Source organism: Paraburkholderia sp. 32, assembly GCF_050435345.1.
Lineage (GTDB): Bacteria > Pseudomonadota > Gammaproteobacteria > Burkholderiales > Burkholderiaceae > Paraburkholderia > Paraburkholderia tuberum.
In genome coordinates this window covers 343,335-458,677 of the sequence record NZ_JBNDKD010000002.1, presented here as the reverse complement: position 1 = coordinate 458,677, position 115,343 = coordinate 343,335, and the positions used below count along the sequence as shown (strand labels likewise).

97 protein-coding genes, 1 tRNA gene and 18 pseudogenes (1 of these 116 only partly in view) are annotated in these 115,343 nt (G+C 58.5%); 58 read left to right on the top strand and 58 right to left on the bottom strand.

Translation table 11 applies throughout. The features are described 5' to 3' along the window. On the top strand, nt 1-674 hold the 3' portion of the coding sequence (locus OKW26_RS17470) for an IS5 family transposase (protein WP_429354526.1). Its footprint begins 319 nt before the window's first position; 674 of the gene's 993 nt are visible here — the last part of the coding sequence; its start codon lies beyond the left edge, outside the window; it ends in the stop codon at nt 672-674. Between the two features lie 258 nt (nt 675-932). On the opposite strand, the gene OKW26_RS17465 is transcribed toward OKW26_RS17470, so the two are convergent. Both OKW26_RS17465 and OKW26_RS17460 read right to left on the bottom strand, forming a co-directional pair. After that, on the bottom strand, nt 933-1,460 hold the full coding sequence (locus OKW26_RS17465) for a DUF3331 domain-containing protein (RefSeq protein ID WP_429355246.1): 528 nt from the start codon (nt 1,458-1,460) through the stop codon (nt 933-935). A gap of 684 nt (nt 1,461-2,144) precedes the next feature. Further along, nucleotides 2,145-2,279 (bottom strand): annotated as a pseudogene (locus tag OKW26_RS17460) (SDR family NAD(P)-dependent oxidoreductase); the annotation flags it as partial. A gap of 583 nt (nt 2,280-2,862) precedes the next feature. On the opposite strand from OKW26_RS17460, the pseudogene OKW26_RS17455 reads away from it, so the two are divergent. Then, nucleotides 2,863-3,542: pseudogene (locus OKW26_RS17455) on the top strand (UTP--glucose-1-phosphate uridylyltransferase); the annotation flags it as partial. Nucleotides 3,543-3,773: 231 nt separating this feature from the next. Here the strand turns inward: OKW26_RS17455 and OKW26_RS17450 are convergent. Then, complete coding sequence (locus OKW26_RS17450) at nt 3,774-4,241, bottom strand: Rrf2 family transcriptional regulator (protein ID WP_429354525.1); 468 nt, start codon at nt 4,239-4,241, stop codon at nt 3,774-3,776. Nucleotides 4,242-4,493: 252 nt separating this feature from the next. Next, nucleotides 4,494-5,234: pseudogene (locus OKW26_RS17445) on the bottom strand (IS6 family transposase). A gap of 212 nt (nt 5,235-5,446) precedes the next feature. Here OKW26_RS17445 and OKW26_RS17440 point away from each other — a divergent pair. Then, nucleotides 5,447-5,673 (top strand): annotated as a pseudogene (locus OKW26_RS17440) (HU family DNA-binding protein); the annotation flags it as partial. 156 nt (nt 5,674-5,829) lie between these two features. Here the strand turns inward: OKW26_RS17440 and OKW26_RS17435 are convergent. Further along, entirely contained in the window at nt 5,830-6,858 is a 1,029-nt protein-coding gene (locus OKW26_RS17435) for a LysR family transcriptional regulator (protein WP_429354524.1), read from the bottom strand. 186 nt (nt 6,859-7,044) lie between these two features. Between OKW26_RS17435 and OKW26_RS17430 the strand changes: the two genes are divergently transcribed. Further along, nucleotides 7,045-7,866, top strand: a complete 822-nt coding sequence (locus OKW26_RS17430) for an alpha/beta hydrolase (protein ID WP_429354523.1) — start codon at nt 7,045-7,047, stop codon at nt 7,864-7,866. Between the two features lie 49 nt (nt 7,867-7,915). Beyond that, nucleotides 7,916-8,647 (top strand): annotated as a pseudogene (locus OKW26_RS17425) (IS6 family transposase). A 294-nt stretch (nt 8,648-8,941) separates the two neighbouring features. On the opposite strand, the gene OKW26_RS17420 reads toward OKW26_RS17425, so the two are convergent. Beyond that, nucleotides 8,942-9,550 carry a TetR/AcrR family transcriptional regulator gene (locus OKW26_RS17420; RefSeq protein WP_429354522.1) on the bottom strand — a complete coding sequence of 203 codons (609 nt, stop codon included), beginning with the start codon at nt 9,548-9,550 and terminating at the stop codon, nt 8,942-8,944. A 280-nt stretch (nt 9,551-9,830) separates the two neighbouring features. On the opposite strand from OKW26_RS17420, the gene OKW26_RS17415 reads away from it, so the two are divergent. The 3 genes from OKW26_RS17415 to OKW26_RS17405 all read left to right on the top strand — a co-directional run bounded on the left by OKW26_RS17415 (nt 9,831) and on the right by OKW26_RS17405 (nt 12,778). Then, nucleotides 9,831-10,166: a hypothetical protein gene (locus OKW26_RS17415; RefSeq protein WP_429354521.1), complete on the top strand. Its 336-nt coding sequence runs from the start codon at nt 9,831-9,833 to the stop codon at nt 10,164-10,166. A 396-nt stretch (nt 10,167-10,562) separates the two neighbouring features. Continuing rightward, on the top strand, nt 10,563-11,489 hold the full coding sequence (locus tag OKW26_RS17410; RefSeq protein ID WP_429354500.1) for a 2-dehydropantoate 2-reductase: 927 nt from the start codon (nt 10,563-10,565) through the stop codon (nt 11,487-11,489). 101 nt (nt 11,490-11,590) lie between these two features. Then, nucleotides 11,591-12,778, top strand: a complete 1,188-nt coding sequence (locus tag OKW26_RS17405) for a thiolase family protein (RefSeq protein WP_429354520.1) — start codon at nt 11,591-11,593, stop codon at nt 12,776-12,778. A gap of 1,322 nt (nt 12,779-14,100) precedes the next feature. Here the strand turns inward: OKW26_RS17405 and OKW26_RS17400 are convergent. After that, nucleotides 14,101-14,271: pseudogene (locus OKW26_RS17400) on the bottom strand (IS110 family transposase); the annotation flags it as partial. Nucleotides 14,272-14,307: 36 nt separating this feature from the next. On the opposite strand from OKW26_RS17400, the pseudogene OKW26_RS17395 reads away from it, so the two are divergent. Next, a pseudogene (locus OKW26_RS17395) lies at nt 14,308-14,424 on the top strand (DUF932 domain-containing protein); the annotation flags it as partial. A gap of 186 nt (nt 14,425-14,610) precedes the next feature. Here the strand turns inward: OKW26_RS17395 and OKW26_RS17390 are convergent. Both OKW26_RS17390 and OKW26_RS17385 read right to left on the bottom strand, forming a co-directional pair. After that, nucleotides 14,611-14,742, bottom strand: a pseudogene (locus OKW26_RS17390) (hypothetical protein); the annotation flags it as partial. Between the two features lie 41 nt (nt 14,743-14,783). Continuing rightward, the gene (locus OKW26_RS17385; RefSeq protein ID WP_429354519.1) at nt 14,784-16,190 is read right to left on the bottom strand and encodes an NAD-dependent succinate-semialdehyde dehydrogenase; all 1,407 of its coding nucleotides are present in this window, start codon (nt 16,188-16,190) and stop codon (nt 14,784-14,786) included. A 211-nt stretch (nt 16,191-16,401) separates the two neighbouring features. Between OKW26_RS17385 and OKW26_RS17380 the strand changes: the two genes are divergently transcribed. Further along, a complete protein-coding gene (locus OKW26_RS17380) occupies nt 16,402-17,439 on the top strand; it encodes an AraC family transcriptional regulator (RefSeq protein WP_429354518.1) in 1,038 nt (345 codons plus the stop codon). 4 nt (nt 17,440-17,443) lie between these two features. On the opposite strand, the gene OKW26_RS17375 is transcribed toward OKW26_RS17380, so the two are convergent. Beyond that, nucleotides 17,444-18,055, bottom strand: a complete 612-nt coding sequence (locus tag OKW26_RS17375; protein ID WP_429354517.1) for a TetR/AcrR family transcriptional regulator — start codon at nt 18,053-18,055, stop codon at nt 17,444-17,446. 125 nt (nt 18,056-18,180) lie between these two features. Here OKW26_RS17375 and OKW26_RS17370 point away from each other — a divergent pair. From OKW26_RS17370 to OKW26_RS17345, 6 genes and pseudogenes are all read left to right on the top strand, one after another. Next, nucleotides 18,181-18,983, top strand: a pseudogene (locus tag OKW26_RS17370) (SDR family NAD(P)-dependent oxidoreductase). A gap of 226 nt (nt 18,984-19,209) precedes the next feature. Next, nucleotides 19,210-19,980, top strand: coding sequence for an enoyl-CoA hydratase/isomerase family protein (locus OKW26_RS17365; protein WP_429354516.1), 771 nt, complete (start codon nt 19,210-19,212; stop codon nt 19,978-19,980). 2 nt (nt 19,981-19,982) lie between these two features. Next, nucleotides 19,983-21,212, top strand: coding sequence for a CaiB/BaiF CoA transferase family protein (locus OKW26_RS17360; RefSeq protein WP_429354515.1), 1,230 nt, complete (start codon nt 19,983-19,985; stop codon nt 21,210-21,212). Between the two features lie 31 nt (nt 21,213-21,243). Continuing rightward, nucleotides 21,244-22,572: a fumarylacetoacetase gene (gene fahA, locus OKW26_RS17355; protein WP_429354514.1), complete on the top strand. Its 1,329-nt coding sequence runs from the start codon at nt 21,244-21,246 to the stop codon at nt 22,570-22,572. Between the two features lie 70 nt (nt 22,573-22,642). Further along, entirely contained in the window at nt 22,643-23,305 is a 663-nt protein-coding gene (locus OKW26_RS17350; protein ID WP_429354513.1) for an OmpW/AlkL family protein, read from the top strand. A gap of 98 nt (nt 23,306-23,403) precedes the next feature. Next, nucleotides 23,404-24,321 (top strand): LysR family transcriptional regulator, encoded by a 918-nt coding sequence (locus tag OKW26_RS17345; protein WP_429354512.1) that lies wholly within the window; start codon nt 23,404-23,406, stop codon nt 24,319-24,321. Between the two features lie 71 nt (nt 24,322-24,392). On the opposite strand, the gene OKW26_RS17340 is transcribed toward OKW26_RS17345, so the two are convergent. Further along, complete coding sequence (locus OKW26_RS17340; RefSeq protein WP_429354511.1) at nt 24,393-24,872, bottom strand: tautomerase family protein; 480 nt, start codon at nt 24,870-24,872, stop codon at nt 24,393-24,395. A gap of 192 nt (nt 24,873-25,064) precedes the next feature. On the opposite strand from OKW26_RS17340, the gene OKW26_RS17335 reads away from it, so the two are divergent. The 3 genes from OKW26_RS17335 (at nt 25,065) to OKW26_RS17325 (ending at nt 27,586) form a co-directional block, all read left to right on the top strand. Beyond that, nucleotides 25,065-26,723, top strand: coding sequence for an acyl-CoA synthetase (locus OKW26_RS17335; protein ID WP_429355245.1), 1,659 nt, complete (start codon nt 25,065-25,067; stop codon nt 26,721-26,723). Between the two features lie 126 nt (nt 26,724-26,849). After that, the gene (locus OKW26_RS17330; protein ID WP_429354510.1) at nt 26,850-27,077 is read left to right on the top strand and encodes an SDR family NAD(P)-dependent oxidoreductase; all 228 of its coding nucleotides are present in this window, start codon (nt 26,850-26,852) and stop codon (nt 27,075-27,077) included. 197 nt (nt 27,078-27,274) lie between these two features. Further along, entirely contained in the window at nt 27,275-27,586 is a 312-nt protein-coding gene (locus tag OKW26_RS17325) for a hypothetical protein (RefSeq protein WP_429354509.1), read from the top strand. Nucleotides 27,587-27,832: 246 nt separating this feature from the next. Here the strand turns inward: OKW26_RS17325 and OKW26_RS17320 are convergent. Together OKW26_RS17320 and OKW26_RS17315 are read right to left on the bottom strand one after the other, a co-directional pair. After that, a pseudogene (locus OKW26_RS17320) lies at nt 27,833-28,039 on the bottom strand (transposase); the annotation flags it as partial. A gap of 2 nt (nt 28,040-28,041) precedes the next feature. Next, a complete protein-coding gene (locus OKW26_RS17315) occupies nt 28,042-28,326 on the bottom strand; it encodes a recombinase family protein (protein WP_429354508.1) in 285 nt (94 codons plus the stop codon). A 22-nt stretch (nt 28,327-28,348) separates the two neighbouring features. On the opposite strand from OKW26_RS17315, the gene OKW26_RS17310 reads away from it, so the two are divergent. Then, complete coding sequence (locus OKW26_RS17310; protein WP_429355244.1) at nt 28,349-29,311, top strand: reverse transcriptase domain-containing protein; 963 nt, start codon at nt 28,349-28,351, stop codon at nt 29,309-29,311. A gap of 10 nt (nt 29,312-29,321) precedes the next feature. Continuing rightward, complete coding sequence (locus OKW26_RS17305) at nt 29,322-29,771, top strand: HNH endonuclease (RefSeq protein WP_429355243.1); 450 nt, start codon at nt 29,322-29,324, stop codon at nt 29,769-29,771. Between the two features lie 531 nt (nt 29,772-30,302). On the opposite strand, the gene OKW26_RS17300 is transcribed toward OKW26_RS17305, so the two are convergent. The 6 genes from OKW26_RS17300 to OKW26_RS17275 form a co-directional block, all read right to left on the bottom strand. Next, on the bottom strand, nt 30,303-31,295 hold the full coding sequence (locus OKW26_RS17300; RefSeq protein WP_090812378.1) for an IS5 family transposase: 993 nt from the start codon (nt 31,293-31,295) through the stop codon (nt 30,303-30,305). Between the two features lie 1,183 nt (nt 31,296-32,478). Beyond that, the gene (locus OKW26_RS17295) at nt 32,479-32,928 is read right to left on the bottom strand and encodes a MarR family winged helix-turn-helix transcriptional regulator (RefSeq protein WP_429354507.1); all 450 of its coding nucleotides are present in this window, start codon (nt 32,926-32,928) and stop codon (nt 32,479-32,481) included. Nucleotides 32,929-33,061: 133 nt separating this feature from the next. Beyond that, nucleotides 33,062-34,282, bottom strand: coding sequence for a CaiB/BaiF CoA transferase family protein (locus OKW26_RS17290; protein ID WP_429354506.1), 1,221 nt, complete (start codon nt 34,280-34,282; stop codon nt 33,062-33,064). Between the two features lie 13 nt (nt 34,283-34,295). Then, the gene (locus OKW26_RS17285; protein ID WP_429354505.1) at nt 34,296-35,075 is read right to left on the bottom strand and encodes an enoyl-CoA hydratase/isomerase family protein; all 780 of its coding nucleotides are present in this window, start codon (nt 35,073-35,075) and stop codon (nt 34,296-34,298) included. A gap of 51 nt (nt 35,076-35,126) precedes the next feature. Next, entirely contained in the window at nt 35,127-36,713 is a 1,587-nt protein-coding gene (locus tag OKW26_RS17280) for a solute symporter family protein (RefSeq protein WP_429354504.1), read from the bottom strand. Next, on the bottom strand, nt 36,706-37,080 hold the full coding sequence (locus OKW26_RS17275) for a DUF485 domain-containing protein (RefSeq protein WP_429354503.1): 375 nt from the start codon (nt 37,078-37,080) through the stop codon (nt 36,706-36,708). Before OKW26_RS17275 ends, OKW26_RS17280 begins: the two co-directional genes overlap by 8 nt. Nucleotides 37,081-37,281: 201 nt before the next feature. On the opposite strand from OKW26_RS17275, the gene OKW26_RS17270 reads away from it, so the two are divergent. The 6 genes from OKW26_RS17270 (at nt 37,282) to OKW26_RS17245 (ending at nt 45,051) form a co-directional block, all read left to right on the top strand. Further along, entirely contained in the window at nt 37,282-38,214 is a 933-nt protein-coding gene (locus tag OKW26_RS17270) for a 3-keto-5-aminohexanoate cleavage protein (protein WP_429354502.1), read from the top strand. 65 nt (nt 38,215-38,279) lie between these two features. Continuing rightward, complete coding sequence (locus tag OKW26_RS17265) at nt 38,280-38,861, top strand: DUF302 domain-containing protein (RefSeq protein WP_429354501.1); 582 nt, start codon at nt 38,280-38,282, stop codon at nt 38,859-38,861. A 124-nt stretch (nt 38,862-38,985) separates the two neighbouring features. Further along, complete coding sequence (locus OKW26_RS17260) at nt 38,986-39,912, top strand: 2-dehydropantoate 2-reductase (protein ID WP_429354500.1); 927 nt, start codon at nt 38,986-38,988, stop codon at nt 39,910-39,912. 101 nt (nt 39,913-40,013) lie between these two features. Further along, nucleotides 40,014-41,201 carry a thiolase family protein gene (locus OKW26_RS17255; protein WP_429354499.1) on the top strand — a complete coding sequence of 396 codons (1,188 nt, stop codon included), beginning with the start codon at nt 40,014-40,016 and terminating at the stop codon, nt 41,199-41,201. A 1,063-nt stretch (nt 41,202-42,264) separates the two neighbouring features. Then, nucleotides 42,265-43,764, top strand: a complete 1,500-nt coding sequence (locus OKW26_RS17250) for an MFS transporter (RefSeq protein WP_429354498.1) — start codon at nt 42,265-42,267, stop codon at nt 43,762-43,764. 78 nt (nt 43,765-43,842) lie between these two features. After that, nucleotides 43,843-45,051, top strand: coding sequence for an alpha/beta fold hydrolase (locus OKW26_RS17245; RefSeq protein WP_429354497.1), 1,209 nt, complete (start codon nt 43,843-43,845; stop codon nt 45,049-45,051). A gap of 275 nt (nt 45,052-45,326) precedes the next feature. On the opposite strand, the gene OKW26_RS17240 is transcribed toward OKW26_RS17245, so the two are convergent. The 5 genes from OKW26_RS17240 to OKW26_RS17220 all read right to left on the bottom strand — a co-directional run bounded on the left by OKW26_RS17240 (nt 45,327) and on the right by OKW26_RS17220 (nt 48,929). Beyond that, nucleotides 45,327-46,088 carry an aminotransferase class I/II-fold pyridoxal phosphate-dependent enzyme gene (locus OKW26_RS17240; RefSeq protein WP_429354496.1) on the bottom strand — a complete coding sequence of 254 codons (762 nt, stop codon included), beginning with the start codon at nt 46,086-46,088 and terminating at the stop codon, nt 45,327-45,329. A 55-nt stretch (nt 46,089-46,143) separates the two neighbouring features. Further along, nucleotides 46,144-47,700, bottom strand: coding sequence for an IS66 family transposase (gene tnpC, locus OKW26_RS17235; RefSeq protein ID WP_429354495.1), 1,557 nt, complete (start codon nt 47,698-47,700; stop codon nt 46,144-46,146). Nucleotides 47,701-47,730: 30 nt separating this feature from the next. Then, nucleotides 47,731-48,039, bottom strand: a complete 309-nt coding sequence (gene tnpB, locus OKW26_RS17230) for an IS66 family insertion sequence element accessory protein TnpB (RefSeq protein ID WP_429354494.1) — start codon at nt 48,037-48,039, stop codon at nt 47,731-47,733. Nucleotides 48,040-48,071: 32 nt separating this feature from the next. Continuing rightward, complete coding sequence (tnpA, locus tag OKW26_RS17225) at nt 48,072-48,500, bottom strand: IS66-like element accessory protein TnpA (RefSeq protein WP_429354493.1); 429 nt, start codon at nt 48,498-48,500, stop codon at nt 48,072-48,074. Nucleotides 48,501-48,650: 150 nt separating this feature from the next. After that, nucleotides 48,651-48,929: an aminotransferase class I/II-fold pyridoxal phosphate-dependent enzyme gene (locus OKW26_RS17220; RefSeq protein WP_429355242.1), complete on the bottom strand. Its 279-nt coding sequence runs from the start codon at nt 48,927-48,929 to the stop codon at nt 48,651-48,653. A 665-nt stretch (nt 48,930-49,594) separates the two neighbouring features. Between OKW26_RS17220 and OKW26_RS17215 the strand changes: the two genes are divergently transcribed. Next, nucleotides 49,595-49,966, top strand: a complete 372-nt coding sequence (locus tag OKW26_RS17215) for a hypothetical protein (RefSeq protein ID WP_429354492.1) — start codon at nt 49,595-49,597, stop codon at nt 49,964-49,966. Between the two features lie 237 nt (nt 49,967-50,203). Here the strand turns inward: OKW26_RS17215 and OKW26_RS17210 are convergent, their stop codons facing one another. Beyond that, entirely contained in the window at nt 50,204-50,542 is a 339-nt protein-coding gene (locus tag OKW26_RS17210; protein ID WP_429354491.1) for a tautomerase family protein, read from the bottom strand. A 124-nt stretch (nt 50,543-50,666) separates the two neighbouring features. Here OKW26_RS17210 and OKW26_RS17205 point away from each other — a divergent pair, with 124 nt between their 5' ends. Further along, on the top strand, nt 50,667-50,885 hold the full coding sequence (locus OKW26_RS17205; RefSeq protein ID WP_429354490.1) for an FCD domain-containing protein: 219 nt from the start codon (nt 50,667-50,669) through the stop codon (nt 50,883-50,885). A 455-nt stretch (nt 50,886-51,340) separates the two neighbouring features. Here the strand turns inward: OKW26_RS17205 and OKW26_RS17200 are convergent, their stop codons facing one another. From OKW26_RS17200 to OKW26_RS17190, 3 genes and pseudogenes are all read right to left on the bottom strand, one after another. Beyond that, nucleotides 51,341-52,441, bottom strand: a complete 1,101-nt coding sequence (locus OKW26_RS17200; RefSeq protein WP_429355241.1) for a porin — start codon at nt 52,439-52,441, stop codon at nt 51,341-51,343. 246 nt (nt 52,442-52,687) lie between these two features. Beyond that, nucleotides 52,688-52,834, bottom strand: a pseudogene (locus OKW26_RS17195) (IS630-like element ISCARN39 family transposase); the annotation flags it as partial. Nucleotides 52,835-52,909: 75 nt separating this feature from the next. Next, entirely contained in the window at nt 52,910-53,437 is a 528-nt protein-coding gene (locus OKW26_RS17190; RefSeq protein WP_429354489.1) for a MarR family winged helix-turn-helix transcriptional regulator, read from the bottom strand. Nucleotides 53,438-54,379: 942 nt separating this feature from the next. Between OKW26_RS17190 and OKW26_RS17185 the strand changes: the two are divergent. Further along, nucleotides 54,380-54,922 (top strand): annotated as a pseudogene (locus OKW26_RS17185) (IS110 family transposase); the annotation flags it as partial. Nucleotides 54,923-55,116: 194 nt separating this feature from the next. On the opposite strand, the gene OKW26_RS17180 reads toward OKW26_RS17185, so the two are convergent. From OKW26_RS17180 to OKW26_RS17165, 4 genes are all read right to left on the bottom strand, one after another. Continuing rightward, nucleotides 55,117-55,977, bottom strand: a complete 861-nt coding sequence (locus OKW26_RS17180; protein ID WP_429354488.1) for an IS5 family transposase — start codon at nt 55,975-55,977, stop codon at nt 55,117-55,119. 651 nt (nt 55,978-56,628) lie between these two features. Then, nucleotides 56,629-57,057, bottom strand: coding sequence for a nuclear transport factor 2 family protein (locus OKW26_RS17175; RefSeq protein ID WP_429354487.1), 429 nt, complete (start codon nt 57,055-57,057; stop codon nt 56,629-56,631). A gap of 105 nt (nt 57,058-57,162) precedes the next feature. Then, the gene (locus OKW26_RS17170) at nt 57,163-57,642 is read right to left on the bottom strand and encodes a MarR family winged helix-turn-helix transcriptional regulator (protein ID WP_429354486.1); all 480 of its coding nucleotides are present in this window, start codon (nt 57,640-57,642) and stop codon (nt 57,163-57,165) included. 70 nt (nt 57,643-57,712) lie between these two features. After that, nucleotides 57,713-58,501, bottom strand: coding sequence for an alpha/beta fold hydrolase (locus tag OKW26_RS17165; RefSeq protein WP_429354485.1), 789 nt, complete (start codon nt 58,499-58,501; stop codon nt 57,713-57,715). Between the two features lie 100 nt (nt 58,502-58,601). Between OKW26_RS17165 and OKW26_RS17160 the strand changes: the two genes are divergently transcribed. The 5 genes and pseudogenes from OKW26_RS17160 to OKW26_RS17140 all read left to right on the top strand — a co-directional run bounded on the left by OKW26_RS17160 (nt 58,602) and on the right by OKW26_RS17140 (nt 61,417). Continuing rightward, nucleotides 58,602-59,501, top strand: a complete 900-nt coding sequence (locus OKW26_RS17160) for an alpha/beta hydrolase (protein WP_429354484.1) — start codon at nt 58,602-58,604, stop codon at nt 59,499-59,501. 125 nt (nt 59,502-59,626) lie between these two features. Continuing rightward, nucleotides 59,627-60,028, top strand: a complete 402-nt coding sequence (locus tag OKW26_RS17155; protein ID WP_429354483.1) for a tautomerase family protein — start codon at nt 59,627-59,629, stop codon at nt 60,026-60,028. A 155-nt stretch (nt 60,029-60,183) separates the two neighbouring features. After that, nucleotides 60,184-60,816, top strand: coding sequence for a LysE family translocator (locus OKW26_RS17150; protein ID WP_429354482.1), 633 nt, complete (start codon nt 60,184-60,186; stop codon nt 60,814-60,816). A 149-nt stretch (nt 60,817-60,965) separates the two neighbouring features. Continuing rightward, nucleotides 60,966-61,354, top strand: a pseudogene (locus OKW26_RS17145) (Hsp20/alpha crystallin family protein); the annotation flags it as partial. Next, nucleotides 61,345-61,417 (top strand) — tRNA-Lys (locus OKW26_RS17140). The pseudogene OKW26_RS17145 and the gene OKW26_RS17140, both read left to right, overlap by 10 nt. A 91-nt stretch (nt 61,418-61,508) precedes the next feature. On the opposite strand, the gene OKW26_RS17135 is transcribed toward OKW26_RS17140, so the two are convergent. Then, the gene (locus tag OKW26_RS17135; protein WP_429354481.1) at nt 61,509-61,787 is read right to left on the bottom strand and encodes an HU family DNA-binding protein; all 279 of its coding nucleotides are present in this window, start codon (nt 61,785-61,787) and stop codon (nt 61,509-61,511) included. A 353-nt stretch (nt 61,788-62,140) separates the two neighbouring features. On the opposite strand from OKW26_RS17135, the gene OKW26_RS17130 reads away from it, so the two are divergent. From OKW26_RS17130 to OKW26_RS17110, 5 genes are all read left to right on the top strand, one after another. Further along, nucleotides 62,141-62,926 (top strand): tyrosine-type recombinase/integrase, encoded by a 786-nt coding sequence (locus tag OKW26_RS17130; RefSeq protein ID WP_429354480.1) that lies wholly within the window; start codon nt 62,141-62,143, stop codon nt 62,924-62,926. A gap of 124 nt (nt 62,927-63,050) precedes the next feature. Next, on the top strand, nt 63,051-64,313 hold the full coding sequence (locus OKW26_RS17125) for a site-specific integrase (RefSeq protein WP_429354479.1): 1,263 nt from the start codon (nt 63,051-63,053) through the stop codon (nt 64,311-64,313). Beyond that, nucleotides 64,306-65,289, top strand: a complete 984-nt coding sequence (locus OKW26_RS17120; protein WP_090812759.1) for a tyrosine-type recombinase/integrase — start codon at nt 64,306-64,308, stop codon at nt 65,287-65,289. Before OKW26_RS17125 ends, OKW26_RS17120 begins: the two co-directional genes overlap by 8 nt. After that, on the top strand, nt 65,286-66,296 hold the full coding sequence (locus OKW26_RS17115; RefSeq protein WP_187620106.1) for a site-specific integrase: 1,011 nt from the start codon (nt 65,286-65,288) through the stop codon (nt 66,294-66,296). The genes OKW26_RS17120 and OKW26_RS17115 overlap by 4 nt, the downstream gene beginning before the upstream one ends. 288 nt (nt 66,297-66,584) lie before the next feature. Beyond that, a complete protein-coding gene (locus OKW26_RS17110) occupies nt 66,585-67,790 on the top strand; it encodes an IS91 family transposase (RefSeq protein WP_429354478.1) in 1,206 nt (401 codons plus the stop codon). Between the two features lie 941 nt (nt 67,791-68,731). On the opposite strand, the pseudogene OKW26_RS17105 reads toward OKW26_RS17110, so the two are convergent. The 5 genes and pseudogenes from OKW26_RS17105 to OKW26_RS17085 all read right to left on the bottom strand — a co-directional run. Further along, nucleotides 68,732-69,555, bottom strand: a pseudogene (locus tag OKW26_RS17105) (transposase); the annotation flags it as partial. A 135-nt stretch (nt 69,556-69,690) separates the two neighbouring features. Further along, nucleotides 69,691-70,483, bottom strand: a pseudogene (locus tag OKW26_RS17100) (IS701 family transposase); the annotation flags it as partial. Between the two features lie 578 nt (nt 70,484-71,061). Next, a complete protein-coding gene (dcm, locus tag OKW26_RS17095) occupies nt 71,062-72,432 on the bottom strand; it encodes a DNA (cytosine-5-)-methyltransferase (RefSeq protein WP_429354477.1) in 1,371 nt (456 codons plus the stop codon). A gap of 393 nt (nt 72,433-72,825) precedes the next feature. Next, the gene (locus OKW26_RS17090) at nt 72,826-73,002 is read right to left on the bottom strand and encodes a DNA cytosine methyltransferase (protein ID WP_429355240.1); all 177 of its coding nucleotides are present in this window, start codon (nt 73,000-73,002) and stop codon (nt 72,826-72,828) included. Between the two features lie 387 nt (nt 73,003-73,389). Then, nucleotides 73,390-73,959: pseudogene (locus OKW26_RS17085) on the bottom strand (DNA cytosine methyltransferase); the annotation flags it as partial. A gap of 433 nt (nt 73,960-74,392) precedes the next feature. Here OKW26_RS17085 and OKW26_RS17080 point away from each other — a divergent pair. Then, nucleotides 74,393-75,289, top strand: coding sequence for a GIY-YIG nuclease family protein (locus OKW26_RS17080; protein ID WP_429354476.1), 897 nt, complete (start codon nt 74,393-74,395; stop codon nt 75,287-75,289). Nucleotides 75,290-75,482: 193 nt separating this feature from the next. Here the strand turns inward: OKW26_RS17080 and dcm (OKW26_RS17075) are convergent, their stop codons facing one another. Beyond that, a complete protein-coding gene (gene dcm, locus OKW26_RS17075) occupies nt 75,483-76,844 on the bottom strand; it encodes a DNA (cytosine-5-)-methyltransferase (RefSeq protein WP_429354475.1) in 1,362 nt (453 codons plus the stop codon). A gap of 333 nt (nt 76,845-77,177) precedes the next feature. On the opposite strand from dcm (OKW26_RS17075), the gene OKW26_RS17070 reads away from it, so the two are divergent. Further along, nucleotides 77,178-77,984 carry an H-NS family nucleoid-associated regulatory protein gene (locus tag OKW26_RS17070; protein ID WP_429354474.1) on the top strand — a complete coding sequence of 269 codons (807 nt, stop codon included), beginning with the start codon at nt 77,178-77,180 and terminating at the stop codon, nt 77,982-77,984. Between the two features lie 140 nt (nt 77,985-78,124). Here the strand turns inward: OKW26_RS17070 and OKW26_RS17065 are convergent, their stop codons facing one another. From OKW26_RS17065 to OKW26_RS17030, 8 genes and pseudogenes are all read right to left on the bottom strand, one after another. After that, on the bottom strand, nt 78,125-78,328 hold the full coding sequence (locus tag OKW26_RS17065) for a hypothetical protein (RefSeq protein WP_429354473.1): 204 nt from the start codon (nt 78,326-78,328) through the stop codon (nt 78,125-78,127). Between the two features lie 227 nt (nt 78,329-78,555). Further along, a pseudogene (locus tag OKW26_RS17060) lies at nt 78,556-79,504 on the bottom strand (IS5 family transposase). Continuing rightward, entirely contained in the window at nt 79,437-79,736 is a 300-nt protein-coding gene (locus OKW26_RS17055) for a hypothetical protein (RefSeq protein ID WP_429354472.1), read from the bottom strand. The pseudogene OKW26_RS17060 and the gene OKW26_RS17055 overlap by 68 nt, the downstream one beginning before the upstream one ends. Nucleotides 79,737-79,752: 16 nt before the next feature. Continuing rightward, the gene (locus tag OKW26_RS17050; protein ID WP_429355276.1) at nt 79,753-80,358 is read right to left on the bottom strand and encodes a hypothetical protein; all 606 of its coding nucleotides are present in this window, start codon (nt 80,356-80,358) and stop codon (nt 79,753-79,755) included. Between the two features lie 363 nt (nt 80,359-80,721). Then, a pseudogene (locus OKW26_RS17045) lies at nt 80,722-81,099 on the bottom strand (TniQ family protein); the annotation flags it as partial. Between the two features lie 16 nt (nt 81,100-81,115). Next, a complete protein-coding gene (locus OKW26_RS17040; protein WP_429354471.1) occupies nt 81,116-82,243 on the bottom strand; it encodes a hypothetical protein in 1,128 nt (375 codons plus the stop codon). Nucleotides 82,244-82,277: 34 nt separating this feature from the next. Beyond that, nucleotides 82,278-84,227, bottom strand: a complete 1,950-nt coding sequence (locus tag OKW26_RS17035) for a hypothetical protein (protein ID WP_429354470.1) — start codon at nt 84,225-84,227, stop codon at nt 82,278-82,280. A gap of 862 nt (nt 84,228-85,089) precedes the next feature. Next, entirely contained in the window at nt 85,090-85,824 is a 735-nt protein-coding gene (locus tag OKW26_RS17030) for a hypothetical protein (protein WP_429354469.1), read from the bottom strand. 261 nt (nt 85,825-86,085) lie between these two features. On the opposite strand from OKW26_RS17030, the gene OKW26_RS17025 reads away from it, so the two are divergent. Next, nucleotides 86,086-86,472 (top strand): DUF6471 domain-containing protein, encoded by a 387-nt coding sequence (locus OKW26_RS17025; protein ID WP_429354468.1) that lies wholly within the window; start codon nt 86,086-86,088, stop codon nt 86,470-86,472. 903 nt (nt 86,473-87,375) lie between these two features. On the opposite strand, the gene OKW26_RS17020 is transcribed toward OKW26_RS17025, so the two are convergent. The 4 genes from OKW26_RS17020 to OKW26_RS17005 all read right to left on the bottom strand — a co-directional run bounded on the left by OKW26_RS17020 (nt 87,376) and on the right by OKW26_RS17005 (nt 90,212). Then, nucleotides 87,376-88,002 carry a hypothetical protein gene (locus tag OKW26_RS17020; RefSeq protein WP_429354467.1) on the bottom strand — a complete coding sequence of 209 codons (627 nt, stop codon included), beginning with the start codon at nt 88,000-88,002 and terminating at the stop codon, nt 87,376-87,378. Nucleotides 88,003-88,292: 290 nt separating this feature from the next. Next, nucleotides 88,293-88,805: an HAD domain-containing protein gene (locus OKW26_RS17015; protein WP_429354466.1), complete on the bottom strand. Its 513-nt coding sequence runs from the start codon at nt 88,803-88,805 to the stop codon at nt 88,293-88,295. A 247-nt stretch (nt 88,806-89,052) separates the two neighbouring features. Continuing rightward, nucleotides 89,053-89,523 (bottom strand): hypothetical protein, encoded by a 471-nt coding sequence (locus tag OKW26_RS17010; RefSeq protein ID WP_429354465.1) that lies wholly within the window; start codon nt 89,521-89,523, stop codon nt 89,053-89,055. An 89-nt stretch (nt 89,524-89,612) separates the two neighbouring features. Further along, nucleotides 89,613-90,212, bottom strand: a complete 600-nt coding sequence (locus OKW26_RS17005; RefSeq protein WP_429354464.1) for a hypothetical protein — start codon at nt 90,210-90,212, stop codon at nt 89,613-89,615. A 216-nt stretch (nt 90,213-90,428) separates the two neighbouring features. Between OKW26_RS17005 and OKW26_RS17000 the strand changes: the two genes are divergently transcribed. Beyond that, nucleotides 90,429-90,665, top strand: coding sequence for a helix-turn-helix domain-containing protein (locus OKW26_RS17000; RefSeq protein ID WP_429354463.1), 237 nt, complete (start codon nt 90,429-90,431; stop codon nt 90,663-90,665). 304 nt (nt 90,666-90,969) lie between these two features. Here OKW26_RS17000 and OKW26_RS16995 read toward each other — a convergent pair whose 3' ends face one another. Further along, the gene (locus tag OKW26_RS16995) at nt 90,970-92,439 is read right to left on the bottom strand and encodes a hypothetical protein (protein ID WP_429354462.1); all 1,470 of its coding nucleotides are present in this window, start codon (nt 92,437-92,439) and stop codon (nt 90,970-90,972) included. A 300-nt stretch (nt 92,440-92,739) separates the two neighbouring features. Here OKW26_RS16995 and OKW26_RS16990 point away from each other — a divergent pair, with 300 nt between their 5' ends. From OKW26_RS16990 to OKW26_RS16975, 4 genes are all read left to right on the top strand, one after another. Beyond that, nucleotides 92,740-93,789, top strand: coding sequence for a hypothetical protein (locus tag OKW26_RS16990; RefSeq protein ID WP_429354461.1), 1,050 nt, complete (start codon nt 92,740-92,742; stop codon nt 93,787-93,789). 267 nt (nt 93,790-94,056) lie between these two features. After that, the gene (locus OKW26_RS16985; RefSeq protein WP_429354460.1) at nt 94,057-94,341 is read left to right on the top strand and encodes a type II toxin-antitoxin system Phd/YefM family antitoxin; all 285 of its coding nucleotides are present in this window, start codon (nt 94,057-94,059) and stop codon (nt 94,339-94,341) included. Continuing rightward, nucleotides 94,341-94,679 carry a type II toxin-antitoxin system RelE/ParE family toxin gene (locus tag OKW26_RS16980; RefSeq protein ID WP_184058709.1) on the top strand — a complete coding sequence of 113 codons (339 nt, stop codon included), beginning with the start codon at nt 94,341-94,343 and terminating at the stop codon, nt 94,677-94,679. The genes OKW26_RS16985 and OKW26_RS16980 overlap by 1 nt, the downstream gene beginning before the upstream one ends. Nucleotides 94,680-94,784: 105 nt before the next feature. Further along, entirely contained in the window at nt 94,785-95,807 is a 1,023-nt protein-coding gene (locus tag OKW26_RS16975; protein WP_429354459.1) for an oxidoreductase, read from the top strand. 227 nt (nt 95,808-96,034) lie between these two features. Here the strand turns inward: OKW26_RS16975 and hydA are convergent, their stop codons facing one another. From hydA to OKW26_RS16950, 5 genes are all read right to left on the bottom strand, one after another. Then, entirely contained in the window at nt 96,035-97,492 is a 1,458-nt protein-coding gene (gene hydA, locus OKW26_RS16970; protein WP_090811231.1) for a dihydropyrimidinase, read from the bottom strand. Nucleotides 97,493-97,534: 42 nt separating this feature from the next. Further along, the gene (locus OKW26_RS16965; RefSeq protein WP_429354458.1) at nt 97,535-99,037 is read right to left on the bottom strand and encodes an NCS1 family nucleobase:cation symporter-1; all 1,503 of its coding nucleotides are present in this window, start codon (nt 99,035-99,037) and stop codon (nt 97,535-97,537) included. A 53-nt stretch (nt 99,038-99,090) separates the two neighbouring features. Next, nucleotides 99,091-100,371, bottom strand: coding sequence for an NAD-dependent dihydropyrimidine dehydrogenase subunit PreA (gene preA, locus OKW26_RS16960; RefSeq protein ID WP_187613982.1), 1,281 nt, complete (start codon nt 100,369-100,371; stop codon nt 99,091-99,093). A 39-nt stretch (nt 100,372-100,410) separates the two neighbouring features. Beyond that, on the bottom strand, nt 100,411-101,805 hold the full coding sequence (locus tag OKW26_RS16955; RefSeq protein ID WP_429354457.1) for an NAD(P)-dependent oxidoreductase: 1,395 nt from the start codon (nt 101,803-101,805) through the stop codon (nt 100,411-100,413). Nucleotides 101,806-101,932: 127 nt separating this feature from the next. After that, nucleotides 101,933-103,198 carry a Zn-dependent hydrolase gene (locus OKW26_RS16950; RefSeq protein ID WP_429354456.1) on the bottom strand — a complete coding sequence of 422 codons (1,266 nt, stop codon included), beginning with the start codon at nt 103,196-103,198 and terminating at the stop codon, nt 101,933-101,935. A 345-nt stretch (nt 103,199-103,543) separates the two neighbouring features. Here OKW26_RS16950 and OKW26_RS16945 point away from each other — a divergent pair, with 345 nt between their 5' ends. The 10 genes from OKW26_RS16945 to OKW26_RS16900 all read left to right on the top strand — a co-directional run bounded on the left by OKW26_RS16945 (nt 103,544) and on the right by OKW26_RS16900 (nt 114,636). Then, nucleotides 103,544-104,263: a TetR/AcrR family transcriptional regulator gene (locus OKW26_RS16945; protein WP_429355239.1), complete on the top strand. Its 720-nt coding sequence runs from the start codon at nt 103,544-103,546 to the stop codon at nt 104,261-104,263. A 956-nt stretch (nt 104,264-105,219) separates the two neighbouring features. Beyond that, nucleotides 105,220-107,070: an allophanate hydrolase gene (gene atzF, locus OKW26_RS16940; RefSeq protein WP_429354455.1), complete on the top strand. Its 1,851-nt coding sequence runs from the start codon at nt 105,220-105,222 to the stop codon at nt 107,068-107,070. 32 nt (nt 107,071-107,102) lie between these two features. Next, nucleotides 107,103-108,200 (top strand): BMP family ABC transporter substrate-binding protein, encoded by a 1,098-nt coding sequence (locus OKW26_RS16935; RefSeq protein ID WP_184033153.1) that lies wholly within the window; start codon nt 107,103-107,105, stop codon nt 108,198-108,200. 30 nt (nt 108,201-108,230) lie between these two features. Further along, the gene (locus tag OKW26_RS16930; protein ID WP_429354454.1) at nt 108,231-109,385 is read left to right on the top strand and encodes an ABC transporter permease; all 1,155 of its coding nucleotides are present in this window, start codon (nt 108,231-108,233) and stop codon (nt 109,383-109,385) included. Further along, complete coding sequence (locus OKW26_RS16925; RefSeq protein WP_429354453.1) at nt 109,378-110,304, top strand: ABC transporter permease; 927 nt, start codon at nt 109,378-109,380, stop codon at nt 110,302-110,304. The genes OKW26_RS16930 and OKW26_RS16925 overlap by 8 nt, the downstream gene beginning before the upstream one ends. 91 nt (nt 110,305-110,395) lie before the next feature. Beyond that, nucleotides 110,396-111,088 carry a biuret amidohydrolase gene (gene biuH / locus OKW26_RS16920; protein ID WP_090811211.1) on the top strand — a complete coding sequence of 231 codons (693 nt, stop codon included), beginning with the start codon at nt 110,396-110,398 and terminating at the stop codon, nt 111,086-111,088. 2 nt (nt 111,089-111,090) lie between these two features. Next, nucleotides 111,091-112,704, top strand: coding sequence for an ABC transporter ATP-binding protein (locus OKW26_RS16915; protein ID WP_429354452.1), 1,614 nt, complete (start codon nt 111,091-111,093; stop codon nt 112,702-112,704). Between the two features lie 43 nt (nt 112,705-112,747). Then, a complete protein-coding gene (locus tag OKW26_RS16910; RefSeq protein WP_184058688.1) occupies nt 112,748-113,410 on the top strand; it encodes a cysteine hydrolase family protein in 663 nt (220 codons plus the stop codon). A 5-nt stretch (nt 113,411-113,415) separates the two neighbouring features. Beyond that, on the top strand, nt 113,416-113,814 hold the full coding sequence (gene hpxZ / locus OKW26_RS16905) for an oxalurate catabolism protein HpxZ (RefSeq protein ID WP_090811898.1): 399 nt from the start codon (nt 113,416-113,418) through the stop codon (nt 113,812-113,814). 84 nt (nt 113,815-113,898) lie between these two features. After that, nucleotides 113,899-114,636, top strand: a complete 738-nt coding sequence (locus tag OKW26_RS16900; RefSeq protein ID WP_244144753.1) for a GntR family transcriptional regulator — start codon at nt 113,899-113,901, stop codon at nt 114,634-114,636. A gap of 241 nt (nt 114,637-114,877) precedes the next feature. Here OKW26_RS16900 and OKW26_RS16895 read toward each other — a convergent pair whose 3' ends face one another. Next, a complete protein-coding gene (locus OKW26_RS16895) occupies nt 114,878-115,072 on the bottom strand; it encodes a hypothetical protein (RefSeq protein WP_184054110.1) in 195 nt (64 codons plus the stop codon). Nucleotides 115,073-115,343: the final 271 nt, after the last annotated feature.

Below are 115,343 nucleotides of genomic sequence, written 5' to 3'. Positions count from 1 at the left end.
TGAAGTTCCGGCGCCTGCTGATCGAACGCGAACTGACACGGAAGCTGCTCGACGAGATCGGTATTTCGCTGTGTGAGCGTGGACTGCTGATGAAGGAAGGCACGCTGGTCGATGCGACGATCATCGAAGCGCCACCGTCGACCAAAAACGCTGGGAAGAGCCGTGACCCGGACATGCATCAAACGAAGAAGGGAAACGAATGGCACTTTGGAATGAAAGCCCACGTTGGCGTGGACGCCGCTTCGGGCCTGATCCATAGTGTGGTTGGCACGGCGGCCAACGTGTCGGATGTGTCGCAGGCGCATGCCCTGCTGCACGGGCATGAAGAGGAGGCGTTCGCCGACGCGGGCTACATTGGCGTAGACAAGCGCGAGGAAATGAAGGGCAAGACGGTGAAGTGGCAAGTCGCGGCCAAGCGCGGAAAGATCAGGGCGATGTCGGAAGGCCCACTGAAGGACCTGGTGATTGCGACCGAGCGGACCAAGGCGCAGATCCGGGCGCGGGTCGAGCATCCGTTCCATATCGTCAAAAACCTCTTTCACCATCGCAAGACCCGATACAAGGGCTTGGCCAGGAACACGGCGCAACTGTTCAGCCTGTTCGCTCTGGCGAATCTGGTGATTGCGCGAAATCTGCTGCGATCGGTTCATGGGAGCAATCCGTCCTGCGTGTGAAACATGCAACCAGGGAGGCTCGCTTACGAGCCAAATTCACCGAAATGAGCACCGATTCGATTCGTTATCCGGAAAATTCGACGCCCCTTCATCTGCAAGCCGACCCGGCAGCTCATTAATCGGCATTTCCCTAAGCTACGTGAATCCCTCCCGGTAACCTTCGAGTAAGAGGACAAGCGAATAGGCAATGCCGCCGTCGGCCAGTCGCAGCATGTGCCTAAATATCAACGCAATCGTGGAACCGCGCGGGTCAATTCCTCATGTGTCAGCCGTGGCCGACTTGACTGCGCCTAACGCGGAAGCGAGAACTACATCTTCGTCTGTGAGAGTCGGGTACGTCTGGCGTGTTGGGCGATACACCGTGTCTCCTGGCTCGACGGGCGCTCCGCTCATGACGCACCGAGTCTTAGTTCTAGCGCGTGACAGCTTCCACCTCTGGTCGGTAAACCGACCAGAGGTGGCGTCATGCCACGAAAGCATGACGGTTTTTTCGTCAAGCTCTTCGACAACCGTGAACACACGCGAATGCGGTTCAGAAACGCGAACGCAAAGGGGGTTTTGAAATGAGCCACCGCCGGGAGAACCACTCGCAGTGGCCCGAACAGAAGGACCGGCATTCCGAGAGACCCCCTTGGCAATATCTCGAAGCGCGCCACTGCTCGCCTCTTCCAAATGCTTGACCACTACTAGCCATGCAGAGCCATCATTTGCCTCTGCATGCGCAGATCCGGCAGAAGCCGCAGGCAATAGACTCACATGGGCGCTGCCTTTATTCAAAGACGACATTGAACTGTATGACCGTGCGTGCGTCGAATCATCGACGTCGTATCGTCCCACGTCGAATGTCCAGTTGCTCACTGTCCAATCTGCGAGCTCAGATGGGCACCCACAGATTTGCTTGTGCCCGCCTGCGCGGTAGCATTCGTAGATGAACCGTATGATGTCCGGTCGCTGTAGGCTGTCTCACGTTCGGCTGCGAGCGTTTGTACGCTAAGGCCACGCTGGGAAGCCGGAGCGCCAATGATTGGGTCGTAGTGTGGTGCAGGGCCAAACCCGCTCGCGAACGTCGAGGCTGAAAGTGTTGCGAGCATTGTCAGGAAAACGACATTCAGAAATCCGGGCTTCATGATAGCTCCACGACTAGTATTGATGGCTAGTTGACCGCGCATCGCGAGATTGCGGCTCTCGACGGACAACAGTTACAAACGCAGTCTATATCGTCGCAATCATTTTTTAAATTGTGTAAATGGAAATCACACTTTCTCCAAAATGAACAATCTTCACCAAAAAAAAGGAACGGAGAGCTGAGCGCGATTGACAATTTTTCGCGAGCGAGGTGGCACAGTGGTTACGGTCACGGCGATGTACGGATTGGACTTGTCCGAAACGCCACACGAGCTGACGATGCACTGAGCGTTGTCCGCAACCTGACCATAAATCTGGAGTGCCGTTGCCTTGTGGGCGCCGATCGTCGGTATTTCTTTTACTGAATGCGAAATTTACGACGACGGATGCGCCCTCTGCTGCGAGCGACTTCGCAATTGCCGCGCCGATTCCTTTTGACGCACCTGTGACAATGGCTACGTTTCCGGATAACTTGCTCATGATGGTTTCGTATGAAACTGCGCTTGGGCTACCCGTGATTAACGCAACAACGCCCATCTGCTGCGCAAGCTGTAAATACGACAGATTGAACTTCGCAATCGCATCAGAAATATCGGATTCTTCTTCCATCATCTTTCCAGCGTGGCGATTCATGTCCTATTCGCGAAAATTAATGCAGCCGCCTTGGCAGATTTTCTGGCGATAATAGACGTGTAAGGTCTATCCATTCTGAAAGACTTGTCGCTGACAAAACCTTTTCGCCAATCCGCCATCCAGCAGGAACGCATACTCTTTGAATGCCAGCCCGCCGACAGCAGCGCAACACATCAGTGTGCACCGGGTCCAACACCGAAAGCAGCTTTACTGGAACGTTCGGTCAACTGCTAAGCGCGATCCGACGTGCGCCTATTGAATGAACGCATGGGCGGACATACTGGCTGCGGGTTCGTCCCCATTGGCGAACCTTCAATACCTCGGCTTAACCTGCCCGTCCATCCGCTGAACGGGCAGGTTCTTTTTGGCGCCTATTGCGAAAATGTACGGCGCGAGCACATGATCACTTCACAATCGAGATTCGAAGCTCATGCTTAAAGTGACCAAAGCAATCTTCCCCGTTGCCGGTCTCGGCACACGATTTTTGCCTGCAACCAAAGCAAGTCAGAGGGAGATGCTTCCTATCGTCGATAAACCGCTGATCCAGTACGCCGTTGAAGAAGCAATTGTGGTCGGCTTACCGAAATGATCTCGTGACCGGGCGCAGGAAGCGCGCGATCGAAGATCATTTCGACAAGTCGTACGAGATTGAAGCCGAACTGGAAGCACGCGGAAAGGAAAAGCTGCTCTCACTCGTACGCAATATCAAATCCAGTCAGGTCGACTGTTTCTATGTACGGCAAGCAGAAGCACTCGGTCTCGGCCATGCGGTGCTGTGCGCGGAAAAGCTCGTGGGAGACAGCCCGTTTGCTGTCGTATTGGCCGACGACATTTTGTATGGCACGCCGCCCGTTTTGCGGCAGATGATCGACGTGTTCGATCATTACCACACGTCCATTCTAAGCGTGGAAAAGATCGCGCCGGAAGACTGGAAGTCGTATGGCCTGATCGATGGCAAGCAGTGGGAAGACAATACCTTCAAACTGTCGGGTCCGGTCGAAAAACCGGACCCCGCCGAGGCACCATCTAACTAGGGCGTGGTGGGCCGGTATATTCTCAAGCCACGAATCTTCACGCATTTTGCGCGCACTGAAGCCCGGCAGCGGCGGCAGTGGCACGGCAATATTTTTGTCACCGTCTACGCGTTCGTAGACAAATATTCTCGGACGTTTTCGGCGAAGTGATTGAGGGGAGCCGAAACGAATAGAGCGCCAATACCCGCCTTCGCCGCTGCGGACTACTAGCTTGGAAATACGCAGACGATGCGCTCGGTGGATTGCCGAACATAGCCCGGAGTGTACGCGGCTTGGCATCGGCGATTGTCAACGTGGCGCCGGCCGCTTACTTGGTGACAGCGCGTCTCTGGGTCTTTGCAGTTGTTTTGACCTCCCCTTTCCTGATGTTCGCGATCACGTCGGCGAGAGTCTGCTGTGAAAGGCTCTTTTCGAACCCCGCCTGTGCCTTCTCAAATACGTCGGCCATTGAGCCCTTGATGTTGGAGCTGATCGGACACGCTTTTTCGACTGGATATCCGTGTACTGCGAACGTGGGAGGAGCTTCGCTGGCAAGGTAGATGTCAAGAAGCGAAATTTTGCCGGGCGCTCGAGCCAGCACGCATGCCCCGTTGCGGCCACGGGTGGCTGTAACGAGACCAGCCTTCGACAGTTTCGACAGAGCTCGTCGGATAAACGTCGGTTCCGCGTTCACGCTCTCCGCCAACACTGCGGACGTGACTTCCCGACCGTAGTGGTAGCCCAGAACGGCGAGAATGTGTGCGGCGACAGAAAACTGGACATTCGTGAGTGCCATTTTGACATGCTATTTATCACAATACGAAATGTCAACCATGACAGGCTTCCGCGCACAAGTACCCCTGTCAGCAGACTGGAGGTCTTACCGCGTCTGTCTGCGGCATCTCACGGGCGTCATAGCCTTATCAATGTCCGGCGGCGAGACCAACTGCACCGCCGGACATTGGAGAAAAACCAGACAACTACTGGTTCGCACGGCTTTGTCAACTTGCCGGTAACGAGACGAAATGGTGCCAGAGGTCATCATTGCTCAGCAAGCACTCGACGGATTCTGGGTGAGGTCGGTGAATTCGTGCCACGCAGCGAATCGAGCCGCAAGGTGTTCGCGATAGAGCGCAGCACGCAGCAGATGCCGCTTGAGCGCGAAATGCTGCCGTATCGGACCGAAACACGAGAGGAATGCCTGCGTGCGTTTGCAGTCGCGAAATCCCCGCATGCGACGCTCGCGTTCGCGGGTAGGTTGGTAGCTGTTCTCCGCCCGATTGTTCACGCGCGCCGCGGCTTTAAGGAACACGTGTTTGACGTTCGCCAATTCAGGAATGTCGCCTTTGCGGCCGGGTAGCTGCGCAACTGGTGGGTCACGATCTTGCGCGGCACAGGGCATGAGCGAAGTACGCGGTTGAAGAAACGTTTGGCTGCAGCCTTGTCGCGCCGCTTCTGCAACAGGATCTCGAGTTCGGCACCATGCTCGTCGACGGCCCGCCACAGCAGGTATGGCTCACCGCGCAGCGTCACGAACATCTCATCGAGATGCCAGGTGCCAGGTGCTGCCCGGTTTGCGGCGCGCAGCCTTGACGCGATGCGCGAAGCCCACGCCGAACTTGTCGCACCATCGACGGATCGTCTCGTAGCTCACGACCACGCCGCGTTCGAACAGCAATTCCTCGATATCGCGCAGGCTCAGCTGCAAGCGGAAATACCAACGCACCGCGCAACTGATGACTGCGGCGGGAAAGCGGTGACCGTGATAGAGCCAGTTCGTCTTTTTCATCGCGACATCTTACGCGACCGCCACGGTAACGTGACAACGCCGGCCAGCGGATTTCATAGTGGGCCGCAGCGTATCAGGCTGCAATAAGCCCGAATATAAAGCTGACTGGAATGTGCTCGCGGAGCCCATCCGTCCGCCGCTGATCAATTCTACGAGCTCGCAATAGAAGCAGTACTTCGCATATCGATCTCGCTCGCTCTTTGACCCTTACTGTGACAAAGCCACAAAAGGAACTTGTAGATGCCGTCGCCGCCGAGACAGGCACCAGCAAGGCGCCGGCTTCTGAAATGCTCGACGCGCTGATTAGGACGACCGTGACGAAAGGCGACAAGTCCAGATTATACGGTTCGGTGCCTGTTCGACGGGGGCATGGGCCGCGCGCGTCGGTCGCAACCCGGCGACCGGTGCCGGGGTCCAGATTCCGGCCGCGAAGACAGTTGATGAGCATTCCTGTCACGTGGATTCTGTTGCCGCAATGTGCACTGAAGCTCGACCGTCGGCTCGGTTACCTGTCTCCGCGTGTCGATCTCAGGGTACGGTTGCGCAACACGAAAGAGTAAAGTGTGCGGATCGAGTACGCGCCCGTGTTTAGCGCTCACGCGTGAGTTTCAAGCGCAGCTGGATGGATTGCCGAATGATGCGGGACCACTCGCGGGTCCATTTGAAACATCGATCTGATGGAGTGGCTGATTGGACAACGACCATCCGAATCAACTTCATCAGACATCAGAGGGCACTTGTCGAAAAGTTCTGCGATCCACTCCACGAAGACGCGAACCTTCGGAGCGAGGTGGCGGTTATGCGGATAGACGGCCGCAATCGGCATTGTTCTTGGCTTCCAGTCAGCCAGTATCTCGACAAGCTCTCCAGATTGCAGATACGGTGCGAGCATAAACCTAGGCGCCTGGATGAGTCCTGCGCCGCTGACGCCACACATGACGTATGCGTCAGCATCATTCACCGAGAGCGCTCCGGTCATCTTGACGTCAGTGCTGCCATCGCCTTTCTCAAAGCTGAAATTCGTGATTCTTCCAGTACGGCTTGAAAAATAGTGCACGGCAAGATGTTGCTCAAGATCCTCAATTCGTCGCGGTTCGCCAAAGCGGCGAATGTACTCAGGACTTGCAGCAGTGAGTGTGAGAAGGTTGCCAAGCCTGCGCGCGACGAGGCTTGAATCCTCAAGTTCTCCGACTCGAATTGCGCAGTCAACACCTTCCTGTATCAAATCCACCCGTTTGTCACCGAAGCCAATCATCAGGTTGACGTTCGGGAATCGCTCGCGAAATTCCTCAATCCTTGGCATGACGATAAGTCTGCCGATAGATGCGGGCATGTCGACCCGCAGCCGCCCACGCGGCCCTTTACCCGTGTTGACAAGGAGATCTTCTGTTTCGTCTATTTCCGCAAGGATTCGCACGCAGCGCTCGTAGTACTCGGCGCCCTCGGGCGTAAGGTTCAGGCGTCGCGTCGTCCGTTGCATGAGACGAACCTGAAGATGGGCCTCAAGCTTCTTGATGATGATCGTCGGTGAGGCGCGTGGAAGATCGAGAGCGTCTGCCGCGCGCGAAAAGCTTTTCATCTCGACGACCTTGGTGAACACCTGCATTGCCTGAAACCGGTCCATATAGTCTCACTTTCAGCGTGCCATCAATCCAGCGACGGCGCTGCGAAGAATTCGAAGGGTCAGGTTCCGGATTGTTCCGTCGGAACGAATTGTGTTCCGGATTATAACAATTTATCTGATTGCCGTCTTGGCCCACAATGTGTCGCATCGCAACTTGATATCTGGCGTACGAGCGTCAGCTGGAAAATGCAACCAACGGATGACACGACAGTACTGACCAAGCATTTTTTTGTCGCTGGGCACGCGCAGGAGATAGCGTTGCGAACTTATCGTCCCTACCACAAGGCGTCAGTTCTGCCAATAGTGGTCTACTTCCACGGGGGTGGGTTTGTAGGCGGTCTGCTTGACGATGCCGACTACACCGCCACCGCTATCGCGATGGGCACGCCGGCGTGGGTCGTCTCAGTAGGCTACTCGTTGGCACCCAGGTTTCCCTTTCCTGCAGCGCTGGAAGATGGATATCGCGCAACTCATTGGGCAGTCACCAACGCGCGCCAGCACGGTGCTGACGCAAGGCGTATCGGTGTTGCAGGACACGACGCCGGAGGCAATCTGGCTACATGTCTGGCCGCAATGGCCCGCGACCGCGGAGAATTTTCCTTTGCCGCACAGGCTCTCCTGGCGCCGTTGCTGGATCCGAGCATGACAAGGATGGCCGACGAACGCGAGGTTCCGTCGGCAGATCTCGGTGCTAGTGAGTGCGCTCGTGGGTATTGGGCGTACCTGCCACTTGCTTCGAATCGGATGCATCCTTATGCGGCACCAATTGAGTCCAGAAGGCTTAAGGGGCTGCCACCAGCGCTGATTGCCAGTGCTCAGAATGACCTGTTGCACGTGGAAGCGGAGAAGTACGCCGGTGAACTCATAGCTGCAGGCGTTCCCACTGAGGTGACGCGACACAACAACGCATCTCGCCAGGCCCTTGCGACCAACCCAACAGTTTTAGCCGATGTTTCGGCCTTTTTCGCAAAACGCCTAGTGTTCCGTCCCGGAAATGACTTTGCATAGCCGGGCCAGGCGTTGTCACGTTACCGAGGGGGTCGCGTAAGATGTCGCGATGAAAAAGACGAACTGGCTCTATCACGGTCACCGCTTTCCCGCCGCAGTCATCAGTTGCGCGGTGCGTTGGTATTTCCGCTTCCAGCTAAGCCTGCGCGATATCGAGGAATTGCTGTTCGAACGCGGCGTGGTGGTGAGCTACGAGACGATCCGCCGATGGTGCGACAAGTTCGGCGTGGGCTTCGCGCATCGCGTCAAGGTTGCGCGCCGCAAACCGGGCAGCACCGTATCTCGATGAGATGTTCGTGACGCTGCGCGGTGAGCCATACCTGCTGTGGCCGGCCGCCGACGAGCACGGTGCCGAACTCGGGATCCTTTGCAGAAGCGGCGCGACAAGGCTGCAGCCAAACGTTTCTTCAACCGCGTACTTCGCTCATGCCCTGTGCCGCGCAAGTTCGTGACCGACCAACTGCGCAGCTACCCGGCCGCAAAGGCCGACATTCCCGAATTGGCGAACGTCAAACACGTGTTCGTTAAAGCCGCCGCGCGCGTGAACAATCGGGCGGAGAACAGCCACCAACCCACCCGCGAACGCGAGCGTCGCATGCGGGGATTTCGCGACTGCAAACGCACGCAGGCATTCCTTTCGTGTTTCGGTCCGATACGGCAGCATTTCGCGCTCAAGCGGCATCTGCTGCGTGCTTCGCTCTATCGCGAACACCTTGCGGCTCGATTCGCTGCGTGGCACGAATTCACCGACCTCACCCAGAATCCGTCGAGTGCTTGCTGAGCAATGGCGACCTCTGGCACCATTGCGTCTCGCTACCGGCAAGTTGACTCTACCCCTGCGCCTCTCGACGCGAGGTTCAGGCCCGCTACATGATTATCAAAGCCCGCCAGCCGGACACGGCGTAGCACCCGAAGTCGTTCATTCCTCGCGCTCAATGTTTGCCGAAAGGCTCAGTTCGACCCTGAGCTGCCGTTCGGCCCCGAGCGGTTCCAATGGCGGCTTCCGAGGTACATCGGCCATAACGATGGCGTAGCGGCCCACTTTACATGATGCTGGTTGCGGTTTTCCAGTTGCTCATGACAAGCCTTGCGCTGTCACGGTGCCTTTTTTTCCAGCCGCGACGCGCGGCGCGGCCTTGGACTGGCCCGTTACCGGTAAAGTGGCAATGAAGGCATCGATTGCCGAATTCAGCTTCGCCCGGCCGGCTCCGTCATGGGCGTGGACCGCCAGGCCGGTAAACAGCACCGCGCACATCATTGACAAACCATCGATGTCCACCGACTGCGCGATTTCGCCGTCGTCGACTGCCAGCGCGATGCGCTTGCAGATCACGTCGAGGATCTGCCTCTGCCGTTTGCGCAGCAGCGCACGAAGCTCCCTCTGGTCGGCACTGATGTTCAGCGTGCCAAGCATCACCATGCAACCGCGTGGCTGCGGACCGCGCGTGAACATGTCGACACTACGCTTGAGCATCGCGCCAAGCGCATCTCGGATGCTGCGTGCCCCCCCCAACGCACACCGAGTCGCCTCTCCCTCAAGCGTCCCGTAGAGGTCGACTGCCTCGCGAAACAGGTCTTCCTTGCTACCGAACGCGGCGTAGAGACTTGGCGAATTGATGTTCATGGCGGCAGTCAGGTCGCTAATCGCGCAGCCGTCGAAACCCTTCAGCCAGAACATCTCCATCGCGCATGTCAACGCGGCATGGCGGTCGAAGGTTCGGGGCCTGCCCCGCCTTTTCGGAGCCGCTGCATCAACTCGACCGTCCATCATGTTTCTCCGCGTCCCTGATTGGATCATGAGCCCATTGCTCTTTTTTGTAACGATCATAACAAAAAACTGGACTGGGGTCAATTTTTGAGGTCTAATATTTTGTATCGATCGACACATATTTGGCGAATTAATGTGGCAGCCAGGCCGTGCCGTCGTCGGCATGCACCTTTCCTCAATTGAAATGGAGCTCAAAATGAAACCGGTACTTCGCAACTTGATTGCTGCCACGATCGTAGCGGCCTCGTCCACCGTCTTTGCACAGGTGGCTGCAGGAACGAGCCAGGGGGCTGTCGTGGCACCCGCGAAAAACTTCGACGTCTTTGTCGACAAACCGACCGGCTTCACCTTTGTCAAGCTGCCGGGCGGATGGAAGTTCGCCGGCAAGGTCAGCCCGAACGACATGCGGCATCTGCCTTCGACGGTTTTGACGTCGGTCGTCCCTGACGAACCCATGCAGATGGCGGGCGATAGCGGACGCGGCGCCACGTCGATTGGAACCTCGGGCGACTGCAGCGTTCGCCGCCGATAGCCCCCGCAAGATTGCCCTGTTCTCAGGAGGTAAACGCGTGTCGCGCAAGTCGCGAACCTGTGAATCCAGCGAATTTGGAGGACCTACGGGTTGCCGGTACAAGCTACCAAAGTCGAGGACCCGAAAATTTGTCGTGCTCCACGACAGCCATTCCTGTCGCGCCAACGGCAAAAGCCGCTCTTGGAAAGGAAAGGCGCTCGATCGTCTGCAACGGGCGTGGGGCCGAATGACTGCACCAACAAGAAGGCAATTGCAACGCGGTGCTTCAGTAAAGGGGCGCTGAAGTAACTCTGCCTGCCGTTCGGAACTTGCAACGGCAGGTGTTTTTCCCGGCGAGCACGCCATTATCTGGCGGGAGCTTGCGCGAGCGACAGATGTCTTGACAATGGTGATTAAATGAAAATTCTAGTGCTGGGAGCAGGCGCGCTGGGTGGATATTACGGTGCCCGACTTTTACAGGCAGGGGTCGATGTGACCTTCCTCGTTAGGCCAAAGCGTCAGGATACCCTGCAGGCAAACGGGATTGTCGTAAAGAGTGCCTCCGGCGACATCCAGTCAAAGGTCAAGACGGTATTGGCCGAGGACGTAGACCCACTGTATGACATGGTGCTTCTCACCTGCAAGGCTTACGACCTCGATGCCGCTATTGCTTCGATTGCCCCCGCCATTGCAGACAACTCTGTCATCCTCCCCTTGCTTAACGGGCTTTCGACTTACGACGCTCTCGACCGCCGCTTCGGCCGTCACCGCGTGGTTGGTGGTATCGCCTATATCGCCACAAAACTGTTGCCGAACGGTGACATCGCACATCTGAGTCCGTTCGATAAGCTGATCGTCGGGCAGCGCGATCCAATTCAGGCTGATGCTGCCCGAAAAATTTTCGAACTGTTCTCTCGCACTGGAGGGGATCGAAACATTTCGGAGCGGATCGAAGCTCAGCTCTGGGAGAAATGGGTCATGATTTGTGCAGGCGCTGGAGCCACTTGTCTAATGCGCTCGACAATCGGCCAAATTATGCATACGACCAATGGTGAGCAACAGATTCGCGCATTGATTAACGAATGCCTGCAGGTAGCCCAGAAATCGGGATTTGGTCTTGATGATGCTGCTGTCCGCAGCATGGAAGGTTCTCTGCTTGATCCGAGTTCAAAGTGGGCGGCTTCGATGATGCGTGATATCGAGGCTGGCGCTCAACAGATCGAATCGGACGCCATCGTTGGCGACATGATCCAACGTGCAAGGCAGCACGCGATCGAAACGCCTTATCTTGACGTCGCTTATTCACACCTTCAGGCATACGGACTTCAGCGCGCTGCATCGTAACCCAGCGCGACGATGTTTTGTTCCAAAACCTCCAGCAGGATTGACGCACGCATGGGTGTGCGTCGCTGTCAGAAAACACGTGCAGCACACGGAGAAATGATATGTTCAAAGACACGGAAATTGTATTGACCGCACCGGTCCGTACCGCGATTGGCGCGTTCAACGGCTCTCTCAAGGGTGTCGCGGCCACCGACCTGGGCGCCTCCGTCGTAAAGGAGGTCCTTCGTAGAACGGGGTTGCCTGCTTCGAAGGTTGAATCTGCCGTCTTCGGCAACGTGATTCAGGCTGGTAACGGCATGAATCCGGCGCGCCAGGCATCAATCAAGGGCGGCCTTCCTGTGTCTTCCCCTGCCCTGACCGTGAATCGCGTATGTGGCTCCGGAGCACAGGCTATCGTAACAGCCGCCCAGGAGGTAGCACTTGGCGCGGCCGCGGCTGTGATTGCCGGCGGGATGGAAAACATGGACCGCGCGCCTTATCTCCTTCCGGAGGGTCGATGGGGCAGCCGCATGGGGCATGCGCACATTATCGATAGCATGCTGCACGATGGCCTGAACGATGCCTTCTCAAGCGAGCACTCCGGCTGGCACACGGAAGATCTAGTCAAGGAATACTATATCAGCCGGGAGGCGCAGGACCGTTGGGCAGAGCGCTCACAGAGCCGCTTCTCGAACGCCCAGGCAAAGGGAAAATTCAAGGAAGAAATCATCCCTCTTGAGATCTCTCTTGGCAAACGCCTTGTCGAGTTTTCCGTTGATGAGCAGCCGCGCCCTGACTCGACGTTCGAAACCCTGTCCAAATTGCGCCCAGCCTTCAGGCCGGACGGCACCATTACGGCAGGCAACGCGCCAGGCCTGAACTCGGGAGCATCTGGCATGCTCGTTTCCACCCGGGCTTTCGCCGATCAAAACAACCTTCGGCCCGTTGCGAAGCTGGTTGCGTTTGCAGTATCTGCGGTTGAGCCGGGCATCTTTGGTATCGCGCCTGCGCCCGCAGTCAAGCTGGTTCTTGAGCGCGCGGGATGGCGCCTGACCGATGTTGATCGGGTTGAAATTAATGAGGCTTTCGCCGCTGTCCCGCTAGCAGTCATGGAACAAATTGGGCTGCCGGACGAGATAGTCAACGTGGAGGGTGGCGCGATCGCGCACGGCCACGCGATCGGTGCAACGGGCGCTGTACTCACAACCCGCCTGCTTCACTCATTGGTACGCGATGGCCTGAAGCGCGGCATCGTCACGCTGTGCATCGGCGGCGGGCAGGGTATTGCGCTTGCGGTCGAACTCCTTTGACCCCCTTCGTGAGCGGCGAAGGGTCACTGACTCGTCAACTAGACCAGCGTCAATGTTCGGCGTCGATCTAGGACATGGCAGCCGTGAAGGCCCCGTCCGGATCATTGCATGAGGCCTTCGGCGATGTTGATTTTCCGCTTCCTTGTGCCTCTTAGGGTTGGGGCTTCGTCGCTGCTCCGTGAGCGAGGCGCTCGATTTCGCCAAGAGTCAAGAATCGAAAAATGCGACCACGCAGCAGAATGTCGCTCTCGTTGAGGAACGTGCGGGGGGCACACGCGTGCCGAGAATGAGGCGAAAGCACTGGCGTCGATGATCTCTTCATTCACAGTAGCCACGGAGACGCAACTACCGAATGGACTCGCTGGACGAGACACCCATTCAACAAGCGCTGACCGGTCGTCATTGGCGTCACGAGCGCAACTGTTCATAGAGAGCCCTCGACTCGTACTAGTACAACATCCCGTGAATTGCTTTAATAATTTTCATCCTCAGAGAAGATTGCAGGAACGTGAAAGCCGACTCAAAACATGCACCGAATTGTTAAAGGTAATTGAGGGACGCTGTACTAGTGTCCTCAAGAAATCATAGTGAAACTAACCAGTGGGAGGCCATCCGACCATGGAAGCAAACGATGATGATGAACTGCTTCGCGCTTTTCAAACGCGCTTGCGACTAATGGTACAGCTATCACCAATCTCGGCATCCAATCCCTCGTCCTGAACCAGTTTGTTCAGGCTGTTTGCCGGTACTTACCGCCCGACAGTCCCGCATCGTCGCCAACCGCTTCCAATCGCAGATGGAAAGCGCAATGGCACTCATGGATGATCAGCGTGTTCCTGCAGACTATTATTCGCAAGTTCTTGAAGGACAAATGCATGCATAGAGCGTCTACAAGCGATGGGAATGAACCGCTGTTACGACGGTATTGTTGCCCGTAGCCGTATAGCAACCGCTTCAACTGATTCTCCGGCTGGCCGGGCAGAGTCGCCCCATTTACAGTAGAGGCTCGACGACGCGGTCGGGTTACTGCCGTGGAGAAAGTCCGGCGTGTCCCCGGCTCTTTGCAAGGCTGCATGGAAGCAATGCCGCTCAATGGACGCACGTCGGCTCCCCGCTAGCTGCTGCGTGCTTGCAGCTACCTCCCGCCGTTTCGTCGTTCGCGCCTAGTCCCGCTTCCCTGCCGCAATCTCCCCACTCCTAGAACTGGTTGTTAGTTTTTCGAGGTTATCGAATTTGTCTGCGAGCCGCGTCCGGGCTGGATCTCTGATGGGCGGAGCCAGATCGATTAGAGTCCAGATTTCTGGACACAGCGAATGACCGGGAGCAAGACGTCGCGCTACTGCGACGATGGCGATGCGACGTGCGCGTCGGTTCGGTCCCGTGCCCTGTGTGCGCTGGTCAAACCATTTCGTTAACGCGCTGCCAGGCTGGTAGCGCAGCCAGGTCCAGGCGATCTCGATCAGCAGCGCGCGTACCCGCCGGTTTCCCTGTTGATATGACTCCCCGTGTCAATAGGGTGGTTTTGAGATCGCAATGCGAATGGCCGGACCACCACGACCCGCGCCGTGACCGGAATTGACCAGAACATCCGACTCAATCGCGCCCTCTGGGTCCTTGCTGACGAACTGCGCCGCCTGCGCGGCTAACGGGTACGCCCCGACCCGCCGGTCGGGGCCTTGCCAATTCCAATACAGCGATTCAGCTAAACTCCGGCACGAGCGTATCGACCGCGCTTGCCGCTCCCGCCCAGCCCGCGAACTACCTGGCCAACCTGCAAGCCTCGCTGACAGATTCATCTTGTTGCCGGCCTGAACCACATCGCCGAGTACCACCGAACCCACGCGCGCCGGATCGAGCTTGGCGCGCGACAGCGTCTCACGCACCACCACCGCACCCAGGTCGGTCGCGGGGATGCTTTTCAACGCGCCATTGATGCCCCGATCGCGGTACGGACCGGGTGACATAAAACAATTTCAGATTTACTCATCATTTCATCACCATCCGCTTATGCGGCAGCCGCCGGCCCGAACGGATGCGTGCCCACCGGATCGACGTGGACTAGTTTCTTGTTCACGAATTCGTCGAAACCCACTGCTGACAGTTCGCGTCCAAAGCCGGAGTTCTTGACCCCGCCAAACGGCAGTTGCGGCGCCGTACCGAACGGCCGGTTGACGAAAACCATCCCGCTCTCGATCCGGGAAGCGATCTCGCGACCATGCGCCGAATCGGCGGTAAGTACCGAGCCGCCCAAGCCATACGGGTTGTCGTTGGCCAGACGTACTGCGTGCGCTTCGTCATCGACCACGTAAAACGACACGACCGGCCCGAAAAATTCCTCGCGATACGCCGGATTGCTCTCCGTGATATTGGTGAGGATGGTCGGTTCGAGATAAAAGCCCGTCCTGTCGATACGCTTGCCTCCATGGGCGATTAACGCCCCGCCCGCTTCGGCACGCGCGATCTGGTCGAGCAGATTGTTGAGCGTACGCTCCGACGCGATCGGCCCCAGCACGGTATTCTCGTCCGAGGGATCGCCAGGCTCGAGACCACTCATGGCCTTCTTGAGTTCCTGTAGGAACGCCTCGCCGCGTGCGCGACCCACCACGATGATGCGTTTCGTGCCAACGCAGCACTGCCCGCAATTGAACATGCGCCCGATCAGCGCGCTGCTGACAGCCCAATCCAGCGGAGCATCCTCAAGCACGATCAAAGGATCGCTACCGCCCAGTTCGAGCACCACTTTCTTCAGGTTACGTCCCGCGCGTTCGCCAACCGCCGCGCCGGCCCGCTCGCTGCCCGTGAGCGTGACCCCCCTGACGCGCGGATCGTCGATCATACGGCCCACGTCGTCAAGGGTCGCGAACACGTTGGTATATGCTCCGGCCGGCGCACCCGCTTCCTCGAATAGACGCGCAAACGCCAGTGCCGATTGCGGGACGCTTTCCGCGTGCTTGAGAATCAGGACGTTGCCGGCCATCAGCTGCGGCCCGGCCACCCGCGCGACCTGGTAATACGGGAAATTCCACGGCTCGATGCCCAACAGCACGCCGATCGGATGGGTCTGCACTTCGGCATTCGGCACATCGGCGAGCGGTTTGGGTTGCAGATAGTCTTCCGCACGCTCCGCGTAGTATTCGAGAATGCTCGCCGACAGATCGACTTCCGCTCGCGCTTCGAAAATGCGCTTGCCCATTTCCTGCGTGAGGATCTGCGCGTGTTCCTCGGCCCGCTCCCGCAAATTCGCGGCCGCCTTCTTCATGATCTCCGCGCGCGCCCCCACCGGCCGATGCCGCCAATCAGTTTCGAAAGTCTTGTGGGCGGTCTCCAGCACAGCGTCGATTTCCTGACTGGTTGCGAACGCAAATTCTTTTGTCAGCTTGCCGGTCGCCGGATTGACGGTCTGATATTGCATACGAAAACTCCTTCGGCACGAGGCCCTGATAGTGTCACCGGCAAAACGAATGCTCATCTCGCCCGGCTACGTAAATACCTAGATTCACGAGAAATATCGCAGCAAACCGAGGTCGGCACAATGTCGTTTCCTGCCTATTTAACGAGTCCAAAACTGACAGTCGAACTGAAGAGGAAATATAATCAGTGGGATCGCTGCCAGGAGAGAAACCGTGCAAATCTCAAACTTGACCACCGCCATGCATGCGGATCCCGATGCGCCTACGCAAAATCTGCTTGGCCTGGCAGCACTGGCAGCCGAGTTGGCAGCCGAGGGGATATCGGTGAATGATTTGTTCGCCCGCACCGGGGCGGATGCGCGCCAGCTGGAAGATGATCAGGCGCGGATTTCACACCGCCAGCGCCTGTTGATTTACCGGAATGCATGCCGCCTGGCGCGCCGGCCCGACGTGGGCTTGCTGGCGGGCGCCCGCCAACGCATCAGCGATTTCGGTATCTATGGCTACGCGATGGTGAGCAGCACCACCTTTGGCGATGCACTCAAATTCAGCCTCGATCATGTATCGATGGCTGGCGCCGTATTCGGTGTGAGCTACTCCGAGAAAGACAACACCGGCATCCTGCGCAGCCACGGCTACACGTCGCTCGGCGACCTGCTGCCGTTCGTGGCGGAATTCTGGCGCAGCTCGATCACCGCGCTGTTCAGCGCGGTGCTCGGCGCGCCGTTTCCCTCTAAGCGCATGGTTCTATCGTTCCCAGCCCCCGCTCACTGGCGCAACTGGGAACGCATGTTCAACTGCCCGGTCGAATTCGGGGCCGACCGCATGGAATGGCATTTCGACACCGCGGTGCTGGACCTGCCCTGCCCGAACGCCAACCCCATTACTGCGCGCATCTGCCAGCAGCTTTGCGAACGTGTGCTGGCGGAGCAGTCGGAAACCCAGGATCTCACCTACCGGATTCGTGCGGCGTGCCTCAACGCGACAGGCGCATTTCCGTCCGCCGAGGAAATGGCGGGCCGACTCGGCATGTCGGTCAGAACGCTGCATCGCAGGCTCGCCGCCGATGATTCGTCGTATCAGTCGATACTGGACGACGTGCGCCGCTCACTGGCCATCGAATTTCTGAAAAACACCAGTCTGTCCATCGAGTCCATCGCGGCCCGCATTGGATTCTCTGACGGCACCGCGTTCCGCAAATCCTTCCGGCGCTGGACCGGCGTTCCGCCCACCCACTATCGCGAAGAGTGACGCCTCACCCGGCACTCGCGTTTTCCAGCAGAACCTTCGCGGCCATCTTCGCTACGCGGACCAGCCCGGGATGCTTGCCTCCCTGGGTATTCACGATCGCGCCCTGGAACAGCAACAGGAGTTGCTGGGCAACCCGCTTCGGTTCCGGACAACCCGCCTCGACTAACAGCTCCGTGAACACCCTCTCCAGATCGTCGATATAGCCTTCGCAGCTGCGCTCGATAGCGGCATGTCGGCCGTCGTATTCCGATTTCGCGTTAATGACGAAACAGCCGAACTTGTGTCCCGCTTGAAGCGTCATTTCCAGCCAGTCGAACACGGCCAGTGGACGCGCCAGGCGGTTGCGCACCTTCGCGGCATCGACGAACCCACGAATCTCCAACGCGGCGTTTTGCCGGTAATGCTCGATGGTGGCCTGGATCAGGTCTTCCTTCGAGGCGAAGTATTGATAAAGCGTCCGCTTCGAGATTCCGGTGCCCTTGAGCAGACTGTCGACGCCAGCCGCGTGGAAGCCATGTTCGTAAAAGACGCCGTATGCGCTGCGCACGATTTCGTCGCGCTTGCCAAGACCACTCGCCGGATTTTCCGCCGCTCTGTTCATTTCCACGCCCGCCATTTCAATATCGGTTGACAGTGTACACCGATCGGTATACCGCAAGCGCGATGTAAACAGATCGGTTTACAAAGTCGTATCCACGGGTTTCCCACGTTTCCTGCTTACTCTTGATCCGGAGCTTTTAGATGAAAACCAAAGTGAATGGTTATGCCGTCGTCACTGGCGCCTCGGCCGGCATTGGCGCTTCCTACGCGGAGCACCTGGCGCAGCGCGGCTATGACCTGATCCTGATCGCGCGCCGCGCCGATCGCCTGAACAGGCTGGCTGCCGACATTACGAAAAATACCGGCCGCAAGGTGGAGACCATCGCGGCCGACCTGGCGAATCGCGCCGATCTACAGCGTGTCGAGGAACTGCTGCGCACCGACGCGCGCGTCTCGCTGCTCGTCAACAACGTCGGCCTCGCCGCAGTCACCCCGCTGCTCGACTCGAAGGTCGACGAGATGAGCCAGATGGTGACGCTCAATATCGACACGCTGGTGCGTCTGACCTATGCAGTAGCCCCGAGCTTCGTCAAGCGCGGCAACGGCACCATCATCAATATCGCGTCAGCGGTGTCGATCGGACCGGAGCAACTGAATGGCGTATATGGCGGCACCAAGGCATTCGTGCTGGCCTTCAGCCAATCGCTGAAACATGAACTCGCCGACAAGGGCGTACGCGTGCAGGCGGTCCTGCCGGGCGCCACTGCGACCGATATCTGGGCGAACGCCGGACTGCCGGTGGAAATCTGCCGAAGGAGATGGTGATGTCGACGGATGCGATGGTCGAGGCCGCACTCGTCGGCCTCGATCTCGGCGAGTTCGTGACCTCGCCCTCGTTGCCCGACATTGCCGAATGGGATGCGTTCGAAACCGCGCGCATCGCGCTTGCGGGAAAATTGTCGCGCGCCGAGCCCGCACAGCGTTATCACAAGACGACTGCCTGACGATTCGTCCGCTCACCAAGGTCTCCTCTTTCTTCATGCAGCCATGGCCGTGACGATCACCACGGCCCGAAACATCTACCGTGACAGTTTTGAACCTGCAATATCGGCGCGATCGGACATTGTGCGATGCGGGTGTGATGCGGGATAGTCTGCAGACGATCAGTTCGGCGCGGCGGGATCTTCGCACGCGCCGAACTGACGCAGAATCCCAACACGGAGACCCCACATGGCGTCCATCAAATACGCACGCGACGGTGCGGTAGGTGTAGTTTCGCTCGCAAAACCCCCGCAAAACCTGCTGGACGACGCGCTGATTGCCGATCTGATCAGCATTTATCGACAAGCGGTAGAAGAAGGTTGCCGTTCCATTCTTCTGCGCAGCGACATGCGTCACTTCTGCGCAGGTGCAGAACTACAGATGCTGCTCGACGGATCTGTCACGATACAACACGATCGGGAGCGTCTGTTCGAACTGTTCGACGTACTTGAGAACACACCGATCCCGACCGTGGCCGCGGTCCATGGCGGCGCACTCGGCGGCGGACTCGAGCTGGCCCTGACCTGCGACATGATTGTCGCCGCCGATACCGCCTACCTCGGCCAGGTCGAAAGCGTCGTGGGTCTGCTGCCGCTGCTGGGCGGTACCCAGCGGCTAGTGCAGCGCGCCGGCGTGGCGCGCGCCAAGGAAATCGCGATGATCGGCCGGCGCTACACCCCGCAGGCGTTCGAGCGCTGGGGCATCGTCAACCACGTGGTGCCGGAAGCCGAACTCCCGGAAGCATCGCTGTCACTCGCGCGTCAGCTCGCGGCCGCACCCACTGCGATCCTCAGGAACATCAAACGCCAGGCGAATCTGTGCGCCCAAGGCGGCATCGGTGCCGCCGACGCAGCGCAGATCGAAATCAATCTCGACGTATGGAAAGCCAAGGACCGTATCCGCGGCATCGAGGCGTTCTTCAAGACCGGCCCCGGCACCGCCGTATTCGAAGGAGATTGATCATGTCGGCACCGCTTCATGGACTCCGGGTGGTCGACTTCACCCGCGTATTGGCGGGTCCGCTCTGCACCAAGACCCTGCTCGATCTGGGCGCGGACGTGACCAAGATCGAACCTCCGTCCGGCGATGTCGGCCGGATGGGGATGCCGTTGATCGGCGACATGTCGGTCTACTACATCCAACAAAACGCCGGCAAGCGCAACCTCAGCCTCGACCTCAACTATGCCGAGGCTCGCGAGATCGTCGCGCAGCTTTGTGCGGAAGCCGACATCATCGTCGAGAATTTCCGGCCGGGCACGCTCGACCGTTTCGAGCTCGGCTACGAGCAGGTGCGCCAGTACAATCCGCGCGTGATTTACGCGTCCCTCAGCGGGTACGGCCAGACGACGTCGTGGAAGAACCGGCCCGCGTTCGCGCCGACCGTGCAGGCCGAATCGGGTCTCACCGACATCATCGAACAGCATTTCGGCGACGCGCTCAAGGAGGCACGCAACGATGCCTGTAGTCATGCGGATGTCTACACTGGTATGCAAGGCGTGATTGGCATCCTCGCGGCCCTGCAGCATCGCAACCTGACCGGCGAAGGCCAGCACATCGATGTTTCGATGGCTGCCACCATGCTCGCGGTCAACGAGCGGCTGGGCGCGCAACTCTCGGGCGTCGACACCGAAGGCGAGCCGACGATTCTCTCCGCAGCGGATTCGCATATTTATACCTTGCCGGACGGCACCCGTATCACCATCGCAGGCAGTCCTGTCTATACCCCGATGTTCATCCGCTATAGCGCGATGATGCGACGCAACGACCTCCGCAAGGACCCGCGCTACCAGACCGCGCTGCTGCGCCGCCAGCATCTGCAGACCCTCCTGGCCGAAATCCAGGCCTGGCTGGTCACCTTCGAGGATCTCGAACTCCTGCAGACACAAGTCAGCGAGGCCGGCCTCGCGATCGGTGTGATCCGCAGCGTCAACGAATTCGCCGAGATGGACTGGGTGTCCGAATGGGGCGCGCTGGTCAACGTCGACGATCGTTCGGGCAGCACCATCCGCATGCCCGGCGCCCCCTGGCATTTCAGCCAATCGACACTGCCCGGCCCCGGCATCCCCGCGTTTCAAGGCGAGCACAACGAAGCGCTGTTGCGCGAGCAACACGTCAGTGACGCCAGGATCGGCGAGCTCAAGGCGCGCGGCATCCTGCTCAGCCGACGCAACCCCTTGGGCGCTTTCGAATGATGACCAGCCTTCCGTTGGCAAGGAAACCGTTATGCATGAAGTGTTGAATCACACGCACGACGCCTCCGCACGAAGCTGGCTCGCTTCGGCGAATCAGACCGGATGCGATTTCCCGATCCAGAACCTCGCGATCTGCGTGTTCCGACCGAAAGGCGAAAGCGTGCCATATCGCGGCGGCGTGGCGATCGGCGACCAGATCGTCGATCTAAGTTTGCTATCCCAGGCAAGCCTGGCCGACGATGCTGGCCGCGTGGCCATCGCCGCCGGCGCGGCGCCGCAACTGAACGAGCTGATGGCCCTGGGCCCTCACGCCTGGCGCGCGCTGCGGCACACACTGTTCGCGCTCTTGCACGAGCAGGAAGGATCCGCTGTCGCGGACGCGGTACGCCGCTGCCTGGTCCCGGTCGACCAGGCGCTGTTCAAGCTGCCGGTACAGATCGGTGACTACACCGATTACTACACTTCGATCGAGCATGCGACCAATATCATGCGTCTGTTCGGGTCGGATGAAATCGGCGCGAACTTCCGCTGGCTGCCGCTCGCGTATCACGGGCGAGTCTCCAGCATCGATATCTCGGGACATACCTTCCACCGGCCCACAGGGCAGGTGTTTCCTGCGGGCGGAGCCGCACCAGAGGCCCGTCCGACCGCGAAGCTCGACTACGAGTTGGAGCTGGCCGTTTATATCGGACAGGGGAACCTGCGCGGCCAAGCGATTCCGCTCGATCAGGCGGAAGATCACGTGTTCGGTATCGGGCTGCTCAATGACTGGTCGGCACGCGACATCCAGTCATGGGAGATGAATCCGCTCGGCCCCTTCCTTGCGAAGAACTTCGCCACCACACTTTCGCCATGGATCGTCAGCATGGAAGCGCTCGCGCCATTCCGCAGCGCGCTGCCGCGTCGTGGCGAGGATCCTGCCTCACTGGCCTACCTCGACTCATCCCGCAATCGCGAATCGGGGGCGCTCGACATCCAGCTCGAAGTCTGGATGGAAACCGCGCATGCCCGCCGGGAAAACCTTCCGGCGACCCGGCTCTGCGCGACCAGCTTCCGCCATCAGTACTGGACCATCGCGCAAATGGTCACGCATCACACCATCAATGGCTGCAATCTCCGCCGCGGCGATCTGCTGGGTTCGGGCACTGTCTCGGGACCCGGTGCTCAGGAAGCCGGCGCGATGATGGAGCTCGCGCGTAACGGCGCAGCACCCGTGCGCCTGTCCTCGGGAGAGGATCGCGCCTTCGTGCAGGACGGCGATGCGATTACCTTGAAGGGTTACTGCGAACGCGCAGGTTTCGTGCGAATCGGCTTCGGCGAGAGCCGAGGCGAGGTAAGGCCCGCTCGAATGCTCGTCTGATTAGCTGTGCTGCGTGTCATTGACGACACGCATTCACTGTACTTTCAAATAAAAAGATTGGAGACAAAGAATGAACGCTTACTCGGCACCGGCGGAGTCGCCGGGGTATCGCTGCACGTATTCGAAACCTAGTCGTGTCGTCACGCCCTTCGTGACGGCCATCATAATCGGCTTGACGACGACTGCCCATGCTGACCAAGGCGATATCCTGGCGCGCTTCCGCCTGGTCAGCCTCGAACCGGTCGCTCAATCCACAGGCATACTCAACGCCATCGGCACGGGCGTCAACAACACGCTCGCGCCCGAAGTGGACTTTACCTATATGGCAACCAACCATATTGGTATCGAACTGATTCTGGGGAGTCCGCGCGTCTCAGTGACATCGAATCTCGGCGAGCTGGGTCGCGTCAGCTTGCTCCCCCCCACCCTCACGGCCGCATGGCACTTCAATCCCAACGGATTGATCAATCCGTATGTGGGCGCCGGCATCAACTACACGCTGCTATATAACAGCAACCTGAGCGCCGGGGGTCAAAAGCTCGAGATTACCCGTCACAGCTTCGGCCCGGCGTTCCAGGCCGGGGTGGACATTCGCCTCACCGCGCGGACCTTCTTCAATCTGGACGTGAAGAAAATCTATACGCACACCGATGCGACGCTGGGCGGTGCATCACTCGGCACCCTGAAAGTCAATCCATGGCTTTTCGGAGTCGGTGTCGGCATGCGTTTCTGACACGCGGCATTGGATAAACGCTAATCTGGAATGACGGCGCAGCGCCCTGACATCGAGCGCGGCGTCGCACCCATAGGGAAACCGAATAAGGAGCAGTCATGGAAGTCCGGCAGCTCATGCACTTCATAGCAATCGCGGAAACGGGCAGTTTCACCAAGGCATCCGAACGCGTCTGCCTCTCTCAACCGGCGCTGTCGGCCAGCATCACCAAGCTCGAGGCTGATCTCGAAGCGCAACTGTTCATTCGAAACCGCACCAGGGTCTCGCTGACCACCGCGGGGCAACGTTTATTGCAGGAAGCAAAAACAATTGTGAACAGCGTGTCGGGGCTCAAGAACTCCGTACAGCACGGTCCCACCTCAATTGCTCTGCGCATCGGGATTCACTGGACCATTCCGTCGCGTTATATCGCGCGCCTGATGAAGCAGTTCCAGGATCGGCACCCTGAAATCGCCGTCACTCTCACCGATGGCAACCGCGAAGATCTGATTACCCAGCTACGCTCCGGAACACTTCATGGCCTGATCCTCGGCGAGGACAGTAGCGTCACCGTGCCGACCTTCAATCCGCTGTTTCAGGATCGTTTCGTTGTCGCGACGCCGCAAGGTCATCCGTTCTCCTCGCAAGGCGCGGTTGCCGTCTCCGCGCTCAGCGAGCAACCCCTGATCCTATGTCGATCCTGCGAAAAGTACCCCGCGATTTTAAAAACGTTCGCGGATCGCGACATCAAACCACGCTACATCTATACGACCGATCAGGTCGAAGGTGCCTTGAATCTAGTGTCGGCGGGCGTTGGAATCGCCCTCGCACCGAAAACATTCAGCGCACCGGGCATCGCCATGATTGCGCTTCAGGATTTCGACATCACGCGGACCGTGGGTCTACAGTGGACCTCCAGTCAATCCCACGAGCATCTCGAAATCTTTCTCGGAGCGGCTAGGGAATACGATTGGACCGAGCGAAATTCGGCAGCATTTGATTCGCCGAAAACACGCGTCGAATCCGTTGCCGCGTGACCCAATTACCAGTGCCACACAGCATGCAGAAGCGGTCAGCCCTTGAGCAGCACTGACCGCAGCATGTACGACTACCGGTCGGTCAATCCCGGCCCTAACACCAGGTTCACCGGGATTTTCTCCGCCAGCGTGTAAGGGCTCGCGCGATTTTCCTCGACCCAGCGTTTTTCGGCCACTGATTCGAACGGCGGCGCCAATTCACCCTGCAGCGACCACAGATCGACCGGCGTCTCGTCGATCGAGATTTCCCAGTCGAAGCCCCGGTCCTTGACGTACGGCGCGATAGTCTCGTCAACCCCTCTCACCCAGAATTCGCGCAGGATCGGCCCCGGAAGCGTTCGGGCAATATGGTCGATCGAAAGTCGGACAAATTTGTCGTGCGACTCTCCCCCCACATAAAACGAATCGCTTTCCACTGCGTGAAAAAGCACGAGTACATAGAATTTTGGAATCGGAATACGAGCATATAGACCAGTAATCTTCTCCGACAATTCTTTCTTGTCCTTGGTCGAAAATGCGCCGACCGGATGGTAAACATTCCAAAGTGGCATCGCCTCTCTCCATTGATTGGAAAAACAATATTTAATTTCATAACCATTCTTCAATCCAATGGCTACTTAACCCACATATTCTTCCTCGATGAAATACGCGTCAAATCGATTCTATTTATATTCAATATCCATATCTTTTATCATAAAAATATTCCAATTCGCTACGATAGTGTTTCGCACCAAATATCTATAATGGTAGACACGCACGTGACCACATTAGAGAATGGCCTTGAACGACGCGACGCCAATTTCGTATCCCTGACGCCGATCGACTTTATCGTCAGAGCCGCCGAGGTTTATGCCGGCCGTACTGCCGTGGTCTACGGAGAGATTCGCCGCACCTGGGCGGAAACCTATGAACGTGTGCGCCGATTGGCCAGCGCCCTGGCAATGCACGGCATCCAGCCGGGCGACGTGATTTCGGTTCTGCTGCCCAATACGCCGGCCATGGTCGAAGCGCATTTCGGCATTCCCATGTCCGGGGCCGTACTCAGTACGCTAAATACGCGACTCGAAACCAGCGCCATCGGTTTCATGCTTAACCATAGCGAAACCAAAGCTATCATCGTCGATTCGGAATTCCTGCACCTGATCGGCGACGATGTGCTTGAAACACTGCGGCCGCTCGTGATCGTCGTCCATGACGAATTCGCCGCCGCGAAACACGATGCGCCGCATGGCGTGGATTACGAGCAATTCCTGACCGAGGGCGATCCGGCGTTCGACTGGGTACGCCCTCGCGACGAATGGGATCCCATCGCGCTCAACTACACGTCCGGGACAACAGGAAGACCCAAGGGCGTCGTGTATCACCACCGAGGCGCCTGCCTGGCTGCATTGGGCAACATCCTCGAGTGGGACATGCCGAAACACCCGGTATATCTCTGGACCTTGCCGATGTTTCACTGCAATGGGTGGTGCTTTCCGTGGGCAATCGCAGCGCGCGCCGGCGTCAATATCTGCCTTCGCAGATTCGATGTTGAGACAGCGTGGCGCCTGATCCGGGACGAGCGCGTGACGCATTATTGCGGAGCACCGGTGGTTCATAGCGCGTTGGCCGACGCGCCCGCCACGTGGCGTGAAGGCATCAGGCACCGTGTCTCGACCATGATTGCTGGCGCGGCGCCTCCTCCCGTGGTTCTCGCCAAGATCCACGGGATGGGATTTGATGCCATCCATACGTATGGCCTGACTGAAACGTACGGCCCTGCTGCAGTGTGCCCTCCGCAAGAAGACTGGAAGTCGCTTACCGAAGAGCAGACAGCAGACCTGACCGCCCGCCAAGGCGTCAGATATCTTCTGCAATCATCGCTGGCGGTACTAGACCCCGAGACACTCGAACCCGTACCCCGGGATGGTAAGACGATCGGAGAACTGATGTTCCGCGGCAACATGTGTATGAAAGGCTATCTGAAAGACCCCGACGCGACGGCACAAGCGCTGTCTGACGGCTGGTTCCGCACCGGCGACATCGGCGTCATCATGGATGACGGATATATCCGGATCAGCGATCGCAGCAAGGACATCATCATCTCTGGCGGAGAAAACATCTCCAGTATCGAAGTGGAGAATGTCCTTTATCGCCACCCCGCAATCGCCGCGGTGGCCGTGATCGCCATGCCAGACGAGAAATGGGGCGAGGTGCCATGCGCGTTCGTAGAGTTGAAGGAAGGAAAGTTCCTGACCGCCGAGGAAATCATCGCGCACTGTCGCAGCTTCCTCGCGGGTTACAAGGTACCCAAGGCCGTGAAATTCGATCGCATTCCCAGAACCTCGACCGGGAAAATCCAGAAGTTCGAACTACGCACCAGAATCGAACCTGCACAGGCTTCGAACTCCAAGCCGGATTGATTCCGACCTCGAACTTGTACCGGCGAGTCCCATACGGACACGGCGTATGAGTCACGCAACTGATTTCCCGAATCGAGGCGACTGCAATGACTCGAAGTTTGGCCACCCGAATCGCTATCGTCACCGGTGCGGGTTCCGGATCTGGGCAGCGACGTTCATGGTAATGGTGGCACGTCGGCTGCAACAGAAAATATAACGCGCGAGAGCGAAGCCATGGGCGGTGAAGCGTCGGCCAATTCGGCTTCAGTTACCAGCTTTGCCGATATCGAGCAGATGTTGGCTCAGACCGTCGAGCGATGGGGACGCGTAGATATTCTCGTCACTAACGGACGCATTCTTCGCGACAAGTCTTAGGCAAAATGACTTTGTCGGATTTTCGTGAAGTGTTGGAGGCCCATCTGATGGGCGCTGTCCATTGCACAGAAGCCGTGTGGGATAGGATGCGCGAGCAACAATACAGGCGCATCGTAATGACAGCATCGTCGACGCGCTATACGGGAAAATCCGCCAAGCTACTGTAACTACGGAGCGGCGAAAATGGCACCGTGGTGATGGATGACGCGGAGGTCGCAGCCGAAGCAGTGGTCAGCGCCGGCGCATTCGTGCCGGCGCGAGCGAAACTGCCGCCGCGCGCTTTGGCGGTCGGCTCGCCGGATAAGGGGATCCGATCGTTGAGCGACGAAGACGTCGCGCGGAAGCGGGAAGGCACAGCGAACTATCATGAGTTGGCCCGTCGCTCGTTACGGTCGCTCAGCGAAGTGTCGCCGCTGACCGCCGTTCCGACCAACAGAAAGCGCCTCGAATTTCTCGAGGTCCGCACGATGACCGATCGGGGCAGGCATTCAAACAAGCCGTCGAACTAACAACGCATCGTTATCAACTGGTTGCTAGTTTCGTGACTGTGCGGCTCGCAGGACGCCGGCGACATTCACGAACCTGCTAAGCAGGATGGATAGTTGTGAAAAATGACGTCTAGCGGGTTGATCAACAGGACAATATCTTCAGGAATGCAAATATAAATGGCGTAATTGTTCATGGCGCTGCGCCATTGATGAACTGCGTGCCCTGGGATGAAGCTTAGCAGTAGTGGCGCAGGTTGATCATCGTATACCCGTGCTGGCGAAGCGCTCGATGGGGCCGGTCTCCAGCAAGAGGACGGTCGCAAGTGTCTGGCCGATGCCCGGCACCGTCGTCAGCAATGCATAGTCGGGATTCGGTGCGACCTTTTCCTGAAGACGCTTTTCCACGACCTTGATCTGTGCGCACAGCGTTGTGATGACCGCGACGTTGGCCCGGAGCGCGAGTGCGACGTCGTCGGTCACCAGTCGGAGTTGTTGCGCGCCAGACGCGAGACCTCGAGGCCGAGAATGATGCCGACGTGCCCGAGCGCGACTTCGGCGGTCATACGGGCAAAGCCGCTACGATGCGCGGCGCTGGCCCCCGAGAGTCCCAGATCCTCGTCGACCACACTGACCTGTTGCTCGCTCCAGCCGAGGGCTATGGCGCGTTGGGCGAGTGCGTACTGGCGCAGTGTCGACTCACGATTGTGCTCGACCTGGCTGGCACTGGATTGACGGATGTAGACGAATGCGGCGCGCTGCAAATGGCTGGGAGCGATCTTGAGGGTGATCGAGCCGACAATCGATCCGGTATTTCATCCGGATTCCTACGGATACCGGCCGGGCAAGTCGGCGAAACAGGCGATTGCCGTGACGCGAAAGCGTTGCTGGCAGTACGACTGGATTGTTGAGTTTGACATCAAGGCGGCGTTCGACCAGATCGATCACGCATTGTTGATGAAGGCCGTGCGAAGCCACGTCAGGGAGGACTGGATCCTGCTGTATATCGAGCGGTGGCTGACTGCGCCGTTCGAGACTACGGACGGAACCCGGTTGCCACGGACGCGGGGCGTTCCGCAAGGCGGAGTGGTCAGCCCGATCCTGATGAATCTGTTCATGCATTATACGTTCGACCGCTGGATGCAGCGCACCTATCCTCAATATCCTTTTGCGCGCTATGCCGACGATGCGGTGGTTCACTGTCGCAACCAAAGGCAGGCGGAATTCGTGATGCAATCCATCGCATCTAGGCTGGAGGAGTGTGGATTGACGACGCATCCTGAGAAATCAAAGATAGTGTATTGCAAGGATGGGAGTCGCACCGAGGTCTATCCGCATGTGCAGTTCACGTTCCTCGGCTTTACGTTCAGGCCGAGGAGGGCTCAGAGCAAGCAAGGCCGGCTATTTACCAGCTTCCTGCCGGGAGTGAGCAATGATGCCTTGAAACGTATGCGACAGACCGTGCGAGGGTGGAAGCTTCATCGACAAACGCCGAAAACGCTTGCCGATTTGGCGCAGCGATGCAACTCAACGACCTGGGGCTGGTGGAATTACTATGGCGCGTTTTATCAGACGGCAATGCACAAGCTCTTTCAGTATCTTGATCGCCGGCTTGAGCAATGGGCTAGAAGGAAATACAAAACACTGTTGCGGCACAAGCAGCGCAGTGCGGAGTGGCTCAGCAAGATGAAGAATAAATGTCCACGGATGTTTCACTACTGGCAGGTCTGGGGAGGCAGGGTTGGATGACAGGAGCCGTATGAGGCGAGAGTCTCACGTACGGTTCTGCGAGAGACTCGGGGTGAAACTCCCCGGGTCTACTCACCAGACCCGGGGCGCCCGGAACTGGATATTTGCCGTCACAGAAAAACAAGAAGATGGAACGCAACGAGAGCTCACCCTACTACAAGAATCTGATACGCCAATCCAGCGGCATATCAAGATCAGAGCCAACGCCAATCCGCACGACCCAGAATGGGAGCATTACTTCGAGTCCCGATGGGCCACGAAAATGCAGAACTCATCAAAAGGCCGTGCGAAGCTTTACCGCGTTTGGCGAAGGCAGGATGGCGTGTGTTCGGCCTGCCACGAACCCATTACAAAGGGCCCCCCATGGGATGTTCGTCATATTGTGAAGAGAGCCGAGGGCGGGTCGGATGCCGCAGGCAACCTTCAGATGCACCATCTCAATTGCCGTAGAACTCATTAGTCTGCCGAAAATACAGTTGTGAAGCCGGGTGTCGAAAGATGCCTTTGCAGAGGCTTGAGCCGTGTGGATCGAAAGACCCATGCACGGTTCTGAGGGGGCTGGACGCGGGTGACCGCGCTCAGCTACCCGACAACCTGCGCCACTACTGCTAAGCTTCATCCCAGGGCACGCAGTTCATCAATGGCGCAGCGCGCCATGAACAATTACGCCATTTATATTTGCATTCCTGAAGATATTGTCCTGTTGATCAACCCGCTAGACGTCATTTTTCACAACTATCCATCCTGCTTAGCAGGTTCGTGAATGTCGCCGGCGTCCTGCGAGCCGCACAGTCACGAAACTAGCAACCAGTTGTCGGCTACAATTATCGTCGTCCGAACTTACGCCGATTCGCTACCTAGGGAAGCGCTGATCAATGGACCAACTGCCCAAGTTGCAGACGAGATGCCGTCGAATTTTCCGGATGACGAAGCGAATCGATGCTCAACTCGGTGAATTGGACGCGCAAACGAGGCTCCCTGCTCGCATTTTTTATACGCATGACGGATTGCTCCCATGGACCGATCGCGACAGATTTCGCGCAATCACCAGATTCGCAAGAGCGAACAGGCTGAACAGTTGCGCGGTGTTCTTGGCCAAGCCCTTGTATCGCGTCTTGCGATGGTGAAACAGGTTCTTGACGATATGGAATGGATGCTCAACCCGCGACCGGATCTGCGCCTTGGTTCGCTCGACCGCGATCACCAGGTTCTTCAGCGCCCCGTCCTGCATCGCCTTGATCTTTCCCCGCTTGGCAGCGACGTGCCACTTCACGGTCTTGCCCGCCATTTCCTCGCGCTTGTCTACGCCAATGTAGCCCGCGTCGGCGAACGCCTGCTCTTCATGTCCGTGCAGCAGGGCATGCGCTTGCGATACATCCGACACGTTGGCCGATGTGCCAACCACACTGTGGATCAGGCCCGAATCGGCATCGACGCCAATGTGGGCTTTCATTCCAAAGTGCCATTCGTTTCCCTTCTTCGTCTGATGCATTTCCGGGTCACGACTCTTCCCGGCGTTCTTGGTCGACGGCGGCGCTTCAATGATCGTTGCGTCAACCAGCGTGCCTTCCTTCATCATCAGCCCACGCTCGCACAGCGAGATGCCAATCTCGTCGAACAACTTCCGTGTCAGTTCGTGTTCGATCAGCAGGCGCCGGAATTTCAACAGCGTGGTCGCATCAGGCACGTTCTCAACTGCCAGATCGATGCCGGCGAAGGCTCGCAGCGCGATGCTGTCATACAGCGCGTCTTCCAGTCCTTCGTCCGACAGCCCGTACCACTGTTGCAGGAAGTAGATTCGCAGCATTCGCTCCAGGCCAATCGGCGGGCGGCCTCGCGTGCCCTTCGGATAGTGCGGCTCGATTGCCGACAGCAAGCGCTGCCACGGAACGACCTTCTCCATCTCGGCGAGGAAGCGTTGGCGCCTCGTCACTCGCTTCTTGCCTGCAATTTCCGCTTCGGCGAAGCCGATCTGCCTCTTCATCAGTGTGAGTCTGTTCCGTGAGTTGCCTTCTATAACGTCCTCAGCTACGCCAACGATGACCACCGAGCTGAATAAATCAGCGCTTCCCTAGGAGCAATGCGTAATCTTCCGCGCGGAAACTATTTATCGAGGTCGGCGTCGAAAGCGCCTCGGCGGTACGGCTCGCGGCCATCCGTCCTCGTCGAACCCGGCCGCAAATGCTGCCTATTGTTGGAAACGAGAGCGGCGGAAAGCAAATCCGGACGCTGCCCAGTGTTTCGCCGTCCCGGCTCACGCTATCCTACTGCGCCTCGCCGACGCCTCGTTGATACGACCAGATATCCAAAGGGACTATATCCACAATCAAGGGATAGATCACGTCACGAAAGATCTCAACGGCCGGCAGGGGCCGATAGGCGATAGTCCGCTCAACGAGGAGTCCGTTGGCGTCATCTAGTAATACTTCGATACTCTCGATAGAGCGGTCCTGGATGCTACCTTGCCATCTCAGTATTGTTGTCACGGAATCCACGCGATATTCAGCTACATACCTACCTCCGACACCTCGAGCGAGCGCGGAGGCAGCAAGCACAGCCGAAACCAGCTCTGCCCCGACGAGCGGTCGAACCAATATTGGTGAGTTAAACACGACGCCATCCGCGAGGATTGGCTTGATTTTCTCTGCACTATGGATTCCGGATTCCCGGAGCGCCCTCAGTGGATGCATACGGCCCCCATTTCTTTTGCTTCGCAGCTGCGCCGCGCGTACCCGTTCGGGCGTCGTAAGCCTTTCGACACACAATCATAAGATCGCCTCGATCTCAGGAATGGTCAATACGTAGCGCTACCTAAGCTCGAATAGCCTAGGCCAAACCACCCGGTACAGTCCCTGCCCTAGGAGATCCGAAGCATCGGCGATTGGCCAAAACAGTAGGCGCGGCAAGCGTTCGGTGACCTGTGAAGCTTGCAAAGGCGGGATGATAAGCGAATCCGTCTGAGGATACTTATCACCGGGCGAAAACGGGCGCAGGCAGCCCGCGTGCGCATTGGCCTGGTCACAAGCAGGAGGATCCGTAGTAGCGGGCGAGATCGCCGCCGCAAATCATTATAAGGACACCGCGCACACACCAGACGCCGTCATCGGCTTTTACTGAGCCATGGAACGGCTGGTAGCCAGCACGCGTCAAAAGTCGAAGAACAGCATTCAACCAAGCATGGTCTCGTTCTCCGCAGACAACTCCCGCCCTACACCCACAATTCTTTTCAGAGTGTCGCGTAGTTCTTTGGCTTCGCGCTTACCCAGTTTCTGCTCAAACCGCTGGTGCACGCTTTCCCACAGGGGCAGTGCGCGAGCCAGGACCTTTCGGCCCGCTGGAGTGACGCTCACCAGTCTCTCACGCCGATCTTCACCAACGTCAATCCGTACGAGGCCTTCGCGTTCGAGCGGCTGCAAGTTGCGTCCCAGTGTCGTGCGATCCATTGCCATGAGGTCTGCCAATTCACTCACCGAAATCTCGCCCACAGCCGACGCGCGCGACAGCATGGAAAATTGCGTCATGCGGAGTCCACTTGGCCTGAGCACCTCGTCATACGCGAGCGAAAGGGCACGCGTTGCGCTGCGTAAGAACGAGCAGTTACATTGAAGCAATTCCATCGGGCCTCTCCGGAAGATTTTTGTAGAAGCCAGTATACGCGCATATGCATCTTGTTATGAATATAACAAGATGCATACCAAAGATCGGGAATCCCCCGCCGTGCGGCACAGAGACTCGCTCGTGGGTTAGCGACTACTGCGCGACCGGTTCGTTCGTCATGACGTTCCGGCTAACCAGTTCATCGATCTGTTCCAAGCTGTAGCCCAGTTCCCAAAGCACTTCGCGGTTATGCTCTCCCCGGAACGCGGGAATGCCGGGATGCTCTAGTTCATTGGCTGAGAATCGCCAAGGCTTCCCTGGCACGCGTGCGATGCCGCCAGAGCGGTCATCGATTTCTTCGGTCGCACCCCACCACTGCGCCCACTCGGATTCGGCAAAATCCTTGATGTCTCGGACCACGCCGAACGCCAGCTTTGCCTCATCCAGTTGGGCATCCAGCGTCGCGAGGCTGTCGAACGTAAGGATCCAGTCCTGTACAATTTGATGAAAGTCGGCGAGATTTTTTTTGCGCAGTTCTGCCGTCAGAAAGCGTGGATCGCGTGCCAAGTCCGCGCGCCGCATCGCGCCAATGTAGAGAGGGAAGGAAAGGCTGGCGACAACGCTCGTAGCGATCGTGATCTTCTCCCCAGTGCTGGTCCGGAAGAATGGCGAGAACGACGGACCAAGCGCCGGAGGTTCCGCGCCGAGATCCGCGTCCGACAAGTCGACGTGCACCCGTTCATTAATGGCCAGCATCGTGGCCGCCATCGCCACATCGATATGCTGGCCCTCTCCCATGATGCTGCGGCGATGCAAGGCGGCAAGCACTCCGATAGTCGCCTCGAGTCCGGTGTAAATATCGGCATGCGAATAGGGATCGTGACGGTCCTCCGCGAGATCCTCGCCCAGATGCGAGAGGAACGTGGAAGTGAACCCCGACTCGGCATGCACGGTCGGCGCATAGGCTGCACGGTGCGACAGCGGACCGCCTTGACCATATCCGCTGATGGAGACGTAGATGAGTCTCGGATTGATTTGACGCACTGACTCATAGTCCAGACCGAAGAACGCCAGTGTCCCGGCTCTGAAGTTCTCAACTAGAATATCTGCTTCACTGATCAGCTTCCGCGCAATTTCCCGGGCTTCCGGGTAATTCAGGTCAAGGCTGACGTTGCGCTTTCCAGCGTTCTGCTGGATATAGTAATACGAGATCGAGTTGTACTGCGGCAGCGCCGAACGCGAGATATCCGGCCTCGGCGGCTCGACCTTAATGACGTCGGCACCGAGGTCATGCAGAGTCTTCGCGCAGTGCGGTCCCGCAAGCACGCGCGAAAAGTCAACTACCTTGATGCCTGAAAGTGGCCCCTTGCTCATGTCATCCTCGTCTTTAGTTTCCCTCGAAGACCGCACTGCCGGGTCCCGTCGTTGCAAATGCGTCCAAACCGCGTTGAAGGTCAGCCGTCCTGTATATGGGATCAGAGATATCGGCCATTCCCTCGTCCGCTGCTCGCATGCCATTGTTGCTGTAGATCGAGGCGAGCCGCTTGGTCGCAGCATGAGCGACAGTCGGACCAGCCGCAATCTCGCGAGCAATCGACATGGTCACAGTTTCGAGCTCAGCGTCCGGAACGACGCGATTGATAACGTTCCAACGCTCGAGCGTCCCCGCGTCATGCCTACGGGCGAGCAAAACGATTTCTTTGGCTCGAGCCAGGCCCACACGGTCAATCAGACGCTGTATGCCGCCCATGAGCGGGTGCAGTCCGAGCGTCGCTTCGACCAAGCCCATCTTCGCGGATGCTGCGGCGATAATCAGGTCTGACGCAAGTGCAATCTCGAAGCCACCGCCGACGGCGAGACCGTGGACAGACGAAATGATCGGGATCGGAAGTTCGTCAAAGGTGCGAAGTACACTGACGAAGTCAACGTCATTACGACGCGCGCCTGCGTTCTCGAAAAGCGACATTTCCGCTCCGGCCGAAAAATGTCGCAAACCGCTCTTGATAACAACCGCTCGCGCCTTCTCGGTCCCGGCACGCTTCAGATTCTCGACCAACGATTCTGACAGCGTTTTGCCCACAAGATTATGCGGGGCAAACTGCATCGTGATGACGGCAACGTCGCCGTCTTTCGCGAACCGGATCGGTTCGGTTGTGGATGAAGTCATCTTGTTTCCTTAGTAGATAACGTGTAGTTGAGTGCCACGGGGGTACTGGCGTTAGTGCTGGACCGCCTCCTCAGCACCGTACCCACTAAGCATCCGCAGCTGCTGCTCTTCGAAGCTATATGCAGACGTTTTCTGCGAGGTTATCAACGAAACCAGCCAGCCAGCCACAAAACCGCATGGAATGCTGATAATCCCCGGGTTGGCGAGAGAACTCAGTGGCGTAGTGGTCTTCAGCACCAGCCCATGCGCGCCGATCACGGCTGGCCCGACGAGAACCAGTCCAATCGACGAGAGAACGCCGACAACCACGGCCGCTACGGCTCCAGCATCCGTGAAACGGCGCCAATAGAGTGTCATTAAGATGACGGGAAGATTCGCGCTTGCAGCGATGGCAAAAGCAAGTCCGACGAGAAACGCGACATTCAATGACTTCACTGCTAGTGCTAGGCAGATTGCGACTACACCGAAAGTCACCGTCGCCACCTTCGCTACGAGGACCTGGCGCTTGTCTTGCGCGTCGGTGCGGAACACTAGCATCGCAAAAATGTCGTGGGCAATCGTCGATGCAGACGAAATCATAATGCCGGACACAACTGCAAGGATCGTCGCAAATGCAATCGCCGAGACACAGGCGAGCAACATTTCCCCGCCGAAGGATCCCACGCCGCCGCCCAACGTGACAGCGAGCAGCGTTATCGCGCTGTTACCTGCCTTGTTTGATTGGAGGATCGACTGCGGACCGACAATCGCACATGCAGCAAAGCCGAGAAGACAAACCATGATCGCGAACGACGTCATGACAACAAGTGCAATCTTTGCCGAATGCCGGGCGTCAACCGCCGACGGTACGGTGTAGAAACGTGTCATGACGTGCGGAAGGCCGGCCGTTCCTAGCGCAAGTGCAATCGCGAGCGAAACAGTGTCGACAGGATTCTTCAGATACGCCCCGGCGATTAGATAATGGTCAGGATGCAAAGAGGAGGCTTTGGCTTTCGTTAACATCGCCCCGACGTCGAACGAGAAGTGTGCGAGCGCCAGCATGAGCAACAAAGCTGCCGCGGTCCATACGAGGATGGCTTTGACAATCTGTACATACGTCGCTCCGACCATGCCGCCGAATAGCACATAGGCAATCATGAGCACGCCGATGAGAATCACTGCTGCGTCGGTGCCAATCGGTAACAAAAGACTTGCAAGCGCGCCGGCACCCACCAGCTGAGCAAGCAGATATGCCAAAGCTATGAGCAGCGACGATACCGCAGTCGCTCCACGGACAGATGCAGAAGGAAGGCGCAGAGCGACGACGTCCGACAGCGTGTACTTTCCGCAGTTACGCACCGGCTCGGCGACGATCAGCATAATCATCAGCCAACCCACGATAAACCCAACCTGATAAACGAGACCGTCGGACCCAAACAGCGCCACAAGCCCCGTTACTCCGAGGAAGGACGCGGCGGACATGAAGTCACCAGAAATCGCAAGTCCGTTTTGCATGGGCGTCAGATTGCGCCCTGCAACAAAGAATCCAGCCGCTCCCTTTGATCGACGCGAAGCCCAGCTTGTCAGCAGCAGGCTGAGCAGAATGAACGCGGAAAATGCCGCAATCCGGACACCCCCGCCAGACGCGAAATTAGACATGTTGACCTCCGGGACGGGCGTCCTGGGCAGCGAGACGCAAAGATGCGGCGCGGGCGTCGAACTTGGCTGCCGCCCACGTACAGTAGGCCCAGAAAGCAACCACCGCCACAAGTAGCTGCACGCACACCGCTGCCAGACCGATGTTCACCTCACCGTACAGAGACTGGCTCATCGCATCCGGTGATGACAGCACAAGGATCAGCAAACCGAAGTAGATGGCGAGCGACCCTGCAAGCAGCGGCCAGACGAACCGGTTTCGCGCCTTGGCGAGTTGCCAGGTCTTCGCAACGATATCTGCGGACTCTTCCACACCTCCTGCTGATTCGAGTCGATCGAACTCAAGATTTCCAAGCTCTGTGGGGTGCATCTCTGCCTCCTTGCCTCAATGTTTTCGTGACGCGCTGAATCTCTTGCGCTGCGTCCCCAGTGTCCGCGTTGTCCTCGCGTTAACACCGTTGACAATGCGAGTATATACACGCAATATCCCGTCATCAAAGCAATTCGCATTACTCGGTGTAAACACCAACATGAACCTGCGCTGTCAGGTTGAGATCAATCAGGAGCCGTCATGAAGAAGCAACGTAAGGTCATCGTCACTTGTGCAGTGACGGGTGCAATTCACACCCCTACACTGTCCGACTATCTGCCGTATAGGCCAGAGGACATTGCAGAGCAGGCGATTGCCGCCGCAGAAGCAGGCGCCTCAATCCTTCATCTTCACGCTCGCGATCCACAGACCGGAGCCCCCACCGGCAACCCCGAGATTTTCGCGAAGTTCCTGCCTGTTATTAAGGAACGTACGAATGCCGTCATTAACCTGACGACTGGCGGCAGTCCCGAAATGACCGTTGAGGACCGGCTTGCGGCGGCACTCAAGTTCCGTCCGGAAATGTGTTCGCTGAACATGGGGTCCATCAACTTTTCGATGCACCCGCTGGTTGAGAAAATCTCGGAATGGAAGTTTCCGTGGGAAAAGGAATACCTTCTGGCCAGCGAGGCATTCATCTTCCGCAACACCTTTCGTGACATCGCGCGCATCTATCAATTGATGACGGACCATGGCACTCGCTTCGAACACGAGTGCTATGACATCGGGCATCTCTATAACCTCGCCTACTTCCTCGATAAGGGACTGGTCAAGCCGCCCCTTTTCATCCAGAGCGTGTTCGGCATTCTTGGCGGTATCGGCCCCGATGCGGACAACGTCGTATTCATGCGACGCACCGCAGACCGGCTTTTTGGTGACGATTACGTCTGGTCCGTTCTCGCTGCTGGCCGCCATCAGATGCCCGTGGCAGCCCAGTCCGCTCTCATGGGTGGGAACGTGCGGGTGGGGCTCGAAGATAGCCTGTATATCGAACGCGGTCAGTTGGCAAAGAGCAACGCGGAGCAGGTGACCAAGATCAAACGCATGCTAAATGAATTTTCCTTGGAAATTGCTACGCCGGATGAAGCAAGGGCGATGCTCGATCTGAAGGGTGCAGACAACGTTAGCTTCTAAGCGAAGCACCGCGTTGCGGACACAGAACTCGCATATTGAAATTGTCATCAACAAGGAGACACACCATGAAGTCAACCGCCCAAATCATGCGCGCACTGAGCACCCTTTGCCTTGCCGCGTCCCTCTACGTCAGTATTTCCGCGCACGCAGCAACCGTTGAAGTTTCCGAAACATCTATGGTTGTGCAGCACGTGACTGTCTCTTCGAGCAAGCCTTATCCTGCAGTGATCGCGGACATTGAGAGCAGTCTCTCCAAGCTCGATGATCGTTTCCGCCAGATGGCGAAGGAGAAGCGTACAGATGAACTTCAGGCCGAGCTGCAGAAGGCAGCGGGAAAATACGGCCTTATGATTCATTACACCGGCGCGTTTAGCAACTGGTTGGCCTTGAAAGGGGTTCAAAAGCAGGGAACGGAATACTTTACGGGCAATATTTTGACGGCCGTGGAGATGACAAATCAGAACATGGGCGCAGGTCTCTATGCACCGTTGCGCATCATGGTCTATGAAAACTCACAGCGCGGTACGACCATCGAGTACGACAAGCCGTCGACCCTGTTGAGTCAGTATCACAGCGCTGCAATCGACGTACAGGGCCGGTCACTCGACGAGCGCCTCGCGAAACTCTGCAACGCGGTGCTTCAGTAAAGGGGCGCTGAAGTAACTCTGCCTGCCGTTCGGAACTTGCAACGGCAGGTGTTTTTCCCGGCGAGCACGCCATTATCTGGCGGGAGCTTGCGCGAGCGACAGATGTCTTGACAATGGTGATTAAATGAAAATTCTAGTGCTGGGAGCAGGCGCGCTGGGTGGATATTACGGTGCCCGACTTTTACAGGCAGGGGTCGATGTGACCTTCCTCGTTAGGCCAAAGCGTCAGGATACCCTGCAGGCAAACGGGATTGTCGTAAAGAGTGCCTCCGGCGACATCCAGTCAAAGGTCAAGACGGTATTGGCCGAGGACGTAGACCCACTGTATGACATGGTGCTTCTCACCTGCAAGGCTTACGACCTCGATGCCGCTATTGCTTCGATTGCCCCCGCCATTGCAGACAACTCTGTCATCCTCCCCTTGCTTAACGGGCTTTCGACTTACGACGCTCTCGACCGCCGCTTCGGCCGTCACCGCGTGGTTGGTGGTATCGCCTATATCGCCACAAAACTGTTGCCGAACGGTGACATCGCACATCTGAGTCCGTTCGATAAGCTGATCGTCGGGCAGCGCGATCCAATTCAGGCTGATGCTGCCCGAAAAATTTTCGAACTGTTCTCTCGCACTGGAGGGGATCGAAACATTTCGGAGCGGATCGAAGCTCAGCTCTGGGAGAAATGGGTCATGATTTGTGCAGGCGCTGGAGCCACTTGTCTAATGCGCTCGACAATCGGCCAAATTATGCATACGACCAATGGTGAGCAACAGATTCGCGCATTGATTAACGAATGCCTGCAGGTAGCCCAGAAATCGGGATTTGGTCTTGATGATGCTGCTGTCCGCAGCATGGAAGGTTCTCTGCTTGATCCGAGTTCAAAGTGGGCGGCTTCGATGATGCGTGATATCGAGGCTGGCGCTCAACAGATCGAATCGGACGCCATCGTTGGCGACATGATCCAACGTGCAAGGCAGCACGCGATCGAAACGCCTTATCTTGACGTCGCTTATTCACACCTTCAGGCATACGGACTTCAGCGCGCTGCATCGTAACCCAGCGCGACGATGTTTTGTTCCAAAACCTCCAGCAGGATTGACGCACGCATGGGTGTGCGTCGCTGTCAGCAAACACGTGCAGCACACGGAGAAATGATATGTTCAAAGACACGGAAATTGTATTGACCGCACCGGTCCGTACCGCGATTGGCGCGTTCAACGGCTCTCTCAAGGGTGTCCCGGCCACCGACCTGGGCGCCTCCGTCGTAAAGGAGGTCCTTCGTAGAACGGGGTTGCCTGCTTCGAAGGTTGAATCTGCCGTCTTCGGCAACGTGATTCAGGCTGGTAATGGCATGAATCCGGCGCGCCAGGCATCAATCAAGGGCGGCCTTCCTGTGTCTTCCCCTGCCCTGACCGTGAATCGCGTATGTGGCTCCGGAGCACAGGCTATCGTAACAGCCGCCCAGGAGGTAGCACTTGGCGCGGCCGCGGCTGTCATTGCCGGCGGGATGGAAAACATGGACCGCGCGCCTTATCTCCTTCCGGAGGGTCGATGGGGCAGCCGCATGGGGCATGCGCACATTATCGATAGCATGCTGCACGATGGCCTGAACGATGCCTTCTCAAGCGAGCACTCCGGCTGGCACACGGAAGATCTAGTCAAGGAATACTATATCAGCCGGGAGGCGCAGGACCGTTGGGCAGAGCGCTCACAGAGCCGCTTCTCGAACGCCCAGGCAAAGGGAAAATTCAAGGAAGAAATCATCCCTCTTGAGATCTCTCTTGGCAAACGCCTTGTCGAGTTTTCCGTTGATGAGCAGCCGCGCCCTGACTCGACGTTCGAAACCCTGTCCAAATTGCGCCCAGCCTTCAGGCCGGACGGCACCATTACGGCAGGCAACGCGCCAGGCCTGAACTCGGGAGCATCTGGCATGCTCGTTTCCACCCGGGCTTTCGCCGATCAGAACAACCTTCGGCCCGTTGCGAAGCTGGTTGCGTTTGCAGTATCTGCGGTTGAGCCGGGCATCTTTGGTATCGCGCCTGCGCCCGCAGTCAAGCTGGTTCTTGAGCGCGCGGGATGGCGCCTGACCGATGTTGATCGGGTTGAAATTAATGAGGCTTTCGCCGCTGTCCCGCTAGCAGTCATGGAACAAATTGGGCTGCCGGACGAGATAGTCAACGTGGAGGGTGGCGCGATCGCGCACGGCCACGCGATCGGTGCAACGGGCGCTGTACTCACAACCCGCCTGCTTCACTCATTGGTGCGCGATGGCCTGAAGCGCGGCATCGTCACGCTGTGCATCGGCGGCGGGCAGGGTATTGCGCTTGCGGTCGAACTCCTTTGACCCCCTTCATGAGCGGCGAAGGGTCACTGACTCGTCAACCACACCAGCGTCAATGTGCGGCGTCGATCTAGGACATGGCAGCCGTAAAGGCCCCGTCCGGATTATTGCACGAGGCCTTCGACGATGTTGATATTTCGCTTCCTTCTGCCTCTTAGGGTTGAGGCTTCGTCGCGGCTCCGTGAGCGAGGCGCTCGATCTCGCCAAGAATCAAGTACTCGAAGAATGCGACCCCGCAGCAGCGTTCCCAGCGATGCACGCGCTCCGAGCGCTACTGCCGGTCGCACGGAAAGTCCACTACCTTGGTTCAGGTCGGACAATGATGAAGCGAGCGTGCACTGTCCTGGTACTACGTAGCCTCGCGCTCCGTGTCGCACCCTACCCGCTATTGTAAGTGGGAGACTGTGTCCCAAGAATCAGGGGGCCGCTTCATTCACTCCGCGACGATAAGGTCCCCACGTTGACATCACAAACTCGAGGATCGCGACCCGCCGCGCTATCGAAGCGCAATGATCAAGTTTCGTCCCTGGGCAACGCCGGGCACCGCGATTTAGACGTGCATGTCGTCGCACCGTTTTCGCCGACTCTCGTGGGTCAACGATGCGTTCATACGGATTAAATCGCATCTAGTGGCAGAAGGGATGCCGCCGACCGTGGATGACCAAGGTCAACCGCAAGACTCGTTCGCAGGCATCGTTAGGCGACGAGCCACATGGATCATGCGAGCCACCCAATTATCGAATCCGCCACGACTAGCAGCACGGAGAGCATCAGGAGATTTTCTTGACACTACGTGCATATGCGCCCAATATTTCACGACGCAACAACTTGGCGGTTGGCGAGGTTTGTCGACCATTGCATGTCGGTCCAGCTCAACAGCACTGGTATCGGACCGGAGACATCTCAAGTCGCACATTGGAGCACTCATATGAATGAAAGGTCACCTGCTTCGGACAGGTCCGAGACCGGCGAAGCCGCCCAGCATGATGCGGGTCGAACCGGGGCGAGGCGCTGGTTGTCGACCCAAAGTGCTCGTGTTCTGCTATGTACATCCGGCGTATCTTTTATGATCATGCTGGATTCCAACATTGTCGCAGTATCACTGCCGACGATAGCCAGAGACCTCGACGCTAGCTTCACCGACATCGAGTGGGTTGTCAGCGCCTACATTTTACCGTTCGCGGCGTTCCTGATGCCGGCGGGAGCCCTCGCTGACCGATTCGGGCGGCGTCGTATGTTGCTGGCCGGCATGTTTCTTTTTACGGCTGCATCTTTCCTTTGCGGCCTCGCGCCGAATGCAGTTGTCCTCAATGCCGCTCGAGGATTGCAAGGCGTCGGATCGGCAATCCAGCTCAGTGCTGCTCTGGCAGTGCTCGGTCATAGTTTCCGCGGTACCGAGAGGGCGCGAGCGTTCGCATTTTGGGGAACGCTAGTCGGAGTAGCCGTGGCAATCGGCCCTCTCGTTGGCGGCTTCATTACGTCTGCCTTCGGCTGGCGATGGGCGTTCCTAGTCAACGTTCCCGTCGGGATCGTACTAATGGCCATTGGAATCTCATCGGTCGACGAATCAAGCGACCCACGCGCGCAGAAGTTGGACGTGGCCGGAATGACGTTTTTTGGAGGCGGCCTGCTTTCTCTGGTCTGGGGCCTCATAACCGCCAATGTTGACGGCTGGGGCAGCAATTCGACACTCGTTAAGTTTTCCGTCGCAGCCGGACTGCTGCTTTGTTACGTGATAGCTGAACTGGTTCAAAAGCGTCCGATGGTTGACTTCTCTCTGTTCCGCAGGCGAACGTTCCTCGGCAGCAGCTTTGCCATGCTCGGATTCGCATCGGCAGCTCAGGTCATGATGACGTATCTGCCTTTATATCTGCAAAACAGCTTCGGCTTCAACCCGGCCTTGGCTGGGCTCAACATGCTGCCGTTCGCGCTTCCGCTGTTTTTTCTTCCCCGCGTCGGGGCGATTCTCGCTCACAGCATGTCAGGGCGAGCCATTCTCACAATCGGCCTTGGCATCGTCGCTGCCGGTAATCTCATCACTGCGCTGGTGGCACTTTCTGAGGCATCGTTGAAGTTACTGTGGGTTGGAATGCTGATCACTGGTTGCGGAGCAGGTCTGCTCAACGGTGAAACAACGAAGGTCTCTATGAGTGTGATTCCACCCGAACGCAGCGGAATGGCATCTGGAATCGGTGGTACGTTGCGCTTCGTCGGGCTTGTACTCGGTATCACATGCCTTGGCGCCATCTTGACAAGCGAGACAAGACGTCAGTTCATAATGGCGGCAACAAACAAGGGGTTGCCACCGCTCGATGGAAAGACGATCGAACTGGTAATCTCGCATATTGTGGCTGGAGACACGGTGGGAATTAGCGTCCCAGCTGTGAGAGACCAATTGATTTTTGTGGCGCGCAATAGCTTCAGGCTGGGATTTTCTTCTGTGCTGTTCGTTGCAGCCGCCGTTGCTGCGATCTCCGCAACACTCACATACTTACTTGTCGACGCTCGTGAAACCGCTCCGCAGTCTCGGTCCCGACAGAGCGAAACCATCTCGGTTGAAGGCTAGCGCAATCTATTACGGCAGTTGTTGTGTCCCGTCTTTGGGAACGCGGGACACACCGCCGGGCTTATCGAAGGAAACATGATGATTCAACTTCAAAACAACACGCATCACAGAAGTAAATACCCCATGTCTTTGAAAAGAGAGTTGGCCGGACGTTGGCTTACTGTCTGGAGCACCGCCATACTCCTCATAACCGCAAATGCTGCGTATGCTCAGACGCCTGCCGATAAGCCGGCGAGTAATCCGAATGCTGCGGCGGAGTCTTCCACTCCTACTCCGAATCCGCACGACGCTGAATTTTCCGATTATCGCTTTCGCGACAGCGAGTCCCTTGCTCGCCTCCGTCTGCATTACGTGACACTTGGCACGCCGCATCGGGACTCGCACGGTCAAATTGACAATGCCGTTCTCGTTCTGCACTGGACTGCAAGCAGTGGCGCATCGATGTTGTCGCCTGAGTTCATGCGCTCCCTCTATGCTCCCGGCCAACCATTAGACGCGAGCCGTTACTATCTAATCATTCCGGATAACATCGGTCATGGTCAATCTTCGAAACCAAGTGACGGGCTTAAGACAAAGTTTCCGCATTATGGCTACGGCGATATGGTTGATTTGCAGCACAAGCTCGTCACTGAGGTCCTGGGCGTCAAACAACTTCTTGCGATCGTGGGCGTTTCTATGGGTGGAATGAATGCCTGGCAGTGGGCCGAGACCTATCCGGATGATGTCAAGGCTGTGATGCCAATCGTCTCCCTGCCGGTCAAAGTGTCCGGCCGCAATCTGTTGTGGCGGCGAATTGTCATCGACGGGATCCGGAAAGATCCAGGCTGGGACAATGGAAAATACACCGCACCGATTTTCGCCTCAATCCAAGGTTGGCGTGTCAGCCGCATGATGATAGATGGCGTCCCGCACTTGCAGTCTTCGGTACCCGACACGCAGGCAGCAGAAGCATTCCTCCACGCAACGGATCAGCAAACAGCACGCTCTGACGCCAACGACCTTCTATATTCACTCGAATCGTCGCAAGACTACGATCCTCAGCCCAAACTCGAGAGCATCAAGGCAAGTCTGTTTGCCTTGAATTTTACTGATGATGAGTTCAACCCAGACGAACTACAGATCCTGCAAAGCAATATCCATCGTGTGCCCCACGGAACCTACTTTGTACAAAAGGGAGGAACGGACACATTTGGGCATCTGACCATGGCTCATCCCGCTCTTTGGGCAGAGCAGGTACGCAGGTTTATGAATAGGGTTCACGGCGACACCAGTACTGCTTCGAAGTGAGGCGCGTCGCCTAGGCCTTAGAAGATTTGTTGAGTTGAGGAGACGTGGCGGCTTGGCGGCGCCACGTAGCCTTAAGTTTGCTGCGGGAGCCTGCATGTAACGAACGCGGTACACGCGCATGACTAGATTTAGCGATGTTGCTCGGTCTGTTCTTGGGCTCAGAGCGACCGCTCCAGAGTGACGGCTTTCGCAAGAATCTGGCGGGGCATAGAATGCCCCAAGTGCATCTGTGCATCATCGCACGCAGTTCGACAGGCCGGTTGTCGCCGCCGCAGTCAGCCCGGCCTGGCTTGCGTCACATATCGTTGAATGCGCGTAACGGCCTCGGAAAGGCGGCCGATGTCAGCGCAAAGGCTAAACCGCAGGTAAGTGGGAAAATCTCCAAAGTCACTGCCCGGCGCGACCGAAACGCCGGCCTGTTCGATCAGCTCTTCACATAGCGTTTCGCACCGGTCGGTAAAACGAGACGCATCGGCGAAGACGTAAAACCCGCCTTCCGGCTGATACGGAACGCTAAACCCAGCACCGTCGAGTGCCGACAGAAGGAAGTCACGTCTTTGCTTGATCTCGAGCCGGCGTTGTTCGCATACGTCAAGAGTCTCGGGTCTAAAGCACGCGAGTGCGGCAACTTGAGACACATCTGGCGGCGAAAGATAAAGATGTTGTGCCAGCACAGTGATCGGTTCGACGAACGACGGAGGGACGACTATCCACCCGAGGAGCCAGCCCGTCATGGCAATGTACTTCGAAAAGCCATTGATTACGAACGCGTCGGCGTTGTGTTCGAGTGCGCTGTGATCCGGAATCATGTCGTGCAGCCCATGGTAGAGCTCGTCACTCACATAGCTGGCTTGTCGCGCCGACGCGAGGTTCATGAGATCAATCGCTCGTTTCCATGGAATCGTTGCCCCAGTCGGATTGGACGGAGACGTAGTTAGGAGACCACGGGTCTCTGTATCCCAGTGATCTTCGCACTGATCGACGGTTGGCCACGAGTCGCCTTGCTTTGTAGCAGGAACCGTCTTCAACGTAAGCACCTCGCGACGGCCGTCCGCAACGCGGCGCCCGCGTGAGGCATGATCGGGAATCGGGTTACGTGTCAGCAGACGCCGATGGGCCAGACTGCCGAGGCAGCTTCGTGGCCACGTTCCAGGGCAACAGTTCGTCGATGCGGTTAATGGGATGGTCAGCGATATGGGTCAGGACGTATTCGAGGTAGGCGCGCGGGTTGATCCCGTTGAGCTTGCATGTGCCGATCAGACCGTACATCGCGGCTGCCCGCTCGCCTCCGCTGTCGGAGCCGGCGAACAGGAAGTTCTTGCGGCCCAGACTCACACAGCGCAGCGCGTTTTCGGCCAGGGCGTTGCTGATCTCAGCACGACCCTCTTCGCAGTACAGCGCGAGCGCGTCCCACTGGTTGAGCGAGTAACGGATCGCTTTGGCCAGTTCGGATTTCTTCGACAGCGTTGCGAGCTTGTCCGTCATCCACGTCTTGATGGTCGCGAGCAGCGGCACGCTTTTCTCCTGCCGCAGGCACAGCCGTTCAGCAGCGGGTTTGCCACGGATGTCCGCCTCGATGCCGTAAAGTCCACCGATCAGTTCGAGCACCTCTCGGGTCGCCTCGGTAGGCGTTCGGGCATGCACGTCGTAGAGGTACCGTCTCGCGTGGTCCCAGCATGCAGCTTCACGGATCTTGCCGCTCTCGTACAGTTCGTTGAAGCCACTGTAGGCGTCGGCTTGCAGGATGCCCTCGAATCCAGCGAGATGGGTCTGGGGGTGGATGCCTTTGCGGTCGGGCGAGTAAGCAAACCACACCGCGGCCGGTTCGGTCGAGCCCGAACGGGTGTCATCGCGCACATACACCCACAGGCGCCCAGTCTTCGTCTTCTTCTTGCCCGGCTCAAGCACCGGGATCGGCGTGTCATCCGCGTGCAGCTTCGACGGTGCCATTGTGTAGCGGCGCAGCGCCTCGGTCAACGGCACGCAAAGGGCCTCACACTGGCCGACCCAGCGTCCCATGCTGGCCGGGTCGAGCTTCACGCCGTCGCGCGCGGCAATCTGCGACTGCCGGTACAACGGCGCGTGGTCAGCGTACTTCGAGACGAGGATGTCGGCCAGCAGGCTCGGATGGGCAATGCTGCGCGTGATCGGCAGGCCGGGCATGGACGGCTGCGAGAAGTGGTGGCCGCACGGACAGACCGTCTTGCGCCGGATCGTGCGAATCACCTTGAACATTGCCGCGACGCGGGCGAGCTGCTCGGACACGTCTTCTCCGAGCGGCTGCATGGCGCTGCCGCACTTCGGGCAGGTCGCGTCGGCGTCGAGTACGCGTTCTTCGCGTGGCAGATGCGGCGGCAGCGCTTCTTTCGGCGATGCGTCGCCCACAGGCGTGCTCGCGCTTGATTCGTGGGCGCGTCGCACATCAGCGACACCACGCTCACCGGTCAAGTCCTCGAGCGCGGTTTCGAGCCGCGCGACCTCCCGGTCCAACTGCTCGGACTTGCGGCCGAACTGCATGCGCTTGAGCTTGTCGATCTGCGCCTTGAGCTGCTCGATCTCCAGATCGCGCTCGGCAAGCTGGGCACGGGCCTCGACCAGCAAGGCCCGCAGAGTTTCAACATCGTCAGGAAGTTCGGCGCCGTTCGACATGCGGCGCAGTTTACGAGCCTTCCTCGCGGTTTACAACATCGACAGTGCAGCGGTGCGACGCGGCTGCCGCCAATCGATGCCTTCGAGCAACATCGACAGTTGCGCCGCCGTCAGATGGACCTTGCCGCCATCGGCGTGTGGCCAGACGAAGCGACCACGCTCAAGCCGCTTCGCAAGAAGCCAGAGCCCGTCTTCGGTCGCCCACATGACCTTCACGAGATCGCCGCGCCGGCCCCGGAAGATGAACACGTTGCCACCCAGCGGATTGTCCTCGAGCGCCGTCTGCACCTTTGTCGCCAGCCCCTGGAACCCGCAGCGCATGTCGGTGACGCCTGCCACCAGCCAGACGCGTGTACCCGTGGGTAGAGAGATCACGATCGCACGCTCCCCAGGACGACGCGTAGCGTGTCGGCGTCGACAACGCCGTTGACCTTGACTACCACGTCACCGAACCGAATCTCGATCGTCCCGGCTCGTGCAGTCCGGTTGCAGACGTCCCTTGCATCTGGGGGCATCGCCACGCGCTGCGGCGGCGTCTCATGAACCACCGCCACTGGAATCAGGCACGTCGTTTCCGCCTGCAATTGCTCGCGATAGCGACGCCGCCAGGTGAACAGCATGTTTGCATTGATGTCATTGTCCCGCGCCAGCTTCGCGACCGACGCACCAGGCTCACATGCCGCGGCCGCAAGCCGGCGTCGAAACTCGCGATCATAATTCGGGCGTCCCTTGCGGCTACCCGGCTTGGCTTCCGACTCTGTCACAGTGATGTCCATCAAATCGAAAATGATGGGCACCACTTTGATGTCGGTTCTCGCCGCCGTCTACGACGGTCGTCGTGAGGCGCTTACTCTTCAACTCGCCTCCTGCAAGTTTTGCGTAGACTTTATACGAGGGATAGCCGGGCTCAGTCGAGAGCAAGCTCTGTCCGTCCTCGATCAACGCTGCCATCACCATCGACGCCCTGCCGATGACCCCGTCGTGATGAGAACCTGGGAGGGATCGATCGATACGTCGTAGCGGGATCTGTAAAAGTTAGCGACTGCCTCCCGCAGCTCTGGACGGGCTGTCGCGCCCGTATATCGTCCGATACGCGCTTCACCCCTCCCCGTCAGCGCTGATTGGGCGGCAGCGATCACAGGGTCGGGGGTGCCGAAGTCGGGCTCACCTACATCAAGGCGGATAATGTCCTTACCTGACTTGACCAGCGCGCTGACCCGGCCAAGCATCGCGATGGTGCGGAAGGGGTCGACGCTTTGCACCCGCTTTGTTGCTCTCTGTTTTCTGGTTCATAAGTTATGCATAAATCTGGAAGAGGATCGGCGCGTGCATTCGACGTCCATGGACAACGGCAGGCTACCTGCTATTCGTTAGTTAATATCCTCGAGCGACACCCCGCGGCCAGCCGGACCCGCGTCGCGAAAAGCCCGCGCCGGTAAAGGCGTGGCAGACGTTCATGACGTTCGATTTATATGCGCCATCCTTGCCGGTATCTCGCAGAGTCTTCCCTCATCTTGGCAACCTCAAACGCTCCCAATAATACGACGAACCACCGCGGCGCAGATGTGATCTTCATCCTCGCCTTCCAGGATCGCTTGAACCAATTAGGTTGATATACACATAATAGATGGCAGACACTCTATGTGCAATCCCCAACATCGCCGTTGCACATGCGCTTTTGTGCAATCGGTGCACAGTTTGCGACAGCGCCGGAAGGAACCATGGGAAGCCCTACTCGTTCATCTCCAAACCTAGACGGTAATTGCAATTGCCTCGCCGCCCGGCAAGCCTCACACTACTTGACAGTAATCTACGACAAGGCCCTGAGCCCCATTGCATTGAACTGCGAATCACGCAATTCTCAATCTCAGGCAAGCTTGTTCGACTCGGACCGATGATGATGGGCCAGCTCGCTGCAGCGATGGCAATGGATCGCACCACACTTACACCGAACCTGAAGCCGCTCGAACGCGACGGTCTGGTTGAAATCGTGTCTAGCGAAGCTCGACGTGCGAAACAGACGATAATAAGTCCCGTTGACATTGTCCGATACGAAGAAGTACTACCGCTATGGAAAGGAGTACAGGAGCGTTTCGAGAGCGCTTACGGCAGCCCGTCAGCCGCGCGATTACGAGATTCACTCCGTAATGTTTTACAAGCCGGCTTCGAGCCGTGGGCGGACACGCCGAGCGACGTCGGCAGGCAGCGGCTGCACTACCCGACCGACGAGTGCACGACACTCCTCGGTGCTTTCGCCAGTATCTGAACGAAACCGGCGGAACGGCCGGACGACGAACGCGACGCCGAAAGTCGCCAGCGCGACAGCAGTCGCGGCGGCGGATCCCAGGGAGGGGAAGAAGACTTTGCTGAAGACGAGCGCGGCTGCGGTCCCCGAGACGGTGAAGTCGTAGAACTCGATCGCAGTTCCTACAGCACCGGCCGCGGCGACCGTCCCATCCGGGGACCCACATGCGTAGTAGTTGCCATGGCGTCTGCCCTTGGGTCAGGAGGTCTTGAGTGCTTGAAGGTGGGGCGGAAGTGCATCGGCAAATTGAGCCTTGCCGTTGCCGAGGGAGAAGTCCTCAGGCGCAACCTCCAGCAGACTGATGAAGACGTCCTGCGGCCGGACTTGGTGGCGCTCAGCCAGCAACTCGGTCATCCGCCGGTAGAGGTTGGTTTTCACCTCCCGCGTCCGGCCGGCCGCGAGTGTGATCTGCACGGCAATGAACCCCTCGGAGCGGTCGATTTCGTAGAAGGTCGGGTCGTAGATGAGGTCACCGGGCTCGTGCTGCGTGATGATCTGAAACCGATCCCCGGCTGGAATGCCGATCGTCTCGATCATGGACTGATGAACGGCGTCCCCGACGCCTCGGGCGAATGCAGAGGCGGTTCTGTTAAGCGAAATGCGAACAAGTGGCACGGCTGTCTCCTTAGGTTTATCGCGATAGAAAATCGACGATCGTTAGTTGTCAAACAATAGTCAAAAAAACATACTCTTTGTCCAGGGCGAGCGCTATCGCTGGATCAACGCTCGAATGTCCGAAGCGAGTCGTGACCTGCGCGGCGAGCATCAGGAGATTGCCGAAGCTGCGATCAGTCGGGACGTCGAACGAACTTGCGAACTGATGGAGCACCATCTCCGGCTTTCGGAGACGCTCACGCTCCGATCTCTGCCTGCCGAATGACCCTGCTCGACGTACGCGCCTTTCGCATCGCCCTCTCGGTGACCGTCGCTTGCGGGAATTTGTTGAGCCGCAGCATTAATGTTCAACTGGAATTCCGCAAGATCATTGACGAGTGAGCCCCCCAACGGCATCCATGAAGCCATCGGTCGCCCGGCAATTTTACTCGCTGTCGATATAGGCAATCCTCATCATATCGCTATCGTTCTCCCAAATCGCCTTACCGCGAAGAACCGGTTCTGCCCCAACGTGGTGCCCCCAGAGAATTCCGGCGAGAGTGCGGCAGCTTCTTCTGTTACGCGGGTGGGCTTCTTCGCTCCAACATTGCACAAATCGAATGTGAGGGCCAACCGATATCAACGTTGCACTGAGAATCGCGACCAAAATAAAACGAGCCCGAGGAACATCGCTGGATGACTCCGGCTTCGCGAGTGAGTATGCGAAGCCGGCAATCTAGGTCAGAAAAGATGCTGGATGCCAGCGTATGCGCCAGACTGACTGTGACCAGGCAGTGGATTGCCTGTGCTCGTGTCGGTGCCAAACGAGTTTGCGTTCAAGCCGAAATTAGCATGGTCACTGTTTCGAATAGTGGCGATTTGCAAGTCAAGCAGAGTGCGCTTGGATAAGTTGTACGTGCCACCGATCGTGTAGATTGTAGCGTTGCCGCCACTATTGTTCGCATTGACGTGATAGACAGCAGCAATGAGAGCTGCCGCTGGCGTCGCCTGCCAGGTCACGCCGCCCCACTCTTGCTGCGTCGTAGTGATCCCGCCAGACTTAAGTCCAGAGTTCGCGTGAGCCTGCTGGTAATTCAGTTGAACCTTGAATTGCCCGAGGAAGACGTTCACGCCAGCGAAATACTCACGCGAATAGTTAAAAACGTCGTCCAACGTGCCGTTCGCCGGGTCTCGCCATTCATCGTAGATCGCGCGGACCTGGAAGATGTGCTGTGTGTAGGTAATCTGAACGCCGTCTGCTCGACCCTGGGCAGTGCTGCCATTACCGTTCCAGTTTGTGGCGTTGGACAGGGCGTATTGTCCATACACATCAAAACCGTAGAACTTAGGCGACTGATACGAGATATTATTGCTCGAGTGATTCCAATTGCGACCCCGCACAAGAGAGGCGGAGGACCAATTGCTCTGGCCAAACGGATCAAAGTCCCAGAGCCCGTTCGAAATGAACAACTCCTTACCCAGCAACAACGTACCGAAGTTATCGTTGTCAACCCCGATAGTTGCCCACCGATCAAACAAGCCACCATTTGACGGCCCTTGCCCCGTCACAGTGTTAAATGCGCCTTCTAGGTGGAAGACTACGCGGTTACCGCCTCCGATATCTTCGACACCCTTAATACCCCAAAGGCTGGTTCCCCAGTTACCACTCTCTACCCTAAACTGATGTCCAGATCCTGTAGCGGTTCCGTTCGCCGGACCCGTGGGCGCCCCTGACAAGAACTCTAGACCTGCGTCGATACGGCCATATAGTGTCACACTGCTCTGCGCCTGCGCAGCGATGCCAAAGCATGACAGCGATGCAATAACAACGCCTTTTAACATATTCATCTAAGTCTCCTCCGGGTTGGTTGGACCCCGAACAATCATATTCCCCGAAACGCTCCCCTAATAAACGTATCGTGCGCGAATTGTTACGGCGGCCCATTCGACGCCGCCCAAGTGTTTCCGGCGGAAATTTAAATACATCGGACGCCTATATATTGAGATCAAGTCGGAACCGGGAGCGCCAGTTCACAATTTTCACTACCCGCGTCAATCGCCCTTCGCGCTGCGTTTTTTTAAGCGAGCGTCATCAAGCACGCCCTTCCGCGTGTACACCGTTTGTCGGGCTACCCCGACGGCCAACGCCACCTCCGCTGGCCGCTTGCCTGCGAGCAGCATCCGACCCGCTCGCAAGCGCTTCTTCCTTGCATCATCTAACGGCTTCTTCGCCACGGCACGCATCTCCAATCATTCCACCGGAGATATAACGCACCAGAATCGAATCGGTTGTGTTCTTTATTGTAAATCTCAATAGAAGGCCGCCGCCTCTGTGTTGTGACGAGGAGGGTCGAATGCCTCCGACTCATGGCTGTCCATACTGCGGAAACTCGCGGAAACTCTAGCCAGCGACCGAAGACGACGCAATTGGGAGGTAGAAATCGCGAGCGCCGCCTCGTTGCTTGCATTTAGCCAGAGAGGAATAGCGTCAAACAAGACCGATGTCCCGAATGGCGTGAGTTTGAGCCTGCGGCCGCGCTTTTTACCATCGCCGGATACGCCTGTAACCAATGCTCTGCGAGCAAGAATACTGAGTTGCGCTGACACGACTGCTGTCTCGGCCTGCATCTCACGAGCTAGTTCCTTTGAGGTGGGTGCCTCGTTACGGTAAAGCAAACTAAGTAGGCAGAACTGTGCTGCGCTGATATCCAGTGGGCGGAGCGCGCCGTTGAGCATCGATGCTAGCTCCCTCATGCCTCTTTGTGCCATAAGATGATCGAGGCTCGACCGCCGGGCGACAGAGAGGAGCCTTGCGCGTTCTACATCAAGATTCTTCATTTGCAGACTCCCATGCCCTTACAAGTCTGATATACGGAGGCCGGACCGCCGGTTCGTCCAAGGCGGCCAGCCACCAGTTTGCCTTTTCGCTATTAAAGCGAGGGACGTGGCAAGAATTCCACAAACATTCCTTCAAACCCCTAACCTTGCAATCGATTGATTCTGGGTGCTGGAGCGTACCTCCAAGGGCGAAGATCGGTAAGATGCAACGTCTCTCCTGGACCACGTTCAAGGAACTCTAAGATCGTCGAAAGTAGTGCCAGGCAGGCATTAGGGCACGCGCGCTCAGTCGCTCGCTGTTGCGGTAGCATCTGACCTGGACATCCCGGCTGGATTGATCCGCACTTCGTGTGCGAGGTGTTCAACGGATTCACCCATAAATTGTGTGTTTGATTGGCTCATAATATTGCCAAATTTTGATTCAAGGCTCGCTTGAAATTCGTGGCGGCGATCTCATGGTGTCGACGGATAGGAGTGGAGGCACAACCTTCATTGAATCTACGGTAGACCGGCCTTCCTCTGCGTGAGGTGAGTCCATGCTCGTGACGCGCTTTTCGCCGGATAGCTTGTCGAAGAGTGTTGGGCCGCCTACCAAGCTGCCTACGAAGACAATTAGGATCCCAAGTGCCGTCATGATTGTTTCCGGTTATAACCTTTATTCGTGATTCGATGAAGCACTGGCGTACGGCGACGTCCGATGTCCGTACCGACGACGGCTGACGGCCCCCTGCGAGAAGACACATCGATTTCCTAAATCTAGTGGATTCGAGATCGAAGAAAAAGCTTTCGAAACTGAATAGATAACTCGAAAATACCGAACAATGACGCTAGAGAATGAAAGGGACTTCCCCGTCCCGAGGCTGCGGCGGAAGCCGCGAGTCGGCATCAATGTGCCAAGATGAAGTTGCGAACGTTCATCGACACCAGCGAGAGGGGAAGTCCATGGCTATTGTCACTATCGGAATCGATCTTGCCAAGAATGTATTTGCCGTTCACGGTGTGGACGAGACAGGTAAGGCGATGCTGATCAAGCCGCGTGTTCCGCGCGATCAGCTGGCGACGTTGATCGCACAGTTGCCTGCGTGCCTCATTGGCATGGAAGCGTGCTCCGGCGCTCATCACTGGGCCCGCATGTTCCAGCAGTACAACCATACAGTCAAACTCATGGCGCCCAACCTTGTCGCGCCTTATCGCATGTCGGGCAAGCGCGGCAAGAACGACGCGGCGGATGCTGCTGCGATCTGCGAAGCGGTGACGCGCCCGAGCATGCGTTTCGTGCCGCTGAAGGACGAACATCAGCAGGCAACGCTTTGCCTGCATCGGACACGACAAGGTTTCGTCGAAGAGAGGACCGCGACGTATAACCGGTTGCGAGGTCTGCTCTCGGAATTCGGCGTGGTGCTGCCACAGAGCCCGGAGAAGTTGCGCAGGTACATCACGGAACATTTGGACACATTGCCTGGCTGGGCGAAGCGCACAACTGGTTGCTAGTTTCGTGACTGTGCGGCTCGCAGGACGCCGGCGACATTCACGAACCTGCTAAGCAGGATGGATAGTTGTGAAAAATGACGTCTAGCGGGTTGATCAACAGGACAATATCTTCAGGAATGCAAATATAAATGGCGTAATTGTTCATGGCGCGCTGCGCCATTGATGAACTGCGTGCCCTGGGATGAAGCTTAGCAGTAGTGGCGCAGGTTGATCATCGTATAGGCGAGCGTTTTGAGCGCGTAGTGGACCTCACTGATGCGCTCGAAGCGCAGCAGCAGACGGCGAAATTTGTCCTCCCAGGCGAAGACGCGCTCAATGGTTCTGAAGCGCTCCTCGAAGATGGCCTGCTCGAAACGCTGCTTGCGACCGCGGTTTGTATTTTTGCGCCCACGAGGGTTTTCCGGGATGTTGGGAATCATGCCGCGATTGAAAATCGCCTTGCGGTTGGCCCGGCAGTCGTAGACGCCGTCCAGGCTGACGATCGCGCCTTGCAGGTCCATGCCGATGGCGCGCGCTATCTGGCTGAGCCGGGGCAGCGCGTCACGCAGCAGGGGCGATTCGTTGCGGTTGCCGGCTGCGGTGATGAACGGCGCGATGACGTTGCAGTGACGATCGCACAAGGCCACCACCTTGTCGCCTTTGAGATGTTTGTGGCCGCTGTAGCCGAGGTTATCGCCGCCTTTCTTCGCGGCCGTCGTCGTGCCATCGCCGTGAATGACCGTCAGATCAAGCAGCTTGTCATTATCGAGCCTGCTCACCGAGCCCGCAAAGATGGCATCCATGCAACCATCGGCCAGCCAGCGGCGCATCGCGCGGTAGATACGTGTGTAGTGGATTTCCGGGCGACCTTTGGCATTCCTTTCGATCGGCAACATCTTCCATTGACAGCCCATGTACAGCACTTGCAGGATGTAGTTGAAGATCTTGTGCAAGGCCAGCGTCGGGGGCGGTCCGCGCCGGCCCCGGCTCAGATGCGGCAAGACAAACTGCTCGAACTGCTCCAGGCTCAATTTCGTTGGAATCACTTGCCAGCATGGGTTCCCGGTCATTCGCTGTGTCCAGAAATCTGGACTCTAATCGATCTGGCTCCGCCCATCAGAAATCCAGCCCGGACGCGGCTCGCAGACAAATTCGATAACCTCGAAAACTAACAACCAGTTGTGGACCACGCATCGTCGCGCGCGACTCCTATCCGGAACTGACTAACGAAGTGTCCAAATCGTTTCAGTTGTTTGCGTCATCAGTCGAGCAGTTCGCACTGGAAAACGGTTGGGAAAAGCGCTCTCTGGCGCTTGTCACGCATGCTGCCTGGGAGCGTCGAGCACGGACTCGCGACGCTGATTCTCTCGGACCGTGCGCCAAACTCCTACAGACCGGTTCCGATCGACCGCATGGTCCAGTTTTCTATCGGCATGTTTCTCAGCGCGGTCGCGGCGGGTGCTTCGCATCTCGAAGGGATACTCAAGCAGCTTCCCGAGTCGAACAAATCCGTCAAGGCATGACTGAGGTCCGGTTCGGCGAACCATGTTCGACGACCTCTGCCCAAATTGGCCTCTCGACAATGACGATCCAAGCCTCTCCCCGTTGCGCCTACGATAAGCTTGCGCTCGGGACTCGAAGAGTGCCCGAACGCTTCCACCGACTGTTATCCAGCAAACATCCGTCGTCCGTGGCCTGGAATTCAGTGCCCGCATGCGTCTTCAGCTCAGGACAAGCTTCGGGTAGCGACGCGGTTCACGGCCTTCAAGTACATCCCGCCCCCGCGCGGTATCCGCGTAAATGCGGCCATAGGTAATTTTCCCGTCGCTCACCTTGAAGAGGAAAAGGTGTTCGTTTTCCATAGAGAAACCAGTTTTCGTCTTCGCGCGAGCAACCACGGGCACGAAGATATAGCCATCAGATTCAACGACCACCCTCGCGTCGTAATTGAAGTATTCATATTCCTTGTACACGTGTGCCCAGAAGGCCAGAAACTCCTCTTTGCCCGTGTATGTCCCCCCATACGGCAGCGAATCTGAAAACTCGAATACGACATCATCGGCTAACGCAGCGACGAGACCGGATCTATCGTTGCTCCCGAATCCGGTGAATGCCTTCCTGCAGGCATCAACAAGGTGTTGCTGACTCATTCTCATCTCCATTACATAGGTTGATATGCGCATATTTATCAAAAAAACAGGCGATCCGACATGTCTACCGATAGCTGACTCGCCCACTTCCTACCTCAGTCCGGACTATGCCTGAGCGTCGACCGTATTGTCCGCCCACGGATCAAACCCACTGTCCAGCACCGCCCGCAAGGCATCTCGAAGGCGCGCGGCAAGCGACTCGCCGTACGCACCTTCGAACCTCGACTGAACCTCGCTCCATAGCGGAAGGGCTTTTTTGTATCTGGTGAGCCCCGCCTTCGTCACCACCGCCTGCTTCGCGCGCCTGTCCTTGCCAGGAACGATATCAATTAAACCGTCCCGCTCCAGTGGCTTCAGGTTCGACGTCAATGTCGTCCGATCCATGGCCATTTTGCCGGCCAGATCTCCCATGGTGAGCGGGCCGCCCTTTACGAGCTTGTGAAGAATCGAAAATTGCGTGATCCGAAGCTCGACAGGACTCAAGGCCTGGTCATACACCGCGGTGAGATAGCGCGAAGCCTGTCTCGCGGCCAGGCAATTGCACCGGCCGTCGATGTTGGGAAGTGTCTCTTCGTTCCTCGCCATTTGCGTATTCTCGATTTTTACTGATATCCGAAATATACGCGCATACGCGCGCGTTGCAACTGAACGTGACCTAGGAGGCCTGCTGCAAGACCGGCGATACACGTTCCGAGAGAAAGCCGCCTATTGCAGCCGCGCTATCGCCTGGTTGTTCGAGATGCGGCCAATGCCCAGATCGCCAGATTCGCTCCAGTCTGGCGGTAGGAAAGCGGGCGCGAGCCATCTCCTCAACTGCATCAAAGGGCACGACCGGATCCTCGTGGGCCCCGACAATGAGCGTCGGGCCGGCGTAGGAACAAGGGGCATCGCCCAAAGGGTCGCCGCCGCTGAAAGCGTCAAAGTATCCCTCTACCGCATCAACTCCCATCAACACGTCTTCGTGAACCAGACGGTCGATTTCACGCTCCGGGAGATTGCGGGAAAACTGGCTTCGAATCTCACGTTGGGCGGCCGGATCACCACCAGAGGTGCGCAAGAACGACGCAGCTTCGGGAGGCAGTTGACTCCCGGCCAGCGGGACCGGTGTCAGGAGCACCAGCGCAGCGACGCGCTGACGCAACTTCATCGCGACCAACTCGGCGATCTGAGCGCCCATACTATGTCCGACAAGCACCACCCGTGCCATCTGATGCCCGTCAATCAGGTGCAGAACGTCGGCTACCGCCTGCGCCAACGTGTACGGACCACCTGCTGCGCGCAAAGCGCCTGCTCCACGCAGATCAAGCGTGTAGTGCACATGTTGTTCTGAACCAAGATGCTCGATGAGCGGCGACCAAACCGCACGATTGTCGAGAAAGCCGTGTATGAACACGATAGATAGCGGGGCACCGCTGTATCCGCCTGGTGATACGACTGCCGACATGTCATCCTCCTTGCAGTGCGAACCTGGACCTTGCCAAGCCTCGCGACAGGTCCTATTATGCGCATATCAACGTATTTTTACGCTAATGGTAAACGCTACGATGAGCAAACGCACGAACATCCAATTCAAGACCCCGTACGGTCCGACATTGCGAGGCTGGCTGTACCTGCCGGAAGAAGACGCAGTGCGCCGCCCGGCGATCTCGATGTCGCACGGGTTCGCAGCAGTCAAGGAACACGGACTTGCACGGTTTGCCGAGGCTTTCGCTGATGCCGGATTTGTTGTGATGGTGCACGACCACCGCAATTTTGGCGCAAGCGACGGTCTTCCGCGTCAGGACATTGACCCGTGGGTGCAAATCAATGACTGGCGTTGCGCCATCTCCTGGCTGGAGACCCTCCCCGAAGTCGATGCCGACCGCATTGGCCTGTGGGGCAGCAGTTACAGCGGGGGACACGCTCTCGTCCTGGGTGCTACCGATCGACGACTGAAGTGCGTCGTATCGCAGGTGCCGACAATCAGCGGATATGAACAAGGCCGGCGCCGGGTTTCGCCGGACGCCATGCCGGCCTTTGACCGACTGATGATGGACGATTTGCGCGCGCAGCATCGCGGCGAATCGCCCCGGATGCAGGCCGTCGTCAGCGCGAATCCGTCCGAACTCGCGGCCTACCGGGCGCAGGACTCGGTGGACTTTTACATGCAACCGCTTCCAGACGGTGCATGGAGCAATGCCGTCACGCTGCGCTCGACATTCGCCGCCCGCATGTATGAGCCCGGTATATGGGTCGAGCGTATTTCGCCGACACCGCTACTCATGGTTATCGCGACGCACGATGGCCTCACGATGACTGATCTTGAGTTGCAAGCCTACGAGCGTGCGCTGCAACCCAAGCGCCTGAAACTGGTTCCCGGCGGCCACTTCGATCCTTACGGGGCGAGTTTTGGCGAAGCCAGTTCAGCGGCAACCGAGTGGTTTCTTGAACACCTTGGTCATTGAATCCCGTTCCAGACGTCTGTCGACCTCATTACAGCCACTCTACCGACATCCGAACGGTTATTAACGCTTCCATCAGTCGTATTCCTGGCCGTGCCCGGGATACACGTCAACTCCTCGGAGAAATCATGCCTGTTTTTCACGCCCACATTCCCGCCGGTCGATTTTCAAAAGAACAGAAGAAAGCAATCGGCAATTCTCTTAACCAGTCGCTTGTCGACGGACTCGGTATTCCGCCCGGCGACCGCTTCATCATGATTAGCGAGCACGACGAGAATGAGTTGTTCATCAACCCGACCTTCATGGAGATGGATCGGACCGCCAACGCAATGATTATCACCGTCCTTATCGGAGCACACCGCCCGCTCGAGGACAAGCAGAAGCTACTGGCGACAATCACCCGACTGCTTCACGAAAACGTCGGAATTTCCCCAGACGATGTATTTATCGCATTGGTTCCGGTACCGATTGAAAATTTCTCTTTCGGTCGGGGCGTAGCCCAACTGGCGGAAAGTTCGCCGCGCTGGTGATAGTCGATACGCGCAAGGACCCTGAACCGTCCTGCAACCCAGCACCATGGACGTCCGTTATTTGAACCTGTCCTGACATTTGCCAGGCAATTGTCCATGGCGCATGGCAGCTATTCATCAACAATCTTGGCACCCTGTCCATTTTGAGGTCCGACATGACTGTAAACACTTTTTTCTCCGCAGATCTGCTGCTGGCCTATACGGCGTATCTCGTCGGCACGGCGAGTCCCGGGCCGAGCAATCTCGCGATCATGTCCATAGCGGCCAATCATGGTAGGAAAGCGGCGCTGGTGTTTGCGATTGGTGTCATTTCGGGATCGATGTTTTGGGCGACGGTGGCAACACTAGGCGTGTCCGCTGCCCTCATCGCATGGTCTCAATTCATTATTGCGGTCAAGATTGCCGGGGGAATATACCTCCTGTGGCTCGCCTTCAAAGCGGGACGTACCGCTCTTTCTGACGTAGATGCGTCCTCACTGAAGGCGGAACGGACGCAGACGTTGACGAGCTTCTATGCGCGTGGAGCGTTGCTGCATCTCACCAATCCAAAGGCCATCCTCGTGTGGGTTTCGATTGTCGCGCTGTCGTCGAACGTTTCGGGCTCTGTCCATGGTGCTGTAGTTCCTGGCTGCGCAGTCATTGGATGCCTAGTGTTCGGCGGTTACGCTCTCCTGTTTTCCATGGACTCGGCGCGCCGGCTGTACGTGCGGACCCGTCGGGCAATGGAAGGATGCCTCGCCATCGCATTCGGGATTGTAGGAATCAGGCTTCTGGTATCGCGTGTCTAAATTAGATCGGGACGGGAACGGGCCTCAGCGTTATGTGAGACGCCTGGAAGCCGACCGGTCTAAAGACTCTCTCGCCCGCCACGCCGAGCCGCCTGTAGAGGGCTGACAGGTCATTGAATACCGACTTGCGAGCAGGCGTCCCCGTCTCCAGTTCATCGCGCTTCCAGCCGCGCATCGACGTGGTCGACGAAGGGCAGGTACTGCGTGTGACCGCCGAGCTGCCCGGAATGGAGCGCGAAGACATCGACGTAAGCGTCGAGGATGGAGCGCTCGTGTTGCGCGGCGAGAAAAACAGGACGTTCGCAGCGAGGAAGACGGCTGCTACCGGCTGGAGCGCGCCTATGGAAGCTTCGTGCGCACGATCCCGATGCCGGAAAACGCCGACCCCGATCACACCCTCGCGAAGTTCGCCAACGGCGTACTGACGTTGACCGTACCGAAATCGGAGCCGTCGCGATCGACGAGCCGCACGCCCGATATTGACTGGTGGCAGGCAGTTCCCCGTAGCGGATGGATATCAGGCGAAACGGGTCGTTAGCTCAGTTGGTAGAGCAGCGGACTTTTAATCCGCGGGGTACTGGTTCGAATCCAGTACGGCCTACCCCGACCACACGTGCTGGCGGTGGCGCAGGTGAAGACGGCAAACCGTCAGGCATTGCCGCCTCAGGCCGCAGGCGAATCATTACCTGCGGTCAGGCGCGATTCAGCGCATCCTTGAACGCCTTGCCGGAGGTGAACCTGACGGTCTTCGCGGCCGGGATCTGCATTTCTGCGCCGGTTGCCGGATTGCGTCCGACGCGAGCGGCACGCGCGCCGATCGAAAACGAACCGAACCCGATCAGCTGGACAGCATCGCCTTTCTTGACCGCCGCCATGATGGTTCCGGTGAAGGCCTCGACCGTCTTCAGGGCCGCCGCCCTGCTTTGGCCAGTTGCTCCGGCGACGGCGTCCACGAGTCCCTGTTTGTTCATGGCTGACTCTCTCGTGAAGTTGCAATCGCGCCACCCTACCCTGTTGGCGCGCTTTTGTGCAGGCGGTCCCTGAGCCCGCGCCCTCGCCCTTGCCGCAGGTATCCTTCACAAGGTTGCCCGCACACCAATTCTTGACAATGCGTTTGCGAAAACGTGCGCGCAAACAGCACTCTTAAGATAAGTTTTCTTGCACTAAACCGCTGACGCGGTAGGGGTGGAGAGCCAGAGCTTATAGCCGACGTTCATCAGAGGTGGTAGTCGGGCGCTGGATCGTGACCGAGGAGAAGTGGACACCTCCAGGAGCAATATATGGATGCCCAACCGGGCTTCAACATTGTTTCCAGGAGGTTCCCATGACGCCATTGCGTCAACGCATGTTAACCGACATGCAGATCAGAAATCTCGCTGAGAATACTCAGCGATCCTATCTTCTTCAGGTTTCAAGCTTCGCCCGGCACTTCCGCCGTTCGCCCGAGTTACTGGGTCCCGAGGAGATACGGGCCTGGCTCATCTATCTTCGGGAAGAGCGCAAGCTAGCGCCCGCCAGTCTCCACCCAACGATCGGTGCACTGCGCTTCCTCTACCGCGTGACGCTCAAACGCGACTGGAGCGACGAGGACTTTCCATTGCCGAAGAAGCCGTTGAGACTCCCCGTCATCCTGAGCCTCGATGAGGTAACAACCTTTTTCGACGCTATTCCCAGCCTGAGGTACCGTGCCATTCTGATGACCGCATATGCCGCCGGTCTTCGAATTTCAGAAGTGGCGCACCTGAAGACCACCGATATTGACAGCCGGCGCATGGTCATCCGCGTGAACCAGGGGAAAAACCGTAGGGATCGATTCGTGATGCTCTCACCACGGCTGCTCGAGATCCTGCGAACGTACTGGCTCAATGCTCACCCTCGCGACTGGCTTTTTCCCGGCGACATCCCCGGACACCCGATTACCACTGCCGCGATCTGGCAGGCATGCAACAAGGCACGGCAGCGCAGCGGCGTCCAGAAGCCGATTACGCCGCATGTGCTGAGGCACGCGTTCGCCACTCATCTGCTCGAAGCCGGTACTGACGTGCGCAAGATCCAACTGCTCATGGGCCATAGGTCCCTTGCCACCACTTCGCGGTATTACCGACAGTAGATCGTTATGTAGAGTAGCAACGTCAAACGCATCGTGAGAAGGCATCAGGTTTGAACAACTGCACATAAAATTTCATGATGGGCTCCTGGCGGCCATCGGGATCGCCTTTGTGAGGAGCTCGATCATGGAGAAGTCAACCCATCAAGTTTCAAGCCACCTGCCGTTGCAGCAGTTCGTTGCTGGTGCCGTGGGCGAACTGGAGAGGCTTCATTACAGCAGACGAACGCTCGCGCGCTATCGCGCAGTCTGGCGACATCTCATCGCGTTTTGTCACGAGATGAGCCTGGAAGATCAGTATTCGTACGAGCTGGCTGAACAGTTTCGCACTGCGTATCATATGTATGAGGGTGAGTGCCTGAACTCACGGCAGGGGTGGCGACGGCATATCGTGTTTGCCCTCAAGGTTCTGGAGGATTTTGCGCGTGACGGACACATTGAGCGTACCGTCACCGACATGCAGAAGATCCAGGTCCCGGCGCCCATGAGCACGACATTGCGCGACTATGAACTGTACTGTCGAGATCGTCGTCATCTTCGCACAACGACCCTTCGCGAGCGGATGCGGGAGATCGCGATATTCGCGGATTTCCTTGGTTCAAGGAATATCACGTTTTTTGACCAGATGCAGCCGGCCGATCTCTGCGCATTTGTGACCTCGCAACATCGCCTGGCGGCCAAGTCCGTCTCACGGATCGTTTCCGATGTGCGTGGTTTTCTGCGCTTTCTTCTGCTGCGAGGAATTCTGCAGCAGGATCTCAGCCATGTATTGCCGGTGGTCCACGTTCCCCGCGATGCGACTGTTCCATCGGTCTGGGATCCGGAACTTGTGATCAGGTTGCTCGAAGTCGTCGATAGAACCTCGCCCAAAGGCAAGCGCGATTACGCGATCCTTCTGCTTGCCTGTCGCCTCGGATTGAGAGCGAGCGACATTCGGACACTAACCATCGACGATCTGAAGTGGGAAACGGCCACAATAGAGGTTAAGCAGTCGAAGACCCTCGCACCTCTTTGTTTGCCATTACCGGAAGAAGTCGGCGAAGCCCTGATTGACGATCTGAGATCGGGCCGTCCTCAATCGGGTCATCGAGAAGTGTTTCTCACGTTGAATGCGCCTTTCCAACCCTTCTGGGAGGCTACTAACCTGCATCACATCGTCAAGCATTGGAAGGCCCTCGCCGGGATTCGTTTCCGGACTCCACAACGCCATGGTTTGCACTCGCTACGCCACACACTCGCGACACGACTGCTTCATGAACAGACGCCGTTTCAAGTCATCAGCGACATCCTGGGGCATGCGACGACGGCCTCGACGTTGATCTACGCGAAGACCGACGTGGAAACCCTGCGCACTGCCGCGTTGAACACCGAGGAGATGCGCCATGTCTAGTAGCGCATTCAAGGGGCAGTTCCGGAGCGTTGTCGGCTCACTTATGGAACAGTTCGTCCAAGAGAAACGGGCGTGTGGTTATCGATATGATGAGCAAGCCCGCTTGCTGGCATGCTTTGACCGCTTCCTGAGCGATGAAGCGCTATCCGAATGCGTGCTGCCGCGCTCGATCAGCCGCAAGTGGCTCGCCAAACAGCCCCACGAGAGTAAGAGCACCCACGATCATCGTATCTGCGCAGTTCGCCAATTTTCCCTGTTCATGTGCCGGCTGGGATATTCTGCTGACGTGCCGGATCGATCGCTGACGGCAAAGCGCTCTGACAGTTTCTCGCCACGCATTCTGACCCACGCCGAGATTCAGCGGCTGTTCCAGGCGGCTGACCAGCTTACACCGACCGCACGATCCCCAATGCGGCATCTCATTATGCCGGAAGTGCTCCGGCTCCTGTATGGCTGCGGCCTGAGGGTGGGCGAGGTGCTGCACCTGCGCGTGGCCGACGTTGACCTTGTTCGGGGAATCCTGACGGTGCGTGAGGGCAAATTTCGAAAGGACAGGCTCGTTCCCCCAGCCTTGCCCCTGGTACAGCGCCTTCGAACCTACGCGCAAGTCATGGGCGATCGCCCGTCCGATGCCTACTTCTTCCCTTCGCCATCCGACGGCCCGTTGAGCCACCCAGCCGTCTACTGGCTGTACCGGGAGCTGCTGTTGCGCTGCGGGGTCCCGCATGCCGGCAGGGGCAAGGGGCCGCGCTTACATGATCTGAGACATGTTTTTGCCGTCCATGCGTTGCTGCGGTGGTGCCAGGAGGGAGCCGACCTCAATGCGAAGCTCCCGGTGCTGGCGACCTACATGGGCCATCGCTCCCTCGCTGGAACGCAGCGCTATTTGCATCTGATCGCCGAGCTGTTTCCGGAGATCACGGCGCGCACCAGCGCTGCCTTCGGTGATGTCATCCCGCGGAGGAACGGATCATGAAACCGACGGATTTCTCCGTGCTCGTGACCAGCTTCCTGACGCACCATCTGGCCGCACAGCGCAACCTAAGCCCCAACACGATCAAGGCCTATCGCGACGTGTTCACCCTGCTGCTGCGATTCTGTCGAGACGTGCAGGGAATCGCACTGGAGCGTCTGTCTCTGGCACAGATCGACGTACCGCTGGTCGAGGCATTCCTTGATCACCTGGCCAATGACCGGCACGTTTCGGTCAGCACACTGAATCATCGTCTCGCGGCGTTGCACGCGTTCTTCCGATACGTACAATCGGAAGAACCCGAGCGCCTGCTCCAGTGTCAGCAGATCCTCGCGATCCCGCTACGGCGACAGCCGCGCGCCAGTGTCGGTTACCTCTCCAAGGAATACCTTGCACAGCTTCTCGCACAACCGGACCTGCATACGTCTGAGGGCCGCCGGGATGCAGTGATGTTGAGCGTACTTTATGATACCGGTGCCCGGGTACAGGAGTTGATTGACCTGAACGCCGGGGACGTGCGCGTGGATCCTCCATCGCAGGTGCGGCTCATGGGAAAGGGCCGAAAGCTGCGCGCCGTGCCCCTGATGGACTCGACCGTCGAACTGCTACGCCAGTATCGACGCGATAACAACCTCGATCGCCCTGAACATGCCGACAAACCGCTCTTCCAGAACCGGCAAGGCACACGGTTATCGCGCTCGGGTGTGCGTTATCTTCTGCAAAAGTATGTGATTCCTGTACGGCGAAGTCACCCCGAATTCACGCAGCGGGTGAGTCCTCACAGCCTGAGGCACACAAAGGGAATGCACCTGCTGCAAAGTGGCGTCCCGCTCGAGATCATCCGCGACTTCCTGGGGCACGTCGATGTGAAGACAACTGAGATCTATGCTCGCGCAAATCTTGAGATGAAGCGCAAGGCTCTCGAGAAAGCCACCGACGGTGCACCGCTTCCAAAGTTCCCATCCTGGCAGCAGAACAAAACGCTGCTCGAATGGCTGCATTCGCTGTAGGACTGCGGAGGTTACGCACGCCGTTTTTTGGAATGCGGGCCTCCACATCCTGCCCAAACTTTTATGTAGAGTTCCGACGACGGGAAACCTTTGCTATCGCGAGCGGGATTCAACACTGCACATAACAACTTTCGGCCGGTAATATCGCAAATGTGCTGCAGCACATTTGCGCTACCTTACCGTGGCCACGAGCACCGTGTGCTCCACAACCAGCCCCTTCGACCTGCTTCCGCACCCCGCACCCATTCCGTCTGCGCCCGCTGTGCCAGAGGACGTCTGAACGCAGTCATGCGACCGGCGATCGAAGTGGCGGACATCTTCCGCCGCTGCGGCCCTCAGCATCGGCAAACCCATGCCGAAGGGCTCAGTCGTGCCCAGCGTCGCGTGATGAGCGCCATCGAACTGTGTCGTACCGCCGCGCTCGGCGCCCATCTCGAGCAGTGCAATACGTGCTCACATCAGCGCATCACCTACAACTCGTGCCGGCATCGCGCCTGCCCGAAGTGCCAGTCGCTCGCCCGTGCGCAATGGCTCGAACGTCGGCGCGCGGAACTCCTCTCATCGGTCGAGTACTTCCATGTCGTCTTCACGCTTCCCGAATCCATCGCTGCGCTCGCCTTGCAGAACAAGAAGACGCTCTACGATCTGCTGTTTCGCGCCAGCGCCGAGACGCTGCGCACGATCGCCGCCGATCCGAAGCACCTGGGCGCCGAGATCGGCTTCATCACAATCCTGCATACGTGGGGCCAGAAGCTGCTGCATCATCCCCATGTGCATTGCGTTGTGCCAGGCGGTGGCATCGCCCCGGACGGCGAGCGCTGGATCGCCTGCCGTCCGGGCTTCTTCCTGCCCGTGCGGGTGCTCTCACGGCTCTTTCGCCGATTGTTTCTCGAACAGCTGGGCCGCGCGTTTGACGCCGGCGGGCTGCGCTTTCATGGCCAGCTTGAGTCGTTGCGTGACCCGCGAGCGTTCGCCGCCTGGCTCGCGCCCGCTGCTCACGTGGATTGGGTCGTCTACGCGAAACCACCGTTTGGTGGCGCCGAACACGTGCTCGACTACCTGGGCCGCTACACCCATCGCGTCGCCATCTCCAATAACCGGCTGCTTGCCTTCGACGAGCGCACCGTGCAGTTTCGCTGGAAGGACTACCGGCACGAGGCCAGGCAAAGGACCATGACGCTCACGGCCGACGAGTTCATTCGCCGCTTCCTGCTGCATGTGCTACCAGAGGGCTTCAAGCGCATCCGCAGCTACGGATGGATGGCCAACTGCCACCGGTCTGACAGGCTCGCTACGTGCCGGCAACTGCTCGGCGTCGAGGCTCCCGCCGCCGCGTCAGCCGAGCCCAGCGAAGACTACCGTGACTGCTACCAGCGACTGACCGGCAAGTCGCTGCGCGACTGTCCCGTGTGCGGCACGGGACACATGCTCCGTATTGAAAGTATGCCCGGTAGCCTCCCACGAGCCCCGCCAGGTTCCGTCCATGCCCACTAGTTGCCAATGCACCTGTTTCTGGACACGTTTGCCTATCCCGACGAGGCAAGCGCGGCTGCACTCGTACCTTCGATTCGTCGCAGCACCCGAATGGCACAAAACGTCAAAGCCTTTGCCTGCGGCTCACTACATTCGTGCGTCTCTCGCCACGCAGGCGTCACGCGATTGTGTCGAGCACAGGTGCGATAACCCACCACGGGCCTCGCAAATTACCGCAGCAGTCATTCAATGCCCATAGCGGTCACCGCCTGTGGAGCGGTTTAGCGCAAACGGTTTTTTAGTTACCGACCGCGGACTGATCTCAATCGGCCTAGTGATGCGCCTGTAGCCGCGATCGCTAACGAAAAAACGCTCTGCACTATATTAATAGCTCCCTATGCCCGCAACTCCTACCCTTCGCGGAGCGGGCTGTCCTTCCGCCCGGACAACCGACTCGTGTCGGACCCAAGACAGAAACTTTTGGCTACCCCAACGACCTCCTATGAGGAACAACAGTCCACGTACGTTAGAATTACGAAACCTCGCCGGGGAGGTCTATCGCCCCGCCAGCCAACACCACATTTTGTGACAGCACGACTTATCGCCGTTGAATTTAGTGGCCGAAATTGCGGAATCGGCTGTTTCCGGACCCGCTCGAAGGGCCGATGAAAGTCGAAAGTACGTGAAGGTCAGGCTTCGCTCTCTCATGAGCTCACGCGCCCGCCCGTCGCTGCGGAACTGCCTTTGATGTTCGGCCCGGTTGCCGGAGAGATCTGGCGGTTAGTTGCGTCTAGTCCCCTTTTGCCCATCGACAACGGTGAGCTTTTCCGGGATCTGACCGGGAATCCACCACATTCATAGCGTGGTTGATCAGGCCAACGACTTGCGGAACTCAACAATTCCGCTTTCCCTTTCCAAGCCGCGAGCTGGTACGCGGCATCAAATCCGTCATCGGCGGATCAATGCCCACCGGTCGTCGCGGCCCGGCTCATTGCTTCACGGTCACAGCAATCGAGCGCGAACGTCACACGCAACGGCTCGCCGTTGTCGCAGCTAAACTCGAAGCCCTCAGAACACCAACGCTGGTTGCTCTTCGCCACTGCAACCTTGCCGTCGTGTCGACGCTGCGGTCGTGGTGGAGAAGGCCGGCGTTGTAGCAGCAAGTCGTGAACAAGCATCACCCGGTACACACGTTTGGCGTTCACCGGAGCGACGCCCCGGCACTCCCGGTCACGGGGCAGCATGCCCCAGACACGGCGATAGCCATAGCTCGGCAAGTCGGCGACCGTCAGCCGAATCTCTTCCACCAAGCCTGCATCATCCGTCTTCCTTGCGCTGCGTCCATCCTGCCAGTCAGCAGAACGCGCAAGCCTTGCCGTCACGTTCGAGCGCGCTACACCGAGAACATCGCAGACCTGCTTCACTGCTCGTCCCCCGGCAATGAGGTTGAGCGCGCAATCCATTTTCGCGACTTCGCCACCTCCACCGCCTCACGGAGAATCTCGTTCTCCATGGTCTTTTTGCCGAGCAGTTGCTGGAGTTCCCTGATTTGCTTCAGCGCATCGCTCAGCTCCGACGCTGGTACGACTTCCTCGCCGGCACTGACAGCCGACAGGCTGCCATCCTGATACAGCTTGCGCCAGTGAAACGGCTGGTTCGGATTCACGCCGTGCTGGCGTGCAACCATCGAGACCGACTTGCCCGGCTCGAAACTCTCTCTCACCATCGCCAGCTTCTCTTCCGCTGACCACCGCCGCCGGCGTTCAGGTCCCATCAACACTTCCATCACTTCTTGTTTGTTGTTAGTCAAAAACACAGTCATATGCCTACCCGCTATTTTAAGTGGGAAACTGTGTCCGGCGATTCAGGGGGCCGCTCCATCAACCACCTGAAAACCTCCCGACTGCTCAGTGCCCACTTGAAGACGCTCGCATTTTGCGCCGATTCCGGCGGAGAAGCGGCCAGGCCTGTGGAGGCAAGGCTTGCGCAATCTTGTCGGCACGTATCGAGGTCGGGCCTTGCCACCACAGCGGTTCGCTCCTTTTGACCGCCAGCACAAATGGTTGCGTGCGCGACTCGAACCACAGCCGCAGGGGACGGTCACCGCCGTACACCTCGTCGCCGTTGACCCAGCCACAGGGCACCCCCGCACCCAGCGTCCGTTCCAGCATTCGGCTGGCAAGTTGGGGTTTTGTTGCGAATTCCATGGTGTCGGGCACGCCCGCCGCCCGGCAGCGACCACGATCATCGATCCAGCCCTGCGGCATGTATAGTTCCCGGTCGATAAATGCGCTGCCTCAGTTGCCCGCCTAGCACAGAAACACACCAATCTGGCTGTTCTCGATGCACCCTACCGTGCCGCTGTACTGGCGCTGCACTCCGGCGGAATATTCGCCCTTCTTGAGAAAACCCGTCTCATCCACAATCAGCACGGCGTCACGCTCGCCCAGTTGTTCAACGACGTAGTCGCGAAGGACATTGCGAGCCGCGTCAGGATCCCACTGCGCCCGCCCGAGGAGGTGCTGCACGCCATCGGGTGTGGCCTCGCCGATCCATTCTGCGAGTTGCCAGCCATTCTTGCGTTCGACCGTGCCCAGCAGACCTTCTAGATAGGCCAGCGAACGCTGTCGCGGCTCGGCGCGCCTGAACAGGCCAGCCAGTCTTTCATGCAATAGATCGATTTCATGTTCCCACGCTTTTGCGATCTCTTTCATAGTCCTGTACAAAGTAGTAGTACGAAATTAGTATAGGAAAAAATAAGTACGTCTGTAGTGCTAAGGTGGGCCCCGTACGTCTATGCGAGCGCCGCAGAACACTTGTCAAACTGGTCCTTCAGTTAGCATCGTAGCTTATACGGAGAAGCAAGGCCTCTCCCTTCCTTTGACTCGCGAGAACTTCACCGGTAGCTTGCCTCGGATTGTTTTATGCACGTTGCCACCGGTCGCTGCCATGCGTTGACTAGAAGTTGTGCTTCATCCTAACCATGAAGCCTGTCTGTCCTTGACCGGGAGCCGGGCTCGGCACCGGTTGCCGTGCTTCCGCTAACGGAGACCATCGCTTTTCCTTGGTTCCAGACGTGGCCGCCCATGAAATATACCGATGATAGTTTCGACAAGGAGTAGTTGATACGCCCCACAACCAACTCAGATCTGTCATCGCTGCCTTGTAGGAAAGCTTGCCCCTGCACGATAAACTGGAGGGCCGGCGTCACGAGATAACTGGCACCAAGATAAAACAAGTCGCTTTGATGGTCGGTCGCGCGACTAGCCTTCGAGCGATTGCCCAACACCTTCTAAGTACAGTTGCCATTTTTGTCTGCATCGGCGCGGACGTGTGCCCGAAACAGCGCCTCGCCAATCCTTGTGACCAAGCCAGCAACAAGCGCGTTCCCCATAAGCATTGCGCGCGCAACATCAGAGACCTTCGGACAAGCAGTAAATCCACGGGGAAAACCATTGAGTTCTTCCAACTCTTCCGGAGTCAAGCGCCGCAATAATCCGGATGCCTCACGTACTGCGTGCTTCGTCCGACTCGGGGTGACGCCGCCCTCGGAAGTGATTATCGTTCTGGATGGCAGGTCCAGTCGGTCTGGGAATAACATCGAGCCTTCTGTGTAGTCATACGCGAAGCCGTTTTTCTGACGAGGAATTCTTTTCGCCGCCTTTGCGGCCAGCCACTTTTCCTCATCGGCATTGCGGATATAGAACTCGCTCGGTACCGGTCCGGATTTGCGAACAACGTCCCCTAGCGTCAGTGCCTTGGGTGAGCCGGTGAATTCGCTGTAGTCATCGAAGATAGCCGCCTTTGCAGTACCCGTCCAGACAGCCCCATCTATCATTAGGCCAGCGTTCGAAAATCGGCTCTTTCCTGTTGAAAGTGAACGATACGACATCTGCTCCGAGAACGGCTCGGACTGCAAACTCAACGCCGGCCCAGATGCATCCATCTCATTTGCCAGTCTCCCGGAAAAGGCCCTAGTCAACACAGATTTCTCGAACCATGTGACCCCCGCAGATTCAACCTCGTGTGCCATTTTATTGAAAAGCGCGGTGCTGTTATGGTACGCGACCATGAAGGTCCGCCGACGTCGCTGCGCGAAGCCGTAATCGGCTGCATTGATGACTCGCCATTCGACTGCATAGCCCATGTTGTAAAGCGTCGATAGCACTACCGCGAAGTCGCGCCCTCGGCATACAGCTGGCGAGGAAATCAACCGGTCGACGTTCTCGAGTATCACGTATCGGACAAGCCGCTGGTCATCTATTCCCTGCTGGAGAAGTTCGGCGATGGACCACCACAGAACTCCCTTCTTTCCCTCGATTCCGCGAGATTTTGAAAGCGGCTTCGCAACAGAATAGTCCTGACAAGGGAAGCCACCAACCACAACATCGGGACAGGCATCGCGAATCGCCGCTCGGCCTTCTACGGAACTCAGAACCTTTGCAATGTCTTCATTGAGATGGACGTCCCCGTTCCAGCGAGCACGATAAACCTCACTCGCATGCTGTCGCTTCCGGCTGGGCTCCCACTGATTGCTCAAAACGACGGAAAATGGCTTTCCGTGAACCCGCTCGAGCCCGAGCCGAAAGCCACCAACGCCAGCGAAAAGCTCGACGACCTGTAGGGCCGGCTCCGAAAATGGACAAGAATTGACTGTAACCACCATTGCGCTCCAAAAGAAAGGTGGTCAGTCAAGAAACGTGTTTTATCCAGCTGTCGATAAAAGGCCGGATGCGCGAACAGCTTCCTTAAGAGGTGCCGTGGTGATGACGTCGGGCGTGGAGGTATTGTGAGCAGCTTGATGCGAAACTACGCTTGATTGAACAGCGAAGCGCGGCGCGCATTAGACCGCGCGCACAAGCAATTCGATGAAGGGGCAAAGTATTGCCACCGTCAGGCAAGACAGGCCGACGCGGTGCTTGATGCCCAGGTCCGCCGACGACGCGACTAAAATTGATATCGACGCGAGCCTGAAAGGCCCGCGCCGAATTACACGTGTGCCCTATAAAGGGAGTGAGTGGTCGGCACGCCCTCTACGGTCTGCCCGAAGCGTGAGTTACCGGGGGCTCATACATTGACGAATCCAATGTCCCGCGACCTTTGCCAACTGCGCTGGCATAGCATTGCCGAGCTGCCGCAGCGCTTGACTCGATGAACCTGCCGGTATGAACGTGTCTGGCATTCCCTGCAATCGGCAAGCCTCGCGGACAGTAAAATATCTTACGGCACCCATGCCGTCGACCAGCATATTCTCGCCCCCTGGGACGCCATGACACCCGGCTTTGAGAGCCTTGGCCGGCTCATCAATCGGACTCCCTGCGTGACCAGGATAGGCCTTCGCGCCCGCCCGATATTCGTGTCGCTGGGAACACTCTCTGAACGTCGATTCCCCGAGGCCGACGAATGCATCCCGGCAAGTCACCCACGGCAACCCCTCCGGCTCTATAAGGGTTCGGCTCAGTGCTCGAAAAACTGTCCGCTCAACGCGCGACGTTGGCCCACAAGCCGGACGCGACAAACCATGCCTGTCCCAGTAACGTCCGCCTATCCACTTGTCCCACACCAAACGTTCAACGCTGTGAGTGGCTGAGGGAAAAGGGACTAGCGACCCGCAGTCCCTGCGCACACCAGCAATTAGCACCCGTTCTCTCTTCTGTGGTGCGCCATAGTCCGCAGCATTTACGGCAATCACAGCAACCTGGTACTTATCACCGCGCTCGAAGCCGCTGCCGTCACCGCATCTCAGGCCGCCCAGAATTCGCGCCCGATATTCCGAGAAAGCTGGCCTCAATAGGCCCTTGACGTTCTCAAACAAGAACGCGGGTGGCTGCAGCGTTCGAACGGCACGAATCGCTTCCGGCCACATATCTCTGGGGTCGGTTTCGCCCGCTGCGCGTCCGCCCTTCGAGAACGGCTGGCATGGTGGACCACCGGCTACAAGGTCGACCGCATCAATGTCATTCCAATCGATTTCCCGAACATCCCCTTCTATCACACGGCGGGATTCCGCAACCTAATGACCCAGTAAATTGTTGCGCAAAGTGGTGCACGCGGTCGCATCCACTTCATTCACCCACCTGTGCCCGAAACCCGCTTGTGCCAACCCAGTGAGCATTCCACCACAGCCAGTGAACAACTCGCCACAAGTGAGGACATTGGCATCTTCCGGGACTGCATGTCCCGGGACCATCTCCTGCAAATACGAACGGACCATCATACGAGCCTTCAGTTGAAAGCTCGTGTAGCCGCTGTTTTTATCGCCCGAAACTCAGCCCGCTACGCTAGACCAATTCAGATGCGTCGCGGCCTACGACCCACCCTCCTGCGACGCAACTCCGCGACAACCGATTACCGAAGCTCGAGACGCGGCTACTTCGCGACGATCAAAGAAAAGACGCCGTCTTTACCCATCGGCAGACCGTCAAATCCGAATTCAAAATAAAATGTATAAATAGATGGATTTTTTCTCTTTAATCTACCAATTTATACATATGCGATTTATACGTTGCCTGATCAAAACAATAAGAATATCGTTCCGCTAAATCGACGCCGCACTCAGGCGTCGCAGCCAAACAAACGGTATCCCCGTGCCAGGGGAACAGTTAGACCAGGAATTTAGAACGATGAACTCACGGCCACAAACCATTCAAATCTTCCTGCCAAGCGGCGACCCGCGCGGCATTCGCATTGCTGAAATCACCACACGCATCGTCCAGGCCATTGATGTGCCGCGAAGCCGTGTCGCGGAATTCCTCGAAATGCGCGAGAGCGAGCGCCTGTCCGTGTACATCCTGGTTGGCGAGGCGGACGACGGTTCCGGCAAGCTCGCCTATATCGGGCAAACGGGTGACCTCCGCAAAAGGCTAGTCGCCCACAATAATGAAAAAGACTTTTGGCAGCGCGCTTTCATTATTTCAACCCGTACTGAAAGCCTGACTCAAACGCACGCGCTGTTTCTGGAAAACCTTCTGATTCAAGAGGCGCGGAACGCGGGCCGTTATCGCATTGACAACTGCAACGGCGGTAGCAAACCACATGTCCCTGCCCCTTTAGCCGCGGACTGTTACGAGATATTTGATACCGGTCGTACTCTCGTTGCCTCACTGGGTTTGCCGCTGTTTGAGCGATTTGGCAATCCTGCAGCAACAAAGGAGTCTGAAGATATCCTCTTCTGCAGACGAGCGAACACTTCCGCATCCGGCTACTATACGGACGAAGGCCTCGTCGTTCTCCGTGGCTCGATTGGGAAGGCCGACGTCAGTCGCGGATTTCAAAACCACTCGTTTGCCCGACTGCGTGAGGAGTTATTGCAGCAAAAGAAGATTTCCGTCCGCGACGGCGCACTTTACTTTGACGAAGACCTTCTGTTCACGTCGCCCAGCGGTGCGTCCGCCGTTGTCTGCGGGAGCGCGTGTAACGGCTGGCTCGATTGGAAAAACCAGCACGGGGTGACATTGCACGAACTCAAGCGAAGACAGGACGCCGACGCGTCACCGGCAACGTATCAACTGGCTGCATAACACGTTAGCCAAAACGGCAGGATAGATTTGGGCGGCGTGCGGTGCCATTACTGAGCTCTAGGTCGATATCAACAAGCACAATCTGTCAGCAAAGCCGCTGCTTTAGCGTACAATCCTAGCGAGCCCCTGGCTCGGTCACCGTAAAAAGGGCGGAAAGGGAGCGCCCTCGATACCTCGATTCCGGAGCAATCCATCAGAGCATGACGACTGACGTCGGCGATTCGACGAGACACTTGTGGTGTTCCGAGTGCAGAATCTCGCCTATCCGCTGAATCATCGGTACGACGAGCGCATTACCCATCAGTCGGGCTCGAGCGGCATCACTGACACCTTGAAGTTCTGTGAAGCCGCGCGGGAATCCGTTGAGAGTTTCCAATTCCTCCGGGGTGAGGCGTCGAAGCTGCCCTGAACCGTCTCGGATTGCGTGCTTTGTGCGCGATGGCGTAGTACCTCCTTCCGACGTAATGATTGTCCGACTTGGCCGGTCAAGCGAATCGGGAAAGCTCATCGCTCCCTCGGAATAGCTGTACTCAAAGCCATTTGCATTCCGGGGCGTAACTTTCGCCGCTTTCGCCTGAAGCCAGCGCGCCTCGTCCTCCGGCTTGATATAGAACCCAGACGGTACCGGTCCAGTCTGTCTGACGACATCACCCAGCGTGAGCGCGTCGTGGTGGCCCGTGAACTGCATAAAATCCTTGATGGTGGCAGCCTTCGCCGAGCAGGTATAAACAGCTCCGTCGAGCATCAAGCCAATATTACCAAAGCGCGTGCGCCCGTTCGAGAGAGGACGGTACGCCAGTTGCTCGTTCAGCGGCTCTGAGAGGACGGACAACGCGGACTGCACTGCTTCCGGAGCGTTCACCAAAGTACATGGAAATGCGCTGTATAGCAAAGTTTGCGTGAGCGGCGTTCGCCCTGACACCGACGCGGCCGTACGAAGCTTCCGGTAGATTCCCGTAGATTCGTGATATGCACAGATATAAATGCGCTTGCGACGCTGTGCGTGCCCGTATTCCGCCGCGTTGAGCACACGCCACTCAGCCGCGTAGCCCAACGCCTTGAGCGTCGACAAAATCACAGCAAAATCCCGCCCTCGACTGGCAGCAGGACTCGAAGTCAGACGGTCGACGTTTTCAAGCACCAAATACTGGACAGGGCGATTGTCGTCGTTCCGCTGCTGCAGGAGTTGTGCAATGGACCACCACAACGCACCCTTCTTGCCAGCAAGCCCTTGTGATTGCGATAGCGGTTTTGCGACTGAATAGTCCTGACACGGAAATCCGGCACAGATGACGTCAATCTTCGACTCTCGCACCCGTTCGCGCCCCTCTTCGGACGACAAGACCGACTGCATATCTTCATTGAGGTGAACTCCCTCTGCCCAGTGCTTCTGGTAGACCATGCTCGCGTGCTGGATCCGCGTCGACGGCTCCCACTGGCAACTTAGACTGAATTCGAACGGTGCTCCGTGGACTGACTCGAGCGCCAGACGGAATCCACCGACTCCGGAAAAGAGGTCAGCGGTATAAAGCTTTGAGGTGTTGCTTTGAGACATCCTGTTTCCCACTTCTGTTAGAGGAAACAGGTATTGCGATCAGTTTTAGCTCGGTCTCAGCTACGTCGCGGAGGTCGGAATGACGACGCGCCGTCTAAGAATTCTTAACCACGCACCGGTCATGACAACACGAGTATGCAGATTCTTAAACGAACAAAGAGCGACAATGAGTTAGCCTTCCGATAGGACAACACCCTGCACGGACCTGAATGAAGAATCTGTAATGAGTGGAGCGACGATTTTTTGATTTGTCGGCATAAGTTTGTCCAGAGAACAGCCACGCTCTTCGATGACTGTGGCATAGTGCGGCAATTAACCCTTGAAGAGATAACTATGGCAACTCTCGAAACCATTCGAGCGCGAATCGCAAACCTAGAAGCCCAAGCGGCATCGGTAGCTGCAAAGCAAAGTTCGGGTGTTCTCCAGAAAATTCACGACTTGATGGAAAGACACGGTCTTGTGATTGCTGACATCGAGGCACACCTCGGCAAGAAACGTGACCGCAAACCGAGCGTCCAATCCACGGATGCGCGCGGCGCCGTCGCGGCTAAATACCGCGACCCGAAGACCGGCGCAACGTGGTCAGGGCGCGGTCGTGCGCCAGCCTGGATTGCTAGCGCAAAGGATCGAACCAAATTTGAAGTCGTGGCCAGTTCTAGCGCTCCCGTCTCGAAGACAAAGGCGGTTGCCAAGGCTGGAAACTATGTGCGAGGCCCGCAACCGGCCCTGTACCGTGATCCTAAGAGCGGCACGACTTGGAGTGGTCGGGGCCGAGCGCCGGCGTGGATTGCGAATGCGAAGGACCGCGCCAAGTTTCTGATCGCGGATACTGCCGATTTGAGCACCATTTCTTCGACATCTGGAAAGGCACCGGCAAAGAAGGCTGCAGCTAAGAAAGTGTCCGCGAAGAAGACCGCAACACGGTCTGCGCCCGCAGAAAAGAAGTCCGTTCGCGCTGGCACGGCCTCTAAGAAGGTGACCGCGAAAAAGGTCGTCTCAAAAGCGGCAGCAAAGAACGTATCTGCCAAAAAGGCGACAACCAAGAGTGCACGGGTGAAGGACATTGAGACGGATGCCGCAGCACCAGCGGCGGTAGCAGAGCACATCAATGGCGCAGTGGCGGTGCCAACGGGAGCGTGACCGCCCTTCGGCGCAACAGCTATGCAATCGACCGCTACATCTCAGGGGTCGTGTCTGAGCTTTGAGATGCAGCGGTCGATTTGCTCTAGTCTTAACTGTTGAACCTAGGAATTGCCGAGCGGGAAAAAAGCGGCCGGCCGCTATGTGTCTTTCTGCGCCGCTTTTCGTTGCTTAAGCCGCCTGTCCCAATATTCTCTTCGCACTTGATGGAAGGAAGGCAAGCCCAGATAGATCTGCTGCGTCGAATCGGAAAGATTCAGTAGGTTGCGCGTAAGCTGATGGTCAGCAAAGCGGGCATGCACACCACCGAGTTCCTTCCATGTTTTGGAAAGCATGAAATCCATCGTCGGCTCATGCGATGTCAAAAGCAGCACCGGGTTTGTCGGCTCACCGTGGACATTCACGCGACGCCCCCAGTTTAAGGAAGGTCTGCACAACCCGATTTTGCAGCGTTACCTTTCACATCGAGCGCAGCCTCGGCGTTCAGATCTATGTTGGTGAGTTCATCGCCATGGGTTTCTGCGCGCCGGAGCGCTCTCACCAGACATATGGCCTTCACCGGCCCGGTGGTTCAAGCTTTGCGCAAAGCTCTGCGCGCCATCCATAAATTGCCCAAAGCAAACAGCGTGGTGATCTGGGCGATGTTCTTCATCAAACCACGATAGCGGGTCTTGAGGTAACCGAACTGCCGCTTGAGGACGCGAAACGGGTGTTCGACCTTGGCCCGAATACCCGCCTTCAGGCGTTCGATCTGATCGTAGATCGCGTCCAACGAATCGCTCAGATCCAGTTTCCTGCGCTTTGCCGGTCGCATTGCCACATGCCAACGAACCGCGTCAGTCTCACAACGCTTCTCGATACCTTGATAACCGGCGTCCGCGTACACATCCGTTTCTTCACCATGCAGCAACGCCTAAGCTACGGTGATGTCGTGAACGTTGGCCGCTGTTCCAATGACCGTATGGACCAGGCCTGAGTCGGCGTCTACGCCGACATGCATTTTCATTCCGAAGTACCAGTTGCCACCTTTCTGCGTGGATTGCATTTCCGGATCGCGCGTGCCGGAGCCATTCTTTGTCGAAGTGGGCGCGGCAATCAGGGTAGCGTCGACTGCCGACCCAGCCCTAAGCATCAGGCCTTTCTCCTTCAGGATTTCATTGACCAGCGCCAGCATTTGCACCGCCAGTCCGTGCGTCTCCAGCAGGTGGCGGAACCGGAGAATCGTGCTTTCGCAAGCGAACCATCGCGCCGTCCAGACCCGCGAACTCGCGATAAAGCGGCACGTCATACAGTGCCTCTTCCATAGCAGGGTCTGACAGACCGAACCATTGCTGCATGAAATGAATCTGCAGCATCGTTGCAATCGGGAACGGCGGCCGACCGGTTTTGCCCGTGGGATAGTGCGGCTCGATCAGCGCGATCAGCTTCAACCAGGGCGCAACGCGTTGCATCTCATCGAGAAATTCCCGCTTCCGAGTGCGCTTCGTTGACAGATCCAGACCAAGACCAAGCTGCGTCATCACGTTGCTCCTCACCTAATTCGCTCTGTTTGCAGGATAGCTCAGCCGCAACGCAATGCCAGGACTTTTGCAGACCTTCCTTAACAAATTTCTTGAGGAGTTCGATCTCTTTTTGGGTAAAGTGGTCACGCAAGACCGATATGACGACCACAGCTTCCGGAAGCTTCGAAGCAAGAGCCTTAAGCTTCGTCAGTTCGCGCACCGTAATCTCTCGCTTCATCATGAGATTCATAAGTCATATTGGACTGTCACAGTACCGCGCCCGGCCACATCCTGGAAATATCGAGACCAGCGATAGTCGGGAAAACTACAAACCCATCTGAACGAGCGTGCGAAAGTGCTGAGTTCGAACAAAACGGAAGGTACACCAAGGGGACAAGAGATGGTATAGCCTCAAATCCGTTCAGGCGCAACACTCCTTCGTCGTTCAGCTGGCGTGTCGTCAACTCGAGCAAGATAGCGAAAACGCCGAGGAATGCTGCACGAGCTGGCAAACGCTGGACCTGAAGCCCAACATAACGAATGTGATGTGCACCCGCCCACCGTGCACTCGTAGGATTAAGCCATTCAAATGGCGTCGCAGTGCGATTTTCGTAAATCAATCTGAACCAGGCTAGGGCAAGGTGCCTCGGATCAAGGTTGCTTCCTTCTATTCGCCCGGTTTCGCGCAAGGCAAGCATGGTCGCCGCGCTCCTTGAACCCGCGCCGCAAGGGAATATCCAATGATGCAGCTTCAGGAGCGTACTCAAATAGAGTGCTTGCGAACTCGATTCGTAATGGTCTTTGCGATTCACGCCGTCATTACGCGAACGTAACCGGGGCGATAAGGCGATATCCCACTCAAGCATTGACATGGAGGACTGTGAGCTCGTCGAGCGCAACCGCGAAGGCAAATGGGCACGCCGTCGTACCACATGCTGAATCACCGTTTTCACATCCCCCCACCGGTGCCACGCGTTGGTTGGGTTCTGAACAAGCACTTGCTCCGCCGCGAGAAGGCCGGACGAAGATGCCCACCACTCTTCTAGAACAGAGAAAGGATTCAAGCGATGAATCGTGTCCCGGAGGTCTGCGTGCATTCGCCAGGAAAACTGCGACCCCGTGACAGGGTGTCCGCATTGATTACATGCGTAGAAGCCGCTGTGGCAGTCCATTAATCGCCCGCAGCTTCCAAGGTCGCCGCCACAACTATGGCAACGCGAGGTGAGCGCCATTCCATGTACAGGGCATTCTTCCAACATGTCTAGCTGATGCCAGAAACTGTGATATCCGCTTCTCAGACAGGCTTCGCAAAACCGGAAGTTACGGGAAAACAGATGATTGAAGAGACGCGGGCGTCGCTCGATCGCTGCTGTCTCGGGCAGCGGCACAGGCCAACCCGTCTCACTTTGAACCTTCCGTGGGTCTACGTGGCATGTACGCGCAGATGTGTCAATGGAAGACCTCGGCTGATATCCCAGTGCTGTCCGGAGGACATGCTTCGAAACACCGTTCAAATATGCAAAACGACCGACCAACGAGAGCGTAGATTCTCCTGATAGCGGGCCGAATGTCAGCGCCGTCCACTTCGCTTTCGTACGTTCTGTCCGCAGCATGTGCATTCCTTCACTGTTACCTGGGCTGCCCACCATTGAAGATGCCGGCGTCACATTTTCCGTTCACGACCTCGATCAGGCGGACCCATTCAATGGCCTGCTGCCAGCACTTGAATCTGACATCCGGCGTCAATCTGCCCAACTCAAATTCTGATGCGAAATGAAAAAAGATGAGCACCGTCCTGATTAGGGAGCGAATGGGGATACCAACGATGAACGGATCGGTGCGCGCCTTCTTCGAGGTCATTCCGAGCGCCCCCTTGAAATTCTCTATCTCTTCAGCCAGCGAAAATCTTCGACCGCAAGCTTCAGGAAGAAAAAATGTCGTCCAGGTGACTCCTGCGTGTTGTTGCTGGTCGATAGACTGAAAGATGTCATGGACGTCTTCAATCGATCCCGCGCTTGTGAATTCGACCTCCGCCTCCTTCACTTCATTCCAGACTTCTGCTCTGAGCTTCCCTTTCCTGATCCGGTCGTCGAGCACGTTCATATCAGGATCATGGCCACCGCTGAATACGGTAAGCCCGAAACCCTGATCGTGCATGGCGTGTCGCATGTGCCTGATGAGCCCCACATCCCACTCCGTGATGTGTTCGAGATCATCCAGCAGGAGAACCAAAGTACGAGATGCGGATTTCGAGGCTAGCTCGCACAATCGATTAAGCAGACGCCCTCGCAGATCATTGACAGCACCCGGCATAAGGGTGCCGGTCACCGACATAAGGAAGCTGTTATATAGCTTCCGTTCCGTTTCCTCGGTCCGGCCGGGCGCGAACGCGTGATAAACGGTACAAAGTCCGGTAACGGACTCCTCCAACATTTCCCGCAGGGCTCTCAGTGTCTCTGTTACCCCATCATCATGGGCAGCCTTGAAATACCTTCCTGATATTCTGCTCTTCGCGGCGATCTGGACTGTCTCGTACATCCGCTGAACAGTCGGCGTCTGCAATGGAATCTCAGCTGCTGTGAGCGGATGGCTCATCCACTCACTATTCGTCGGCCGCCACTCTGAAGGAATAGGCCTGAGCGGCGGCATCTCATGGACAGTTGCACGCTCCGGCTGTGCGCTTGTGCTTTCCACGGGGGCGCGCTGCTTCGCGCCGTCATCTGTCACTTGATCGAGCTTGTTTGCTGTATTTGCCATCGCTGCTCCCCATGCCTAGTGGATTACCGCCTGCTCACCGACGTTGCGCCTTACGCCGAAGCCTGTTCCTCGGGTCGATTTCCACAACTACACGAGATTCGGACCTTATCGGTGTCGTAGGTGCCGAAGGCGTAACGAGGCTGTCGGCGTTCGTTGCGTCGATCGACTCAGGCGGTGCCCCCGTCGCGACTTCAGCGGTCTTTTGTAGCATGTCAATCATGCGAAGAATATCCAGCGCAGCTCGACTTTCTTTGACTTTTGAGCCTGTGCGAACTGCTTCGATCTTCCTCTCGAGGAGACGCCTGGCAGCCGTCTTTCCTCGCCGTCCGAACCATTCCGCCTTGGCAAATTTGTTGATCTCCTTTGCGAGGCGTGTGTGCATGGGATGGCGACGCGCGAGTCGGTTTGGCCGGAGAAGTCCAAGAAATCCCCCTTTGAGCCGCTTGATCATGGCAAATGCCAAATTGTCATTCCATCGATGTCTGCATACGATGAGGATCTTGCCCACCAAATCAAATCGCATGGCAAGCCTTTCGTTGGTGTACGTCCTGTTGTCAAGATTGATATGACAGGGCTTGCCCCGTGCGGCATCGCCCTTGACCTCGCACTCGTGCACTTCCGCAAAGAAGGTCCAACCCGGTTCGCCGATAGACGGTAGAGGTTGCGGAAATACCCCTTGGCTCGGGTCGTTCAGCATGCCCCAAACTGTACTGTTAACCGTTTGCCCATACGTACTAAACGAGACGTCCCGCGTATTGAATTGTTCGCAGAACATTTCAAACGTCTCCAGGAGATCTTCGACTCGAATCTTGAGTCGAAGCGCCGCTGCGGCGGGATCGCCGCGCATGGGATCAACGGGGCTCTTGCCGTATGTAGTCGGCAGCGTCTGGTTCGTTTTTCGCGTGAATATCCCAAAAAAACGCTCGACCTGTGGTCTCGACCACCACTTTCTGGGTCCCCCAAGTTGAATCATGCACCCCAGAACATCCATGATGACGGAGGTCACATTCATGGCAATGTTGGATGTGGCATTGTCCATTTTCAGGATTGAGAAGCCGCTGCCAAAAAGTTCGGGAATAATGCCCCCGAGGACGACAGCCCCGTTGGGAATCAGTGACATGATCGACCCCTCTCTCTTTTCGGGAAAGGTCGCCATCTGCAGCAAGTCGAGCACGTCGTCTCCAGACGGAGTCGCGGCGAATACAAAGATGTATCCACATATAGCGAGGGGATATTCGGATACGATCGCACCAAGATGGAAGCGCTCTACCGGCTGCTCGAATTCGACACCATTGGGGTCCTTGAAGACCAATATGCAAGCCGAATCGATCTCGTGAAAATCCAGTTGTCGAACCGAGAGCGGCCGGAAGTTCTCGAAGATGCTGACCTTGTTCTGGCCCGCCTGCAGCTTGTTGGCGACCTTTTCCCCGTACTCTGCCTCCAAATACTCGAAGGGATGTGTGAGCAAGAGATTTTTTTTCCAGCGGCGAAGGCTCTCATAGCCCTCGTCCCTCTGAGTGAAAGGCCACTGTAGCTTCCAATCTAGCCCTGCCTCGTTGAAGGCCTCTTTCAGTAAATCGTGAAAGTCATCGCGAAGATCAATGATCGGAATATTAACCAGTAGGTGATCAGGGTCCCGCTCGAGTGCCACCTTCTTCAGCTTCTTCTCTACTCCCGGGAATGCCTCCAGCGTCAACTGCATCATTCCTGACGCACCCCCTATCCTGACATTCCCCTCCGCGTCCGCTACAGCCCGACCAGTGAATGGAGCCCTGCGCGTATATTCGCGCAAACGCATCCCTTCGAGGCAGGCGAAAAATCCGTATATCGAACCCGTGGACGGATCAATGGTCAGGCAACGATCTAGGATCCGGCGAACATTACGGTCGTTAATTCCGGTACTGCTCTTTATTTCGTCATACGATGCGCTGTTGCAATACATCTCGACAGCGACGGCTCTGGCGTTAAACACCGGCCATGCCACGGGCGGGACCTCTGTTTGCGCCGGCCTTGGCCATAATGTGGTGTCCCGTAGCCGATAGGGGACCTTGTTACGCGCGGGCACGGTCGATCACCCGAGATCGGACTGCTGGTGATTTGAGTCGCCGGCCTGTGACTTGTTCGCCAGCCTCTCCTTTTTGGTCCGGGCTGCCTCCAACGGATACGGCGACGCACCGGACACGCTTCCGTTCTGAGCATTGCCCCCGCCATCCAACACCGCAGCCAACCCACTGAATGGTGCTGTGTATCTATTCTCCCGCGAGCGCAACCCCTTGGCGCACGCGGAAAGTCTACATATTTCACCCTTAGACGGATCAGTCGCCGGGAAACGCTGTGCGATCCGGCGAACATCATCCGCATCGAGTCCCGCAATCTCCCTTATCTCGGGATACGACGGGCCGTTGCGATACGTCTTGACAGCGGCCACCTTGGCATCGAACTGAGCCCATGCCGCTGACGGCACATCTAGTTGCGCGGGCGTCGCCCAAGTAGCGGTATCCCGCAGACAGTACGGTATCTTGTTAGTCCCAGGCATGGTCAGCCTTCGAAATGCTTGGTTGGTCACCGCCGTCGAGCTCGACAGCGCTCGTCGTTCATCACAGAGGCAGCTGGACGTCAGTTGCATCCAGACGGGCCCAATCGCTCGATGGGTATTTTAGTGATATAAGCACTACTAAGCGATGCAATGAAGCAATAGAAGAAAGTAGCAGTCCATCCGCTGGGCGCGTAATGCCTACGCCCCGCACAACCTTAAACTACGTCAAGCAGTGCACAGACCGTGTTGTTGGGTGAAGCATCAGAGACCGCATCCAATTGGCGCGAAGGTGGGATATGGAACTTAAACATCAGGGACTTGAACTAGGGTCCCCGCCGCATTCGACCCAGCGGATATCGCTGGCATGACCAAAAACCTCTTTGTCGAGACTTACGACAGCTTCGAGATCGCCTGAATGCAGTAACCGAGCAACGGTTCCATGCATCTTTGCGTCAGAAACGCCGTCCACCCGCAGCAGATAATCGAGCGTCGTGGTCTTATGTGCACGCAGCGCGTCACGGATAACCTTCGCCTCAAGACGGCAGTCGAAACGCTCTCTGGGGACGCGATGAAGCCACGCATTCATCTGCACATAGTTCTCAAGTCTTGGCCTCTGCGCGATACCGTCGGCCTGAGTGAAAATGCGATGCACGGCGCCATTCTTCTGCGCCTCGAGCTCTCTCACCTTCATCCGCTTCATCCCACGCTCCGTCGAAGGTGCCACTGTGCAGCACGTGGTCCAGATCTCTGCGTCGGTCACCAGCTTAACGATGACCGGCGCCGATTGATCCAGAGCATCGCTGTCAGTGACGGGCCACCTGCCCTCGCCCATGTAAAATATTTTCACCTTCGGATTCCATTCCTGCAGGATCAGGAAGGCGGCCAGAGTCTCTCCGTAAATCATGAACCGCCGATCGACCTTCTCAAAATCGACCGTAATCATCTCCGCGCCGCGACGCCGCTTGGCCTTCGCCGCGGCGTACGTGTTAACCCTTCGAGCGGGACGCACATAGAAAGGGTTCTCGACTATTTCTTCCTGGCTCATCTGACATCCCCCGTGACGGGTATGCTCATCTGTTCGTCGTACGCAACCCGCGCTCGCTTGCGGCTCGAGCCGTGGGGGTGCACCACGGCAACGCGCGAAGCGTAACTGGGCGGTGCAGTCGCAAACCGCCATTCGAAGGGTAAAATTACCCGTATATGGGCTATCCCCTCGCCCGTCATCCCGCATTTGGGCTTTTAACAATCATTTGGGATCTGGCATCCCAAAGATAGCTTGACGGCAGGCCAAAGGCAAAGAGAATCGGTGACGAAGGTGATAAAGAGGATGGATGTTTGCGAAAAGGCGGTTTCTAGGTGGCTTTTCACCTGGAGGATGCCAATGTGGAGGAGTTTTATGTCAATCAAGGATGCAGTCGAGGGCGTCGATTTTGACTACGAGTGCAGGAAGATCCTTAAGGATGAGCTGCGTAGGCACGACCTGACGTACGCGAGGCTTGCAGAACTGCTCAAGGAAGCGGGCTTTGACGAGACCGAGCGATCGGTCGCGCATAAAGCCACTCGAGGAACGTTCCGCATGAGCTTTTTTCTGCAGGTTCTACGGATACTTGGAAACGATAGGCTGGTGCTCCAAGTTCCAATGTCCAGAAAGGATATAGAGCGCCGTACTGTTATATCAAACGCAGAAAGTTAAATACTTTATTCTGCGGGCCAGTTTATCACTGATCGGGATTTTACTCGATCACACCCTCGCTTTGTCTTTTTATTCCCCGCAACGCTTCCCGAACCTGCCAGAAAATCCTCGCAAAGCCGCACCAGCAAAGGCACAGAGTAGACCAAGCTTTCCGCTCGCCACTCTCGCAAAGCTCAGGAAAGATAAACCATTCGGAGCACGAGCCTGCAGCGACACCCACCAATTAAGCCAAATCATCTAGCCTCTATTAATTGGTGAACCATTGCCTGCATTTTAACGATTAACGCCAGCCCTTTTTTTAATTACTTGCGGATGTTAATCAGGTAATCAACAAGGCCCGAGAAAACGCCCAACCGCATCTTTAGGCGGAGGACTTTTCAAGCGGTAATTGTCGCCCGCACCTGGAGCTAAAGAGCCAGATGACGATTTACATCACTGCTTCTTTCGGCCCTGCGCGTTCGCGGTTGCAAAAAATGCGCCACTCCATCAAACCTCAGCCCGACGCTCGAGGAATTGTTCAATAGTTTTCTTATATTTATTATCAATATCAATAGCTTACAAAACTGCAATGCCCTAGCCGATCGACTGACGATTTGCTCCCGATCAGCCCCTATTTCTGGAGCCCCTTGAATCGGAACGGTCTGGCCCTGTAATCTAACCGCTCGCCGCCGGAGCAATTCCTTAAACGGTTAGATCGCAGATAGTCGCCTCGGCGACCTGCATGCGTCTGGCGTCCTGCGCCCCCGAGGTCGGTGTTTTGTATGCAGGCTCCTGTTGTCTGGAGTTCGTGTTTGCGTTGCGACCTAGAAGTCGGCGGGCGTCACCTCAGTATTGAGAGTAACAAGGTCGAGAATGTCGCTGTGTCGACATCAATCAACGGCCGGCCGTAGACTCGCGACTTACCTATTCGGTTTCCACGTCACTAGAGGTTCCGTGCAGGGGAATGCCCGAAGCCTTTGCGTCATAGAGACCCAGGCGTTGGGATACGCTCATAAGGGCTTCGAGCGCCGCTGTCTGTTCGGCGCGCATAGTCGTACGATACCCAATCAGCGCGTCAATTGGCATCCATTGAACACCGTCTTCGCCCACTCGACCTGGGATTTTTTCGTCATTAATAAGCGACCTTACATATGCGCGCGACAGGAAGAGTAGCCGTGCAGCAGCGTCGAGTCTGACCTCCTCACAGTTCGCTGTCACATGCTTGCGCTCGTGACAATCAGGAATCAGCTCTTCCGTCACATCCCGCCATGGCTTACCGTTGCCGAGGCCTTTGGCGACCGTGTTGAACACATATTCGCCATCGGCGTTATACCCGCTCGGACCAACAAGTTGGTAAATCCGCCCGCTTAATGTTTGGGCCGTACGTGTCGCTTTATCTAGGTGAACTATTTTTGTGCTAACGCGACCATTATGCGTTTCCTGGCTGTATCCTACAAAATGTTTCGCACCTTCAGCGGACTCGCGTATCGACCAGTGCCTTAGCCAGACGATTTCAGCGCCCTCTGCAGCCAGTTGCAGGTAGATAGACATGCTTTCTCCTTCAACGTTGTTCGCACAACTTAGTCTCAACTTACAACTTAGCCTTTTCCCTTTGTCGCTGCTCAAATTGTTCGTTTAGAATCGCCTGCCTGAGCGCTCGACCAATCGCGCTGCTCGATGTGGTCATCCACTCCACGTAGCGGCGCGGAGTTAGCTCCGCTACAACATGAGCAAGACCAAGGTCGATTGCTACGGAAAGTTGTTTCTCGACCCGTCGGCTCAGTTTGGTCTCAGGTACGGAGCTGATGCGTTCGCTTCGCATCTTAGACTTCGTATGCATGTCAGTCCCGAGTCTCATATCTGGGCGCACCCGCGACCAATTGCTGTAGACGCTCGCGGAATTGCTCGACGACCGCAGAGTCTCCTAAGCCCACATCGGTTTGACAGTGGACGAGCCTATGCCGATGCGCCTCGAATCCATCCGTCCGGTCGTCCACAGCTAACCATCTCAGCGGTGCGTTCCGTCCGACGTAATCGAGAATTTGCGCACCACGCGTAAGAACCGGCCAAACGAGCGGGTTGAATGTGCATCCATCAAACGTCGCGCCCACAATCCGTTCCCGTAGTCGTGGAGACGGAATCGCGTTGCGTGTGAATTCAGTTCCCATGACGAGCGACCAATCGCTGGAGAGAACAATCTCCATTTCAGGATAGGGACTTAGCAATTCGTCAAGCAATGTCGCATATTCAAACAAATGGATGTCAGGGGCGCTGCTAAATACCCGGTTCCCTGCGCGACGAGCGATACCTCGATGAATGACCCCGTCGATATCCAGAAATAGGACATGTCGCATTTATTTATCCACCATACATTTCGTTATCCAAACTTTCTTTGATAATCGAGTGCCGAGTACTTATGAGTCGTCAGGCTACCAAAGCAAAACTCTCATCGCACCTCGCAACGTTAGAAAGATGCTCGCAAAACGATGATTTCATCGTCAATTGCGAGTCAATCTTTAGAGGATGGGTCAGGACTTTGCACGCAATCAAAGCCCCGCGTGCCCGCGATGACCATGTCCCATTCAAAGCAACCGACGGTTGTCATTTTCCGTCTTGACCCGCATCATTCGACTCGTGGTCAGCCTTGCAGGTGCTTGCCATATGCGCGGCAACGTTGGCCAAGCGACTCACGTTCTGCGGCTCGTCTATCTCTACGTAAGCGCTAACTGCCCCGAGATACGTGCTCTCATCCCAAAGCACGCCGCGCCCGTCCTCGAAATCGAGAATGCACAAATCGGTGTGTGGCAACTCTCTGACGAGTGTTACACGCCGAACCGTCATGTCTCCGCCAACCGTTTTTGAACAGAGATACACAGCGGGCGTATCGCAGTTCGCTGTTGCGAGCAAAGTTCGAACGCTAGCGAGGGTGTGCGCAATAAAGGCGGTCTCTGAGGCATCCCCGGCCTTTCCGCCGCAGCGCACATGGAAAAACGCACCGTGTGAGACTCTAACGGGCAATATACTTTGCCGTGTTACGGTCGTGCGCTGTTCGGTAACACCACCTTGTTCCATTCATTGAACTCCTTCTTTGTTGAGGGAGACCGCCAATTCGCTACAGTTCAGATGACGTTGAATGGCACGCGTGCTCGAGCGCCACTCGGTCATCTTTCCTCCAGTATGGAGCGAAGGCTTCGCTGAAATTCCACGTCTTCACTTGCATGCATGCGTGAGAGAAGACGTCTTGCGCGACGCAGAGCATGACCTGAAGCGCTCGCTCGCAGCATGTCGTCGTAAGAAAGCGGTCTTGTGGCAGGCTCTCCTATTGACCCCAAACGGGCCATCAAGATAGAACGCGTGAACTCGTCAATCCCGAGTTCGTCATCGATGTCAATCCGCCGGGATTCCGTGAGGCGCGTAAACCCAGACTCCCTAGAGGCGAGGATAACGTGCGGCTCCGAGCGGTTCGCCATGAAGTCGAGTATTGACTCTTCTTGTCTATCAGACAGAGTACTGACGACATTCACGACTCGTTGCCCCAAAACAGAAAACGACTGTCGTAGCGAATCTAGGCTGTAATGAAACGGCCAAGCGTTCCCGACGACGATGACCGCACCGGGGTAGACGCGCAGCGTCTCTGTCAAAAGCGAAACATCGGACTCAAGCCGGCGCATATTTGCCGCCTCACCGTGGCGCGTCGGCACCATAAAATTCAGGTTTAGCGGGCCGAGCGCACCGCTCACGCAGAAAAATACATAAACCACTTCTGCCCCTTTCTGTGCCTGCCTGTGCACGGCGCGACCAGACGGCCGTCAGTTACCGCCAGACTTTATCAATGCATCCAGCTCAACACGGAGCGCGCGTTTGCAGTCTGAGGACAGGCTTGACATATCGTCATTGTAGACGTTTACGCAGTATGTGTAAACACAGTAGATGTTTGATGAGTAGACGAACAGGCGTCCTTCGGCGAATCTCCGGGCATGGACGAAATTGATAAGACAGAAGTCGACCCGTGGTTGCGCCGAACACTAGCCGCGAACGTACGCCGGCTCCGTGAAGCAAAGGGCCTTTCCCAGGAGAAGCTCAGTGTGGAATGCGGGTTTCATCGAACGTACGTCAGCCAAGTCGAACGGGCGGTAACCAACATCACAATAGATAATCTCCAGAAGCTCGCGGAAGGGTTGAGCGCAGAGCCACAAATCCTGCTGACGGCGTAGATGGCGCTCCCCAAAGGACGTTGCCACGCCTTGCGGAAGCAATTCCCGGCTCCTTAGCCCAAATTGCTTTCCGGTCGCAATCTCGAACGCGGTAGCCATCTTTTTATCGTGGCCCGTTGGACGGCTCTTTCACCACTGCGTAGGCGACGGTCGTGACGCACGCGATGTGGAGCGCTCGCATCTGCTTGATGACGGCCGAACAGACTTTCGTTCGCAGCGTCAACACCGGGTGCAACACCACCGTTGCAGAAAAAAGCGGCGAGAGTAAAGATTGCGAAAAGCTAACCGTCTGACAACTCGCAATCTAATCGAACGGAATTCGGGAAAGGGGACACTCCGGCACGATGTAGAACACCACACCCTCCGAAAACTCGCTTCGGCGGGCGTTGATGTCCAGCGCAGGAAGATGTACAAGCGGCAACAGATACTTCAGTGAGAACACATCGTCGGCGAACTCGGAGCCATGATATGTACGTCCCTTACCAATCCGGACCATCTGAGCGAATACTGCAAAGCTGCCCAATAGGACAGCGCGCTGCGCTGAGCGCGGCACATAGCCCTCGAAATGCAGCCCCGGGAACTTTTCATTAAGCACGACATTCCTGGCGTCGCTTTGGCTTAGCGGGCGCTTAAAATAGGGTTCATACCACGCACGAAACAGGGCAAGTGCTATCTCGTTGCTGTCCCTCGCGTGAGAGTTCAGCCCTTCTCTTGCAAAAAGATCGTCCAAATCGAGAAGCACCCGCCGGGGCGTCTCAGTTCCATAAATCCCAACCTGCAATCTCCGCAAGACCGACGCATATACCGACCGTTTCAGAACCGACTCTGAATCCGGGCGATCTTGTGTTCCTCTGCTCAATTGCGCCCGCAATTGCCGCCAGCTTACGGCTGCGACAGATACCGAATGAAGCGGCCGGGCACCGTCGGGGAAAGGATGCAGAAGGTCAATAAGGCCTAAGAGAAAGTCTCGCGGATTGCACCAGGTAGTCCACACGACGGGATCGTGTTGCTCAATCAGTTGTTCCAATTCCCACAACTTGGATTGTGCCCCTTCGAGCCACTGCTGTAGGTGTGCGAATGCATGTTCGAGCCGCGCTGTATTCGTACGCATTGCGCGGTGTCGCTCGGTCGAAAATGCGCGATATCCCGGAGGGTCACCGCACGAAGGGCAACAAAACAACGTCTTGTCGTTAAGCGCCTTGTATTGGCTCTCCCCGCTAAAAGTGAGCATCTCGCCGCAGCATGCGCATGCGCCGCTCAACTCTTCGTCGTGGATCGGACATCTCGCGAGAGTTCGGAACTGATGCCAAGAACTGTGATATCCATCAGCGAGACAGCTGTAACAGACGCGAAGCGAATCGGAAAAAAGCAAGCTTGCGAGATTTGGCAACGCTCTTGATGTCGCGGTCTGCGCATCGCTCAGCTCCCATCCGGTAACTGACTTAAGGTGCGTTGCATCTAGTCGGGCGTTCTGCCTGAAAAGACCGCCCTTGGCTGCTATACGCACTTTGAAAATACGTTTGGCTGTGCCAAGAGTCAAAACGTTGAGGTAGCAAAAACGATTGTAGGTGCATATGACAGACTCATGAGGAAGTGGTCCATACTCCAAGCCAGTCCACTCGTAGGAGCGCCTTGTGCCGCCGCTCCTTGCCTCATTCCCACGTCCGACTCCAGCCACCAATTCGTGCTCGCGCGGCGCCACTGCGGCTCCGTTATCAACAACTTGAGCAGTTGCCGTAGCAGATTTGTGTCCGACCACATCCAGCACGGACATCGGTAGACCCGTCGATCTCTGCACAACGTCAGCTGACACGCCGCGTAAGAGAAGATCCGCAGCCCTTGCTCGCAACCTGCTGTTGACGAGCTCCTGCACCTCAACAAATCCGTATTGTCGCCCAGACAAGTCGCCCTCCACGAAGCAGCACCCATTGCGTCCGGCGCACGGCTTTGTCAAAGCTTGACCAGCGATGCGTCCCACAGAGGAATCTTGATCTCTCTTCGTCTTCGCAATATAGTATAAAAAACATCCCATATCATCAAGTTTTACCCATATACGGGCATTCTTGGAGTCCTGATGGAAACCTTCGAACCTTGGTATGGCAAACTGCGCCCTCCCCCGGAACTCACGCCGCCGGTCGCATTGCTCGGCGAGCAGGGGGTCAATCGGGCACCTAGAGAAGATTTGACAATAGCCGCTGAGACCGACTTGCAAGCGGCGGAAGCGTATCTCGCGTCGCTCACGACGACGAACGTGTTCAACACCCGACATTCGATATACCGGTTCTTTCTGTGGTCGTGGATTATCACGAAAAAGCCCGTCTCTTCGCTGCTACATTCTGATATTAAAGAATACGTATCGTTTTGCCAGGATCCCGAAGCACGAGAGTCCTGGTATAGAAAAGCACCCAAGCACCGCTTGGATGAGTGGTTTCCCTTCGAAAAGAAGTTCTATCCACCATGGACTCACTGGGGCAAAGGCATTGTTCCAATGTTCGATTTCTGGGTGAAACACGGCTATGCGATAGGGAATCCGAGCGGAGATGCCTTCGCGCAGAAAGCAAGTTTGAAACGAATGCGAGGACGGGGGAAAGTCGCGAAGAGTCTCTTTGACAATGATCTGTGGCACGTAGTTATGCGAGCAATTGAGTCGCTGCCTTACGACTCAAAAAATGCAGTGTTGGCGGCAGAGCGAGCTCGCTTTTTTTTCAATCTAATCTACTTTCTGGCGCCAAAGAAGGCTGACATCATTGACGGCAACATGTCTTGCTTTCGTAAGGAGGGCGGCGAATGGTGGTGGAAATCTTCGAGATCAAGCACCCGCAATGCTCCACGGAAAATGCTGGTGCCGAAGGAAATGCTGGAGGCTCTTGTTCGATATCGTACGAGCTGGGGCATGACTCCCCTCCCGAGTCGCACTGACACTACTCGGCTGGTCGACAGCGTTTTCCGGTCGTCAAAAAGGCCATACCACGCGACTCTGATCTTGAGGGAAGTAGCGACCTTGGCTATCCAGCTCTTGCCAGATGAACTTTCTCATAAGGCAGAAGTGCTTCGGTCAGCGACGTACAACACATATCGCGATTTCGCTTTGCGCAACAAAGGGGCAGATGCATCCGATAATTAGGTCGCGATCGCCCAACGGAATGTTCTTCCGTTGGCTTCGGGTTTGAGCTCAGCCGAGCACGGTTTTTGCAGCGCCTACAAACGGACGTGATCGGGTGAAAATCGTGCAATCGGTCGCCATCGGTTGAACGCAAAACCTACTGAACGCGGCCGCCTTCGGGATGCCACGCGGGGCACTTCCTTTGAAATCAAATAGTTATAAATGGCCCAGCCGGTCGCCATTTTGAGGAACGAGTTTGGTCCTATGTGAACCTCACCGGAGCGCTTGATGCATCTCGCCGATCATGTGAAGCCAATCAGCTACCTCAAAAGCGAAGCGGCGCAAATCGTCAAGGACCTGACTGATTCGGGAGAGCCGCTCATCATCACGCAGAACGGTGAAGCGAAGCTCGTCGTCCAGGATGTGCGAAGCTACGAATCGACGCAGCAGACCCTCGCGCTCCTGAAAATCCTGGCTATCGGCCAGAAGCACATCGAGCGCGGGGTTCACGTCGATGGCGACGAGTTCTTTGCGGAACTCAACGAGCTCGATCGTCAGGAAAAGCTCCGCTGATGGCGGCACCGCTGCTGAAATACCGCATCCTCCCGACGGCGCGGATCGGCATTGACGAACTCAGAAGCTATGTTGTCCGCACATTCGGATGGGAAATGTGGCGTCAGACATCGACGCAACTGCAGGAGACGATCACGCACATTCGCCAGTTCCCCGCTAACGGTCATGCGCCTGCCGAGCTTGAGGGCTTCTTCGAGGACGGTTTCCGGCAAGGCCTTTCCGGCAAGAACCGGATCATTTATCAGGTCCGCGACGAGACCGTTTTCGTTCATCTCATGGTCGACGCTCGACGCGACCTGCCCTCCCTCCTTCAGAGAATCGTGCTTCGGCTGATGTAACGGGTCAGGACGGCCGCCTTGCGTTTCACACGCATTGCATGCGCGCGCTGCGCGCCCGACTCAGGAAGCCGCCGGACCCGTGCGAAACCCGAAAATGTCCAGCACATGCGGCGCGCGTGCAACGGGTATGCTAATCAGCATTCTCTCCGGCTAACGGCCTTCCCTCGACAATCGCCAATGAACCAGAACAAACAATGGAGCATCGACGACATCACGCCTCAGCACGGCAGACGCGTCATCATCACGGGGGCCAACAGCGGCATCGGCTATCACGTCGCTGCAATACTGGCTCGCACAGGCGCGGAAGTCGTACTCGCCTGCCGTGACGAACAGCGCGGCGCCGATGCCCTGTCCCGTCTGCAGAGGGAGCTGCCCGCCGCCCGATTGCGGCTTCAACGACTGGATCTCGCAAGCCTTGCTTCGGTGCGCGCCTTTTGCGATCGCGAACTCGCGCAATGCCGGCCGCTCGACATCCTCATCAACAATGCGGGCGTCATGGCGCCCCGCCGACGCCTCGAAACGGTCGACGGCTTCGAATTGCAGTTCGGCACCAATGTACTCGGGCATTTCGCCCTGACGCGCCTGCTGTTGCCTGCGCTCGAGATGGCGGCAGGAGCGTCTGCCGAGCGGCCGCGCGTGGTCACGGTTGCCTCTATCGCACACAAGAGCGGGCGGCTCGACTTCGACGACCTTCAGGCAACCCGTCGTTACCGTCCGATGACCGCCTATCGACAGTCGAAGCTCGCCAACCTCATGTTCGCGTTCGAACTCGATCGCCGGTTGCGCGCCGCACGATCGCGCGTGATGTCCGTTGCCGCGCATCCCGGCGTCGCCAATACGAATCTGTTCCGTGCCGACCATTTTGCCGCAAGCCCGATCGTCCGCTCTGCGCTAGGCGGACTAATCGATATCTTGTTCAACAGTGACCAGACCGGCGCGCTTTCCACGCTCTATGCCGCAACCGCGGCCGATGTCGTCGACGGCGGCTATTATGGTCCGCTCGGATTGTTCGAAACACGTGGGCGAGACGTGGGACCAGCGAACGTCGCCAGTCAGGCAAGAAACGGAACCGATGCAAGACGCCTCTGGCAGGCCTGTGAATCGCTGACTGGAACAGCGACCGGATAGCGCATGGATCGCGGAACGCGGGAAACACTAACCGCGAGATACGGATTACTCATTCAACCATGACCGCACCCCGGCTCGCGCTGTTCTTGTATCTGATCGCTCAATGGCGAACTCCGACGCAGATAAAAAGCGCCGACCGGTTTGCACTCGAACTACCGGGGCGCAACGCGAATCCTGTCGCGTCGAGCCCCCGATATCCCCTGCAATGCCTCCACGCGTTGCCGTGTTTATTGTGGTGCGTCACCTTCGCGATGCACCGGCTGCGTCTGCTTCAGGCTCTTCGCGAGGCGCGAGGCCTGCAGATAGCCGGGATTCGCGGGCCGCTTCAGATAACGCCCGGCTCCGCGCCGCGCGCGCAGGTCGCCGTCCGCCCACACGAGTTCGCCTTGTGAGACGGTGTGTGTCGGCACGCCGCGAACCGTCATCCCTTCGAACACGTTGAAGTCCACGTTCTGATGATGCGTCTTGACCGATATCGCGCGCGTGGCCTCGGGATCCCAGACGACGAGATCGGCGTCGGCACCCACGGCCACCGTGCCCTTGCGCGGGTACAGGTTGAAGATTTGCGCCGCATTGGTGGAGGTGACGCGCACAAATTCGTTCGGCGTGAGCCGGCCGGTGTTCACACCTTGATCCCACAACACCGCCATGCGATCTTCCACGCCGCCGCAACCATTCGGAATTCTCGTGAAATCATGGCGGCCCATGGCTTTCTGCGAAGCGCAGAACACGCAGTGGTCGGTTGCGGTGGTGTGCAGCAGGCCGCCCTGAAGCCCGCGCCAGAGCGCGTCGCGATGCTCCTGGGTACGGAACGGCGGACTCATCACGTGGGCGGCGGCGCGCGTCCAGTCCGGGTCGCGATAGACCGACTCATCGATCACGAGATGCCCCGCGAGCACTTCGCCGAATACGCGCTGCCCTTCGCCGCGTGCGCGCGCGATCGCCTCGAGCGCGTCTTTCGCCGAGACATGCACGATGTACACCGGCACGCCGAGCACCTGCGCGATGCGGATGGCGCGATTCGCTGCCTCGCCTTCGACTTCGGGTGGCCGTGAAAGCGGATGCGCCTCGGGCCCCGTGAAACCGCGCGCAAGCAACTGGCGTTGCAACTGGAATACGAGCTCGCCGTTTTCCGCATGCACGGTAGGCAGCGCGCCCAGTTCGAGTGAGCGCGCAAAGCTGTTCACGAGAATCTCGTCGTCGGCCATGATGGCGTTCTTGTAGGCCATGAAGTGCTTGAAGCTCGATACGCCATGCTCGTTCACGAGGAGTCCCATGTCCCGATACACGCTTTCATCCCACCACGTCACCGCCACGTGAAAGCCATAGTCGGAAGCGGCTTTCTCTGCCCAGCCGCGCCACTCGCGAAAGGCGTCCATCAGCGGTTGCTTCGGGTTGGGGATGACGAAGTCGATGATCGATGTCGTGCCGCCCGCAAGCCCCGCCGCCGTGCCCGTGTAGAAGTCGTCGCTGGCGGTCGTGCCCATGAAGGGCAGCTCCATATGCGTGTGCGGATCGATGCCGCCAGGCATCACGTATTGGCCGCCGGCGTCGACCACGGTCGCGCCCGCAGGCGCATCGAGGTTCTCGCCAACGCTCTGGATCACGCCGTTTTCGCAGAGCACGTCCGCACGCCAGCTCTTGTCTGCATTGACGACGGTGCCGCCTCGAATCAGGATCGCCATGATGCCAAGTCTCCTTCAGTTGAACATTCACGCTTGAAACGCTCACGCGCTCGCAACACGTGGGCGCCGGCTCTTGCCGAGCTTCATCATCGCGCCATAGACGAGCGCCGCAATGGCGAGCCCCACGAACCACGCATAGGTGTAAATGCTTTTGAACGCATCGGGCACGGCGGCAAACGCATTCGGGAACGCGACATTGAGAAAGCCCGGCAGGTTCGGCAGCACGCCTGCGATCAGCGCGATCACGGCAGCCGGATTCCAGCCGTTCGAGTAGGCGTATTCGCCGTTTTCCTCGAACAGCTGGGCCGTGTCGAGGCGTGTGCTGCGAACGAGAAAGTAGTCGACCATCAGGATGCCGGCCACAGGCCCAAGCAGCGCCGAATAACCGACGAGCCACGTGAAGATGTAGCCCTGGGTGGTGGCAAGGATCTTCCACGGCATCATCACGATGGCGATACCCGCGGTGATGAGACCGCCCGTCTTGTACGAGATGCCCTTGGGCCAGAGGCTCGAGAAGTCGTAAGCTGGCCCGACGAGATTCGCGGCGAGATTGCAGCACATCGTGTCCAGTGTGAGGATGATGAGCGCGATGCCCACACCGACGCCCTCCATGCGACTCGTGAGGTCGATCGGGTCCCAGATCGCCCTTCCGTAAATCACAACCGTTGCCGAGGTCACGACCACGGAGACCACCGAGAGCAACGCCATCGGAATGGGCAGGCCGATGGCCTGGCCCACGAACTGGTCTTTTTGCGTTTTTGCGAAACGCGTGAAGTCGGGAATGTTGAGCGCGAGCGTGGCCCAGAAACCCACCATGGCCGTGAGGCTCGGCCAGAACGTCGCCCAGAAGAGGCCCGCCTTCTTGCCGCCGGCGGCGAACTGCGACGGTTGCGACAGCATCGAGCCCACGCCGCCTGCCTTCGAACATGCCCACCACACGAGCACTGCGCACATCACCACCTTGATGGGCGCGGACCAGCTTTCGAGCCAGCGGATCGAATCGGTGCCGTGCAGGATGAAGTACAGCTGGAACACCCAGAAGACGAGGAAGCAGCTAGCCTGTCCGATCGAAATGCCGAGCCACGGCAGTGCGTCGCCCACCAGCGCGTTGTGCGTGAGGATGTTGACGAGCGTGTAGATGGCGCTGCCGCCAAGCCATGATTGAATGCCGTACCAGCCGCACGCCACGACGGCGCGCAGCATGGCAGGCAGCTTGGCGCCCTGGGTACCGAACGACGCTCGCACGAGCACCGCATAAGGAATGCCGTACTTCGTACCCGCATGACCGATCAGCAGCATCGGCATGAGCACGATCAGATTGCCGAGCAGCACGGTTAGCACGGCCTGCCATGGCGCCATGCCCTGCTGGGTAAGGCCGGCGGCGAGCATGTAGGAGGCAATGTTCATCACCATGCCTACCCATAGTGCCGCGAAGTGATACCAGCGCCATGTGCGCTGCGCAACGCCGGTGGGCGCGAGATCATCGTTGTATAGCTCGCTTTCGGCGCGGCGCGCATTGGCGTCGACTGCAAAGGGCTGGCTCATGAGGTGGGTTCTCCGTGCTTGTCGTGGGTCCGGCTCGATCCGGCTTCGAAATGTCAGGCGGCTTTCGGGTCGGCGACACGCGCCGGGTTGTTCGGGTGCGTGGTCCAGTTCTCGTAGCGCTCGCCCGAATCGACACGCTCCATCGTGATGCATTGATCGACCGGGCAAACATGCATGCATAGATTGCACCCGACGCAGTTCGCATCGACCACCTCGAAGTGGCGCTTGCCGTCGCGCGTGGCGGTGATCGCCTGATGCGAGGTGTCTTCGCAGGCGATATGGCAGAGCCCGCACTCGATGCAGCGGTCCTGATCGATACGCGCCTTGATGTCGTAGTTGAGGTTCAGGTATTGCCAGTCGGTGACGTTCGGCACGGCGCGGCCGCGAATCGCGTCGAGGCTGGCGTACCCTTTGTCGTCCATCCAGTTGGAAAGGCCGTCGATCATGTCGCTGACGATCCGGAAACCATAGTGCATCGCCGCGGTGCATACCTGCACGCTGCCCGCTCCCAGCACGATGAATTCCGCGGCGTCGCGCCAGTCGGAAATGCCCCCGATGCCAGAGATGGGCAAGCCTTGCGTTTGCGGGTCGCGCGCAATCTCCGCGACCATGTGCAGTGCAATGGGCTTCGCGGCAGGACCGCAATAGCCGCCATGCGTGCCCTTGCCGTCCACGGTGGGCAGCGGCGCCATCACGTCGAGATCGACACCGACGATCGAGTTGATGGTATTGATGAGCGAGACGCCGTCCGCACCACCCTTCATCGCCGCGCGCGCGCCGTGACGAATGTCGGTGACGTTCGGTGTGAGTTTCACGAGGCAAGGCAAGCGCGTGCCTTCCTTCACCCAGCGGGTGACCATTTCGATGTACTCGGGCACCTGACCCACCGCCGCGCCCATGCCGCGCTCGCTCATGCCGTGCGGACAGCCGAAGTTCAGCTCCACGGCGTCCGCGCCGGTGTCTTCCACCTGAGGCAGAATCCACTTCCAGTCGTGCTCGTTGCAAGGGACCATCAGCGAGACGATGAGCGCCCGGTCGGGCCAGTCCCGCTTCACCTGCGCGATTTCCTTTAGGTTCACGTCGAGCGGCCGGTCGGTGATGAGCTCGATGTTGTTCAGACCCGCCATGCGCTGGCCGCGCCAGGTGGTGGCGCCATAGCGCGAGCTTACGTTCACCACGTGCGGGTCGAGCCCGAGCGTCTTCCAGACCACGCCGCCCCAACCCGCCTCGAAGGCGCGATTGACGTTGTAGGCCTTGTCGGTGGGCGGCGCGGAAGCGAGCCAGAACGGATTAGGCGATTGAATGCCGGCAATCGTGCAGCGCAAGTCGGCCATGATGCAACTCCTTCGTTTTATCTGGATTCGGTGTAGCTATCACGCGGCTCGGGCGGCCCTGGCGGACTGATTCGCAAGGAAGCGGTCGATCGCATGCGCGGCAAGCTTGCCGTCCTGCACGGCCTGGACGGTCAGATCGGTGGCGCCGTGGCCGGCACAGTCGCCGCCTGCGAAAACGCCCGCAAGGGACGTGGCGCCGTTCGCATCCACCGCGACGCGCCCGCCTTCCTCGGTGAGTTGCAACCCGTCGAGGCCTTCGGGTAACAGCGTTTGGCCAATTGCCTTCAGCACCATATCGGCCTCCACGCGCACGATCTCCCCAGTGCCACGCAATGCGCCGCTCATATCGAGCCCGGTGCGCTCGAATTCCACGGCCCGCACCTGCGTGTCGCCGACGATTCGCAGCGGCTTCATCCACTCGGCCAACGTCACACCCTGGCTACGCGCGAATTCCAGTTCGGCCCAGGTGGCGCTCATCTGCGCCGCGCCGCGACGATAGGCGAGCGTCACTTGCTCCGCGCCCAGCTTGCGGCTTTGCACGGCGGCGTCGATTGCCGTATTGCCGCCTCCGAGCACTACCACCTTGCGACCGACGGGCACGCTGGCCAGATCGTCGGCCTCGCGCACGCGCGCGATGAAATCCACGGCATCGAGCACGCCGTCGAGCAGTTCGCCCTCGATGGAGAGCGTATGCGTGCCGCCAAGGCCCACGCCGATGAAGACCGCGTCATACGCCGCGCGTAACTCCGCAAGCGTCACGTCATGCCCCAGTCGCTGGCCCTGGCGCAGTTCTATCCCGCCAACGGAAAGAAGCCACCGCACTTCGCGCTGCGCGTAGTTGTCGACGGTCTTGTACGCCGCTATGCCGTACTCGTTCAGGCCGCCCGGATGTTCGCGCGCGTCGAAGACGCTCACGCGATGCCCGGCAAGCGCGAGCGTGTGCGCGCAGGCGAGACCCGCGGGACCCGCGCCGACCACGGCAACATGACGGCCTGTCTCGCTGGCGCGCTTGAAGAGCGCAGGGGCACCGGCGGCTTCGCGGGCCATCTGGAAGTCGGTGGCATGACGTTGCAGCGCGCCGATCTGAACGGGCTCGCCATCCTGATGATTTCTCACGCAGGCGCCTTCGCAGAGAATCTCGGTCGGGCACACGCGTGCGCACATGCCGCCCAGCGGATTCGCGCTGAGGATATCGCGCGCCGCGCCCTTGAGATTGCCGTTGCCGATCTTGCGGATGAAACCGGGAATGTCGATGCCCGTGGGGCACGCGTTCACGCAAGGCGCGTCGTAACAGTAATGACAGCGGTCGGCGGCGATCACGGCCGCATTCGCGGAAAGCGGCGGCGCGACGTCGGCGAAATTGCAGCCCAGTTGCTCGGCACTGAGACGGCCTGGCGCGATGCCGTTGGCGGCATTCGAGGTGGTCTGGGACATCCGGATGCTCCTTGCGCGGCAAAACACGGGTCCGCCGGCCGCGTGCGTGACGTGCGCGGCCGGTAGGTGGGGAATCGTTGGAAAGACAGCGCGGCGCTGGGACCGCTTGCGTTCGATCGAAATTGCGTCAGCCGGGCTCGCTCGCGCGTTCGAGCATGGCGTGCAGCAACACGTTCGCGCCGGCTTCGATCCATTCGATGGTGGCGTCCTCGACTTCGTTGTGGCTGATGCCGTCGATGCACGGTACGAACACCATCGAGGTCGGCGCGACCGTCGCGAGATAGCACGCGTCGTGACCTGCGCCCGAAACGATGTCGCGATTCGAATAGCCGAAGCGCTCGGCCGCCGCACGCACGGACTTCACGCACGTCTCGTCGAACGGCACGGGCGCGTAGTAGAAAATCTGCTCGACATCGGCTTCGAGCTTGCCCTGTTCCGCGATCTTCGCGATGCCTTCGCGCAGCTCGGCGTTCATCTGCGCCAGCACCTCGTCCTGCGGATGGCGAAAATCGATGGTGAAGAACACGCGGCCCGGAATCACGTTGCGCGAATTCGGATGCACCTGCATCATGCCGACCGTCGCGCACGCGAGCGGCGCATGACGCAGGCCGATCTCGTTGACGAGCTGCACGACGCGCGAGGCGCCCAGCAGCGCGTCGCGGCGGCGCGGCATGGGCGTAGGCCCCGCGTGCGCCTCCTGGCCCGTGAGCACGACTTCGTACCAGCGCTGACCTTGCGCGTCGGTGACCACGCCGATCGTCCTGTTTTCGGCCTCGAGTATCGGCCCCTGTTCGATGTGCAGTTCGAACGCCGCGTGAATCTTGCGGCCGCCGCACGGCAACGCGCCCGCGTAGCCGATGCGCTGCAATTCCTCGCCGATGGTCTTGCCGTCGACGTCCTTGCGCGACAGTCCGTACTCGAGCGCAAACACACCCGCAAATACGCCCGAGGCGACCATCGCCGGCGCGAAGCGCGAGCCTTCTTCGTTGGTCCAGATCACCGTTTCAACAGGGCGCTCGGTTTCGATGCCGTAATCGTTGAGCGAGCGAATCACTTCGAGGCCGCCGAGCACCCCATAGATACCGTCGAAGCGCCCACCGGTTGGCTGCGAGTCGGCGTGCGAGCCGGTCATCACGGGCGGCAGGTCGTTGTTGCGCCCCGCGCGGCGCATAAACACGTTGCCCATCTGATCGACACTCACCGTGCAGCGCGCCTCTTTCGCCCATTGCACGATGAGATCGCGGCCCTGCTTGTCGAGGTCGGTCAGCGCCAGACGGCACACGCCGCCTTTGGGCGTGGCGCCAATCCTGGCCATCTCCATCAGGCTGTCCCACAAACGCTGACCGTTCACGTGGATCGCGGTCGTCAGCGCGGCTTCGCTTACTGCGTTCATGCGTGTTCTCCTGTCCGTGCTCGTCAAACGTGCATGCATGCCACCGTGTTGGGGCGCGAAGGACCACGACGGTGCGCGTCTCGATGGCACTGCGCTGCCCCTGAAACCCAGCCCTTCGAATCCTGTCCGATTGGACAGGTTTTAGACGAGAAACTTCGCGAATTCAATGCGGAGTTACGAGCGAGAAGCGTGCCATTGATGCTGCAGTGCGTGAAAAAAACCAGGCGTCCGTGCTGCGCGTTTCTCCTGATGTCGGTGAATTCGCGGCGCACTTGCATCGTGGCTACAATGATTCCGGCATGCGCGCGGCCGCCGCGCTCCTTTTCTCTTCCGAATGGACCGAACATGCGCGACGACGAACCCACCACGCGAGCCGCGCCCCTCGCGACGCGCGGCACCGTGCAGGCGCAACGAGCCGCCGACACATCGCACAAGCCACAGCGGCGCAAAGCCTCCATTCGTGCGTCGAATGAATCCCATCTACTCGCCTGTGCCGAATCCGTGTTCGCCGAACGCGGATTCGAAGGCGCGAGCACGGCGCTGATCGCCGAGCGCGCGGGTTTACCGAAGGCGAATCTGCACTATTACTTCCCGACCAAGCTGGCGCTGTACTGGCGCGTACTCGACGATGTGTTCGAGGAATGGAACGCCGCCGCCAACCTGTTCGATGCAAGCGACGATCCGGTCGAGGCGATTGGCGGCTACGTGCGCGCCAAGATGGCCCTGTCACGGCGCCGCCCACTTGGATCGAAGGTGTGGGCCAACGAAATAATCAGCGGGGCGCTGCACATGCAAGAGATCCTGCTCGAACGCGTGAAGCCGTGGATGGACACACGCGTGAAGCTGATCGAGCGATGGATAGCCAAAGGGTTGCTCGCGCCCGTCGACCCTCGGACGCTCCTCTTCATGATCTGGGCGACCACGCAGCACTACGCCGATTTCGAGGCTCAAATATGCGCGCTCTCGGGCAAACGCGCGCTCTCGACGAAGCGCTTCGAGGCTACGACGGAAGAAGTGGTGAGCATGATCCTGCGGGCGAGCGGAGCGCGATCGCCGGTCCGATGAATCGTTTAGGGAGTTTCCCTGATGACGTCATTGTCTCGTTGCCGCGGTCGCTGTTTTCCGCGTTAATGTAAGCGCTAACATGTCCAACAAGCGGCAATACCCAGCCGGCTTTGCAGTAAGGTTGTCGCTTTCATGTACCGAACGCATGAACGGCTGAAAGCTCAATGACGGCGTTGAGTCCAGAGGCGGCGCGAGTATTCAAACGTCTGAATCATCCGCGCACGTTCCGTGCAAAAAGCTGGTCTCGCCGACTTGGATATCCCGCCAAGCGCCCTATACTTGAAGAGAGCCGCGCGGAAGCCGGCCCCTGATGCAGAAGCGGACGAGAAATCGTTCATTGGGGCGCGGTAGCGGGGCCACGGAAACGCCCGTGTGAATAACACGGGCGTTTTCTTTTTTTGTGCCCCGATCGTGCAGCTTTGGAAAGTGACCGGCTGGTCACGCCCGTTGATCAGCGGTCTTGCCTTGTGTCCCAAACCCGGAGCACGAAGATGGTGGCACGGGCTGGGCATATGCGGGTCTTATTTCGAGATGGATTTCGTATCGCCCGCCCAAACACACCCACTTGTGAACTTCGCGGGGCGGCGGGCCGTCATGCTCGTCCAGTTCCTCTCCGAGCCGGTGGTAATGGTCTTCGCCAGGCTTCCTCGCTTCGGCCAGGAGTGCCTTAACTACCGCTCGCTCAGTCCTGCGAGCGTCAGGATCCGGTGGGTGCCAACGATGGGGCGATAGCCGAGCGAACCACCGCTCGCGCCCTTCCCTCTGGTTGGTGCACGATGAGCGGGACACGTGCACCAACCCAAACCAATCGCGACCCACACTGGATCACGGGTAGACAAGTACCAGCGTCTACGCCAATGTAAAAATCGTTGCCGGGCAAGGACTTCCTGCCAACCTCCCCTGCCTGGCACAGTTGCTGCAAGCATGAGCTCAAACTTGTATTCAAGATTGAACTCATGCTTCCCGACGCCTTCTTCAAGGTTCGAGCGCTGCTCGAATCCTACGCCACCAAAAGCACGACGCCTCGCGACATCGTCGACACGGTGTTCGCCCGGATCGAAGCCTCCTGTCGCCCCGAAGTCTGGATATCGCGCGTGAGTGCCGCCGATCTCGGCAGCAGGGCTGCCGCGCTCGAAGAAGCGCGCGCGCGCCTGGGCGCCGCGATCTTTGAGCGGATGCCGCTGTTCGGCGTACCGTTCGCGGTGAAGGACAACATCGACGTCGCCGGCATGCCAACCACCGCAGCCTGCGACGCCTTCGCGTACACGCCCGCAGCCTCGGCATTCGCCGTCGATCGTCTGCTCGACGCCGGCGCCATCCTCATCGGCAAGACGAATCTCGACCAGTTCGCCACAGGCCTGGTCGGCACACGCTCGCCCTATGGCGGCGTGCGACAGTTCGAATCCGATGCGCACATCTCCGGCGGATCAAGCTCCGGCTCGGCAGTCGTTGTTGCGGCTGGGCTGGTTGCGTTCTCACTCGGCACGGATACCGCTGGCTCGGGGCGTGTTCCGGCAGGCTTCAACGACCTCGTGGGTCTCAAGCCAACGCCTGGCATCGTAAGCAAGCGCGGCGTGGTACCGGCGTGCCGGAGCCTGGACTGCGTGTCGATCTTCGCGCATGACGTGGGCGACGCCTGGGAGGTCCTGCTGCAGATGGCGAAGTACGATGGAGACGACAGCTATGCGCGCCGAGTGCCGGCACTCGGACTGCCCCATGCACCACTGCGCCTCGCCGTGCCGGATCAGTTGACCTTCCAGGATGACGCTCAGGCGCATCAGGCCTTTGCCGCCACGCTCGACACGATCGCTTCGCGCCTTGCGCTTTCGCCAACAAGCGTGCCGTTCGAACCCATGCAGCGAACTGCCGCGCTGCTTTACGACGGCCCGTGGGTAGCGGAGCGCCGTGCCGCGCTCGGTTCCTTCTTCGAGACGAATCGCGCCGACATCGATCCGGTTGTCGCCGAGGTGATTGCCAAAGCGGACGGCTACAGCGCTGTCGATGCGTTCGACGGGCAGTATGCACTCGCCGCACTGCGCCGCGAAGTGGAAACGCTGTTCGAGGCGGTCGACGTCCTCATCGTGCCGACCACGCCCACGCATCCAACCTTCGACGAAGTACGTGCGGACCCGATCGGGGCGAACAGCCAGCTTGGCGTCTATACCAACTTCGTGAATCTGCTCGATCTGTGCGCTCTGGCGGTGCCGGGCGTTCGCCGCGCGGACGGCCTGCCAGCCGGCGTGACGCTGATCGCGCCAGCGGGCGCCGACCAGCGCCTGGCAGTGCTCGGCGCACGCATCCAGGCGCTCTTCATCGCGAACGCTACACCCGACGACGCTGCCAGGATTGCCGCGCGACCGCTGCCCTTCGAAGAGCCGACGGTGACACTCGCCGTGGTCGGCGCTCATCTGCGCGGGCAGCCCCTCTGCTGGCAACTGCTCGAGGCTGGTGCGCGTTTCGTCGAGACCACCACCACGTCTTCGCACTACCGCCTTTACGCGCTCGCCGGTACGAAGCTGGCCAAGCCCGCTCTGGTGCGTACGCCGCACGAGGCCGGCCAGCCCATCGAAATCGAGCTCTGGGAAGTGCCGCTGCGCAGCTTCGGCGCATTCGTTGCCCACGTGCCGGCGCCGCTCGGCATCGGCAGCGTGCAGACAGCCGATGGACTCATCGTCAAGGGCTTTATCAGCGAGCCCTCGGCGGTCGCACCAGGCAGCGGCGCACACGACATCACTGCATTCGGCGGCTGGCGTGCATGGCTCGCAACGGCGGCCGGAACGCAAGCCCAATCCGATCGGCAATTCTGAATATATGCATTGAACTCACGAGGAGTCCAACCATGACAAACCGTCGCGATTTTCTCAAGGGCGCTGGCGCCCTCGCCCTTGGCAGCACGCTCCCATTCGACCTCGCTTTCGGTGCCGAGCCGCTTACGGTCGGCGTCATCTACGTCGGTTCGCGCGGCGATTACGGCTACAACCAGGCACAAGCGCAAGCTGCGGCTGTCATCAAGAAGCTGCCGAACGTGAAGGTCGTCGAGGAAGAAAACGTGCCCGAGACCGTCGCCGCCCAAAAGACCATGGAGGCGATGATCGAGCAGGACGGTGCGACGCTCATTTTCGCGACCTCGTTCGGCTACTTCGATCCCCATGTGCTGAAAATGGCAGCCAAATATCCGAAGGTTCGCTTCGCCCACTGCGGCGGTCTCTGGAAGAGCGGCAATCCGGCCAACATCTCCAGCTACTTCGGCTATATCGACGAATGCCAGTATCTGAACGGCGTCGTGGCGGGCCATGCGAGCAAGACGAAGAAGCTCGGCTTCGTCGCGGCCAAGCCTATTCCGCAGGTGCTGCGCAACATCAACTCATTCACGCTGGGCGCGCAGTCGGTGGATCCGTCGATCGCCACGCACGTGATTTTCACGGGCGACTGGTCGATGCCGGTGAAGGAGGCGGAGGCCGCCAACAGCCTCGTCGATCAGGGCTGCGACGTGCTCACGTGTCACGTGGACGGACCCAAGGTCGTGATCGAGACAGCCGAGAAACGCGGCGCGATGAGCTGCGGTTACCACGCAAGCCAGGCGGCGCTGGCGCCGAAGGGCTATCTGACGGGCGCCGAATGGGACTGGGCGACGCCCTACAAGCTGCTCGTCACAAACGCGCAGACGGGCAAGCCGCAGCCGAACATTCTTCGCGGCGGTCTGCGCGAAGGCTTCGTGAAGATGTCTCCGTATGGCGCGAAGGTGACACCCGATGCCCGCACGCAAGCCGACACCGTGAAGGCGAAGATGGTCGCGGGCGACTACGTCATCTTCAAGGGACCGATGAAGGACAACAAGGGCGGCAGCGCCATTGCGGCCGGCACGAGCTACGCACAGACCGATATCGCGCTCGAAAGCATGAATTATCTGGTTGCCGGTGTGGTTGGCCAGATCTGACGGCCGTAAGCGTCCTCGCCAGGAGTCGTGATGGCCGCATCCCTTTCTCCCGCTCAAGGGCCGTCGCGAAGGCTGCCTGCAAGTCTCGCGCGCCTGCTGCTTGCGCTGTTGCCTGCGTTGCCGACAGTATGTGCAATCGTGGCAACTCTGGCGATCTTCGGCATCTTCCTGCTCGTGCAGGGACAGCCGGCCATCCAGGCCCTTGGTCTCATTGGCGAAGGTGCGTTCGGCTCGTCGTTCGCATGGCAGAACACCTTGCTGCGCGCCGCACCGCTCATGCTTACGGCTCTGTGCGTCGCGCTGCCTGCCCAGGTCGGCCTGATCGTGATTGGCGGCGAAGGCGCGCTCGCGCTGGGCGGGCTCGCGGCCGCCGTCGTGCCGCAGTGCCTGCCGCAGGCTACGCCGTGGATCGTCGCGACGCCGCTGATGGCGATTGCAGGCATGCTCGCGGGGGGCCTGTGGATCAGCGCAGTGGGCGCGATGCGTCAATGGCGTGGTGTCAACGAGACCATCAGCAGCCTGCTGATGTCGTATATCGCCATCGCCGTTTTCAAGTTTCTCGTCGAAGGGCCGCTGCGCGATCCCGCCAGTCTCAACAAACCGTCGACGCTGCCCCTCCCCGACGCCATGACCATCGGCTCGCTGCCGGGACTCGACGTGCACTGGGGCCTCTTCTGGGGCGTGCTCGCGTGTCTCGCTGCCTGGGTGCTCGTGCGCCAAAGCACGCTCGGCTTCGCCATGCGCGTAACGGGTGGCAACGTGCACACGGCGCGCCTCGTCGGCCTGCCCGTGGGCGGGCTCGCGCTCACCGCCTGCGCGCTAGGCGGCGCATCGGCGGGACTTGCCGGAATGTTCGAAGTTGCGGCCGTGCAAGGCAGCGCGAATGCGTCGCTGCTCTCGGGCTACGGCTATGCGGGCATCCTTGTCGCGTTCGCGGCACGCCAGAATCCGTTCGCCGTGATCGTGTGCGCCCTGATGGTCGGCGGCATCGAGGCGAGCGGCAGTCTGCTGCAACGTCACCTCGAGCTGCCCGACGCCGCCACGCTCGTGCTGCAAGGGCTGCTTTTCGCGAACCTGTTGGCCTGGGAGGCACTTGCTCCCCGTCTTGCCGCCTGGCGCGTGAAACTTCAGGCCGTCGCGCTCGACACCTCGTCTGCTTCACTGGAGCGTACCCGCCATGTCTGACCTTCACTCGCCCGCTGCGGTACTGCTGATCTCGCTCTTTGCGGGGGCCATTCGCGTGAGTACGCCCTATCTGTTCGTGAGCCTCGGCGAGTGCCTCACCGAGAAAGGCGGCCGCGTGAATCTCGGTCTCGAAGGCATCCTGGTCTCCGGCGCCATGTGCGGCTATGCGGGCTCGTATCTCTCGGGTTCGCCGTGGATCGGCGTGCTCGCGGCGGCGGCGGCCGGTCTGGTGCTCGGCTGCCTGCATGGGCTGGTCTGCTCGCTGCCGCGTGTTTCCGATATCGCGTTCGGCATCGCGCTCATGCTGTTCGGCACCGGCCTGGCGTTCTATCTCGGCAAGCCGTTCATCGAGCCGCAGGCAGCGATGCTCCCGTCGATCGATCTCGGCGCGTGGGCCGCCTCGCAGCAAGTGCACAACGCGTTGCATATCAATCTGCTCTTCGTGATTGGCGTCGTGCTTGCCGTCGCTTTGCAGTGGGGACTGCGCTCGATGCGCTGGGGCATGACGCTGCGGCTCGTCGGCGAGAACGCCGAGAGCGCGCGTGCAATGGGCTATCCCGTTACGCGGATACGCGTCATCGCGACGGCGGTGGGTGGTTTCTTCGCGGGCGTGGGCGGTGCCTATCTCTCGCTCGTCTATCCCGGCAGCTGGAACGAGGGACTGTCGAGCGGGCAAGGCCTGATGGCCGTCGCCCTCGTGATCTTCGCACGCTGGCAGCCGCTGCGCTGTCTTTGGGCCGCGCTGCTGTTTGGCGCTGCCGGAGCGCTTGGCCCCGCCCTGCAGGCAATCGGCGTGACCAGCGGCTATTACCTCTTCAACGCCGCCCCTTACGTGCTGACGCTCGCGCTCATGATCATCAACTGCAGGCCGGACCGCACGCTGACGGGCGCACCCGGCGAGCTGAGCCTGACGCGCTGAGCGCGGACAGCTTCCGACCGACCGACCGACCGACCGACCGACCGAATCCAGAATCGCCCGCGCTCGCGTAGCGCGCGACCGGAGAATCGACATGACCCGTACCATCGAAGCCCGTCCCTATTCCTGGCCCTACGACGGGAATCTGCGCCCCGACAACACGGCGCTCGTCATCATCGACATGCAGACCGACTTCTGCGGTTACGGCGGCTACGTCGACAAGATGGGCTACGACCTCTCGCTCACGCGCGCCCCGATCGAGCCGATCAAGCGCGTTTTGGGGCCGATGCGCGAACTCGGCTTCACGATCATCCACACCCGTGAAGGGCATCGGCCGGATCTGTCCGATCTGCCGGCGAACAAGCGCTGGCGCAGCCGCCAGGCGGGCACGAACGGTCTCGGCATCGGTGACATGGGACCATGCGGCCGGATACTCGTGCGCGGCGAGCCGGGCTGGGAAATCATCGACGAACTCGCCCCGCTGCCGGGCGAAATCATCATCGACAAGCCTGGCAAAGGCTCATTCTGCGCGACGGACCTCGAACTGATCCTACGCACGCGCGGCATTGCGAATCTCGTGCTCACGGGCATCACGACGGATGTGTGCGTCCACACGACGATGCGCGAAGCAAACGACCGCGGCTTCGAATGCACGTTGCTCGCGGACTGCTGCGGCGCGACCGATAAGGGCAACCATGACGCTGCGCTGAACATGGTCCTGATGCAGGGCGGCGTGTTCGGCACGGTGTCCAGTTCGGCGGCGCTCGTCGCTGCCCTGGAGCAGTGACCATGATCACCGCGACACGCGCGCTCGGCGTCGAGGTGATCGGCGCGAGCAAGTCGTTCGGGACGTTCCGTGCACTCGATGACGTTTCGATCAGGGTTGCGCCCGGGACGGTTCACGCGCTGCTCGGCGAAAATGGAGCAGGCAAGAGCACGCTCGTGAAGGGGCTCGTGGGCTACGGCCCGCTCGATCACGGCACGATTGTGGCCGATGGAAGCGAGGTGCGCATCGCATCCCCGCGCGATGCGCAAGCGCTCGGCATCGGCATGGTCTATCAGCATTTCACACTCGCGGCGGGGCTCAGCGTCGAGGAGAACCTGCTCCTTGCGCGCGGCAATCTGTCATGGAAGATCGACTGGGCGGCCGAGCGCAACGCGCTCGACGCCTTCATGCGCCGCATGCCGTTTCGCCTCGAACTCGATGCGCCGGTCTCGTCACTCGCGGCGGGAGAAAAGCAGAAGCTGGAAATTCTCAAGCAGTTGTATCTGGAGCAGCGCTTCCTGATTCTCGACGAGCCCACCTCCGTGCTCACCCCGCAGGAAGCCGACGAAGTGCTCGGCCTCATGCGCACGCTTGCCTCGCGCGGCGACCTCACGGTGCTGATGATCACTCACAAGTTCCGCGAGGTAATGGCCTATTCGGACAACGTCACGGTATTGCGCAAGGGCCGCTTCGTCGGCACCTGCGCGGTGGCCGACACCGACCGCGACCGGCTGGCCGCCTGGATGATGGGCAGCGACGCAAGCGCGCAAACGCGCGAGGGCGCCGCTGAAGACACCGATGAGTTCAGGCTTGCGCGCCGGCCGAACTCGCCCGACGCTCCGGTGCGGCTCTCGCTATCGAGCCTTTCGGTCGTCGACGAGCGTGGGCACGCTGCCGTGCGCGAGGCGTCGCTGAGCGTGCGCGCGGGCGAGATCCTCGGGCTTGCGGGCGTCTCCGGCAACGGTCAGAAAGAACTGATCGAAGCGCTCGTCGGGCAGCGCAAGGCCCAGTCGGGCGCGATGGCCGTGGAAGGTTTGCCCTATGCCGCGACGCGCGTAGAGATGACACGCATGCGCGTGTTCGCCCTTCCCGAGGAGCCGCTGCGCAATGCTTGCGTGGCAGGCATGAGCGTGGCCGAGAATATGGCGCTGCGGGATTTCGACCGCGCGCCGCTGCGGCGCGGCGGATGGTGGCTCGATCGTCGCGCCATGCGCTCGCGCGCCGAGCGGCTGATCGCCGAATTCGACGTGCGGCCTCCACTGCCCGAGCGCGCCATCGGCTCGCTGTCGGGCGGCAACGTACAGCGCGCCGTGCTGGCTCGCGAGCTTGGGCACGCAGTGAACGTGCTGATCGTCGCGAATCCTGTGTTCGGACTCGACTTTGCCTCCGTCGCGGACATCCACGCCCGCATTCTCGCGGCGCGCGATGCCGGTGCGGCCGTGCTGCTCGTCAGCGAAGATCTCGACGAACTGCTGGAGCTTGCCGACCGGATCATGGTGATGGCCGAGGGACGTCTCGTCTACGAGACTGCAGCAAACGAGGCGGATCGAGTGGTGCTTGGGCGTTACATGGCGGGCCATGGCGACGAAGGCAGGCCGCAGACGGCTGAGCCGGCCGAGCTGCACGCAAGCGCCTGAGCGGCGCGCGAACGATACACAACCCAAACGGAGAAATGTCGCGATGACAACCATCGCCAGCGCAAAGCCCGCGCCGTTCACGTTCGACGCGCGTCATACGGCGCTCATCGTGATCGACATGCAGCGCGACTTCATCGAGCCGGGTGGCTTTGGCGAGGCGCTCGGCAACGACGTATCGCTGCTTTCAGGCATCGTGCCGACCGTCGCGCGGCTGCTCGCGCATGCGCGCTCGGCGGGATGGCAGGTCGTGCACACCCGCGAATCGCATACACCCGACCTCTCCGACTGCCCCCCGGCCAAACGCATGCGCGGCATGCCAGATGCGCGCATTGGCGACGCAGGACCGATGGGCCGCATCCTCGTGCGCGGCGAGCCCGGCAACGCGATCATCGACACGCTCGCGCCGATCGACGGAGAACTCGTCATCGACAAGCCCGGCAAAGGCGCTTTCTACGCAACGCAGCTCGGCGAGGAACTCTCGATACGAGGCATCACGCATCTCGTGTTCGCGGGCGTGACGACCGAGGTCTGCGTGCAGACTTCGATGCGCGAGGCCAACGATCGGGGCTACGAGTGTCTGCTGGTCGAGGACGCGACGGCAAGCTACATACCGGCGTTTCGCGAAGCGACGATTGCAATGATTCATTCGCAGGGCGGCATCGTCGGCTGGACCGCTCCCCTCGACGCCCTGCTGGGGGCAGACTGATGACGATGGAAGTGAACCGGCCCGAGATCGTCGCGCAGGTCGCGGCAGCTTTCGAGGCTTACGAGCGAGCGCTCGTCGACAACGACGTCGAGACGATGAACGCCCTGTTCTGGGACGCACCCGAAACGGTGCGCTATGGCATCGCCGAAATCCAGCATGGTGGCGACGCGATCCTCCGCTGGCGGGAAACCTGCGTGCCGGTGCCCCGCTCGCGGCGGTTGCACCGCACCGTGGTGACGACGTTTGGCGGCGACTACGCGACGGTGAGCACTGAGTTCACGAGCGACACCACGCCTTTGACGGGCCGCCAGATGCAGACCTGGGCGCGGCTGCATGAGGCGAACGATATGTTCGGCGGCTGGACGATCGTGGCGGCGCACGTGAGCCTCATCGAGCCCGTTTAAGGGCGGATAATAGGGAGCTGGCCCCCGTCGCCCACCATTGCACCGACGCGCCGCACCACTCTCGACGTTATCGATACCTGACTCATGGACGACTTGACCGAAGCCGCCGCCGAAGCCCCCGCAGCATCTGGCACGAAGGTGACCTACAGCGCAAACCCCCTTGCCGAGCAGGTGTATCAGCTCATCAAGCAGGACATCTTCAGTTTTCGACTGTTTCCCGGCGACCGCTTTTCCGAAAACGACATTGCCCAACACTACGGCGTGTCGCGCACGCCGATGCGCGATGCGCTGTTCCGTCTCGCGCGCGAAGGCTATCTTGAGGTGGGGTTCCGGCGCGGCTGGAAAGTCTGCGATATCGACTTCAATCAACTCGACCAGTTGTATGACCTGCGCATCGTTCTCGAACTGGCGGCGCTCGAGCGGCTCTCGGGAGCGCCACACGATGCGATGGATGCGTTGCGAGCCGTATGGTGCGTTGACGAACGGGAACGCGAAAGCCGTCCGGCCACGATGTTCGTGCTCGACGAGGGCTTTCACCGCGGCCTCGTGAGTGCTGCCGGCAACAATGAGATGCTGCGCGTGCACAACGAAGTGACCGAGCGCATCCGCATCGTGCGGCGGCTCGATTTTCTCAAGGCGCATCGCACGAGCGCGACGTACGACGAGCATTCGGCGATGCTCCATCTCATCGATCGCGGCAAGTTTGGCGAGGCTGCCATCCTGCTGCGCGCTCACATTACGCAAAGCAAGCTCGAGGTGCGAAAGATCACGCTGTCGATGCTCGCGACTGCGCGCGACGAGAAGCTGCCCTTCGTCAGCTAGAGAGTGCCTTTCCGGGGCTTTGGTGCAACTATCTGGCGCGGTCTCCGGACACAGCCTTCAGCCTTCATGTCTTCGAGACGCCCTTCAAGGGGTAATCGTACTTTCCATGCAGAATTTGGCATTCCACCCCGGCGACTACGAGGAAGTCGAAGATCCGAGGGCTCGTCGGTACTTCGCGGTTCGCCGGTTGAGGCTAGCTGCTCGCTCGAGTCCCAGCCGACACGCGGCAGGTTTCGACTTCTCAGTGTATGCGCGCGAGGTTACGAAGGAGCGAATCGCCGTCCTGCGTCACGCGAGGTCGCACTGCCCCGCCGGCAAGCCTCTCCATGGTGACGAGCTGACGTTCAAGCAGCGTATCGAGTTCTTCCCGCTCGGCAATGTGGTCAGCCGAGTCCCTGACCAGCATCAATGTCGCAAATTCATGGGCGCTGAGCATGCTTGCCTCCTGATAGCTTGAGTAGGTGCTGTACGGATTGTGTTGGCTGAGACACTCGCTTTTGACGTCGCCTGCCGATGGCGCGCTCGCTGCAATGGCGCGGGGAGTTGATGGTAGGGGCAGCGCAGCGGCGGGGCAATCCAGGGTCGTCCCGCATATTGGGTCGATTGGGAAGTGCCGCACTGCAACAGATGCGGTGGCGATCACGCAAAAACGGGTTTCGGCACGCTGGAGATTGGGAGGATCGTCGACGTAGCCGTTCGGGCTGTAA

Coding starts and splice junctions, on each gene's coding strand:
- fahA (WP_429354514.1), top strand. CDS start 21,244: ATGCATGAAGTGTTGAATCACACGCACGACGCCTCCGCACGAAGCTGG.
- hpxZ (WP_090811898.1), top strand. CDS start 113,416: ATGGAAGTGAACCGGCCCGAGATCGTCGCGCAGGTCGCGGCAGCTTTC.
- OKW26_RS17135 (WP_429354481.1), bottom strand. CDS start 61,787: ATGAACAAACAGGGACTCGTGGACGCCGTCGCCGGAGCAACTGGCCAA.
- OKW26_RS17030 (WP_429354469.1), bottom strand. CDS start 85,824: ATGAGCCAGGAAGAAATAGTCGAGAACCCTTTCTATGTGCGTCCCGCT.
- OKW26_RS17345 (WP_429354512.1), top strand. CDS start 23,404: ATGGAAGTCCGGCAGCTCATGCACTTCATAGCAATCGCGGAAACGGGC.
- OKW26_RS17160 (WP_429354484.1), top strand. CDS start 58,602: ATGAGCAAACGCACGAACATCCAATTCAAGACCCCGTACGGTCCGACA.
- OKW26_RS17275 (WP_429354503.1), bottom strand. CDS start 37,080: ATGCACCCCACAGAGCTTGGAAATCTTGAGTTCGATCGACTCGAATCA.
- OKW26_RS17255 (WP_429354499.1), top strand. CDS start 40,014: ATGTTCAAAGACACGGAAATTGTATTGACCGCACCGGTCCGTACCGCG.
- OKW26_RS16965 (WP_429354458.1), bottom strand. CDS start 99,037: ATGAGCCAGCCCTTTGCAGTCGACGCCAATGCGCGCCGCGCCGAAAGC.
- OKW26_RS17305 (WP_429355243.1), top strand. CDS start 29,322: ATGAGGCGAGAGTCTCACGTACGGTTCTGCGAGAGACTCGGGGTGAAA.
- OKW26_RS17220 (WP_429355242.1), bottom strand. CDS start 48,929: ATGCTTGGCCGGGTCAGCGCGCTGGTCAAGTCAGGTAAGGACATTATC.
- OKW26_RS17115 (WP_187620106.1), top strand. CDS start 65,286: ATGAAACCGACGGATTTCTCCGTGCTCGTGACCAGCTTCCTGACGCAC.
- OKW26_RS17410 (WP_429354500.1), top strand. CDS start 10,563: ATGAAAATTCTAGTGCTGGGAGCAGGCGCGCTGGGTGGATATTACGGT.
- OKW26_RS17055 (WP_429354472.1), bottom strand. CDS start 79,736: ATGAATCTCATGATGAAGCGAGAGATTACGGTGCGCGAACTGACGAAG.
- atzF (WP_429354455.1), top strand. CDS start 105,220: ATGCTTCCCGACGCCTTCTTCAAGGTTCGAGCGCTGCTCGAATCCTAC.
- OKW26_RS17175 (WP_429354487.1), bottom strand. CDS start 57,057: ATGAGTCAGCAACACCTTGTTGATGCCTGCAGGAAGGCATTCACCGGA.
- OKW26_RS16955 (WP_429354457.1), bottom strand. CDS start 101,805: ATGTCCCAGACCACCTCGAATGCCGCCAACGGCATCGCGCCAGGCCGT.
- OKW26_RS17340 (WP_429354511.1), bottom strand. CDS start 24,872: ATGCCACTTTGGAATGTTTACCATCCGGTCGGCGCATTTTCGACCAAG.
- OKW26_RS17065 (WP_429354473.1), bottom strand. CDS start 78,328: ATGGATTTCATGCTTTCCAAAACATGGAAGGAACTCGGTGGTGTGCAT.
- OKW26_RS17125 (WP_429354479.1), top strand. CDS start 63,051: ATGGAGAAGTCAACCCATCAAGTTTCAAGCCACCTGCCGTTGCAGCAG.
- OKW26_RS17335 (WP_429355245.1), top strand. CDS start 25,065: ATGGTAGACACGCACGTGACCACATTAGAGAATGGCCTTGAACGACGC.
- OKW26_RS17120 (WP_090812759.1), top strand. CDS start 64,306: ATGTCTAGTAGCGCATTCAAGGGGCAGTTCCGGAGCGTTGTCGGCTCA.
- OKW26_RS17200 (WP_429355241.1), bottom strand. CDS start 52,441: ATGTTAAAAGGCGTTGTTATTGCATCGCTGTCATGCTTTGGCATCGCT.
- OKW26_RS17430 (WP_429354523.1), top strand. CDS start 7,045: ATGCAACCAACGGATGACACGACAGTACTGACCAAGCATTTTTTTGTC.
- OKW26_RS16915 (WP_429354452.1), top strand. CDS start 111,091: ATGATCACCGCGACACGCGCGCTCGGCGTCGAGGTGATCGGCGCGAGC.
- OKW26_RS17415 (WP_429354521.1), top strand. CDS start 9,831: ATGAAACCGGTACTTCGCAACTTGATTGCTGCCACGATCGTAGCGGCC.
- OKW26_RS16995 (WP_429354462.1), bottom strand. CDS start 92,439: ATGTCCGTGCTGGATGTGGTCGGACACAAATCTGCTACGGCAACTGCT.
- OKW26_RS16985 (WP_429354460.1), top strand. CDS start 94,057: ATGCATCTCGCCGATCATGTGAAGCCAATCAGCTACCTCAAAAGCGAA.
- OKW26_RS17080 (WP_429354476.1), top strand. CDS start 74,393: ATGAACTCACGGCCACAAACCATTCAAATCTTCCTGCCAAGCGGCGAC.
- OKW26_RS16980 (WP_184058709.1), top strand. CDS start 94,341: ATGGCGGCACCGCTGCTGAAATACCGCATCCTCCCGACGGCGCGGATC.
- dcm (WP_429354475.1), bottom strand. CDS start 76,844: ATGTCTCAAAGCAACACCTCAAAGCTTTATACCGCTGACCTCTTTTCC.
- OKW26_RS17270 (WP_429354502.1), top strand. CDS start 37,282: ATGAAGAAGCAACGTAAGGTCATCGTCACTTGTGCAGTGACGGGTGCA.
- OKW26_RS17180 (WP_429354488.1), bottom strand. CDS start 55,977: ATGACCGGGAACCCATGCTGGCAAGTGATTCCAACGAAATTGAGCCTG.
- OKW26_RS17210 (WP_429354491.1), bottom strand. CDS start 50,542: ATGATCGAGACGATCGGCATTCCAGCCGGGGATCGGTTTCAGATCATC.
- OKW26_RS16895 (WP_184054110.1), bottom strand. CDS start 115,072: ATGCTCAGCGCCCATGAATTTGCGACATTGATGCTGGTCAGGGACTCG.
- OKW26_RS17420 (WP_429354522.1), bottom strand. CDS start 9,550: ATGGAGATGTTCTGGCTGAAGGGTTTCGACGGCTGCGCGATTAGCGAC.
- OKW26_RS17465 (WP_429355246.1), bottom strand. CDS start 1,460: ATGTCGTCTTTGAATAAAGGCAGCGCCCATGTGAGTCTATTGCCTGCG.
- OKW26_RS17300 (WP_090812378.1), bottom strand. CDS start 31,295: ATGAAGAGGCAGATCGGCTTCGCCGAAGCGGAAATTGCAGGCAAGAAG.
- OKW26_RS17000 (WP_429354463.1), top strand. CDS start 90,429: ATGGACGAAATTGATAAGACAGAAGTCGACCCGTGGTTGCGCCGAACA.
- preA (WP_187613982.1), bottom strand. CDS start 100,371: ATGGCCGACTTGCGCTGCACGATTGCCGGCATTCAATCGCCTAATCCG.
- OKW26_RS17435 (WP_429354524.1), bottom strand. CDS start 6,858: ATGGACCGGTTTCAGGCAATGCAGGTGTTCACCAAGGTCGTCGAGATG.
- hydA (WP_090811231.1), bottom strand. CDS start 97,492: ATGGCGATCCTGATTCGAGGCGGCACCGTCGTCAATGCAGACAAGAGC.
- OKW26_RS17040 (WP_429354471.1), bottom strand. CDS start 82,243: ATGGCAAATACAGCAAACAAGCTCGATCAAGTGACAGATGACGGCGCG.
- OKW26_RS16975 (WP_429354459.1), top strand. CDS start 94,785: ATGCGGCGCGCGTGCAACGGGTATGCTAATCAGCATTCTCTCCGGCTA.
- OKW26_RS17385 (WP_429354519.1), bottom strand. CDS start 16,190: ATGCAATATCAGACCGTCAATCCGGCGACCGGCAAGCTGACAAAAGAA.
- OKW26_RS17325 (WP_429354509.1), top strand. CDS start 27,275: ATGGATGACGCGGAGGTCGCAGCCGAAGCAGTGGTCAGCGCCGGCGCA.
- OKW26_RS16945 (WP_429355239.1), top strand. CDS start 103,544: ATGCGCGACGACGAACCCACCACGCGAGCCGCGCCCCTCGCGACGCGC.
- OKW26_RS17350 (WP_429354513.1), top strand. CDS start 22,643: ATGAACGCTTACTCGGCACCGGCGGAGTCGCCGGGGTATCGCTGCACG.
- OKW26_RS17130 (WP_429354480.1), top strand. CDS start 62,141: ATGACGCCATTGCGTCAACGCATGTTAACCGACATGCAGATCAGAAAT.
- biuH (WP_090811211.1), top strand. CDS start 110,396: ATGACCCGTACCATCGAAGCCCGTCCCTATTCCTGGCCCTACGACGGG.
- OKW26_RS17110 (WP_429354478.1), top strand. CDS start 66,585: ATGCGACCGGCGATCGAAGTGGCGGACATCTTCCGCCGCTGCGGCCCT.
- OKW26_RS17190 (WP_429354489.1), bottom strand. CDS start 53,437: ATGAAGAATCTTGATGTAGAACGCGCAAGGCTCCTCTCTGTCGCCCGG.
- tnpC (WP_429354495.1), bottom strand. CDS start 47,700: ATGTCGAACGGCGCCGAACTTCCTGACGATGTTGAAACTCTGCGGGCC.
- OKW26_RS17250 (WP_429354498.1), top strand. CDS start 42,265: ATGATCATGCTGGATTCCAACATTGTCGCAGTATCACTGCCGACGATA.
- OKW26_RS17295 (WP_429354507.1), bottom strand. CDS start 32,928: ATGGAATTGCTTCAATGTAACTGCTCGTTCTTACGCAGCGCAACGCGT.
- OKW26_RS17245 (WP_429354497.1), top strand. CDS start 43,843: ATGATTCAACTTCAAAACAACACGCATCACAGAAGTAAATACCCCATG.
- OKW26_RS17450 (WP_429354525.1), bottom strand. CDS start 4,241: ATGGCACTCACGAATGTCCAGTTTTCTGTCGCCGCACACATTCTCGCC.
- OKW26_RS17165 (WP_429354485.1), bottom strand. CDS start 58,501: ATGTCGGCAGTCGTATCACCAGGCGGATACAGCGGTGCCCCGCTATCT.
- OKW26_RS17015 (WP_429354466.1), bottom strand. CDS start 88,805: ATGCGACATGTCCTATTTCTGGATATCGACGGGGTCATTCATCGAGGT.
- OKW26_RS16900 (WP_244144753.1), top strand. CDS start 113,899: ATGGACGACTTGACCGAAGCCGCCGCCGAAGCCCCCGCAGCATCTGGC.
- OKW26_RS17280 (WP_429354504.1), bottom strand. CDS start 36,713: ATGTCTAATTTCGCGTCTGGCGGGGGTGTCCGGATTGCGGCATTTTCC.
- OKW26_RS17405 (WP_429354520.1), top strand. CDS start 11,591: ATGTTCAAAGACACGGAAATTGTATTGACCGCACCGGTCCGTACCGCG.
- OKW26_RS17360 (WP_429354515.1), top strand. CDS start 19,983: ATGTCGGCACCGCTTCATGGACTCCGGGTGGTCGACTTCACCCGCGTA.
- OKW26_RS16930 (WP_429354454.1), top strand. CDS start 108,231: ATGGCCGCATCCCTTTCTCCCGCTCAAGGGCCGTCGCGAAGGCTGCCT.
- OKW26_RS17285 (WP_429354505.1), bottom strand. CDS start 35,075: ATGACTTCATCCACAACCGAACCGATCCGGTTCGCGAAAGACGGCGAC.
- OKW26_RS17070 (WP_429354474.1), top strand. CDS start 77,178: ATGGCAACTCTCGAAACCATTCGAGCGCGAATCGCAAACCTAGAAGCC.
- OKW26_RS17265 (WP_429354501.1), top strand. CDS start 38,280: ATGAAGTCAACCGCCCAAATCATGCGCGCACTGAGCACCCTTTGCCTT.
- OKW26_RS17010 (WP_429354465.1), bottom strand. CDS start 89,523: ATGGAACAAGGTGGTGTTACCGAACAGCGCACGACCGTAACACGGCAA.
- OKW26_RS17150 (WP_429354482.1), top strand. CDS start 60,184: ATGACTGTAAACACTTTTTTCTCCGCAGATCTGCTGCTGGCCTATACG.
- OKW26_RS16990 (WP_429354461.1), top strand. CDS start 92,740: ATGGAAACCTTCGAACCTTGGTATGGCAAACTGCGCCCTCCCCCGGAA.
- OKW26_RS16935 (WP_184033153.1), top strand. CDS start 107,103: ATGACAAACCGTCGCGATTTTCTCAAGGGCGCTGGCGCCCTCGCCCTT.
- OKW26_RS16950 (WP_429354456.1), bottom strand. CDS start 103,198: ATGAACGCAGTAAGCGAAGCCGCGCTGACGACCGCGATCCACGTGAAC.
- OKW26_RS17215 (WP_429354492.1), top strand. CDS start 49,595: ATGATGATGGGCCAGCTCGCTGCAGCGATGGCAATGGATCGCACCACA.
- OKW26_RS17375 (WP_429354517.1), bottom strand. CDS start 18,055: ATGGCGGGCGTGGAAATGAACAGAGCGGCGGAAAATCCGGCGAGTGGT.
- OKW26_RS16910 (WP_184058688.1), top strand. CDS start 112,748: ATGACAACCATCGCCAGCGCAAAGCCCGCGCCGTTCACGTTCGACGCG.
- OKW26_RS17090 (WP_429355240.1), bottom strand. CDS start 73,002: ATGGGTGCCGTAAGATATTTTACTGTCCGCGAGGCTTGCCGATTGCAG.
- OKW26_RS17020 (WP_429354467.1), bottom strand. CDS start 88,002: ATGTCTATCTACCTGCAACTGGCTGCAGAGGGCGCTGAAATCGTCTGG.
- OKW26_RS17260 (WP_429354500.1), top strand. CDS start 38,986: ATGAAAATTCTAGTGCTGGGAGCAGGCGCGCTGGGTGGATATTACGGT.
- OKW26_RS17365 (WP_429354516.1), top strand. CDS start 19,210: ATGGCGTCCATCAAATACGCACGCGACGGTGCGGTAGGTGTAGTTTCG.
- OKW26_RS17155 (WP_429354483.1), top strand. CDS start 59,627: ATGCCTGTTTTTCACGCCCACATTCCCGCCGGTCGATTTTCAAAAGAA.
- OKW26_RS17050 (WP_429355276.1), bottom strand. CDS start 80,358: ATGTCAATGCTTGAGTGGGATATCGCCTTATCGCCCCGGTTACGTTCG.
- OKW26_RS17170 (WP_429354486.1), bottom strand. CDS start 57,642: ATGGCGAGGAACGAAGAGACACTTCCCAACATCGACGGCCGGTGCAAT.
- OKW26_RS17290 (WP_429354506.1), bottom strand. CDS start 34,282: ATGAGCAAGGGGCCACTTTCAGGCATCAAGGTAGTTGACTTTTCGCGC.
- OKW26_RS16925 (WP_429354453.1), top strand. CDS start 109,378: ATGTCTGACCTTCACTCGCCCGCTGCGGTACTGCTGATCTCGCTCTTT.